Source organism: Paraburkholderia sp. 22098, from assembly GCF_052045935.1.
GTDB lineage: Bacteria > Pseudomonadota > Gammaproteobacteria > Burkholderiales > Burkholderiaceae > Paraburkholderia > Paraburkholderia caledonica.
On sequence record NZ_JBQEPV010000012.1, the window covers coordinates 1 to 115,343 of the forward strand.

Below are 115,343 nucleotides of genomic sequence, written 5' to 3' on the forward strand. Positions count from 1 at the left end.
GTGCGCTGCGCGCCGTGGCCGCGCAGCCCACCGCCGGAATCGGCCAGACTTCTTGGGGGCCGACGGGCTTTGCGATCGTCGGCAGCGCCCGCGACGCCGAAGGCGCGCTCGCTACAGCGCGCGAAGCCACGCGCGGCATGCCGCACATCGAATGCACGATCGTGACGGGGCGCAATCGCGGCGCGACGGTGCGCTCCGCCGAAGCGCGGCAGCATCGGCGCATCGACGCCGCATGATGTGCGTTTATTCCGCGCCGCGAGTTACGGACCGGGCAGCCGGTGAACGGGCGCGTCGAAAAGGATCGCGCTCGAACGCGCGATCTGTAAACGGCCGGCTCGCGAAAGCCTCGCGCATGCACATATGGCGCCGGCGGCCCATGCAACAGGCGCGGCACACGCGCCATCGATCCGACACATACTCGCCAAGCCCATGCGCCCACGCGCGGCAACGCCCTAGTCCTCGCGTTGCGCAGTTCATGACATCGTCACTGAAACGAGCCCCCTGCCATGTCCGACACTACTGAAAGACCCGCTGAAAAACCTGCCGAAAGGCCCTACATCCTGCACATGTTCACGGCCACGCCGCAGATGAGTCCGTTCGACGTCAATATGGCCGCCGACGCCGGTTACCAGATCATCGTGCCGTATTGCAATGTCGACGCCGGAATGGTCGCCAACCTCACTCAGGACGCGATCTTTTCGCGCGGCCCGAAAGGCGTGGCGCGCACTGGCATCTTCATCGGCGGACGCGATGTGATGCTCGCCGCCGACATGCTCGACACCGCGCGCAAAGCCATGGTCCCGCCGTTCGAGGTGTCCGTGTTCGCCGATCCGAGCGGTGCATATACGACCGCCGCCGCGCTGGTCGCGCTCGCCGAGCGGCATCTGGGCAAGGCCTACGGGATGGAACTGGGCGGCAAACGCGTGCTGATTCTCGGCGGCACCGGCGCCGTCGGACGCGTGGCGGCGGCGATGGCGGCTTCGCTCGGCGCGGACGTGTCGATCGGGAGCCACACCGACCAGGCGCGCGCGGTACGGGTCAGCGACGATCTGAATCAGCGCTTTGGCATCGTGACCAAAGGCGTGGGCACGGCGACGCCCGCCGAACTGCGCGCGGTGCTCGGCGAGGCCGAGATCGTGCTGGCCACGGCAATTGCGGGCGTGCAGGTGGTGACCCGCGAGGACCTCGGACATGCGCGCCGTCTGCTGATCGCCGCCGACGTCAACGCGGTGCCGCCCGAAGGCATTGCCGGCGTCAACGTGATGAACGACGGCAAGCCGATCGAAGGTGTGCCCACCACGGGCGGCGCAATCGGCATCGGTGCACTGGCGATCGGCAATGTCAAATATCAGGTCGAACACCGGCTGTTCACGCGGATGCGCACGGGCGGCAAACCCGTCTACCTGAGTTTTCCGCAAGCGTTCGACGAGGCGCGCGCCGTCGCGGCCGGTCTTGGCTGAGCGGCAAACTGTGCGGGAGCACCGGCCATGACCATGCGTCCATCTCCAGCGCGTGCGCCGTTCGTCGCGGTGGCGGGCCTGTCCGCGCGGATGCTCGCGCAGTCCGCCGCGCGTGCGGGCTTGCGGGTCGTCGCGCTCGACGTGTTCGGCGACCGCGATACGCGCGAGGCCTCCGAACTGTGGTTCGACATCGGCGGCGGCCCGTTGTCGATCGACGCCGCGCGGCTCACCGACGCGCTGGAACGCAGCGCGCGCCTGCCGGGCATGATCGGCTGGATCGACGGCAGCGGGCTCGAACCGTTCGTGGCGCAGTTGCGCAGCGCGCCGGGCCTGCCGCGCTTCATCGGCAATTCCGTCGACGCCACCGCTGCCGTGCGTGATCCGCGGCGCTTCTTCGCGCTGCTCGACGAACTCGGCATTCTGCATCCGCCGGTCGCCTTCACGCGCCCCGCCGCGCCGCAGGGCTGGCTCGCGAAACGCGCGGACGGCTGCGGCGGAACGCACGTCGAGCCGCTCCCCGCGGTCACCGACGCACGCGTTCCCGCGCAAGTCTATTTCCAGCGCCATAGCCGAGGCGTCGCGATGTCGGCGCTCTTTATCGCGGCGCGCGGCAGCGCGCGCGTGATCGGCTTCGCGCACCAGCTCACGTGCACGATGGGCAACTTGCCGTTCGTGCACGCGGGCTCCATCGGCCCAATCGACCTGCCGCCCGCCGTCGAGGTGAGCGTTCGGGCGGCGATCGCCGCGTTGTGCGCGCGCGTCGGGCTTAGCGGCATCAATAGCTGCGACTTTCTGCTCGACGGCGATTCGTTCGAACTGCTCGAAATCAACACACGCCCTTCGTCGACGATGACGCTTTACGAAACCGCCTCTCCCGATGCATGGGCACGCGGGCTCGTCGCCAGTCATATCGACGCCTGCCGTCACGGCCGTCTGCCCGCCGAACCCCCGCGTGCGACGTGGCGCGCCGGTCAACAGGTGCTGTTCGCGCCGCGTCCGTTCGCTGTCTCGCAAGCGTTCAGCGATGCCTGCATGCGCGATCCGCGTTGCCGCGACGTGCCGATGCCCGGCACATGGGTCGAAGCCGGGCAGCCCGTCTGTACGCTCATCGTGCGCGCCGCTTCGGTGGACGCGGTACGGCATGCGCTCGACGCCCAGCACACGCTGGTGCTGCAACGAATCGAAACCTGCCATGAGCCCTGCTATGAACCCGACTGTTCCTTCATCCACTGCCACTCCTGACGAACCCAGGCCGCCGCTCGCGGATGCCGCCGCACTGAGCGTCAACGCGCTCAGCGAACGTCTGGTCGCCCGTCTCGTCGACGACGCCCCGCGTTTCGGCGCTGCGATTAGCCGCACGGCGAACGGCACGGTGCTCGTCGACGCGGGCGTGGCTGCGCCCGGCAGCGTCGCGGCAGGCGTGCTGATCGCGCGCATCTGCATGGGCGGCCTCGGCCACGTGACCGTGCGCGAGAGCCTGGATGCGAGGCCGCTGTGGCCGAGCACGATTGAAGTGCGCACGTCGTGGCCGGTGCTGGCCTGCCTCGCCAGTCAATACGCGGGATGGAGCCTCGCGGCAACGAAGGAGCAGACCGGTGGCAAGAAGTTTTTTTCTCTCGGATCAGGCCCGGCTCGCGCGCTTGCGGTAAAGGAGCCGCTCTTCGCCGAACTCGGTTATCGCGATCGTCACGAGCGCGGCGTGCTCGTGCTCGAAGTGGACCGTCTGCCGCCGCAGTTCATCATCGACAAGGTAGTGCACGACTGCGGTCTCGCGCCCGAGCGGTTGACACTCGTCGCCACGCCGACACAGTCTGTCGCGGGAACGGTGCAGGTAGTGGCGCGGGTCGTCGAGGTTGCGTTGCACAAAACGCATGTGCTCGGCGTCGCACTGGACGAGGTGGTTGAAGCCGGCGGCTCAGCGCCGTTGCCGCCGCCGGCGCCGGACGGCGTTCAGGCGATGGGCCGCACCAACGACGCAATCCTGTACGGCGGCCGCGTGCATCTCACGGTGAAGCACGACGCGGTGGCGCGGCGGCTCGCCGCGGAACTGCCCGCATCGACTTCGCGCGATCACGGCCGGCCGTTCGCGGATATCTTCACGTCCTTCAATTTCGACTTCTACCAGATCGACCCCGCGCTGTTCGCCCCGGCTGAAGTGTGGGTGAGCAGCCTCGAAAGCGGCGCGACCTATCACGGCGGCGCCGTCGACGCGGATCTGCTGCACGGTCAATGGAGCGGCAAGCCATGAGTCTGCCTTTGCCCAGCGACTCGACGGCCATGGACGCGGGCACCGACACGCCCGGCGCGCAGGCCCCGCTGCGCATCGCGATCATGACCGACGAAACCGGCTGGCACACCGGGCGCCTGAAAAAAGCGCTTCGCGCGCGTGGTGCGGAGGCGCGCTGCATCGACCTCGCCGATTGCCGCATCGACACGACGTGGGAACCGCATGGGCTCGCGCTGCCGGGCTTCGGCCACGGGCTGCCCGACGCCGTTTTTGTGCGCGGCATCGCAGGCGGCACGTTCGAGCAAGTGACGTTGCGGCTCGGCATCCTGCATGCGCTGCGCGAATCGGGCGTGTCGGTCTACAACGACGCACGCGCGATCGAACGCAGCGTCGACAAATCGATGACGAGTTTTTTGCTGCATCGCCACGGCGTGCCCACGCCCGCCACTTGGGCCGGCGAATCGGCAGCATTCGCGCAGCGCGTCCTGATGCGCGAGGCGGCGGCCGGACGCCAGGTCGTGCTCAAACCGCTGTTCGGCTCGCAAGGCCATGGGCTGAAACGGCTCGGCTTGCGCAGCACGCCGCCGCGCGCGCTGGCACCGCTGCCTTCGCTGAAGCCGTACAGCCAGGTGGCGTATCTGCAGCGTTTTATCGACGGCGGCAGGCCAGGCTTCGACTGGCGCGTGCTCGTGATCGGCGGACGCGCGGTGGCGGCGATGCGGCGCATCGGCGGCAAAGGCTGGATTCATAACTTCGCGCAGGGCGCCACGTGCGAGGCGGCCGAGCTGGACCCCGCGCTCGCGCAAACGGCCGTGCGCGCCACCGAGGCGCTCGGGCTCGACTACGCGGGCGTCGACCTGATTCCCGACCCTCACGACGCCGCCCGGCCGCTCGTGCTGGAGGTCAACGGTGTGGCGGCATGGCGCGGCCTCCAATCGGTCACGTCGATCGACATTGCAGCGGCGCTCGCCGACGATCTGCTCTTTCGCAAGCTGCCCGCGCAGCGCGGCGAGGCGGCGGCGGTGGTGGCGCTGCACGAACGCCATGGCTGAGCGGCTGCGGGGTTTTCTGCTCGCGATGAGCCTGAGCGACTGCACAAGCACCTGCAAGAGCCGCTTCAGTGCGCGGCGAGTTCGAGCGGTTCCGGCGCGCCCTCTGATATGAACACGGCCCCATCGGTCAGCGACTCCGGGCACGCTCGCGCTGCCTTCCTGACAGCCTGCCGGCTGGACGTCGAGACGCCGAAGCCAGGCAACGTCAGCGTGGATAGCGAAGGCCATGGCATGAGCGCGGCGCAGTTCATTGCCAGCGCCGACGCGGCCGCCGACGTGCTGTTCGCGCGCGGCATGCCCGTCGGCCAGCGCCTGCTCGATGCTGTCACGCGCACGCGCGCCACGGTCGGCTGCAATACGAACCTGGGCATCCTGCTGCTGATCGCGCCTCTCGCCGCAGCGCTCGAAGAAACCGCGCACCCGCTGTCGGCCCACGCGTGGCACGCGGCAACCGGGCGCGTACTTGCGCGCCTCGATATCGACGACTCCCGCCTCGCATACCGCGCGATCGCGCTCGCCAATCCGGGCGGTCTCGGCGAGGCTCCCGAGCAATCGGTGCACGACGCGCCGACAGTCGCGTTGCGCGCCGCGATGGCACTCGCCGCCGCGCGCGACAGCATCGCGCGCCAGTACGCCGAGGGCTTCCGCGACATTTTCGAAACTGGCCTCGCCGCGTGGCGCGAAGTTCCGGCCGACGATCCGCGCATCGCCACGCTGAACGTGTTCCTCACGTTCCTGAGCACGTGGCCCGACTCGCACATTGTGCGTAAGCACGGACTTGGGGTGGCGCAGAGTGTCACGCGAACGGCACGCGAGCGGTACGCGCAATGGCGCCGCACGCTCACGCAAACGAGCGCCGCCGCGGGCAATCAGTCCCTCGATACATGGGATGCCGAAATGAAAGCGGCTGCCATCAACCCCGGCACCAGCGCGGACCTGACGGTGGCGACGCTGTTCGTCGCACTTTGCCTCGACGAGCCGGGTGCCGGAAGCGGCGCGCCATGCGGAGCTGACGCGCCCCGCACTGGCACGGATCCTGTTAGTTAATGCCACCGTGCATCAACCGCTGCCAGGCGATCGCGGACCAGGACCGTTCAGGCGGCGTGTCAGTCAGTCGGCAAGTCCCCATTCCACTCATCGGAGGAACAGCATGGCCAAGATCAACCGCGTCCTGATAGGCGAGTCGCTCGTCGGCGACGGCAACGAGGTCGCACACATCGACTTGCTGATGGGACCGCGAGGTTCCGCTGCGGAAACCGCATTCTGTCATGCGCTAACCAACAATAAGGACGGCTTCACATCGCTGCTCGCGGTCGTCGCGCCGAACCTGCTCACCAAGCCCAACACGATCCTTTTCAACAAGGTCACGATCAAGGGCGCGAAACAGGCGGTGCAGATGTTCGGGCCGGCGCAGCATGCCGTCGCGCTCGCTGTCGCCGACAGCGTCGAGGACGGCACGATCCCGCAGGACGAGGCGGACGACCTGTTCCTATGCGTCGGCGTCTTCATTCACTGGCAGGCGGACGACGACAAGAAGATTCAGGAGTACAACTACAAGGCGACGCGCGAGGCGATCCAGCGTGCCGTCAAAGGCGAACCGAGCGCTGCGGAGGTCGTGTCGAAGAAGAGCAGCGTCGCGCATCCGTTCGCTCCGAACTGATGGCTCACGGCCCGCGCGGACACAGCCGCAAAACGGAGCCGCGCGGGCCTCGCATGATGCCATCGTGCAATTGCTCTCACAGAGGCATGAGATGACCCTACGATGTCGCGCGCTGTCGGCCTTTGCCTGCATTGCGCTTGCCGCGCCGCTCGCCTGGGCGGACGGCGATCCGCAACAAACGCCAGCGCCGTCGTCAGGCTACAACTACCCGACGCAGGGACGCGTCGAATACGTGCTGTCCTGCATGGACGACAACGGGCACGATTTCGCGAACGTCTATAAATGCTCGTGCGTGATCGACAAAATGGCGACCGCGCTCCCGTATGACGAGTTCGTCGATCAATCGACATTCGCCAAGTATGCGACGCTCGGCGGCGAGGGCGGCTCGGAGTTCCGGGTCGACCACGCGAAAGCGCAGACGAAGAAATTCCGCACGCTGCAAGCGGACGCCTACCGCAGTTGCGGACTGGGCAGCGATAAAACGGCGGCGTCGAAATAGCGGATGTGGCCGGTTAACCCGGCGTGGGCGCGGGTGCGCCCGGACGATGCATATCCGGGCCTCGCGGGTTCAGTCCGGAATCAGCCCCTCTCCAAGCGACGCATAACTCGCAGGTCCACCCGCTTTTGGCATATCGCTGCGCTGCCGCTCGATCTGCACGCCGACGGCGGCTACGTCGTCGAATTTTGCCGGTTTAGCGAGCGACACGCGAACCCAGTGCGCGCCGAAATCGGTGATCAGCAGGCGCGCCACCGCTTCGGCAAGCGCTTCGAGTAGACGCACACCGTGCGACTCCAGCAGCGCATGCAACGCGCTGCGCACCGCAGCATAGTTGATCGTGTCCTCGATGCGATCCGTCGTACAGGCGCGAATCGAGGGCACGCCGATCGCGAGGTTCATCCGCACGGACTGCGGCACATGCAACTCGCTGCTGTCGATACCTATAATCGTCTGACCGATAAAGTTCTCGATAAACACGATGTCCATGCGCTTGGGCGTGCCCGAGGTTAGGCCCTCCGAAGGCGCACCCCAGGGCATACCCGCGCGAGGCGCCTGCGCATCGGCGGCGCAGAAGCTGGCAAGGCGAACGGTATCGATACGGTCCATGGTGTACTCCGCCGCGTAGCGGCAACAAGTTAAGAGACGCAACCCGGGTAAACGTAAAGCAGCACACAATGACTCGCGCGCGAAGCGCTCTGTGCCGTGCAACGTCAATGCAGGCCCCGGGCAGGGGCATGCCGACATTAAAAGCAAAAAGCGGGCACACCTTGTACTATTGATGCGACTTCTTATTGAACGTGAGCGACATCGAGCGTAAAGTTTTAAGCCAACGCCTGACAGTAAACGGAAACAGCGGGCGTATTACTCAGTGCGCATACGGACAGGGCACGACACAGAAGCCGCGGCGCCAGGGGATGACATTATCGATAAAGCGGCACTCGTGACACGCAGGCGAAGCCCATGCGAATGCAACATTTCGCAAGGCAACGTTCGGCGCGCGTGAAGTTGCCGCAACGGAGACGAACCCCATGTCGTTGCTTGCTGACAGCTCCATGCACGTCCGTGAAATTCTCAACGTCGTCAATCATCAACTGGCGACACGTCCGACGAGCGAGCCAGTCGCTCAATCGTGGGCGCGTTGTGTCAACGAGTTTCAGCTCGACCCTTCCCGCTTCGTCACGCCGCCCATCCTGACGGACTACGAACTAAGCTCGCGCCGTGAGGCCATGGGCGATCTGATCGCGTGTTCGAAGCTGGAAATGACCACGCTTTATCAACAGCTGGCCGATCCCGAACTTGCCGTGGTGCTGGTCGACTCGGGCGGCGTGATCGTCCACCAGGTGTCGTCCGTACCGTTCGCGGAAGCGGTCGCCTCCGACGGCTTCCGCGTCGGTGCGCTGTGGAGCGAGCGCGAAGCGGGCACTAACGGAATGGGCACGTGCCTCGCCGAACGCGACTGCATTGCCGTCTGCCAGCACGAGCATTTCTATCCGCGCTACACGTCGCTCACCTGCTCCGCCGCGCCGATCTTCGACGACCGCGGCGAGATTGCCGGCGTACTCGACGTCACGAGCCGCTCGAAACTGCTGCAGCAGCACTCGCTGGTGCTCGTCGGCATGTCGCGCCAGATGATCGAAAACCGCTTGCTCGACGCGCGCTATCGTCATGCGAACATGATTCACTTTCACAGCCGCCCGGAGTTCGTCGGCACACTGCATGGCGGAAAGCTCGCAGTGGCGGACGACAGTACCGTGCTGGCGGCGAACCGCAGCGCCCTCTTCCAGCTCGGCTTCCGCTCGCTTAGCGAACTGCGCGGACGGCGTATCGAGGAGGCGTTCAACGCGTCGCTCGAAGACATGATCGCGCGCAGCATTCGCGGCTCGTTTCATCCGGTCACCGTGTACAGCGCCAACGCGACGAACCGCTTTTTCTTGGTCGCGCAGACTGCGCAAAATGCGGCGGCACGCGGCACGCGCGTCGCCGTGACAGCGCCCGTGGCGCGCACGAGCGCACCCGAAAAGCGCCCGCCGCCGGCCCGGCTCGATGAAATCGCGCATCTGGAGTTCGGCGATCCACGCATGGCCTCGCAGATCCAGCTAGGCGTGCGCGTCGTCCAACGCAAGATTCCGATCATCCTCAGAGGGCAAACGGGCACCGGCAAGGAAGTCTTCGCGCAGGCGTTGCATAGCATCAGCCCGCATTCGTCGGGGCCGTTCGTGCCGGTGAATTGCGCGTCGTTGCCGGAGAACCTGATCGAAAGCGAACTGTTCGGCTATCGCGCGGGCGCGTTCACCGGCGCTCAGCGTGAAGGACGCCGTGGCAAGATCGTGCAGGCCAACGGCGGCACGCTGTTTCTGGACGAGATCGGCGACATGCCGCTCGCGTTGCAGGCGCGGCTACTGCGTGTGATCGAGGAGCACGAGGTCACGCCGCTCGGCGCGGAAACCACCGTCAAGGTCAATTTCCAGTTGATCAGCGCAAGCCACCGCAACCTGCTCGAACTCGTGCACGGCGGACAGTTCCGCGAGGATCTGTATTACCGGCTCAAGGGCGTCGAACTGAATCTGCCGCCGCTCGCCGAGCGCGTCGACAAGCTGCCGCTAATTCATCATCTGCTCGAGGCGGAAACCGATAACGATCCACCGGAGCTAACGAAAGAAGCCGAGCAGGCGTTGCTGAGCTATGCATGGCCCGGCAACATCCGTCAGTTGCGACATGTGTTGCAGATGGCGATTGCGCTATGCGACGGACAACCGATCCGCTGCGAAGATCTGCCTGTGGAAGTCACGCAGCGCGATCCGCTAGTCGCGACGCCCGCCGTGTCTCACCCGGTTGCGCAGCCGGCGCCGCATCCGGACGACGATCCCGATCTTTCCGCGCTGAACGCAATCCAGTTGAACGAACGTGGGACCGTTCTTGCGATGCTCGAAGAAAATCGCTGGAACGTGAGTAACGTGGCGAAGGCGCTGGGCATCAGCCGCAATACGCTGTATCGCAAGATGCGCCGGCTGCAGATCCGTCTGTCGCATGACGGCTCGGGGCACGACGGCACCGATCTCGACGACCCAGCCGACGAACAGTCCTTCGACGGCGCGCCGCCCGACGGATCGCCGCCCGACGGTTCACCGCACGCTCATAGCGCATGACCCAGGCGCCCGCTCGCAAGCTCGCCGATTTCAAGCCTGACGCGCGCTTTGCGTGGTGCGTGACGGGCTCGGGCCATCTGCTCGAGGAGTCGATCGAACTCGCGCTGGCGTTGCCGCGCACGGACCTTTTTCTCTCCGCCGCAGCCGAGGAAGTGCTGCCGCTTTACGGCTGGAAGCTGCCCAGACTGCGCGAGCGCTTCAACGTGTTCCGCGACAAGAGCGCGAGCGGCGTGCCGGTCGGCATGCTGTATCACGGCATGTATCACACTGTCATCATCGCGCCGGCCACCAGCAACACGGTGGCCAAATGCGCGTTCGGCATCTCCGACACGCTGCCCACCAACATGTACGCGCAGGCCGGCAAGCAGTGCATACCGGGCATCGTCTTTGCATGCGACACGGAACCGACGGTCGTCACACAAAGCCCGAACGAATGGGTCGAACTAAGACCGCGAACGATCGAACTCGACAACGTGGAGCGCCTGTCGCGCATCGAATACACGACGGTCGTGCGCTCGCTGGATGAACTGAAGACGGCTCTCGATCAACGCCTCGCGACGCTCGACCTGGTATGACCCTGCCACTCGGCGCTCACTGACATGGACCACATCGTCTTCCTGACCGGCCGGCTCGCCGAAAAGAGCCTGCTCCGCGTGCTCGAAAGCATGGCGCCGACGCCGTTCAGTTGGGAAATCCGCGAAATCGGTCTGCAAGTCGCCGCACTAATGACCGCCGACATGATCCGGCGCCGCGTGCCCGCGCCGCTCGCGGCACAGCGCGTGATCGTGCCAGGTCGATGCCGAGGCGACCTCGCGGCGCTGACCGAACACTATGGCGTGCCGTTCGAACGCGGCCCGGAAGAAGTAAAAGACCTGCCGCAGTTCTTCGGCCGCGAGGCGAAGCCGGTGGACCTCTCGCGCTACGAGACCGAGATTTTCGCGGAGATCGTCGACGCGCCGCGCCTCGACCTGGACGGCATTGCCGCGCGTGCTCGCGACTATGCCGCACAGGGCGCAAATGTGATCGACTTGGGCTGCTTGCCGGAAACACCGTTCCCGCATCTCGAAGACGCGGTACGCCGGCTGAAGGCCGAAGGCTATCGCGTGAGCGTCGATTCGATGCACACCGACGAGTTGCTGCGCGGCGGCCGCGCAGGCGCCGACTATCTGATGAGCCTGAACCTCGACACGCTGTGGATCGCGGACGAAGTGCCGTCCACGCCGATTCTCGTCGCACGCGATTCACGCGATCCCGCTTCGCTCGACGCAGCCATCGAGCGGTTCACCGCGCGCGGCCGCGCTTTTCTTGCCGATCCGATTCTCGATCCGATCCCGTTCGGCCTCGCTACGTCGATCGCGCGTTACGTGAGACTGCGCGAACGCTATCCAGACGTTGCGATCATGATGGGCATCGGCAACGTGACCGAGTTGACCGAAGCGGACACCAGCGGCATCAACGCCGTGTTGCTCGGCATGGCGGCGGAGCTTCGTGTGAGTGCGGTGCTTACCACGTCCGTCAGTCTGCATGCTCGGCGGGCCGTGCGCGAAGCCGACATCGCGCGTCGTGTGATGCATGCCGCCCGCGAAGCGCAGGTGCTGCCCAAGGGCATCGACGGCGATCTTGCGACAGTGCATGCGAAGCGCCCGTTTCCATACAGTCCCGCCGAGATCGACGAATTTGCCCGGCAGGTGCGCGACCCGAATTTCCGCGTGCAGGTGAGTGCCGAGGCCATTCACGTCTACAACCGCGACGGACATCTTCGTGGCGGTGATCCATTCGAGTTCTATCCGGACCTTCATCTGGAAGCAGACGGCGGCCACGCCTTCTATATGGGCGTGCAGCTTGCACGCGCTGAGATCGCGTGGCGGCTCGGCAAGCGCTTCGATCAGGACCAGCCGCTCGACTGGGGCTGCGCCGTCGATCGGCCCGAGCAGGACCTGTCCGCCTGGTGCGCGCCCGGCGAGACGATGAAGAAACGGTGAGCACGCACGGTACGACCGTTCAGCGCGCTTCCGCTAACGCTTCGTTCGCTTCGCTCATCTGCGCGAGCGCGGCACGCATCGCGCCCATGGCCTGCGCATAGTCGTCGGCGCCGAAGACCGCCGAGCCGGCCACGAACACGTCGGCACCCGCCGCTGCAATCGGCGCGATGTTCGACGCCTTCACACCACCATCCACTTCGATCAGCAACGCGCGTCCGGTGCGCTGCATGGTTGCGTCGACGCGTTCGCGCAGTACGCGCAGTTTCTCTAGCGTCTCGGGAATGAAGGCCTGACCGCCGAAGCCGGGATTCACCGACATGACCAGTACCACGTCGAGCCGCTCGATCACATGGTCGAGCACTGCGAGCGGCGTCGCAGGATTGAGCGCGAGTCCGACGCGCGCGCCGTGCGTCTTGATCAGTTCGATGGTCCGATGGACATGCAGCGATGCTTCCGGATGAAAGCTGATCGTGTTCGCACCAGCTTCCGCAAAGCTGATGACGAGCGGATCGACCGGCATGGTCATCAGATGCACGTCGATCGGCACGCGCGTATGCGGCCGGATCGCCGCGCAAACCAGCGGCCCGACCGTGAGATTCGGCACGTAATGGTTGTCCATTACATCGAGATGAATCCAGTCGGCGCCGGCTGCCGTGACGTCGCGAATCTCTTCGGCGAGACGCGCAAAGTCGGCAGACAGCAGCGAAGGGGCAATCAGAAAATCACGCATGCCGGTCTCCTTGCTCAGTGATATCGGCGCGCCATCGCGTCGAGCGGCAATGGCTTGATGCGCGGCGCCTGCCCGGCGCAGCCGAATGCCTCGAAGCGCTCCACGCAAACACCGCGCGCAGCCGCCGTTGCGGCCTTCAACGCGGCGCGCGGATCGAACTCGGCCCGCGCGTTCGCCAGCGACTTGCGCATTGCGCCGCTCATTGCGAGCCGGATGTCGGTGTCGATATTCACCTTGCGTACTCCGTGCGCAATGCCGCGCTGGATTTCTTCGACCGGTACGCCGTACGTGGTGGGAATCTCGCCGCCGTATTCACGGATTATCGCGAGCCATTCCTGTGGCACCGACGACGAACCGTGCATCACGAGATGTGTGTTCGGAATCCGCTCGTGAATTTCGACGATCCGGCCGATGGCGAGAATATCGCCGGTCGGTTCCCGGCTGAATTTATAGGCGCCGTGCGAGGTGCCGATCGCAATCGCCAATGCGTCGACGCCAGTGGATTCGACGAAAATCTGCGCCTCGCGCGGATCGGTCAGCAGATCGTCGCGCGTGAGCTGCCCTTGCGCACCGACGCCGTCTTCCTCGCCGGCCATGCCGGTTTCCAGCGACCCGAGACAACCGAGTTCCCCTTCGACGGAAACACCCACCGCATGCGCTGCGTCCACCACGCGCCGGCTCACGTCGACGTTGTAGTCATAAGTTGCGGGTGTTTTCTGATCGGGCAGCAACGAGCCGTCCATCATCACGGATGTAAAGCCCGAACGGATTGCCTGCTGACACACCGCCGGACTCGCGCCGTGGTCCTGATGCAGCACAAGCGGAATGTCCGGATGCGCTTCGAGTGCGGCGAGCACGAGGTGGCGCAGATAAGGCTCGCCCGCATATTTGCGCGCGCCCGCCGACGCCTGCAATATCACCGGACTCGCGGTTTCTTCCGCGGCCTGCATGATCGCGTGAATCTGCTCCATGTTGTTGACGTTGAACGCGGGCACGCCGTAGCCGTGCTCGGCCGCGTGATCCAATAGTTGACGCAGTGCTATGAAGGCCATTGCAAGCTCCTCGAAGACGAATCGAATTCTGTTCACCTAGCGTGCAGCACGACGCGACGGGCTTCGTCCACCACAGCCTGGGCGGTCAACTGGAAATGTTCGAACAGATCGGCGGCCGGGGCGGATTCGCCAAAGGTGTCGATACCTACCACGCCGCCTTCCAGACCCACGTACTGACGCCAGAACGCGCGCACGCCCGCTTCCACGGCGACGCGCGGCACGCCGGGCGGCAACACCGCGTCGCGCCATGTGTCGGGCTGCCGGTCGAACACGCTCGTCGACGGCATCGACACGACGCGCGCATCGATACCCAGGGCAGCGAGCGGTGCGAGCGCATCGAGCGCGAGCGAAACTTCGGAGCCCGTAGCGATCAGTATCAGCCGCGATTCCTGGTGTGAATGCGTGGACTCCGACGCATCGTGCCAGTCCCGCAGCACATAACCACCCCGCTCGATTGCGTCGATCTGCTCGCTCTCCCGTGCAACAAACGGCAGGTTCTGCCGGCTCAGCAGAAGGCACGACGGCCCCTCGCGCTCTACCGCGCTCGCCCACGCGCGCGCAGTCTCTACCGTGTCGCACGGACGCCAGACGTCGAGTCCGGGAATCAGCCGCAAGCTCGCTGCGTGTTCAACCGACTGATGAGTCGGCCCGTCTTCTCCCAAGCCGATCGAGTCGTGCGTGAGCACGAAGATCGAGCGCGTCTTCATCAGCGCGGCCATGCGGAGCGCGTTGCGCGAGTAGTCGGAAAACGTGAGGAAAGTGCCGCCAAATGCTATATGCCCGCGATGCAGCGCGATACCGTTGATCGCCGCGCTCATGCCGAACTCGCGCACGCCGTAGTGCAGATAGTTGCCGCCTTGCAGGCCGGCTTCGTCGGCGTGAATGTCCACGGCGGCAGGCCAGTTGGTGAGGTTCGAGCCAGTCAGATCGGCCGAGCCGCCTCCACGTCGCGCACCACGTTCCAGCCGTATGCGGCGAAACGCGCGGGTGTGTCGTCGCTGAACCACTGCGCGACATGTCCGTCGATGGAGATGCCGTTGTCGTCGTAAAGCACCGTGAGCTTGCCGAGCTTCAGCGTTCCCGCGAGCGATGCTGCTTCGTGCGAGATACCTTCCATCAGGCAGCCGTCGCCGGCAAACACATACGTGCGATGATCGACGATCGTATGACCGGACCGGTTGAATTCGTGCGCGAGCAGTGCCTCGGCGAGCGCCATGCCGACCGCGTTGGCGAGGCCCTGTCCGAGCGGGCCGGTCGTCGTCTCGACACCCGGCGTTACGCCAACCTCGGGGTGCCCCGGCGTCCTGCTATGCAATTGACGAAACCGCGTGAGTTCGTCAATAGCAAGGTCGTAGCCCGTGAGATGCAGCAGCCCGTACAACAGCATCGAGCCATGTCCGTTCGACAGCACGAAGCGGTCGCGATCGGGCCATGCCGGATTGCGCGGATTGTGTTTCAGATGCCGGTCCCACAGTGCGACGGCGATCTCGGCCATGCCAAGCGGCATGCCGGGGTGGCCTGACTTTGCCGCTTCGACGGCGTCGATCGCGAGCATGCGCAGCGCGTTGGCCATCACGCGGGTCTCAGGATATGCAATGGATTCTGCGACGGCACTCATCGAATGTCCCCTTCAAAACCTGCACTGAATGTCTCGCTGCAAAGCCGGAGCGTGGAAGGCTCAGACCCTTGCGGCTCATGCCCCTTCGACTCATGCCCTTGATCGCCGGTCGATCAGTTGCAGAATCATCGGCGTGAAGATGAGTTGCATGGCGAGCCCCATCTTGCCGCCCGGAACGACGATCACGTTGGGACGCGACATGAAGGAGTCGTGCAGCATCGTCAGCAGGTACTGGAAGTCGATACCTTTGGGCCGCGCGAAGCGGATCACGACAAAGCTCTCGTCGGGCTGAGGAATTTCGCGCGCGATAAACGGATTCGACGTATCCACGGTCGGCACACGCTGAAAATTCACGTGCGTGCGCGAGAATTGCGGACATATGTAGTTCACGTAATCAGGCATACGCCGCAGGATCGTATCGACCACCGCCTCGTGCGAGTAACCGCGCATGGTCTGGTCGCGATGCAGTTTCTGAATCCATTCCAGGTTGATGATCGGCACGACGCCGATCAGAAGATCGGCATGCCGCGCGATGTCGATACGATCGGTCACTGCCGCGCCGTGCAAGCCCTCGTAGAACATCAGGTTCGTGCCGGGCTGCACGTCTTCCCACGGTGTGAACGTCCCGGCATCCTGCTTGTAGAGCCGCACTTCAGTTTCGTCGTGCACGTAGTGGCGGAACTTGCCGGTGCCGTTCTCGCCATAGCTCGCAAACAGCGCCTCCAGTTCTTCAAGCAGATTTGCCTCTGGTCCGAAATGGCTGAAATTCGGCACGCCGTCGCGCTCGTGCTGCTTCATCGCTTCGCGCATGCCGTTGCGGTCGTAACGGTGAAACGCGTCGCCTTCCACGATCTGCGCGTTGATCTTCTCGCGCCTGAAAATATGGGTGAAGCTCTTCATCACGGTCGTGGTGCCGGCGCCGCTCGAACCGGTCACCGCGATGATCGGGTGTTTGACTGACATGCGTTTGTCTCCGGATAGTAGTGTTCTGTTCGGCCGGTTCTGACTAGCCTGGGCGGCTCGCGCTCAGGCGGTGAAACCCGGCAGAAAAAGCGAGCGGCGGCCAAAGAGCGGCGACGTGAACGGCCGGTCCTCGCCACGGTCGTATTCGCCGTGATAGCGGCCAATGCGCTCCACTTCGTTGCGCGAGCCGAGAATCACGGGTACGCGCCCATGCAGCGCATGCGGCACCACGTCGAGAATGCGCTCGCGGCCCGTGATGGAAAGGCCGCCGGCCTGTTCGACCAGAAAGCTCATCGGATTGGCTTCATACAGAAGCCGCAGGCGCCCTTCCATGACCGGCGTTTTCGAGTCGCGCGGATACATGAACACGCCGCCGCGCATCAGGATGCGATGCACCTCCGCGACCATCGAGGCAATCCAGCGCATGTTGAAGTCCTCTGTACGGCAACCCGTGCGGCCGTCCTTGCATTCCTGCACGTAGCGGCGCACGGGCGGCTCCCAGAAGCGTTCGTTCGACGCGTTGATCGCGAACTCGGCGGTGTTCTCCGGAATGCGAATGTTCGAGTGCGTCAGCACGAAATTGCCGATCTCGCGCTCCAGCGTGAAGCCATGCGTGCCGTTGCCCACCGAGAGCACGAGCATCGTCGAAGGGCCGTAAATCGCGTAGCCCGCCGCGACCTGCTCGCGGCCCGGCCTGAGAAACGCGGATTCGCCGACCGGTCGATCCGTGTCGGCGGAACGCTCATCCACATTGCGCAGCACCGAAAAAATCGAACCGACCACGCCGTTGATGTCGATATTCGACGAGCCGTCGAGCGGATCGAACGCGAGCAGATAGTCGCCGCGTGGGTAGCCTTGGGGAATCGTGTAGACGCTCTCCATTTCTTCGGAGGCCATCGCGGCAAGCAGCCCGTCCCACTCGCACTGCTGCACGAAGATTTCGTTGGTGGCGACGTCGAGCTTCTTCTGCTCCTCGCCATGTGTGTTGATGCTTTGCGCCGATCCGTAATTACCGCCGAGCGCCCCCTTGGTCAGCATCGCGGAGATCGACTTGATGGCCGCGGCTACGTCGATCAGCAGCGCGGATAGACCCGCGTTCTGTGCCGTTCCCGCCGTGCAAGGCTGGCGGTCGAGCGTGTCGATGAGAAACTTCGAAAGGGTCGTGCGTCCGTCTTGCATGGCGATCTCCTGAGGTTGTTCTGTTTCAGCCTGGCGGCGCCGTCACGGCACGCGACGCAGTGGCGCCTGACTCCTCCGCGCCCGACGGAAGAAAAGGCCCGGACGGCTCGGCGCTTTGCGCGAGCGGCTCGGCGAATACGCGGCTTGCGCGAATGTCTTCGGTCGTGATGAGTGTCAACGCGGCCGCGTCGATCGGCGCGCCGCCCTGCATCGCCGCAGCGAAAAGACGATTCGCCTGGCGCAGCCGCGAGCGGTCCAGCGCGTTGCGTACCGAGCGCGCATTGGCGAAATTCGGCTGACGGGTGCGCCGCGCGAGGTAATCCGCGAAAGCGCGCCGTGAATCGGCGTCGAAGCGGTAATTCAACGTCGAGAGCATGCGCTCGGCAATGTCGAGCAGTTCCGCGTCGCCGTAATCGGGAAACGTGATGTGATGCGCAATTCGCGAGCGAAAACCCGGATTGCTTTCGAAGAACACTTCCATGCGCGACGCGTAGCCGGCGAGGATCACCACCAGATCGTCGCGCTGGTTTTCCATTGTCTGCAGCAGAATTTCTATGGCTTCCTGCCCGTAGTCCCGTTCGTTCTCGGGGCGATACAGGTAATACGCTTCGTCGATGAACAGCACGCCGCCCATCGCGCGCTTCAGCACATCGCGCGTTTTCGGCGCGGTATGGCCAATGTACTGGCCGACCAGATCGTCGCGCGTGACGGAGACGAGATGATTGCGGCGAATGTAACCAAGCCGATGCAGTACCTCGGCCATGCGTAGTGCCACCGTCGTCTTGCCGGTGCCGGGATTGCCTGAGAAACACATATGCAGCGTCGGCGCGCCGCTCGCGAGACCGAGCGATTCGCGCGCCCGCTCGACGAGCAGATGCGCGGCGATCTCGCGAATGCGCGTTTTTACCGGCGCGAGGCCGACGAGATCACGGTCGAGTTCCGCGAGCACGTCGCCGATGCCGGAATCGCGATAAAGCGCGGCGAGGTCGATATGCGGCGGCAACCCACGGCTCGCGTGCTTTGCCGCGTGGTCGTCCGGTGCGTCGTGCCCGGCTGCGGACGACGGTGCGTCGGCGTCAATAACGGCAGCTTCGGTCATGCTTTCTCCCTCCGGTCATCGCGCTTTAGTCGCGCTTTGGCCACGCATTGGCCACGCTTTCGCGGCACCTCCGCGGCACCTCCGCGGCACCTTATTACGCTCCCGTCGCCGCTATCAGCGCGTCGAACCGTAGCGCTCGCCCGATGGCTTGTCGCTCGCGTAGCCCGACAACCCATATCGCTGCACACGCCCGGGTCCATCACTACGCGTAAGCCGGAAACCCGGCTCGTCATCGGGCCGGTTGACGATGAACGACAGCCGCATCGTCTCGAATCCGCGCACCGAGTCGAACGCGTTGACCTTGATGTAGTGCTGCGGCCGCGCGGCGCGGCACGCCTTCACTTCCTGCAGCACGCCGGCCGCATCGTGCAGGTCAAACATCGGTAGCCCCCACATTTCCCAATACGTGTTGCGCGGATGCGGGTCGTCGGTGAATTCGACGGAACAGGCCCAGCCCTGGCCGAGCGCGTAGTCGATCTGCAAACCGATCTCTTCGTCCGTGAGTTCCGGCAAGAAAGAAAACGTGCCTTGTGTAATGCGCATGACGTACCTCGCAATTGATTGACTGCAACGTTCAGACGGCGCACACGGTCTCCCGCGCAGTGCGTCGGCACTGCTGCGAACCTGCGCCGGGAATCTTTCGATGCGCCGCTTATGCCGCGGTCGGCGTGGCGGCGAAATCCGGTGAATCGGTCGATGCGTAGTTGAAACTCACGTCGCGCCAGGTATCGAGCGCCTGCTTCAGCGGCCCGCACCAGCGCGCCGCGGCCTCCAGAATGTCCGGCCCTTCGTGACGAATGTCGCGTCCTTCGTTACGCGCTTTCACCATCGCCTCGAGTGCGACGCGATTGGCCACGGCGCCCGCCTGAATGCCGCCAGGGTGACCGATGGTGCCGCCGCCGAACTGCAGGATCGCGTCGTCGCCGAACAGGTCGAGCAGTTGATGCATCTGTCCCGCGTGAATGCCGCCCGAGGCCACCGGCATTACCTTGCGCAGGCCGGCCCACGGCTGCTCGAAGAAAATGCCGCGCGACAGGTCGACTTCGTTGCGCGCCTCGCGGCACACGTTGTAAAAGCCCTGCACGGTCAGCGGATCGCCTTCGAGCTTGCCCACCGCCGTGCCCGCATGCGCATGGTCGACACCCGCCATGCGCAGCCACTTCGCGATCACGCGAAACGAAATGCCGTGATTGCGCTGACGCGTGTACGTGCTGTGCCCCGCCCGATGCAGGTGCAGAATCATGTCGTTCCTGCGAGCCCAGCGCGACATCGACTGAATCGCGGTCCAACCGATCACGAGGTCGATCATCACGATGCATGAACCCAGTTCCTTCGCAAATTCAGCGCGCTCATACATTTCCTCCATCGTGCCCGCCGTTACGTTCAGGTAGTGGCCCTTGACCTCGCCGGTCTCCGCTTGCGCGCGGTTCACCGCCTCCATGGAAAACAGAAAGCGGTCCCGCCAGTGCATGAAAGCCTGCGAGTTGATGTTCTCGTCGTCCTTCAGAAAATCGAGGCCGCCGCGCAAGCCTTCGTACACGACGCGGCCATAGTTCTTGCCCGACAAACCGAGTTTGGGCTTGACGGTGGCGCCCAGCAGCGGACGGCCATACTTGTCGAGCCGCTCGCGTTCGACGACGATTCCCGTCGGCGGTCCCTGGAAGGTCTTCAGATAAGCAACAGGTATGCGCATGTCTTCGAGCCGCAGCGCTTTCAGCGGTTTGAAGCCGAATACGTTGCCGATGATCGACGCCGTCAGGTTCGCGATCGACCCTTCTTCGAACAGATCGAGTTCATACGCGATGTACGCAAAGTACTGCGGCTCGGCCGCGTTCGACGCGGGCACCGGATCGACCCGATACGCTTTTGCGCGGTACATGTCGCACGCAGTCAACCGGTCGGTCCACACCACGGTCCATGTTGCCGTTGACGATTCGCCGGCCACTGCCGCCGCAGCCTCTTCCGGCTCGACGCCCGGTTGCGGCGTGATGCGAAAGAGTGCGATCACGTCCGTGTCTTTCGGCGTGTAATCCGGTTGCCAGTAGCCCATCTCGCGATACTTCATGACGCCGGCGGCATAGCGCTCGCGCGCATTGCCCGCATCGCGCGGCTTGTGCAGGGACTCGATCACCGGTTGACTGAAATCGTTCATGACGTATCCTCGATTGTGAACAGGCGCGCTGCCGGAAGAACGAAGCGCTTGAGTGCACTGTAGGCAAGGACGTCATGGTTGAGAATTCACGATTTTATTTGGCAGACTTAATCGATCCGTTATCAATCGCATATCGTGGAGTGCACTTTCGGCAATTGCGAAGAAAGGAACCTGTCACCCACTCGTATGCAACTTGCTTCGGTGAAATCGCGGCGTAAGCGTGAGGCCGGCTCGGGCTCCTGAACGGCCACCGAAAGTGTGAAGTTGCATGCGCGCCGTATGTGACACGCGCATCAGGGTCTTTCGTGCGCGGTGGAACACTTTGCTGCATTATCGGAACAGTGCGCCGCGCAAGAAGCTCGTGCGGCGCCCATGCCGCGCGGGCCTGCCCGCCGCCGTTATTCGGCGAACGCTGTATTGCGGCGCGGCATAGGCTGCTCCAGTCTTCGTTGCCGGTCCGGCACGGAGCTTGCGTAGTCGATTACGCCAATGCAGCCCGGCAGTGTGTCGGGCCGACGGCGCAACGCTGTATCAACTCGATGGAGGAAGCACCTTATGCAATGGACGACTCCGAGCTACACCGATATGCGTTTTGGTTTCGAAATCACGATGTATATCGCTACGCGTTAAAGCCCGCATGGGCCGCGTGATGCGGCCCCTCTGCGGATCGATTGTTAATCGTTAGCTGAACGGGCGGCCTAGAGCGCTGCCAGGACACGCGTTCCCATCCATGATTCACGAAACGATCGTCACTACGGCAGCGTGCGATGGCCGTCCTCATGTCGCGCCGATGGGAGCCCGTTACGAGGGCGAGTTCGTCATTCTCTCGCCGTTCCGTCCGTCCGTGACGCTCGACAATATCGTCGCCTCACGCGCGGCGGTCCTCAATTTCACTACGGATGTCCGCATCTTTGCCGGCTGCGTCACGCATTGCGCGACCGATTGGCCGACGCTCGCGGCAAGCCATGTGGCAAGCGTGCGGCTCGCCGAGTCGCTCGCGCATGCGGAACTCGAACTCGATGAATTGCGCGACGACAATGAGCGCCCGGTACTGCGCATGAAATGCGTGTACCGCGAAACGCATGCGCCGTTCGCCGGTTTCAACCGCGCGCAGGCCGCCGTGGTGGAAGGCGCAATTCTCGTGAGCCGGCTCTTCATGCTGCCGGCCGACAAGGTCGATCGCGAAATGGCTTATCTGCAGATCGCCATCGACAAAACAGCCGGCGACGCCGAGCGCACCGCGTGGGGCTGGCTCACCGCCGCGATCGCGCGGCACCGCGAACGTCTTGCATCGCCGGGTGGCCAGGCCGCCTGACACGTATTAGTTGCGTACCACTCGCGTTTTTCCCCGCTTTTTTCGGAGAACACCGATGACCGCATTGCTTGCGAGCGTCCGCTCGTACGACGAAGCATTGGATGCCGCCCGCGCAGGCGCCGATCTGATCGACCTGAAGGAACCGCATGCGGGCGCGCTGGGCGGGCTCGATATCGGCGACATCGCGCGGATCGTGCGCGAGCTTCGCGCCCGTTATCCGGTCAAGCCGATTAGCGCGACGATCGGCGATTTTCCCGCGGATGCGCTGGATGAAATCGCCGCGCGCGTGATCGAAGTAAGCGACACGGGCGTCGATTACGTGAAAGTAGGTGTGACGCCTGGACCGGCCGCTCGCCGTTGCCTCGAACAACTGGCGAACCTGCCGGCGGCTGTCGTGCCGGTGTTGCTTTGCGATGGAGGCATGAACGGCGAGTTGGCCGCGCACGCGGCGTCGCTCGGCTTTGTCGGCGTGATGTTCGACACCTCCGCCAAAGACGGCAGCACGCTGTTCGATCATGTGGACACCGACACGCTCGGGCGATGGCTGCGACTCACGCGCGAACGAGGCGGAATGTGCGGCGTTGCCGGTTCGCTCGGCTGGGCGCAGCTGGAGCAGATTCGCGCGCTCGCGCCTGACGTGGCGGGTTTTCGAACCGCGTTGTGCGTCGACGGCAGGCGCTCGCGGCTCGACCCGCAGCGCGTCGCGCAATGGGCGGACGCATTGCATCGCGGCTCAGGCGATGTTGGCGCGGCCGGTTTGGCGGCGGATCGAGCTGCGGCCGACGCGGTCCGCGTGTAGCACGCTGCATGGGCGGCATGGCTGAATGCGCTCTATGCCCTAACCTCGGCTTGGCTAGATTGGCAAGCTCAACCGCCTCTGCCAGGCAGGTCAGTCAGATCACCGGCGTATTCAGCAACCGGTCGCGCATCAGTTCGACATTGTCCTTATTGAACAGCTCGACGACGTAGTTCGCCTCGTTCACGTAATCGACAAAGCTTCGATCTACCACGCCCGCGGCTGCAAGCGTCTCGAGCCGTTCGTTTCCCAGGATCGGGCAGGACTTCACGACGATCAGCCGCTCGGCGTTCAGCATCGTCGAGAGCCACGCGGCCAGGCTGTCGGAAGTTGTGTCCCAGTTGCTCATCGCGTCGGGCGTGTCGCGCATCAGCGCAGTCGGCACCCACACCGCGACGTGGCCGTCGCGCAGCGCGCGACGGATCTTCGCCTCGCTCGATGCGAGCACGAGTTCGGGCAAGACTCCTTGCATGAGGAGCGCGTATTGCGTCATGGCCAGCAAACACATGTTGTGCGCGGCGAGGTCGTCGAAGCTCCACTCGCTTTGATACTGCCGCACCTTGTCCGCGAAATCGCCGCCGCCCGGAACGATGACGACGCGCCCGCCCCCCACTTCGCATAGCTCGATGAGCCATTGGCGCAGCGCCGGCTCATGACTCAGGCTGCCCCCGATCTTGACCACCCACATGATCGTTGTCCTCGTTTGCGATTAACCTCGTTTGCTTGTCCGCTTGCCTGCTGGCCCGCCTGTTTGCTCTTTGCGCCCGCCTCCTCCGGATGTCTCATGTGGTTCATGCGGCGCGTGTCGCCGCATCGACGCTTCGAACGCCGCCGCCGGCCTGCGCATAACGCGTCGCCGCGAGTAGCCCCACCGCCGCGCTCGGCGCACACGTCGCTATCCAGTCCGCCTGATCGGCCGCGCCTCCCGCCAGCGAGCCGAAATCCATATAGCCGCGCGCCTCTTCACGCGCGAGCGCCGCCGCCAGAAAGCGTCCGCAGCCAGCGCCCACGAGCGGTGCGGCGGCAAGCTCGGGATGCGCCGCTGTCACGCGTGTCAGGTTGGCGCCGATCTCGCGCAGCTGCAGCTCGCGCCAACGCTGCGCGAACGCGCGCCATTCGGCGGGGCTCGCTTCATGCGCGTCGCGGCCGATCATCCGCGCGAGCCGCCTTCTGCTCGCGAGTTCGTCTTTCGGGCCGTTGTCGGCGCTCGGGTAAAGGTCGTATTGCGGCGCGAGTTCGCCGGTGAGGCGGTAGACGTCTGCGGTGGTCGCGAACCATTCGTTCATCACGTTGACCGCCGCGCCGCCGAACTCGATTCGCTGCGCGATCCCGCACAACGGCGTGCGCACGACGCCCTGATAGACGAGTTCACCGGTCGCGAGCCGCCCGGCATCCGTCGATGCACGCGCAACGACTCGCCCGTTCGCAAGCGGAATGATGTCGGTCGTCGTGCTGCCGATGTCGATCAGCAATGCATTCGGTACGCGCGTCGCTATCCAGCGAGCGGTCGCCAGCCAGTTCGCCGACGCGACGCTGCGCCAGCCGGCCGCGCACGTCTGCGCCGTCAACCAGCCAGACTCGCCCGCATAGAATGCGACGCGTGGCCCGAGCCGTTGGGCGAGCGCCGCGGCGATCGCCCGCACGCCTTGTGCGCGGTCCTCGAAAAGATCGACCATCTCGCCCGTCATCGTCACGGCGTGGCGCGCCGCGTAGGTTTTCGCGACCGGCCAGCGTTCGAACACGAGGTCGATGGTGCGTTCGAGATGTTCGAGCCCTTGCCACAACGGGCACGCCCACTGCGCGACCTCTAGCACGACGCCGCTCACATCGTTCATCGACACCTTGACGTGCGCGCCGCCGACGTCCCAGCCGAACACCGGCGCGGCGCTCACGGAGTTCATGCGCGGCGCGTTCATGGCCGAACTCCGCAAAGAGGCCGGGCGTCGTGGGCGCGCGCCGCCGCGGCCGTAGGCCGGTCGCCTGTTGCCGATTCGCCCGGCCCGCGCGATTCACCTGCTTGGCCGCCTTCACGGGCTTCACGGGCTTCACCGGTTTCATCGGTTTTGCCCGGCTGAACGCGCACACCATGCGCCGCCAGCAAAGCCGCCGCGAGATTGCCCCCCAGTGCGGCGGAAAGGCCTGCATAAGCCACAGTGAGGCGCGGATTGACTTCGATGACCACCGGCCCACGCGACGGATGCCACACCACGTCGATGCCCGCAAAGCCGCGCAGCCCGGGCATCGCCGTCGCGACGCGTTTCGCAAGCTCGCGCAGCGCCTCGCCCTGCTCGCCCGCCGTGTCGATCTGATTGACCGCCACACCGTCGAATTCGACGATGCGCGCATGCTGCCCATGCGCCTTGCCTTCGCTCAAGCCAATCTGCTGCCGGTTGATGCTGACCAGTTCGACGCGCTCGCCATCGCAGATCAGAGAAAGACTTAGCGGCTCGCCGTCGACCCACTCCTGCAACACCGGGTTGCGCCCTTGCGCCGCGCGTGCGTCGAATTCGGCGCAAGCCTGCGCGAAATCGTCGAACAGGAATGTGTCGAGTCCGCCCGCGCCGTCGTCCGGTTTGACGACCCATTTGTTGCCTGTGTGGGTCACCGCCTGGCCGGGTTCGATGGCCGGCGTGGTCGCGATGCCGCGCGCCGCCAGACAGGCCGCCGTCGCGCTCTTGCTCGACGCGACGCGAATCGCCTCTTTCGCGCAGCCGAGCCAGCGCGCCGCGCCGACCGCGTCGTACAGATGCAGCAGCAAGCCGTCGCATTCCGGCGCGATGATGCATGCGTAGTCGTGCTCGCGGGCCACGCGCGCGACGAAGGCCGTCATCGATTCACCGGGCGCGGCCATACAATGAGCCAACGCGGGATCGACGGTCTCGAAGCGCGAACTCGCAAAGCTGACCTGAACGCCGTCGAGTTCGCGCAGGTCCGCGACCAGCGCGTCGCGCATCACGCGGCCTTCGACGATCAGCGCGCTCAGGTCGGCGAGGCTGCCAGCCCCAGCAAGCGCGGGGTCGATGCCGCCGCCGGTGAGATACTCGAAGACAAAGATCTTGGTCAAAGGATGCGCCCCTATGCAGGTGATACCGGTTCTCGATCTGCTCGACGGCCACGTCGTTCGTGCGGTGCGCGGCGAACGGACTGCCTATCTGCCGATACGCTCGTCGCTGACGGCCACCAGCGAACCGCTTGCCGTCGCCCGCGCGCTGCTTGCTGCGAGCGGCGCGCGCACGCTCTATATCGCCGACCTTGGCGCCATCCTCCAACGGGGCGCTCACATTCAAACGCTCACTGCTCTGCGTGCCGCGCTGCCGGGCATCGACATCTGGCTCGACGCTGGCTACGCCGACTACGCGTCGATGCTCGCGCTCTTCGACCGTATCGACGCTGGCAGCAAGCCCGCGACCCACGATCTGGCGACGCTCGTACCGGTGTTCGGCACCGAATCGCTGCAAGACCCGCAAGCCCTGCACGCCGCCGAAACCGCCGGGCTCTCGCCACTACTCTCACTCGACCATCGTGCCGGTCAACTGCTGACAGCCGCAACACCTTCCGACATCTCGACACTCACGCCCGCGTCGTGGCCGCGCAGAGTGATCGCGATGACACTCGATCAGGTTGGCAGCTACGACGGCCCGGATCTCGCCACTTTCGAGCGTGTTCGCGCCACTGCTCCAGCCCATACAGACGTGATCGGCGCAGGCGGGATTCGCCATCGCGACGACATCGAGGCGGCGGCTCGCACCGGCGCAAGCGCGTGGCTCGTGGCCTCTGCGCTGCACGACGGCCGCGTCGGCATGCCGCTCGCCGCATCCACGTAGGCGAGCAAAACAAGTTCCATGCCAATCGGTGAACGGGGTGTGGCGGTAAACAAACGGCAAGGTTTGTCGAGCTTTAAAGAGCCGCGCGTGACACTCTGCTCCAGAACGACACACAACCTGTGCGCTGCGTCAGACTTGCGCGGCCAGCGGTGACAAGGTCGCGAGCCCTCGGCCCTTGTCGCGTCTCGCCCGGTCTCCGCGATCCAGCTAACGAGAGCTTGCATAGGCAGCCGGAGCGCTACGTGCCGCCGCTCACACTGTGCAGTCCAACGCATCGGCATGGAGCTTGCTAAATGTCGCCCCATGCACCTCTCGCCCACTGACCCGTCGACGACCATGCCTTCAGGCGCGGCCCACGTGCCCGCCGCGTCGATCACACGCGACTGGACCTGCCCGTTCTGTCCGCTGCTATGCGACGACCTTGCGATCGAATCGCGTGGCGACGCAACGCTCGCCGTGCAGAACACCGACTGCCCTCGCCTATTGCAAGCGCTCGCGTGCTACGGCGCTGCCGATGAGCAGTGCGGTGCGAGCGTTGACGGACACGACGTGGAACTGGACGCAGCGCTCACTCATGCGACGCGGATTCTGTCGTCGGCCCGGCGTCCGCTGTTCGGCGGATTGACGACCGATGTGGCCGGCGCGCGTGCGTTGTACACGCTTGCTGCAGGCTGCGGCGCGATCCTCGATCATCAGCATGGCGATGCGATGAGCGCGGCCACGCTCGCCTTGCAGGACCGCGGCTCGTTTTTCACGACGCTTTCCGAAGTGCGCTCCCGCGCCGATCTGCTGATTTTTTTCGGCTGTCAGCCGTCGCGCCGCTATCCGCGCTTCTTCGCCCGCACGATTGAAGGAACCGACACGGCGCGCGAACTGGTGTTCGTCGGCTGCGAGCCCGATCCGACGGCAAGCCGGCTCGCGAACACGCGAGTCGAGTCGATCCTGCCGGACGCCGATCCGTTCGATACGCTCGCGCTGTGGTCCACCATCAGCGACGCGCGTGCGCCAAACGCATTCCCTGAAGACATTGCAGATGCCCAGGACTCGAAGCAGTCGCTCGACGTGTTGCAGGCGCTTCAGGCTCGCATCGCGGCGGCGCGCTACACCGTATTCGTTTATGAGCCCGCTTCCTTGCCCGGCCCGCATGCGGCACTGTTGATCGAAGCGCTGAACCGGATCGTCAAGGCGTCGAATCTGAAGTCGCGCGCGGGCGGCCTCGCGCTCGGCGGCGACGACGGCGCGCTGAGCGTCAACCAGACCGTCACGTGGCTCTCGGGGCTGCCGCTTCGCACGCGGGTCTCGAAACCGGCACGCACCGCCGGCACCGCACCGCTCGATCACGACCCGTATCGCTATCGCACCGAAAGGCTGCTCGCCGACGGCGAAATCGACGCGCTGCTGTGGGTCGCCAGTTTCGCGCCGCCCGCATGGCCCGAAGCATTGCCTCAAGACCTGCCGATCATCGTGCTCGGCCACCCCGCTCTCGCGCAGACCGCCGCCGCGCGTGGCGAGAGCACGGTGTTCATTCCGGTCGCCACACCTGGCGTCGATAGCGGCGGGCATCTGTTCCGGGTCGACAGTTCGGTGGTGATGCCGCTCGCCGCCGCGCGCGGCGCGCCGCTTGCCACGGTCGCGACCGTGGCGGCGCAGCTTGCCGCGCGGATACCCACCAGCTTCCCAGCGCCTGATCCAGCACCTTCCGCCGCGCAGGTGCGGCCATGACGCTGATCCGGCTCAAGGGCGGCACGGTTTTCGATCCAGCCAACGGCATCGACGGCGAGCGCCGCGACCTGGCCATTCGCGACGGCCGCATCGTCGATGTGCCTGCCAACGTCCCGGCCGACAGCGAATACGACGCCACCGGCATGATCGTGATGGCGGGCGGCATCGACATGCATTCGCATATTGGCGGCGGCAAGACGAATCTGTCGCGCCTTCTGCTGCCCGAGGATCACCGCGACGACCCCGTGCGCGACGCAGCGTATGAGTCCGTGCAGGACGCGAACGGCCGCTATCTGAGGCTGCCTTCGTGCGGCGTGTGCGCGCCCGGCACGCTGGCAACCGGCTACCGCTACGCGGAAATGGGCTACACCGCAGCGTTCGAGCCGGCGATGATGCCGTCGAACGCGCGGCACACGCATCTGGAGATGGGCGACACGCCGATCATCGATCACGGCGCCTACGTGATGCTTGGCAACGACGAACTGTTCCTGCAGATGCTCGCCGCGCGCGACGACTTCGAGCGCCTGCGCGACTACGTCGGCTGGACGATCCATTCAAGCAAGGCGCTGGGCGTCAAGGTCGTGAACCCGGGCGGCATTTCCGCCTTCAAGTTCAACCAGCGCGCGCTGAATGTCGACGAACCGCACGTGCATTACGGCATCACGCCGCGCGACGTGCTGCACACGCTGACGCGCGCGCTGACCGAGTTGCGCGTGCCGCATCCGCTGCATGTGCATGCGAGCAATCTCGGCGTGCCCGGCAACATCGATTCGACCATCGCCACGATGGATGCCGCCGACGGTCTCCCCGTGCACCTCACTCATATTCAGTTTCACAGCTATGGCGTGGAAGGACCGCTGAAATTCTCGTCGGGCGCGCGCCAGATCGCGGAGGCCGTGAACGCGCGGCCGAACGTGTCGATCGACGTCGGCCAGATTATCTTCGGCCAGACCGTGACGGCCTCCGGCGACACGATGATGCAGTTCCGCAATGCGCCGCTCGCCCGGCCGCACAAGTGGGTGGTGGGCGACATCGAATGCGACGCCGGTTGCGGCGTGGTGCCGTTCCGCTATCGCGAGCAGAGCTACGTGAATGCATTGCAGTGGATCATCGGGCTGGAGATTTTTCTTCTCGTGGACGACCCGTGGCGCGTCGCCATGACCACCGATCATCCCAACGGCGGCCCCTTCACGAGCTATCCGCATCTGATCCGTCTCTTGATGGACAAATCGTTTCGCGACGAACAACTGGCGAAGCTCCATGCCGACGCGCAAGTGGCGAGTGCGTTACCGCAACTGACACGCGAGTTCTCGCTGTACGAGATCGCAATCATCACGCGCGCGGGACCGGCGCGCCTGCTCGGCTTGCGCGACCGCGGCCATCTCGGCGTGGGCGCGGCGGCGGACATTGCCGTCTATCGCGACGATCCGGACCGCGAACGGATGTTCACGTCGCCCGCTTACGTGTTCAAGGACGGCGAGCTGGTGGCGCGCGACGGCACGCTCGTCGCGACGCCGACGGGCGGCATCCACTTCGTGTCGCCGGAATTCGACCGGGGCATCGAGAAGCGGATACGCGCCTACAGCGAAAAAAATCTCGCGAGCAACTTCGCGCATGCGGCAATCAGCGACGACGAAATCTGCAACTGCTGCCGCGGCGGCAAGCTGCTGCCGGTCGAATGCTTTGCGCACGGTTGACATGGCTGACCTGAACAGCGACCCGCACACGATGAGCGACACGGCGACCCTGAAAATCAACGGCACCACGATCGACGCCACCTTCGCGGAAGCGTTTCCGATGAAGGCGACGCGGCTCGTGATCACCGCGCATACGCCGGCGTGGGCAATGAACGCGGCGCGCTCGCTGACGGGTTTTGCGACCTCGGTGATCGGTTGCGGTTGCGAGGCCGGCATCGAACGCACGCTCGAAGGCGACGAAACACCGGATGGACGGCCGGGCGCCGCCGTGCTGCTGTTCGCCGTGTCGTCGAAGGAACTGGCCAAGCAGATCGAACGGCGTGTCGGACAATGCGTGCTCACTTGCCCGACCACTGCCGTGTATCGCGGCATCGACCCGGAAACGAGCCGAGCGCCGCTCTCCGATCTCGCGCCGCTCGGCAAGAACCTGCGTTTTTTCGGCGACGGCTGGCAGATCTCGAAGATGCTCGGCGACACGCGCTACTGGCGAGTGCCGGTAATGGACGGCGAATTCGTCTGCGAGGAAACCGCGCCCACCGTGAAGGCCGTGGGCGGCGGCAATCTGATTCTTCTCGCACGCGATATCGACGCGGCGCTGGCCGCTGCCGAAGCGGCCGTCGCCGCGATGCGCATGTTGCCGAACGTGATCATGCCGTTTCCAGGCGGCGTCGTGCGTTCGGGCTCGAAGGTCGGCTCGAAGTACAAAGGCGCCACCGCGTCCACGAACGACGCGTTCTGTCCGACGCTCGCGGGCCTCTCGGCGCGCAGCGAACTGAGCGCGGAAGTGGGCTGTGTGCTCGAAATCGTGATCGACGGTCTCACCGAAGCGGACGTCGGCGCGGCGATGACGGCGGGCATCGTCGCAGCCGCCGGACTGGGGCGCGCGGCGGGGCTGCTGCGCGTGTCGGCGGGCAATTACGGCGGCAAGCTCGGTCCCTACCACTTCCATCTTCACCAACTGGCGGCCGGTCTCGGCGGGAGCGGCACATGAGCGTCGTGACCACGTTGCGCGTCAGGACGGCGCCGGGTTTTCGCGTCGACGCCTCGGCGTTGCTGCCGGCGGCGCTCGCGGCGCTCTCCAACGCGGACGTCGAGCGCATCGTGCTGCCCGCAGGCAACGACAGTTGCGCCGTCGGCGATGTATTCGACGTCTCGCGCAGCGGCGATGCGGCGGCGTCGGACGAAGCGGGCCAGGGCGGCGCCGACTGCGCGCTGATGATCGAAGACGCCGGACCGTGGCTCGACCGCATCGGCGCGCGAATGACGCAAGGCCACCTCATCGTGAGCGGTTCGGCAGGCGATCAATGCGGCTTGCAGATGGCCGGCGGCGTGTTGCGGATCGACGGCGACGCGGGCCATTTCACCGCCTGCGAAATGCATGGCGGACGGCTCACGGTGGCTGGCAATTGCGGCGATTTCGCGGCGGGCGCGCTCGCCGGCGACATGGAAGGCATGACGGGCGGCACGCTGACGATTCACGGTAACGCCGGCGCGCGGCTCGCCGACCGCATGCGCCGCGGGCTCGTGCTGGTGGGCGGCAATGCGGGCGATTTCGCAGCGTCGCGGCTCGTCGCGGGCACCATCGGCATCGCCGGTCAACTGGGCGCACACTATGCGTATGGGATGAGGCGCGGAACCCTGCTGCTCGCCCAGCGTCCCACCAGTGTGCCACCCACCTTCACCGACGGCGGCCGTGGTTTCGACGTATTCTGGTCTCTGCTCGTGCGCAGTCTCGCCAGCGAGATTGCGCCTTTCTCACAGTGGCGCGCGGCCCGTCTGCCGCGCCGCTATGCAGGCGATGTCGCCGTCGACGGACGGGGCGAAATCCTCGTGGTGGGCTAACCAAAGGAGGCAGACATGACGACCGCGCATTCTTCTTCCGCGCCCTCACGCGCCAGCGCCGCACCGCGCTACGCCGGCTCGATGATCGCACTGCATTGGCTGATCGCCTTCGGCATCATCGGCCTGCTCGCGCTCGGGCTGTATATGGTCGGACTGCCGAAGGGCCTGCCCGTCAAGGCGACGCTTCTGAACCTTCACAAGTCCATCGGACTGACGGTTTTCCTGCTGGTGCTTCTACGCATCGTGGCGCGTGTGGCCTTTCATCGGCCGCCCCCGCCGCCGATGCGACCGTGGCAACGCGCCGCCGCGCGCACTACGCAGGGCCTTTTATACGTGGCAATGGTGGCAATGCCCGTGTCGGGCTATCTGGGCTCGTCGTTCAACCGCTATGGAACGCGCTTCTGGGGTATCCCGCTGCCCAAGTGGGGCTGGGACGACGCGGGGCTGCGCGAACTGTTCTTCGGCATTCACGAAGCGACCGCCTATGTGCTGATCGCGCTGATCGCGTTGCATGTGGCGGGCGCGCTCAAGCATCAATGGATCGATCGTGACAATCTGCTCGCGAGGATGTTGCCATGAGGCGGCCGCGCTCAGCCACGCAAATTCACGCACGTGTGCGCCCGCAAGCGTCGCCGACTGTGCACGCGCTGCGCACGCGCGACGCTCAGCGCGTGTCGTTCACGGTGGCCGGAGCCGCGGACGGCGTGCCCGTCGTCGTATTGCACGGTGGTCCAGGCAGCGGTAGCCAGCCCGACGCAACGCGGCTCTTCGACTTGACGCGCTTCAAAGTCGTGCTGATCGATCAGCGCGGCACCGGTCGCTCGACGCCTCGTGGCGGCGTGCGCCATAACCGCACGGACCGGCTGATCGAAGATATTGAGGCGGTGCGTGCACGGCTCGGCATAGAACGGTGGGGCGTGCTCGGGGGCTCGTGGGGCGGGGCACTCGCGCTCGCGTATGCGGGACGGCATCCGCAATCGGTGACGGGCTTGGTGCTACGCGGCCTCTTTCTCACATCGGCGCGCGAGGTTCGAGGTCTGTTCGTCACGTCGCGCAAACGCGCGCCGTATGCATGGGCGAAGCTGTGTGCCGCCGCACGTTGCACGCAGCCTGCCGGATTGCTCGCGCGCTGCGCCGCGCGCTTGCGACGCGGCCGCGCGAGTGACGCGAGTGACGCGCAACGGCGAGCGCTCGCGCTCGCTTGGCGCGACTATGAAAACGCGGTGCTTGCCGGTGCAAGCACGCGACGCAAGCTCGTGCCAGCCAGAAGCTCACACAAGGAGAGTCGCAAGCTGGTCGACAAATATCGCATTCAGGCTCATTACCTGACGCATCGCTGCTGGCTTGGAGAGACACGACTGCTGTCGCTTGCGCGCGTCGCCGCCGCAGCGGGTGTGCCGCTTGCCGCAGTGCACGGCTCGCGCGATCCGGTGTGTCCGCCGGACAATCTGCGCCGGCTCGCGCGGGCGGTGCCCCCCGCACACGTCGAGTGCGTGCGCGCAGGCCACCTGGCAAGCGATCCCGCGTTGCGCGAACGCGTGGCTGATGCGCTCGCGGCCATGTTTCTTCCATCTACTCACGAGGGGCGCACGCTGCGCCGCGCGGCATGAAAATCAAGGTACTGGGCTCGTCGGCGGGCGGCGGCTTTCCGCAGTGGAACTGCAACTGCCGCAATTGTGACGGCGTACGGCGCGGCACGCTGAAAGCGACGCGCCGCACTCAATCGTCGATTGCGATCAGCGCGAACGGCGAAGACTGGCTGCTCGTCAATGCGTCGCCCGATCTGCTCGCGCAAATTGCCGCAAACCCCGAACTGCAGCCGGCTCGACGCGCGCGCGACAGCGGCATTGCGGCGGTGCTCGTCATCGACGCGCAGATCGATCACGTCACCGGCCTGTTGATGCTGCGCGAACGCGACACGCCGCTGCCGCTCTATGCAACCGATGCCGTCTGGCAAGATCTGACGAGCGGCTTTCCGATCGCGCCGATGCTCTCGCACTACTGCGGCGTCGAACACTGCCGCATCGCTTTGGACGGCGCGCCGCTCGCCGTCGACGCGTTACCCGGCGTGCAGATCCACGCGTTGCCGCTCTCCAGCAAGGCGCCGCCCTACTCGCCGCATCGCAACGCACCGGAGCGCGGCGACAACATCGGGCTCGTCATCACCAACCGGCAGACAGGCAAACGCGTGTTCTACGCACCGGGCCTCGGCGCGATCGAAGCACACGTGCTCGATGCGATGCGCGACGCGGATCTGCTCCTCGTCGACGGCACGCTGTGGACCGCCGATGAAATGATCCGCCTCGGCCTCTCGAAGAAAACCGCGGCGGATATGGGTCATCTGCAGCAATCCGGTCCTGGTGGCATGATCGAAGTACTGGACTCGCTTGGTGAGCAGCAGGTCCGCAAGGTACTGATCCACATCAACAACACGAACCCGATTCTCGTCGAGGACGGCGCCGAGCGCCGTATCCTCATGGAGCACGGCATTGAAGTTGCGTACGACGGCATGACGTTCGAACTATGAAGCGTGCGCAGGAAGCACTGACTGCGCACGAACCGGAGATCGCATGAACGCGAAAGACACCTTGAGTGCAGCACCGAGCAACGCTGCCGGGAGCGGCGAAAAGCCCGGCGGTGAGAAACCTGGCGACGAAGCATGGACGCGCGAGGAATTCGAAGCGCAGTTACGCGCGAAGGGCACGGCGTATCACATTCACCATCCGTTCAATGTGAAGATGAATAGCGGCGGCTGCTCGCGCGAACAGATTCGCGGCTGGGTCGCGAACCGTTTCTATTACCAGATCAATATTCCGCTGAAAGACGCAGCGGTGCTCTCCAATTGCCCGGATCGCGAGACGCGTCGCCGCTGGGTGCTGCGCATTCTCGATCACGACGGCTATGGCGACGAGGAAGGCGGCATAGAAACATGGGCGCGTCTTGGCGACGCGGTCGGCCTGTCGCGCGACGAATTGTGGTCGCTCAAGCATGTGACGCCGGGCGTGCGCTTTGCCGTCGACGCGTACGTGAATTTCGCACGCCGCGCACCATGGCAGGAATCGGTGTGTTCGTCTCTGACGGAAATGTTCGCGCCGCAAGTGCATCGCGACCGGCTCGCAAGCTGGCCCGAACACTATCCGTGGATCGAAGCGTCCGGCCTCGCGTATTTCCGCTCACGCATCACGCTCGCGCAGCGCGACGTGGAGCACGGTCTCCAAGTCACGCTCGATCATTTCACACGTCGCGAACAGCAGGAACGTGCGCTCGAGATTTTGCAATTCAAGCTCGACATTCTGTGGACCATGCTGGACTCGATCGAAAAGGCGTTTCCACAATGAACGACATGTCCAACGCGGAACGTCCCGCCCTCAACAAGCTGTTTCGCCTGCAATGGGAACCGGCGCAAGACGCTCACGTGCTGCTCTATCCGGAAGGGATGGTGAAGCTCAACCAGAGCGCGGCGGAAATTCTCAAACGGTGCGACGGCACGCGCGACATGAACGCGCTGATTGCCGATCTCGAGCAGGCGTTCAACGCCACCGGACTCGGTCCCGAAGTGCGCGCATTCGTCGCTGAAGCGCATTCACGTGGATGGCTGGAGTAGCGCGATGACCGATCTTTCGCAACCCGTTGCCGACGCACGGTCTCAAGCCGTGCCGGAGGGCGTCGCGCCGCCGCTGTGGCTGCTCGCGGAGTTGACCTACCGCTGCCCGCTGCATTGCGCGTTCTGCTACAACCCGGTCGACTATACCGATCACAGTCGCGAACTCAGCACCGAGCAATGGATCGGCGTGCTGCGCGACGCGCGCGCGCTCGGCGCCGCGCAACTCGGATTTTCGGGCGGCGAACCGCTGGTGCGCGACGATCTCGAAGTGCTGGTCGAAGAAGCACGGCGGCTCGGGTTCTACACGAACCTGATCACGTCCGGCATCGGTTTGACCGACAAGCGCCTCGGCGATCTGAAGGCAGCCGGTCTCGATCACATTCAACTGTCGTTTCAGGATTCGACGCAGGAACTCAACGACTTTCTGAGCAGCACACGCACGTTCGATCTGAAACAGCGGGTTGCCGCGTCGATCAAACGGCACGGCTTTCCAATGGTGCTGAACTGCGTGCTGCATCGCTACAACCTGCCGCACGTCGACAAGATCATCGAGATGGCACTCGCGATGGGCGCCGAATATCTGGAACTCGCGAACACGCAGTACTACGGCTGGGCGCATCAGAATCAGGCTCAACTGATGCCGACACGCGAGCAGCTCGACGAAGCAGAAGCCGTGGTGGAACGTTATCGACGCACGCATGGCGACCGGTGCAAGATTTTCTTCGTCGTGCCTGACTACTTCGAACGACGCCCGAAGCGCTGCATGAACGGCTGGGGCGCGGTCTTCCTTGGCGTAGCACCCGACGGCGCAGCGCTGCCGTGCCACGCCGCGCGCGGTCTGCCCGGACTCGTGCTGCCGAACGTCAAAGAGACGCCGCTGCGTGAGATCTGGTACCACAGCGACGCGTTCAACCGCTTTCGCGGTCTGCAGTGGATGAAAGAACCGTGCCGCAGTTGCGAGGAGAAGGAGCGCGATCTCGGCGGCTGTCGCTGCCAGGCGTATCTGCTTACCGGCGACGCAGCCAATGCCGACCCGGTTTGCGACAAATCACCGTCGCATGAAAAAGTGGTGAACGTCACGCGCCTGGCGGCATCGGCCAGCGCGCCGCGTGAGCAACCCATCCTGTTTCGGAACGACGCGAACTCGCGCAAGCTTCTGGCTGCGCAAGCGGCGGATAAGCCGCATGACGGCGGCCATCACGAGTAAGTGGCAAGGGACAGTGCTGCAGGGAACCGGAGTAACGCGCTGAAGTGCGGACTCTGATCGACCGCGTTGCATGGAGGCTGAACATGGCAGGGGCGGACATTTCAGTGTTGCTCGTCGACGATCACGCCGTGGTGCGCGAAGGCTACCGGCGTCTTCTCGAAGTGAATGCCGACGTGCACGTGTGCGGCGAGGCGGCCGACGCCACCCTCGCCTATCAGCGCTTCTGTGCGCTGCGGCCCGATGTCGTGGTGATGGACGTGTCGCTGCCGGGAGCAAGCGGCATCGAGGCGATGCGGCGCATGCTCGCGCGCGAGCCCGATGCCCGGGTGCTGATTTTCAGCGTGCATGAAGAAGCGATTTTCGTGCGCCGCGCGCTCGACGCCGGCGCGCTCGGCTATGTGACCAAGGCCAGCGCACCCGATGTACTCGTGGAAGCGGTTCGCACGATCGCGAGACGCGCGAGCTATCTCAGCCCTGACGTCTCGCAGGCGCTCGCGCTGCGCAACGCCTTCAGCGAGGGCCCGCCTGGGCGGCAGTTATCCGCGCGTGAATTCGAAGTGCTGCGTCTGCTCGTGCAGGGTTATACGCTGCCGAGCATCGCCGAAAAACTCGGTCTTAGCCAGAAGACGGTGGCCAATCATCAGTCGGTGATCCGGCAGAAGTTCGGTGCCGACAACGGCGTTCAACTCGCGCAAATGGCAAGCCGCCTCGGTCTTCAGTTCACCGGTTCGGCAAGCCCCGCCTGAGCGGGCACGCGCGCGCAAAACAGGAAGCCGCCTTCGGGCTTGCTCGCCACATGAAATTCGCCGCCGAGCGCCTCGACGCGCTCGCGCATGCCGATCAGGCCCAGCCCGTCGCGCGGTGCATCCAGATCGACACCGGGGCCGTCGTCGGCCATGGTCACGACGATTTCGTCGATCGGTTCGCTCGCCCTCGCAGTGTCTTCTGACATGTGCGCTTCGCGCGGTGCGCGCACCATGAACACCTCCACGCGGGAGTTGCGCGCAAACTTCGACACGTTCGTCAGCCCTTCCTGCACGAGCCGGTAAAGCGTAATCGTCAACGCGTCGCTAAGGCCCGAGTAGTCGCCTTCTATTGTCAGCGAGAATGACGCATCTGGCAGCCGCTCGCGCCAGCCGTCGATGCAATGTTCAAGTGCACTCGGCAAGCCGAATTCATCCAGACCGATAGGCCGCAGCCGCCGGATCATGCCGCCGATCTGACGGTACACATGGCTCGCGCTCTGCATCAGACCGAGCGATATCCGATGAACCTCCGGTTCGCGTGCCGCTGAAAGATCGCGAATGCGCGCCGCGTCGAGTGAAATGGCGTTCAGGTATTGGCCGAGTTCATCGTGCAGTTCCCGCGCGAGATGGCGGCGCTCGATCTCCTGCGCCTGCAACGCCTGATTGCCGAGACGCCGGTTGTCGGCCAGCAGACGTTCGGCCTGTTCTTCCAGCGCGCGGCTATAGGCAAGCTCGCGGCGCGTCTCGCGATAGCGCCGCCACGCGAACCAGGCGAGGCCCAAAGAGAGCACGCATAGCGTGCCCGGCAATTCGTCGAGCTGGAAGCGCTCCAGACCTCGCGTCCAGCGATACGCGTGCTCGCTGACATCGAACACCGAACTCAACACCGCAGCGAGCGTGGTCAGCGCGAGCACACATGCGAGATCGCGCGGAACCGTCGAATGCGATGGCTCGCGGCGGGCTGACGAAGGTTTGGAGGAATCGCTCGACATCACGTTTGCATTCTACTCAGGCCGGTCGGACACGAACCCTGGTTGCAACGAGTTAGGGAACGCTTCCTCGCGATTTCGGGAAAAGCTCCCGAGCTTCCGCGCGATGGCGCATGCGAAGCTTTGCACACCTTGAAAGAAAGCGCTACGCATGCCGCAACGCGGCTGCGCCATCAAAAAAGCGTCGCCCCGGCAGGAGACAGAATAATGAATATCGCATCACGCGTGCGCCGTCCCAATACCGTGCTCAAACTGCGGCGACGCGCCGGCCTGACGCTGGGATTCAGCAGCGCGCTCGCGAGCATTTCGGTCGGCGCGTGGGCTGACGGGCAACCGGCGGCCGAGGTGTCGGCAGCGGCAGCGACATCGGCAGAAGTTGTCGAGACGGGTGCAGACGGCGAGGTAACCACGCTCGCGCCGGTCGTGGTGGTCGGCACCACGCCGCTTCTCGGCATCGGCACACCGCTCGCTCAGGTTCCGGCCAATGTGCAAACGGTCCACGCGCAAGACATCGCGCAACAGCACCGCAGCACGCTCACCGATTACTTCGCGAAGAATCTGCCGAGCGTCGATATCGCCGATGCGCAGGGCAATCCGTATCAGATGAACGTCAACTATCGCGGCTTCACCGCGTCGCCGTTGCTCGGCACACCGCAAGGCATTTCGGTGTTCGTCGACGGCGTGCGCGTGAACGAGCCGTTCGGCGACGTGGTCAACTGGGACGTGCTGCCGCAGCAAGCCATCGACACGATTCAACTGATTCCGGGTTCCAATCCGACCTATGGCCTGAACACGCTCGGCGGCGCGCTTGCTATCACCACGAAGAACGGCAAGACGAGCCCCGGCGGGGAGGCCGAAGTGGCGCTCGGCTCGTGGGGCCGCAAGAGCGCGCAGATCGAGCAAGGCGGCACGATCGGACAGAACCTCGACTACTACGTGACCGGCAACGTGGCCAACGACAACGGCTGGGCCGAACAGAATGCAAGCCGCGTGCGCCAGATTTTCGGCAAGCTGCGTTATACCGATGCGGACACCACGCTGTCGCTGTCGGCGGGTGGCGCGGACAACGATCTGCACGGCACGCAGACCATTCCGCGTTCGTTTCTTGGCAACCCGAAGCAGCCGTACACCTATCCTGACCAGAACCTGAACACGGCGGGCTACCTGACGCTCTCCGGCGAACACTATTTCAGCGACAACGTGGAACTGAGCGGCAATGCGTACTACCGGCATTTCCGCAACAGCAACCTGAGCAGCAACACCAATCCGAACTTCGGCTCCATCGGGGACGACGGCGACCTCGACACCACGCAGGCGACCAACGAAAAATCCGTGGTCTCGACCGAGAGCTACGGCGCGAGCCTGCAGCTCACGTTGCTCGGCAAACTCGGCGGCATGGAGAATCAGTTCGTGGCTGGCGTGTCGGCGGACATTGCAAATTCGCGTTACACGGAATCGTCGCAAGACGCGGTGTTCACCGACTCACGCGCGACGCTCGGCATCGGCGATTTCACGCAGCAGACCGCGGCGAAAACGCATAACGGCAACTACGGCATCTACATGCAAGACACGTTGTCGCTGACGAAGCAATGGTCGCTGACGCTTGCGGGCCGCTACAACTGGGCGGATGCCACCATCGGCGACTCGAGCGGCCTTCAGCCGCAGCTGAACGGACACCATACGTTTTCCCGTTTCAATCCGGCAGTCGGCATCAACTGGAATCCGACTTCGACGTTCACGGCCTATGCCACCTACAACGAAGGCATGCGCTCGCCCACCGCGATCGAACTCGCCTGCGCGGACCCCGCCGCGCCCTGCTCGCTGCCGAACGATTTCGTATCCGACCCGGCGCTGCAACCGGTGATTTCGAAGACCTTCGAGTTCGGCGCGCGCGGACGGGTCGGTCAGGCGACGACATGGAGCGCGGCCGTGTATAGAACGACGCTCGATAACGACATAGAGTTCATCAGCAGCAACGGCGCCGCGAGCAATCGTGGCTTCTTTCAGAACGTCGGCCGCACGCGCCGGCAAGGCTTCGAGCTTTCCGGGCGCAGCCAGCTGGGCCCGCTCGCCGTGACGGCGAGCTACAGCTATATCGACGCAACCTACCGGTCGGCCTGGACGGAGAGCAGCCCGAGCAATTCGAGCGCGGACGCGAATGGCAACATTGTCGTGAAGCCGGGCGACCATCTTCCCGGAATACCGGCGAACACGGTCAAGCTGCAGCTCGACTATGCAGCCACCGCGAAGTGGAAGGTTGGCGCGAACCTCACGTGGCGCGGCGGCATCTATGCACAGGGCGACGAAAACAACCAGGACGTGAACGGCAAGATCGCCGGCTATCTGCTGATCGATCTGGATACGTCGTACCAGGTGACCAAACAGTTGCAGGTCTTCGCGAACATCACGAATCTGCTCGACAAGCGGTATGCGAGCTTCGGCACGCTAGGCGAGAACTTCTTCAACGGCCCCAATCATACGTTCGACGGCGCGAACCCGAGCAACGAGCAGTTCGTCGGGCCAGGCGCGCCGCGCGGGTTCTGGGTCGGCCTGCGCTATGCGTGGAAGTGACGCGATGCGACACGATGCATACGCGAGGCGATGACACATGATGGACCCGTCATCGCCTCGCGCATGAACGGCAGTCAGCGCGATTCGATCGAGCCGTCGCTATGCGGATAGGTAACGATTCCCCATGCGAGCGGCAACTGGCCGATCTGCGTAATCGGCTGATAGCTGCGCGCATCGAGCACATAGACGGCGTCTGAGCGCCCGCAGGCCACCAGCAGTTTCGTGCCGTCCGGCGTAAAGCTGAAGTGCCAGCAGCGTTGTCCCACCGGAACGTTGGCGAGATGCTCGTAGCTGTGGCCGTCGAACACCTGGACCGTCTTGTCGCGCGCCGCGGCGACGAAGAGCCTCTTGCCCTCCGGACCGTATGCCACGCCGTATGGACCCAGCTTGGTATCCACGGACCGGACGACCTTGAACGTGTGCGCGTCGATGACGACCAGCTTGCTCAACGACTCGAGCGTGACCACGTATTCCTTGCCGTCCGGCGACAGGCGGATGCCGCGCGGACGCCCGCCCGCCGCGAGCTTCACGGTTCTGAGCGGTGCTCCGGTGCGCGCGTGATAGACGGAAACCGTGTCGTCGCCTTCGTTCGTGACGAGCATGCTCTTGCCGTCACGCGAAAACTCGATGCCCTCGGTTTCGTGACCGCTCGTCACCGAACGCACCACGCGCCAGGTCTTCATATCGACGATCGCGATCTCGGCGGGCGGCTTGTTCGCATCGTCATCGTCGTCGGCATGCGGTTTGTTGCCTGATTCGTTGGCCGGCTTGCCGGGCTGCGGGTTCGCGGCGGGCGGCCCGCCGTCTTCGCCCGGCTCGTATGTGACGTACGCATAGCCGTTGTGCACACGCACAAACTCCGGATTCTTGCCGATTTTCACGCGCTGCACGACTTCCCCGGAAGCCGTATCGATGACTGCGAGGTCGCCGGTATTCTTGTTGGCCACCAGGAGGCGCGATCCGTCCGCATTCAGGCTCAGCCCGCGCGGACCCGCTTCGCCGACAGGAAACGTCTTCGTTAGCGTCATCTTGTCGAGGTCGATCACACCAACACCGGCCTTCTCGCTCGTCACATACGCCGTTGGCGCCGCGGCTAGCGACGGGGCGGCTGCGAATGCGGCAAAGACAGCCGCGGCAGCCGCAGCTAAAACGATGGGACGTCCCCCTGTTGTTATACGAACGCGTGTCTCCAGCATATTTTTTACTCCGTTGTGAAAGCGCTGTGCCGCGCAAGCCCGGCATTCAAGCAAAGTAGATCATTAAAGGAACGTTTGGCAACGCAGAGGGGCAGGAAATTTTCCCGAATTGACTTAGCAACTGCATTAGCCGTTCTACAACGCCGCTCCGCAGCGGAGAATGAATGCGCAGACATCGACGATGCAGCGCACGTCGCCTGCCTCTAGTCCGCTAGTTGCCTGCGTTTCGCTTTTCATGCGAAGCGACTTGAAGGAAACGGTATGCAGCACTATGGTGTCGCGAATGTCTGGCAGAGCGGCGATCTCGTCACACGCGCGATCCTCGGCACGCTTTTCATCATGTCCATCGTGTCGTGGACGGTCATCGTCGTCAAGCTGTGGCATGTCATGCGCATCAAGCGTGTGACCGGCCGCACCGACGCATTGTTCTGGCAAGCGGACAGCTTCGAACACGGGCTCGAAGACCTGGGCGGCCTCGATAGTTATAGTGGCGACGCATCGGCGGCAGTGCTGCGCGACAATCCTCTTCTGGCGCTTGCTGTGGCAGCCGCGGAAGCCGCGGCTCATCACCGGCAAAACCGGCCGCATCTGCAAGACCGCATCGGCGTGTCGGACTGGATTGCGCGCCGCCTGCAGGGCACCATCGACGACATCATCGCCCATATGCAAAGCGGTCTCGCCGTGCTGGCGTCGATCGGCAGCACAGCGCCGTTCGTCGGCCTCTTCGGTACCGTGTGGGGCATTTACCATGCGCTGATCGTGATCGGCGAAACGGGACAGGCATCGATCGATCATGTTGCCGGACCGGTCGGCGAGTCGCTCATCATGACTGCGTTCGGGCTCTTTGTCGCAATACCCGCGGTGCTCGGGTACAACGGCCTCACGCGCGCGAACAAGTCGATCGTCACCCGGCTCAAGCGCTTTGCGCATGGATTGCACGCGTACTTCGTCACCGGCCTGCAACTGCCGCGCGCGTGACCCGATAGCGCACGAGCATGCCGCTCACGCGGCGCGCTCGCAGCGTTGAAAGCCGTTAAAGGATCGGTTATCGCGGTCCAAAGAAACTCTGAGTTCAAATTGCCGTGTCGCTCCGCTATCGTGACTGCACACCGGCGACATGCATGACGCCGCTCTGCAAACATGAAGAGGACTGGCTCATGCAAGCCTTGATCTTCGATGTGGACGGCACACTTGCCGATACCGAAAGCGCGCACCTGCACGCGTTCAATGCGGCATTCGCGGAAGCCGGTCTCGACTGGCACTGGGACGAAGCGCTCTACTCGCGTCTTCTCGCTGTAGCGGGTGGCAAGGAGCGTCTGCTGCATTACTGGCGCATTGCCGACCCGCAGGAAGCCGAGGGCTCGGGCGTGAGCCGCGTCATCGACACGGTGCACGCGATCAAGACCCGTCATTACGCGGCCCGCGTGCGCAACGGCGGGTTGCCGTTGCGGCCCGGCATTGTGCGGCTGATCGACGAAGCCGCCGAGGCCTCCATTCCCGTGGCAATCGCGACGACCACCACGCCGGCTAATCTCGATGCGCTTCTACAAGGTCCGTTCGGCACCGATTGGCGGAGCCGTTTCGCTGCGATCTGCGACGCGAGCACCACGCAGAAAAAGAAACCTGCGCCCGATGTCTACCTCGACGCGCTTCGGCAACTCGGTCTGCCAGGCGCGGCTTGCATGGCGTTCGAAGACTCCGCCAACGGTCTGCGGGCCGCGCGCGCGGCGCTGATACCGACTGTCGTAACACCGACCGCATACACATCGCAGGATTCCTTCGACGGCGCGTTAGCCGTGCTGCCTCATCTCGGCGATCCTCATACGCCGATCCCATCCGGAACGGCAGGCGAGCGGCCCGCATGGGTGGACCTCGACACGTTGCGCCGCTGGCACCGCAATGCGTTGAACGAGGCCGCTGCCGTATGAGCGCGCAACCTGTTTTATCGCCGCAAGCGCGAACACGTGCCGTGCTGATCGACCTCGACGGCACGATGGTTCACACCGCGCCGGATATCGTCGAAGCGGCGAGCCGCATGCTCGCCGACTTCGGTCGGGCGCCGTTGCCATTCGACACGGTCAGCAGCTTTATCGGCAAAGGTGTTCCGAACCTCGTTCGACGCACGCTCGAAGCGGCGGCGCTGGAGCGGCAAGTAGCTATGAGCGACGGGCTGGCGACTTTTCATCGGCACTATGAGCAGACCAATGGCAAGCATGGCCATGTGTTTGCGCACGTCGCCGCGGGTCTCGGCAAGCTTCGACAGCTCGGCTACCGGCTTGCATGCGTCACCAACAAACCCGAGGCCCTTGCAGCGCCGTTGCTGCTGATGACAGGCCTTGCGGATCATCTCGACCTGCTGGTCGCAGGCGATTCGATCGAGCGCATGAAGCCCGATCCCGAACCGCTGTTGCACGCTTGCCGATTGCTGGGCGTAGATGTGGAGTGCAGCGTGCTGGTCGGCGATTCTCCGGTTGACGTTAGCGCGGCGCGAGCCGCCGGCATGCCGGTGTTCATCGTGAGCTACGGGTATGGAGGCCCGGATGGCCCCGAGGCGTTGCAATGCGATGCGCTGATCGATTCGTTTGCGAAACTGCCTGCTCTGCTTCTTCCGCACTAGAACCTGCGACGGACACCGGCAAGCGCCCACGCTTGCGAATCGGTGCCCGTTGTAGTCCCACTTCGCGTGCCTGACCGGTATCCATCGTCTTTGCCCGGTTCCTCAGCGGCGCACGTGTCCGCACCGCTGGCCGATTTCACCGCGAATGCTGGCTCTCCCACATACCGGCGGCTTACAGGTTGTCATGCTGACAACTCAGGCGCGCGCGCGAAAGGAGGTCGCCATGTCGGTTTATGTAGATGAAGGGTTCCGGCCCTGTGTCACGGAGTGCGCGACGGTCGCGTTCAGAGTGTGCCGTGACGACCGGGCGCAGATTTTCGAAGTGAGCGCGGATGCGTTGATCGCCTTTTGCGGCGCGGCAAGCGCGCGAAAAAAAGACTTACTGCTCGCATTCGAAGGCGCGCAAAACGAGATTCTCACCGTGGCCGCCCAAAGGTGGACCTTCACGCCGAGCGAGCCCGTTCGGCTGGGTGTCGACGAATTCCGTATGATCTTGCATTAGTATGACCACGCATTAGTCAGCAAAATAGGTAAGCAAGACTCGCGTCATGACCTGGATCGCCGCCCTGCCGATGTACAACGTCACGCCCTCGCTCGAGACCGAGTGGCGCGGGTGGCTTTCCGACGTCTTGCGCATGGTCAAGCCCGCGTGCCGCATCGTCGAACCCGACGAAGAATTGCACGGCTTCTGGCGCCGGCCCAATCTGTTGATGTCTCAAACCTGCGGCTATCCGTTGATGCACGGCTTGCACGAACAGGTGCAGTTGATCGCCACGCCGCGCTTCGACGCGCCTGGTTGCGAAGGCGCGCATTACGCGAGCGTGCTCGTCACGCGCTCGGACGCGCCGTTCGATACGCTCGCGTCGCTGCGAGGCGCACGCGCCGCCTACAACCAGGACGATTCGAACAGCGGCATGAATGCGCTACGCCACGCGGTCGCGCCGCACTCGCACGAGGGTGCGTTCTTCCGCGCTGCGGTCCGCACCGGTTCGCATGTCGGCTCGCTACGCGCCGTCGCGGAGAACCGGGCGGATGTCGCCGCGATAGATTGTGTGACGTTCGCTTTTGTCTGCGATGAAATGCCGGACCTCGCACGGCGAGTCAGGCGCATAGGCATGACAGCGGCCTCGCCGGGTCTGCCTTTAATCGCATCGGACACGGTGCCCGCCGCAACGGTGGAAGCGTTGCGAGAGGCGCTTAACGAAGCGCTCGCACTGCGGCCCGATCGCGCAAGACGCCTGCGTTTGCAGGGCTTTTCCACGTTGCCGCTCGACGACTATAAACGCATTGCGCAACTGGAAAACGAGGCGCGCGCGGCCGGGTATACGCGCCTCGGCTGAGGTTTCGTTGCGGCTTTAACGCAGCCGGAAATGATCGCGCCTATTGCACGTCCAGCACCAGAAGCTGTGCACCATCGGCCACCTGATCGCCAACCGCATACAGCACTTCAGACACCGTGCCTGCTGCCGGTGCGCCGATCGTGTGCTCCATTTTCATCGCTTCCATCACGATTAGCGGCGTGCCTTTCTCCACCACCGCGCCCGGCTCGACCAGGACCGCGATGACCTTGCCGGGCATCGGCGCGGTCAAGCGGCCTTCGCCATGTTCGGCGTCCGCGGCATGTGCGAGCAGGTTCTGCCACTCGAAGGCCAGCGCGTGACCGAGGCAGAACACATGGAACCTATCGCCGTCGATGAACACACGGCCCGTGGCGCGCGCATCGCCTATCGTCGCGCGGTACTCATGCAAGCCCGCGCCGCTGGACCATGAGAAAGCTTCGCGCACGCCGTCGTGTTCAAGCGTTTGCGTCGCGCCGTCGCGTGCAAAAGCGACGGTGAACGGGCTGCCGGTTTCCCCGCTGCTTTCGATAGCGAGCCAGCCCAGCGTTTGTGTGAAGCCACTGTTCAGGCGCCAGTGCGATAGCGCGTCCCACGGCGACGCGCCGTGCGCGGTGCCGCCCTCGCGCGTGAGCAGAGCGGCGCACGCGAGCGCGAGCGCTTCCTTGAACGGCTTCTTTACAGGCGCGAACAACGCCTCGTGATGCCGCTCGATCAGGCCCGTATCGAGGTCCCCCGTTGCGAACGGCTCGCTCTCGACAATGCGTTGCAGGAACTCGACGTTGGTGTGCGGACCGACCACCTCACACGCGTGCAGCGCACGGCTCATTCGCGCGAGCGCTTCCTCTCGCGTCGCGCCGTGTACGATCAGCTTCGCGATCATCGGATCGTAGAACGGCGTGATCGTGTCGCCCTCGCGCACGCCGCTGTCGATGCGCACGGGCGCCTTGCGGCTTTCGCCCGCGCCGGCATGGATCGTGAATTCCACGCCTTCAGGCATGCGCAAATGCTTGAGCGTGCCGGTCGAAGGCAGAAACCCGCGCGCCGGATGTTCGGCGTAAATGCGCGCCTCGATTGCGTGGCCGTCAATCTTCAACTGGTCCTGCGTGAGCGGCAGCGGTTGGCCGGCGGCGACGCGCAGTTGCCATTCCACCAGGTCCTGACCCGTGATCATTTCCGTCACCGGGTGCTCGACCTGCAAGCGGGTGTTCATCTCCATGAAATAGAAGTCGCCCGTGGCCGTCATGATGAATTCAACGGTACCGGCACCCACGTAGTTCACGGCGCGCGCGGCGGCCACTGCGGCCTCGCCCATTTCGCGCTTGATTTGCGCGGACAATCCCGGCGCGGGCGCTTCTTCCAGCACCTTCTGATGACGCCGCTGCACCGAGCAGTCGCGGTCAAACAGATAAACCGCGCCGCCGTGACGATCCGCGAAGACCTGCACTTCGACGTGACGCGGCCGCGTCAGATACTTTTCAATCAGCACTCGATCGTTGCCGAAACTGCTTGCCGCCTCGCGCTTGCACGAAGCGAGCGCCGCGAGGAAGTCTTCGCCGCGCTCGACGACACGCATGCCCTTGCCGCCACCGCCCGCACTCGCCTTGAGCAGCACCGGATAGCCGATCGCATCCGCTTCGCGATGCAATAGTTCGGGGTTCTGATCATCGCCGTGATAACCGGGAACGAGCGGCACCGCCGCCGCGTGCATCAGTGCCTTTGCCGCGGCTTTCGAGCCCATCGCCGCGATCGCTTCGACCGGCGGTCCAATGAACACAATGCCGGCGGCTTCGCATGCATGCGCGAAGTCTTCGTTCTCCGACAGAAAGCCATAGCCGGGGTGCACGGCCTGTGCGCCGGTTGCGCGCGCCGCCTCGATAATGCGCGCTACGCGCAGATAACTTTCCGCCGCGGTCGCGCCGCCGATATGCACGGCTTCGTCGCAGGCGCTGACGTGCTTTGCATCGGCGTCCGCGTCTGAATAAACGGCCACACTCGCAATGCCGAGCCGCTTGCAGGTCGCCGCGACGCGGCACGCGATCTCGCCCCGGTTTGCAATCAGGATCTTGTTGAACATGAGTTGTCTCGATCTCGGGATATTCTTCTGGTGAAGGCCTGCGGGCGCCTCGGAATGTCAGTAAGCCGCGCTTCAATCACGCCAGGCAGGCGTGCGCTTTTCAAGGAACGACGCGACGCCTTCGCGGCCTTCCGCGCCGGCTCGCGTGCGCGCGATGCGCGCGGCCGTATCTTCGATCAGTGCATCGTTCAACTCGCGGCCCGCCATGTCCTGCACGAGCCGCTTGCAATTGCGCACCGCTTGCGGACCGTTCGCGCACAGCGTTTGCGCGATCTGCTGCACGGTGGCATCCAGTTGCCCGGCGCTGACCGCTTCGCCGACGAACCCGAGGCGCAGCGCCGTCGCGCAGTCGAACTGCTCAGCGGTGATGAAATAACGGCGCGACGCCTGCTCGCCCAACGCGCGAACCACGTAGGGCGCGATAGTCGCCGGAATGAGCCCTAGCCGCGCCTCCGACAGGCAGAAGCGAGCGCTTTCCACCGCCACCACGATGTCGCACGCCGAGATGAGTCCCATGCCGCCCGCATAGGCGTCGCCATTTACACGGGCGATTACCGGCTTGCTGCAACGATAGATGGACGACAGCATGCTCGCGAGCAGCATCGCGTCGGCGCGGTTCTCCTCGTCGGAGTAGGCGGCCATCTTCTTCATCCAGTTCAGATCGGCGCCCGCGCAAAAAGCCTTGCCGTTTGCGGCCAGCACGACCGCGCGCACGTCGTCGCGCGTGTCCAATGCCGTGAAGGCCGATGTCAGTTCGGCGATCATCGTTTCGTTGAACGCGTTGCGCACGTCCGGACGATTCAGCGTAACGGTTGCAACGTGCCCGGCGAATTCGACATTCAGTGTTTCATAGTGCATCGTGGCGGCTCCCATGCGTCGTGCTGCGTCACATCCGGAACACGCCGAAGCGCGTATCTTCGATCGGCGCATTCATCGCAGCCGACAGACCGAGACCGAGCACGTCGCGTGTTTGCGCCGGGTCGATGACGCCGTCGTCCCAAAGACGCGCGCTCGCATAGTACGGATGGCCCCGATGCTCGTATTGCTCGCGAATCGGCTGTTTGAAGGCCTCTTCTTCGTCGGCGCTCCATGAGCCGCCTCTGCCTTCGATACCGTCGCGCCTGACCGTAGCCAGGACCGACGCCGCCTGTTCGCCGCCCATTACCGAAATGCGAGCGTTCGGCCACATCCACAGAAAACGCGGCGAGAACGCGCGACCGCACATGCCGTAATTGCCCGCGCCGAAAGAGCCGCCGATGATCACCGTGAACTTCGGCACTTTCGCCGTGGCCACTGCCGTTACCATCTTTGCGCCGTTACGTGCGATGCCTTCGTTCTCGTACTTGCGGCCCACCATGAAGCCTGTGATGTTCTGCAGAAATACGAGCGGGATCTTGCGCTGGCAGCACAGTTCGATAAAGTGCGTGCCCTTCAGCGCGGACTCGGAAAACAGAATGCCGTTGTTTGCAATGATGCCGACCGGATGGCCCCAGATATGCGCGAAGCCGCACACAAGCGTGGTGCCGTAACGTGCCTTGAATTCGTCGAATGCAGAGTCGTCGACAATGCGCGCGATCACCTCGCGGATATCGAACGGCTTTCTCGTATCCACGGGAATCACGCCGTACATGCTTTTCACGTCGTAGCGCGGCGGCTTCGGCTCCTGCAACATGAGCGCCACGTGCTTCGTGCGGTTCAGATTGCCGACGATGCTGCGCGCAATCGCCAATGCATGTGCGTCGTTTTGCGCGAGATGATCGACCACGCCGGACAGACGCGTATGCACGTCGCCGCCGCCGAGGTCTTCCGCGCTGACCACTTCGCCGGTTGCGGCTTTCACGAGCGGCGGACCGCCGAGAAAGATGGTCCCCTGGTTCTTCACGATGATCGATTCATCGCTCATGGCCGGGACATAGGCGCCGCCTGCGGTGCATGAGCCCATTACCACCGCAATCTGCGGAATACCCGCTGCAGACAGATTTGCCTGGTTGTAGAAGATGCGGCCAAAGTGGTCGCGGTCGGGAAACACGTCGTCCTGATTCGGCAGATTCGCGCCGCCCGAGTCGACGAGATACACGCACGGCAAGTGGTTTTCCGCCGCGATTTCCTGCGCACGCACGTGCTTCTTGACCGTGACCGGATAGTACGTGCCGCCTTTGACCGTCGCATCGTTGCAGACGATCACGCACTCGTGGCCCGCAATCCGTCCGATACCGGTGATCACGCCGGCGCCCGGCGCGTCGTCGTTATACATGCCGTAAGCTGCGAGTTGCGAGAACTCCAGAAACGGGGTGCCCGGATCGAGCAGCTTTTCGATGCGCTCGCGCGGCAGCAATTTGCCGCGCCCTGTGTGCTTTTCGCGTGCTGCCTGCCCGCCGCCCAGCGCGAGCTGTTCGACCTTCGCACGAAGATCGGCGACCAGCGCCTCGAGCGCCGCCGCGTTCGCGCGGAAGTCGTCGGAGCGCGGGTTCAGCTTGGATTCGATGATCGGCATTGCGTGGCTTCTCCTGTGTCGATCGGAGAATCGGAGTCGGCGCTTTAGCGCTTACTGCGATCTCATGCCGCTTGTTTGGAAGTTGGCGCGTGAACGCTTACGCAGTCTCGGCAAACAGCTCGCGGCCAATCAGCATGCGGCGGATTTCGCTCGTGCCCGCGCCGATTTCATACAGCTTCGCGTCGCGCCACAAACGCCCGACCGGATACTCGTTGATATAGCCGTTGCCGCCGAGAATCTGGATCGCTTCGCCCGCCATCCATGTCGCTTTTTCGGCCGTGTAGAGGATCACGCCCGCGCAATCCTTGCGGACCTGGCGCACGTGCGCGGTGCCGAGCGTGTCCAGTTGACGGCCAACCGCGTAGAGATACGCGCGGCACGCCTGCAGCGTGGTGTAGAGATCGGCAACCTTGCCCTGAATCAGCTGGAATTCGCCGATCGATTGACCGAACTGCTTGCGGTCGTGAATGTACGGCACGACCGCATCCATCACCGCAACCATGATGCCCGTGGGGCCGCCCGCGAGCACCGCACGCTCGTAGTCGAGGCCGCTCATGAGTACTTTCACTCCGCCGTTCAATTGTCCGAGAATGTTTTCCTCGGGCACTTCCACGTCCTGAAAGACGAGCTCGCCCGTGTGCGAGCCGCGCATGCCGAGCTTGTCGAGCTTTTGCGCAACCGAGAAACCCTTCATGCCTTTTTCAACGATAAACGCGGTAATGCCACGCGAATTCGCTTCGACATCGGTCTTCGCGTAGACGACCAGCGTATCGCAGTCCGGACCGTTGGTAATCCACATTTTCGTGCCGTTCAGCACATAGCGGTCGCCCTTCCTGTCGGCGCGCAGCTTCATGCTGACCACGTCCGAACCCGCATTGGGCTCGCTCATTGCAAGCGCGCCGACGTGTTCGCCCGACACGAGTTTCGGCAAGTACTTCTGCTTTTGCGCCTCAGTGCCGTTGCGATGAATCTGGTTCACGCACAGATTCGAATGCGCGCCGTATGAAAGACCGACCGAAGCGGACGCGCGCGAGATCTCCTCCATTGCGACCATGTGCGCGGTGTAACCCATGTTGGCACCGCCATATTCCTCCGAGACCGTCATGCCGAGCACGCCGACATCGCCGAATTTGCGCCACAGGTCCATCGGGAACTGGTCCGTGCGATCGATCTCAGCCGCGCGCGGCGCGATTTCTTTCGCAGCGAATCCCGCGATGCTGTCACGCAGCATTTCGATTTCTTCGCCGAGCGGGAATTGCAATCCGGGCAGGTTGCTCATTGCGGTGTCTCCAGAGTTCATTGGCGGCCGGACAACGATGCCGGCGAATCCGATCGCGGCCAGGCGGACGGCGGCCGCCTGCTGGGCCGCGTCTCTCGCCATACCTGAGGCGCGCGACGTTCAAGACGCATTTCACGCTAGATTTACGTAAGCGTCAATAGGTATTTCTGAGTCTCACTCAGAAACCCATCGGATCGGTTCATGGCCGCTGATGCTGTGATAGCATGGGCTCAATGTGGCGTTTTTAGCCGAACCCTTCCAGTAAATTGACTTCGACTCATATGACGGTTGCTCTCAAGACCGAATTGCCCGCATCGCGCCGCCAGCCGGCCGGGCGCAAGTCGCAGCAGCGGGTCAAAGAGATTCTTCAGGCGGGCCGCGACGTGTTCTCCGAGAAGGGCTACGAACGCGCCACGACCGCCGAGATCGCCCAACGCCTGGGCGTTTCCGAGGCGACCGTCTTCAGCTACTTTCGCGGCAAGCGCGAGTTGTGCGCGCGCGTTATCGGCGACTGGTACGACGAGATCATCGACGCAATCGAATCCGGACTGCCGCGCGACGGCACGGTGCGCCAGCAGTTCGCGTTTATCGTGCGGACGCATTTGCGGCTGATGCTCGTGAACGGCACCGACCTCTGCGCGCTGGTGTTGTCGGAAGGACGCGCGCGTCATCATGAGTTGAGCGAGGCGCTGACCGAGTTGCAGCGCCGCTATACCGCGCCGCTAATGCGCGTTCTGGCTCAAGGCCAGGAAAGCGGCCAGATTCGCGCGGACATACCTTTGCGCCTGTTGCGCTCCATGGTGTTCGGGCCAATGGAACATGTGTTGTGGGACGCGACGCTCGCGAACCGGCACACCGACATCGAAGCAACCGCGGATCAGTTGATAGACGTACTGTGGGCCGCGTTGACACCGCCCGATCTCGCGGTGAATGCATTGCAACAGTTCAGGGCGGAAGTGGCGGAAGCAAACCGTCGTTTCGAGGAAGCCACGCGTGAGGCCGCTGCGCGCAACGCCGATCCGGCAAGCGGCGAATAGCGTCTGGCGTTTCGGTTTCTGTTTCCCCTACTATTCGTAGTTCTCGCGAGTTCTGTCTGGTGGCGAAAAAGACGCTAATCTACCGGTCTCACGGTAGATAAAGCGCAGCCAAAAGGAGAACACCAGGTGGCAGATCTCAAGCCCGCGAAAGCCGCAAAATCTTCAACGAGCGCAAAGACTACGAAAGCTGCGAAGGCCGGCAACGTCAGGATCGGCATAGGAGGCTGGACCTATGCGCCGTGGCGCGGCACGTTCTACCCTGAAGATCTCACGCAAAGCCGCGAACTCGAGTACGCGAGCCGGCATCTCAGTTCAATCGAAATCAACGGCACCTTTTACGGTTTGCAAAAGCCGGCGAGCTATGAAAAGTGGTACCAGGAAACGCCAGACGACTTCGTTTTTTCGCTGAAGGCGCCGCGCTACTCGACCAACCGCAAAGTACTCGCGGAGGCCGGCGAAACCATCGAACGTTTCTTCGCAAGCGGCGTGCTGCTTCTCAAACAGAAGCTCGGGCCCATCAACTGGCAGTTCGCGCCGACCAAGAAGTTCGACAGCGAAGATTTCGAGGCCTTCCTTAAACTGCTGCCGGCGAGCATCGAAGGCATAAAGCTTAGGCATGCAATCGAAGTGCGCAACGACAGCTTCAAGACACCGGAATTCATCGCGCTTGCGCGTAAATACAAGGTCGCAGTCGTGCTGGCCGGCGACAGCGAGTACCCGCAAATCGCGGATATCACCGCGCCGTTCGTCTACGCCCGCATCATGGGTACAACCGATAAACAGGCGAAGGGCTACGCGACCAAAACCCTCGACGCATGGGTCGAACGTGCTCGGCAACTGGCTGCGGGCACGACGCCCGCCGATCTGGAAACGTGCGCCGAGCCGCCCGCAAAAGCGGTTCCACGCGATGTTTATCTCTACGTGATCAGCGGCTTCAAGGAACGCAATCCGGCCGCTGCAATGGCGTTGATCGAGCGGCTTTGAGCGGCGCCGTTTCGGCGGCGGCATGCGAGTGTCATAATCCCGGCAGCGAACCACACGCGACGACACTACATTCAAGGCCGCGAGGCCACCTCACATTGAAAGTCCGGGAGAATACCTTGAGCGCCATCGACAATCCTCTGCACGACCGGGAAGTCGGCTCGGCCGACGCCACGCAGGACACTACGCGCATCGACGACGTTCGCATCGGCGCGGTCCGTCCGCTGATTTCCCCTGCGCTGTTGCAGGACGAATTGCCCGTGCCCGCCACCGTGCAATCGCTCGTGGAAAAGACACGCGCGGAAATCGCCGACGTCCTGCACGAACGCGACGACCGGCTGGTGATGATCGTCGGGCCCTGCTCGATCCACGACCATGACCAGGCGATCGAATACGCACACAAGCTGAAGGCTGCGGCCGATGCGTACAAAGACGACCTGCTGATCGTGATGCGCGTGTACTTCGAAAAGCCGCGCACTACGGTGGGCTGGAAAGGCTATATCAACGATCCGCGCCTGGACGGCAGCTTCCGTATCAACGAAGGCCTGCGTCGCGCGCGGCAATTGCTGCTCGACATCAACGGCCTGGGCTTGCCTACCGCCACCGAATTCCTCGATCTGCTCAGTCCGCAATACATTGCCGATCTGATCGCGTGGGGCGCAATCGGTGCACGTACAACGGAAAGCCAGAGTCATCGTCAACTGGCTTCGGGGCTCAGTTGTCCGATTGGTTTCAAGAACGGCACAGACGGCGGCGTACAGATTGCCGCTGACGCCATCGTGGCCGCTCGCGCCAGCCACGCGTTCATGGGCATGACCAAGATGGGCATGGCAGCCATCTTCGAAACGCGCGGCAACGACGACGCCCATGTGATTTTGCGCGGCGGCAAGAAAGGACCGAACTACGACAGCGCGTCGGTCGCCGCGAGCTGTGCCGCACTCAAGTCAGCGGGTCTGCGCGAACAGGTGATGATCGACTGCTCGCACGCGAATTCGGGCAAATCGCATTTGCGTCAACTGGACGTGGTGCAGGACGTAGCGCAACAACTTTCCGCGCAGGAGCGCCGCATTATCGGCGTCATGCTTGAAAGTCATCTGGAAGAAGGCCGTCAGGATCTGAAGGCAGGAGAGCCGTTGCGTTACGGCGTGTCGATTACAGATGCTTGCGTAAGCTGGGCGCAAACCGAACCGGTGCTCGAGACACTTGCCGACGCGACACGCAAGCGCCGCGCGAGCTGATCGAGGACACGCGTGATAACTGCATGCAGCAAGCAGGCACACGCGCCGCGCCATCCGCCGATGGATTCGTCCTACCGGGGCTGGGCAGCGCGTGATTCCTCACACCCGAGGCATCGCTCGCGCCGCGCCATGACAGCGCATTGCGGATGCTCCGGCGTGAAGCGCGTTGCATTACGACGCGTTGACGGCTTCCTTGAACGCCTTGCCTGCGGTGAACTTCACCGTCTTGGCAGCAGCGATCTGGATCTCGGCGCCCGTCGACGGATTGCGGCCCACGCGTGCTGCGCGCGCGCCGGTCGAGAAAGAACCGAAACCGACCAGTTGCACCGTATCGCCACCAACAACGGCTTTGGTCACCGCTTCAACGATAGCGTCGATGGTTTGGCCGGTGGCCGCTTTGCTTTCGCCCGTTGCTGCGGCGACTGCATCAATCAGTTCCTGTTTGTTCATAGCACTTCCCGTATGGTAATCATGGAACCGGCGCTACATCTGTCGCGCCGGGACCGACACACTAACGCATAGGCGCGCTTTCGCGCAAACCCTGCGTGTAAGCCTTGTATCACCCGCCCACAGCCGATTTGACGAATTTGTGCGGCAAAGTGCCCTAAGAATCGCGTGCTTACGTGTATTGCCCGCTTGGCCGGCATCGGTCGCGTATCACAATCCGTTGCAATTTCAGTGCTTTAGCGCGACGCAAAAGGGTCGTGGACAAGTTTTTGCTTTGGCGGAGTACTCCATCGGCTACCGTGATTCGGGCAGCGCCGAGCGGGTTTTGAGTTTGCAATCGGGAGAAAGAAAAAAATGAATTTTCGCCATATAGCAACATGTGCACTCGTCGGCGCGCTCTTATGCACGACCGTCTCAGCCGAAGAAAACAGCTGCGCGACGTTGGCGGGAACGACGAATTCGACTTCGCTCCAGCCGTTCCGGGTGCGCGACGGCGAACCCGTCGACCTGATCAGCGGCGCAAAAACAGTGCACGGCAAGCTGCTTCTATTCGGCGAAAACGGCGTGTTTCGCGCTTACTGGCAAGCGGAAAACGGCGCCGAAAAATATGTGCTGGCGAATGCCGGCGACAATGCAGTGCGCCTCATATCCACTCCTCCGCAAGGTAATCCGGCCGCGCAAGGCGAACCGGGCACCACCCTCGGACCATTGCAAGTACTGTCCTGTCCCAAGCTTTGAAGGCCGCCTCAAGGTCAAAGTTACCCACAAGGAGCCCGAAGCGCCTGCCGCCTAAGGTCGCGCAGGTCTTAATTACCGGACCACGGTGAATGCTGGACGACGCATCAAATGCATCCAGCGCACTCTCGCGCACTCAAGGTCTGATCAGTATGTGCCGATATACCAGGCTGCGTATGCGGCGCAAACGTTAAGGGACAGGAATGGTTGGACTAGCCACTTTGAGGCAGGCATTTTCCGGGGCGGACACAGACCCCGATCTCGTGCGTTCGCAGCTCCAGGCGGTCGGCCGCCAGATTCCGCTTCTTTACTTCATCCTGTTCGTCAATACGCTGGCAGTCACGGTCACGCACGTGCATAGTGCGCCGGCACGGCTTTCGATCTACGCGCCGGGCGCGCTGTGCACGTTGTGCGTCGTGCGATGCATACGGTGGTGGCGCGCGCGGCATCGCGTGCTGACGCATGAAAAAGCCGTGCCCGAGGTACGCAAGCTCGTCTGGCTCTCGAGCTCATTCGGCATTGCCTTTACCACCTGGTCGCTGTTGCTGCTGCCGTACGGCACTGCGTACGAGCAGGCGCAGGTTGCGTTCTACATGGCGACTACCGTGGTCGGCTGCGTGTTCTGCCTGATGCACTTGCGCGTGGCCGCCCTGCTGCTTCTGTCCATAGTGATCCTAAGTTTTTCGACGTTTCTCGTCTTCACGGGATCGCCGGTGTTCATCGCGATGGCGATCGATATGACGCTCGTCGGACTTGCACTCGCTTTTATCATCGAGCTGTATCACCGGACATTCTCCGGCGTCGTATATGCGCAGCGCGAATTGCAGGCGAGTCAGGAGAAAACTCAAAGGCTCAGCGACGAGAACTTTCGCCTTGCGAGCATCGACAGCCTGACCGACCTGCCCAACCGCCGCAGCTTCTTCGCTTCGCTGCGGGCGTTGTCCGAGCAGGCGCTTGCCACCGGCGACGGCTTCAATGTCGGCCTCATCGATCTGGACGGCTTCAAGCAGGTCAACGACATTTACGGCCACGCAAGCGGCGACCTCGTGTTGCAGGAAGTCGGCTTGCGACTGCTCGCGCTGGCCGAGCCCGGCATCTTCTTCGCACGGCTTGGCGGCGACGAATTCGGCGTGCTCGCCCAACACACGCAGTCGAACGAAACGCTATTCGAACTAGGCCAGCGCATTTGCAACTCGCTGAGTCAACCGTATCGTGTGGCAGGCAATATTGCGGAACTGTCGGGCACGATCGGCTGGGCCGCGTTCCCGGATGCGGGCAAAACCGTTACCCAGGTATTCGAGCGCGCGGACGCGGCGCTTTATGTCGGCAAGGAAAGCCGACGCGGCACGGCTGTGATCTTCTCGACCGAGCACGAAACACGTATCCGGCGTTCGAGCCTGGTTACGCAGGAGCTGCGTCACGCCGAACTGGAGTCGGAACTCTTTCTGGAGTTTCAGCCGATTTCCGATGTCGTCACGATGCGAACCATCGGTCTCGAAGCACTGGGGCGGTGGCACAACCCAAGACTCGGCGCGGTCAAGCCGGAAGAGTTCATCCGGATCGCGGAACGAACCGAGATCATTCTGCGCATCACCGAGGTGCTGCTACACAAGGCGCTCGCCGAGGTGCCGCACTGGCCGAGCGAGCTCTATCTGTCGTTCAATCTCTCTGCAATCGACATTTCGACGTCCGCACGAGCGCGCCGCCTGATCGACATTGTCGCGGCAAGCGGCGTGCCGCCACATCGCGTGTCGTTCGAGATCACCGAAACTGCGCTCACTCGCGATTTCGAGCAAGCGCGCTCGGCCCTCACGATGATCAAGCAGGCCGGTTGCCGCGTTTCTCTCGACGACTTCGGCACCGGCTATTCGAGCCTGAGTTACGTGCACCGTCTGCCCTTCGATTCGATCAAGATCGACCGTAGTTTCATGACCGACGTGGATTCGAACAGCGCGTCAAAGAAGATCGTCAAATCGGTGCTCGACCTGTGCAAGAACCTCGGACTCGAATGCGTGGTTGAAGGACTCGAAACGTCGTCACAGGCGGAAGTAGTCAAGGCACTGGGCGCTCGCGCAGTGCAAGGCTACCTGTTCAGCCGGCCCATGCGTTCGGGCGCGGTCTCGGGCTATTTGCAGGCAGCACAGGAGCAACGCCGCGTGGAAGACGGGGCCGCATAATCGCAACGGTCCCCAAAGGACGCCGCGCGACGCGGCGCAACCAGAGCTAACGCAGCGCGGTGTTGTACTCGAGTTTCGGGTACCAGTCGCTGCCCCGACCGCCGGGCGTCATGTCGAGCACGGTCCAAAGAGGCATCACGTCGGGTGCGCCTCGCGGGTCCTGCCCGGGGTCGGCCGTCCACGGACCCATCTCCGCTGCCCAGAAGTGCCGTACCGTACCGCCGGACCGCGTGAATACGTTGAACGCGGGAACGTCGTCGCCATCCGGATCTTCGCCCGCATAGTCGCGATTGAATGTATTGCCTGCCGACGAATACAACCGCAAATGACGCCAGCCTCGCTCTTTCGCGAAGGCGACGAGCTTCTCTATCGGCGAGCGGCCGATCACCGCGAACGCGACACGTTGCAACATGTCGGGCATTTCGCCGTCGTAGGCGCTCACAAGCGACGTACACATCGGGCAAGGCCGCTCGCGCCCGGGACCGAACATCCAGTTATACGTGACGAGCGTATCGTGCCTGCCGAACATGTCGGAAAGCGTAACGGCGCCGCTCTCCCCTTCGAAACGATAGTCTTCCGGTACGATGCCGCCCGGCGGCAACGAGCGACGCTGCGCGGCAACACGTTCGATATGACGGCGCAGTTCTATTTCTTCGGCGAGCAGATCGTTGCGCGCGCGGCGATATTCCGCGCTTTCGCCAGGAAAGCGCCGCGGCGAGTCCGCCAGTTCGCGGGCCGGCTTGAGGGCCGGTGCTGCTTCGTTCAATTCGGTCATGTGCGATCTCCCTGTCGAGGAAAAGGACCAATGGGGAGCGTGCGTTCAGCGCCCCCATCCATATACACGACGATCGAAGCCACGGCGAATCGACAGCCAGCGAGAACATTTCCACATTGCATTTTCCGAACCGCCTTTGCGCGGGCCTTTGCGCACTGCAAAGCAAACCGTACAGGTTGTGACCGGCGCGACGCGGTATGCTGTCGCGAAACAGCAGCCACGTGGCCCTGCCCGCGCTGCGCCGCCAGGGGAGATGCAAAACATGCCGCTTCGTCTACCGCCTTTGCCAGCGCTTCGCTTTTTTGAAGCGGCCGGCAGGCATCAAAGTTTCAAGCTCGCCGCCGCGGAACTGAATGTCACGCCGAGTGCGGTCAGTCACGGGATCGTCGGTCTGGAGCAAACGCTAGGCGTTGAACTCTTCGTGCGCGAGCCTCGCGGCATTTCGCTCACTGCCAGCGGCGCGGACTATCTGTCATACGTTTCAGAAGCGTTTTCGCTGATTGCTATCGGCACGCAGCGTCTGCCGAACTATCGCGCGAACCGCCCCATCGCGCTGAGTTGCGCCCCGACCTTTGCGTCCCGCTGGTTGCTGCCGCGCCTGCAGAATTTCAGGGCGCGCTGGCCACACGTGAATGTGACGGTCGATACATCGCACCGCCAGGTCGGCTTCCCGGTGGACGGATTCGATTTCGCGGTCCGCATGAGCCGCGCGCCCGTCGCAGGCACGGCGTGGACCCGGCTCTTTGGAGAGCAACTCGTCCCTGTATGCAGCCCCGCGTATCTGGAGTCGCTTCGCGACGTGCACGGCACGCCGCTGTTGGGCAAGGCCACGTTGATTCACGTGAACGCCGCGAGCGAAGACTGGCAGACGTGGCTCGAAACCACCGGCATGGAAGGCGTCGATCCCAGCGACGGCTTGCATGTCGACACGATCCAGCTCGCCTTTGAGGCTGCAAGCATGGGGCTCGGCGTTGCGCTCGGCCGCAGGCCGTTGGTGGATCGCGACCTCGTAAGCGGCGCGCTCGTCGAGGCGGCGTCCAGTACGATCGCTTCGTCCACCGCCTACTGGCTCGTCAGCGCGGAGGACGCGCAACGTCGGCCGGAGCTACTCGACTTCAGGCAATGGATGCTCGCAGAGGCCGGGCGGTCTTCGTGCGACTTAAGCGTTAGCGCGCCCACTCAATCGCACAGGTGAACGGCGCTCACCCGTCGTCAAAAACTTTTCTTTTGCTGCTTGCGACGCTCGCTGCGACCATTGTGTCGAAGGAGATCAGAGCCATGTCGACCGCCAACAGCAAACACATCGCGCCCGCGTTCAATCACACGACACTCGTCATTCTCGCCGCCGCGCTCATTCTCAGCGCGGCAATGGGGATCCGGCAGACGTTCGGGCTATTCATAGGGCCGTTTTCTTTCGATCGAGGTTTGCCCGTCACGCTGATCGCGTTCGCAATTGCGCTGCACAATCTCGTGTGGGGCTTCGCGCAACCGTTCGCGGGCGCGGCAGCGGACCGCTATGGTTCCGCGCCGGTGGTCGCATTCGGCGCGACGACTTTCGCGGCGGGCCTCGGCCTTGCGGCCGTCGCGCCGAGCGGGCCGATGTTGATCGTCGGCATGGGCTTGCTGGTGGGCATTGGCGTAAGTTGCACCACATTCGGCGTCGTGTTGCCGGCGGTCGGCCGGGTGGCATCGGCGGAAAAACGCAGCATGGCGATGGGCCTGGTCAGCGCAGGAGGGTCCGCCGGGCAGGTACTGATGGTCCCGCTCGTTCAGGGGATCAGGCTCAACGCGGGCATTGCCACATCGCTATTCGTACTGGCTTTCCTGATGCTGATGGTGGCTCCGCTGGGCATCGTACTGGACCGGCGTGCACGAACCGGGGCACCGCTTTCTGAACCGCCGCTCGCGCCGCTACGCAGCGTGCTTGCTCAAGCCGCACAGCATCGCGGATACCGGTTGCTCACACTCGGGTTCTTTACCTGTGGATTTCAGCTCGCGTTCATCGCCACGCATTTGCCCGGCTATCTGTCGCTATGCCACATGCCCCTCGGACTCGGCGCGACCGCCCTTGCGTTGATCGGCTTGTTCAACATGATCGGCAGTTGGGCTTGCGGCTGGTTAGGCGGCCGGTTCCGGCAGCATTACGTGCTTGGCTGGCTCTACCTGATTCGCAGCGTGACGATCGGCGCATTCTTTCTGCTACCGAAAAGTGCGCTGACCGTAGTCGTGTTTGCGGCCGTCATGGGCCTCACCTGGCTCGGCACCGTTCCGCTGACGAGCGGCCTCGTTGCGAAAGTATTCGGTACACGGCATCTTGGGAGCCTGTTCGGCCTCTGCTTTCTGAGCCATCAGATCGGATCGTTCCTCGGCGCGTGGCTGGGCGGCGTGGTCTTCGACCTGACAGGCTCGTACTCGCTGCTGTGGCAAGCGACCGTAGCAAGCGGTCTTGTCGCCGCACTGCTGCACTTTCCGATCGACGACACCGCGCTGCACACGCCCGCACTGCGTTCAGAACCGGCGAGCGCATGAGCACCGCATAATCAGTTAGCGGTCTATTTCTGCGGTGAATTCTGCGGTGACTCGGAAGCGGCTTTCGGCACGCGCCCCATCAGATAGAACTCGTCGTTGGGGCGCATTGAAATGACATTGGCCATGCGGTTCGACAAGCCGAAAAACGCTGTAATCGCGGCAATGTCCCAGATGTCTTCGTCGGTGAATCCATGTTCTCGCAACGTCTGGAAGTCCGCATCGTCGACGCTACCCGATTCGCGGCACACCTTCAACGCAAAGTCGAGCATGGCTTTCTGCCGCGCGGTAATGTCCGCCTTGCGGTGGTTCACGGCAACCTGATCCGCGAGCAGCGGCGCCTTTTCGTAAATGCGCAGAATCGCGCCGTGTGCAACCACACAATAGAGGCAATCGTTCACCGCGCTGGTGGCGACCACGATCATCTCGCGTTCGCCTTTGGTGAGACCGCCCTCTTTCAGCATCAATGCATCGTGATACGCAAAGAACGCACGAAACTCATCGGGCCGATGCGCAAGCGTCAGAAATACATTGGGCACGAACCCGGCTTTTTGCTGCACTTCGAGAATGCGTGCGCTGATGTCGTCGGGCCATTCGCTCGGATCGGGCACCGGGTAGCGGCTGATTGGCTGAAGATTGGCCATGCTATGTCTCCGTTATAGTGCTTTATGTCATGACGATTGTAGCGCTCGCGCGCATTAGCATGGGCGCAGCGCGAGGAGCCCGTTTCGCATAACCGCGCCCACGCTCTTCCAGAAGTAGCTGCAATCCGGTATTTTCCATCGATTCATATTCGATGAGCGCGCGGATTCATGGACCGTCTTGAAGCAATGTCGATTCTGGTAGCCGCGGCTGAGACCGGCAGTTTCTCCGCGGCGAGCCGCAAGCTGCGTATGCCGCTGCCCACCGTCAGCCGCAAAGTCGCTGAGCTGGAGGCGCATCTGAACGCGCGTCTCCTTGTACGCTCCACGCGCAAGCTCACACTGACCGAAGCGGGCGTCGCCTACCTCGCCGCGTGCAAGCAGATTCTCGAGCAGGTCAGCGAAGCAGAAAGCGCCGCAGCGGGCGAGTACAGCACGCCGCGCGGCGAACTCGTCGTGACGGCGCCCATCGTATTCGGGCGGCTGCATATGCTGCCCATCGTCAGTGATTTTCTCGCGACGTTTGCGGAGATAACAGTGCGGCTCGTGCTCGCCGACCGCAACCTGCATCTGCTGGACGACCATATCGACGTTGCGCTGCGCATCGGCAAGCTTCCCGACAGCAGCATGGTCGCTACACAGGTCGGCACGGTGACCCGCGTGGCTTGCGCGAGTCCGCACTACCTCGCGCAGGCGGGCGAGCCTGAAACACCCGCCGATCTGATGCGCTTTTCGTGCGTGAATTTCGATTCGCTGCCTTCGAGCGACGTGTGGAACTTCGCCACGAGCAGCGGCCCGCACGAAGCCGTTCCGATTCACGCGCGGCTCTCGGTGAATACAGCGGAGGCGGCCATCGACGCCGCCATGGCGGGTGTCGGTGTGACCAACGTGCTGTCGTATCAGGCGGCGCGAGCCGTCGACGAAGGCAAGCTGAAACTGGTGCTGCGCAGCTTCGAACCGGAACCCATACCCGTGAGCATCATGCATGCGGGGCAAGGAAAATTGCCGCTGAAAACGCGCAGTTTCATTGATTTCGCGGTGCCGCGTTTGCGCGCGGCTTTGGCGCGAGACAGAGACATGCTGAGCGCGAAAGCCATACCGCGCAGCAGGCAGAAACGCGCATCGCGAACCTGATCAGCGCTCGGCTTCAGGTTCGAAAGCAACGCATCGATCGCGTAGACTTCACTTCACAACGCGGACCACGACGAACCTTCCCGCTGTTGCCAAGGAGCCGCCATGTCAAACGTTTTGCACGACGCACAGCAAACCGTCGTCAGGGTTCGCCCGGACGAGGCGATCACGACAAGCCAGCGCTTGCCGTATTTTGTCGGCATTTCGCGAGGCACGGCTGGGGCAACGGGTTTGTCGATGTACATGGTCATCGTGCCGCCCGGCGGCCATGCGGAACCGCATTGTCACGCCGACTATGAAACGGCGATTTACATGCTCGAAGGACGAGTCGAAACCCGCTATGGTCCGGGTTTGCGCGAGTCGGTCATTACCGAAGCCGGCGATTTCCTTTTTGTTCCTCCGGGCATGCCGCATCAGCCGTTCAATCTTGACGACACAGTCGCAGCAAGAGCGATAGTCGCCCGCAATCAGCCGGACGAGCACGAACGCGTCGTGCCGTATGACCCTGCCGGAGACGCAGAGCGCGCGCCGCTTCTACCAGACGCATGACCGCGTGGCATCGGAGCCATGCAATGCGCGACGGGCCACACGCCGGCCCCATTGCGAAGGGTCGCGCGGAAATGCCGCGATATCGCGAAGCGAACGCCTGCGGTGCGGACTTACTGGCTCGCGGCCGATGCACCGCCCATGGGTGCCGCCGTGCCGCTGCTCATGGCCGCCGGCCCGCCTGTGCCCGCGGTTCCGGCCGTATCGTTCGAGCCCGAGCGCTTGCACCCCACGGTGCCGCCTGCCAGCGCCGCGATCAACACGGCGGTCATTACCTTTCTCAGCACTGGTTCCATCATCCTCTCCTCACGAGTCGGGCGCGTCGTACGTTTCATCGTCGGCAAAAAGCGCAACCACTTTGATGAAATGTGCGGGCGTCGGTCACTGCAAGCGCGAACGCAAAAGAACCTGACCACGATCCGCATGCGAACGCGACACGGTGATAAAACGCGACCGTTTGCTGCCCTGGTACAACTTGCAATCACATGTAAAAACGGGCAGCGTTCAAGTGCCATGCGCGTCGCCGCATCCATTGGTTTCACCGCACGACTGCCCGCGCATGCTCGCACGGGCCGTCACATTGCTTAGGAGTTCGCAGTTCAGGGAAGAGACGGCCACGCATATCAGTCACACATGCATGACTTGCGCCCGTTGTGAGAAGTTGAAGACGCTGTTTCAGGACGCCCGAAACGCATTCCTCAACAGGATCGGCATTCACGCATAGCGCGCGAGGAACATATCGGCCGTTGAGTCCGCGATTGCCTGCTGTTCGGCACTGTCAAGCGGCGGCTGTCCCATTGTCACCTGCGGCCAGAAAGCGAATGCCTTCACGAGACCCTGCAGTTGATGCGCGGCAAACACGGGATCGGGAATCCGCAGACGTTTGTCGGCGGCTGCCGCGCGGATCCACACAGTCAGGTCTTCCTCGCGCTCGCCGAGGCGCGCCACCATATCGCGCGCGCGTTCCGGAGAATGGATGCCGGCGGCAATAGCCACGCGCGCCAGCGCCACGAAGGCCTCGTCGTTCATCAGCCTGAGCTTGCGCATCAACAGTTCGATCAACTGCTCGCGCAGAGGCGCTGCCGCCCGATAAGCGAACGCCTCACCCGAGTGGCTCGCGTCCCACAACTGCCGCAATATCTCCGCGAAGAGTGCTTCCTTGCTGGGGAAATGGTTGTAGACGGTCCGCTTCGAGACGTTTGCGCGCGCGGCGATGCGATCCATGCTGGTCGCGTCGAAGCCGGCCGCGAGGAATTCTTCGATAGCCGCGGAAACCACGGCGACGCGCTTGCGGTCGGTCAGGCGTTGATGAGTGAGGCTCGGGTCCATCCGGAAATTTTACACCGAGTGGTTTACTTTTCGAGATTATAAATTACACTACCCAGTCTACTTTCCACGTCAGGACGTCACACATGACAGCGCTCATCGATTCGATCGGCCGTGTACTCGGTTTCACCGCTGCGAAGCGCGGGCGCGAGCTTTCCGGGTTGTCGCCGCAGCACGACGGCGAGCGCTTTCGCAACGTCAAGCCGCGTCCCGTCGAAGGATTCGGCAAAACCGTGCGCATTGCGTGGAATGTGCTGCTGAACAAGCCGCAGGGGACCGTTCCGGCCGGCGCACTGCCTGTCGACACGTTGACGCGAGAGCAACTCGATGCAGCGCCCGACCGCAGCCTGTACCGGCTCGGTCATTCAACGGTGCTGCTGAAGCTGCGCGGACGATTCTGGCTGACCGATCCGGTGTTCGCCGAACGTGCATCGCCGTTCCAGCGTCTCGGCCCGAAGCGTTTTCATGCGCCGCCCATCGCACTTGCCGATTTGCCGCCGCTTGCCGGCGTGATTCTTTCGCACGATCACTACGATCACCTGGATCGGGAAACGGTGCGCGCGCTGGCCGCTACGACGAAGGTGTTCGTCACGCCGCTCGGCGTGGGCGACCGGCTGATCGACTGGGGCATTGACGCGAGCAAGGTGCGCCAGCTCGACTGGTGGCAAAGCGTTGAAATTGACGGCATCGCATTCACGGCGACGGCGGCCCAGCACTTCTCGGGACGCAGCCTGTTCGACGGCAACAGCACGCTGTGGGCGTCGTGGGTCATCGTCGACGAAGATCTGCGCGTGTTTTTCAGCGGCGACACCGGCTACTTCGACGGCTTCAGGACCATCGGCGAACGCCTCGGCCCCTTCAACGTGACGCTCGTCGAAACGGGCGCGTACGACGCGCAATGGCCTTACGTCCACATGCAGCCCGAAGACACCGTACAGGCGCATATCGACCTGCGCGGCCAGTTGCTTGTGCCGATTCATAACGGCACATTCGATCTGGCGATGCACAAATGGTACGAGCCATTCGAACGGGTGCTCGGGCTTGCCGCCGCGCGTGGCATCGCACTTTCCACGCCGCGCATGGGCCAGCGGTTAGATCTCGCCGCGCCGCATCGAGGCGAGCGTTGGTGGCGCAATGTCGTTGAGCCGGTTAAGGCGCCGCAGCCATCGCAGGGCTTTCTCGCGCGTTCATTCGCACGCCTGTTCTCATGCAACCGCGCGGGCCGGGCAAACTCGTGAGGCAGCGTACGGAGGTTCATTCAACGGACTTCCGCAGCCTTTTCAGAAGGTATGCTGGATGCCCACGCCATACGTGCTACCGGAAGGATTGGCCGTTAGCTTGTCGTACGAATACACCGTGTACACGTAGGTGCGTTTAGAAAGAATATATTCGTAGGCGAGACTTCCCGTGTTGCGCACATCGCTGCGGTCTCTCGGCGCGCTGTGTTTGGTGCGCGCCCACTCGGCGAGAATCACGTTGGACGGCGTGAGCGGAACGGAAACACCCAGTTCATAAGTATGCGAGCCGGTTTCCACGTTGTTGTTGCTGGTCATTTGCGCGGCGCCGTAGACCTTCACGAACTTCGCGTCGTACGCGGCGCCGGCGAGATAAAGATACTGTCCCGTTGACGGCGCGACCGCCGCCGTCCGCACGCGCTGCGCAGAAAACACCGCCGTCAGCGGTCCATTCGCATACGTCAAATGCAGGCCGACGTTGTCGCGCCCCTGGTGGCCCGTCGTGCTGCTTACGCTATAAATCGCCGTGCCCGTCAGTCCACCGTAATTCGGCGATACGTACTCGATTGCGTTTTGCCAGACGGTGTCGCCGATCACCGTATTGTTGTAGCTCGCCGTATACGACTGCACGATCAAGGGCGAGAAGACCACGGAAGAGCCGAACGGGTTGACGAATTGCTGGTTGATGTACGTTGGGTTCGTTTGCTCGCCGAACTTGAACGTACCGTATGCGCCGGTGAGTCCAACGTAGGCGTTGCGCGAAAAGAGCCCGTCGGTCGTATTGCGTCCCATCTGCCCGGTGTTCGGCCGGAAAAAACTTTCGAGGCTGAAGATCACCGCGTTACCGCCGCCTATATCTTCACGGCCGCGGATGCCCCAGAACGATGTGGTCATTCCGCCACCGCCCATTTGCACCGTGCTTGCGCGTGCCGTGCTGACTTTCGCGCTGTCGATATACATGCCGATCAAGCCGTACATCTGAACCGACGAAGTCGATAACGACGCAGCGCCCGCTGCGGCTTGCGAAGAATCGGCGTTCGCTGTGCCGCTCACTAACGCGAGCAGCGCCGATGCAATGCATGTTGCTTTAAAGCGTGCCCGTGGCACATGCCGTTTGTTGTTGTGCACATGGATTATGTCTCCAGACCAGTTTGTATTTTTTGAGCGCAAGCTGCCCCTGTTGCGTGCGCGTAGGCGCACGCAACCAGAACGATCTCTATTGTTTTGCAGCGGCTAGGTGGTCAAAGCATGCGGTCAATCCGCCCGTCGACGCGACATGCCTGCATTCAGCTTCGAACGGTCGAGTTCGTGCTCCCACGCGGACACGACGAGCGTCGCAACGCCGTTGCCGATCGTGTTCGCAATCGCGAGACCTGTACCCATGAAACGGTGAATGCCGAGAATCAGCACCATGCCGGGCACTGGAATCAGCGGGAAAACCAGCAGCGTGGAAGTGAGCATCACGAACGCGGCACCGGCCACACCACTTGCCCCTTTCGACGTCAGCATCGCTACGCCCACGAGCGTCAACTGTTGCGTCAGGCTGAGTTCGATGTTGAACGCCTGGGCAATGAAAAGCACCGCCATGGTCAGGTAGATGTTCGTGCCGTCGAGATTGAACGAATAGCCCGCCGGAATCACGAGTCCAACGACCGACTTCGAGCAGCCGAGGCGCTCGAGTTTTTCGAGCATCTGCGGAAGCGCGGCCTCAGAAGAACTCGTGCCCAGCACGATCAGAATCTCTTCGCGGATATAGCTCATGAAGCGAAAGATGCTGAAACCGAGCAGCCGCGAAATTGCACCCAGCACCACGATCACAAATACGGCGAGCGTCGCATAGAACGCGCCGATCAGCTTCAGCAGCGGCACAACCGCGCCGATTCCGTAGGTGCCGATCGTGAACGCAATGGAGCCGAATGCGCCGATTGCCGCCACCTTCATGATGATGTGAACGATGCCGAAAAACGTATGGGCAAAGTAATCGATCATTGCAATCAGCGGGCGCCCGCGCTCTCCGGTCGCTGCGAGCGCCGCGCCGAACAGCACTGAGATCAGCAGGATCTGCAGCACGTTGCCCGACGCGAAGGCGCCCGTGACGGTGTCGGGAATGATGTGCATCAGAAACTCGACTGTATTCTGCTGATGTGCAGCAGTCGTGTAACCGGCCAGAGCTTTTGTGTCGATGGTGGCCGGATCCAGATTAAAACCGCTGCCCGGGTGAAAGATGTGCCCTGCTACCAGACCTATCACGAGCGAGAGCGTCGACACGATCTCGAAGTACAGCAACGCCTTGCCGCCGACTCGCCCAACCTTCTTCATGTCGCCCATTCCGGCAATGCCGGTCACCACCGTACAGAAGATGATCGGGCCAATGACCATCTTGATGAGCTTGATGAATGCGTCGCCGAGCGGCTTCATCTTCACGGCGAGCGACGGCGCGAAATGCCCGAGCAGCACGCCGATAATGATCGCGGCAAACACGTGGAAATACAGCGTTCTGTAAAACGGCTTCTTCGCGCCCGGCGCGGACGAGGTCATGACGGCACTCTCGCTCATGAAGCGGCTCCGAATCGGCAAACCCGGGAATCAGTTCTAGTCATCTTCGTCTCCATCGAAATTGATGAGCGGAAAGTCGATAAATGTCGCTCCCCGCATGCCTGCCATCTCACGCGGCAGTTCAGGACATGATTGCGGCTGCAACTACACGTCGAAGCCGTAAAGCCGCGCGGGATTCGTCACCAGCAGTTTTTCACGCAATGCCTCGTCCGGGCAGAAGCGTAATAGCAGATCGACCAGTTCGCCGTCGTTCGGCATGTCCTTGCTGATGTTCGGATGAGGCCAGTCCGTGCCCCACAGCACACGGTCCGGCGCGGCTTCGATCAGCGTCTGGGCGAACGGAATCGCATCGTCGAAAGGCCGGCGGCCTGCAGACACACGCTCCGAACCGCAGACCTTGACCCATGCGAGCGGATTGCGCATCAGTTCGAGCAGTTGCCGGAACGGCTGTTGATCGAGGCCTGCTTCGGCGCGCACGCGGCCCATGTGGTCGATCACGAACGGCACCTTGATACGCTCGATCCGCTCGGCGTACTGCAGGATATCCTGCGCATCCAGATGCAGCACGACATGCCAGCCCAGCCGCTCGATCCGCTGCAGTACCCGGTCGAACACGTCGAGATCCGGCGCGCCGCCAAGATGCGCGACGAAGTTGAAGCGCACGCCCCGCACGCCGCGTGCGTCGAGGTCGGCGAGTTGTGCGTCGGTCACATCGCCGTCGACTATCGCGACACCGCGATAACGGCCGTTGCCACGCGCTATCGCATCGAGCATCGCGGTGTTGTCGGTGCCGTGACAGCTCGCCTGCACGATCACACCGCGGCTCAGGCCGAGAAAATCGTGCAACGCGACCAATTGATCGAAAGGCGCGTCGGGCGGCGTGTAGCTGCGATCGGGCGCATACGGAAAAACTTCGGCGGGACCGAACACATGGCAATGCGCGTCGCAGGCGTTGGCGGGCAATTGCTGTGCGGGCCGGACAGGATGGGGATCGGGCGGCAAACAGGATTTCATGGGAGCGTCGTCTCTATCTGGGTGGCCGCGCGGCGCGGCTCTCTATGGAAGCTGGCAGGTAACCTGGCAAATGAGCTGGCAAGTGAGCTGGCAAATGAGCTGGCAGATAAGCTGCCAAATGAGCTGCCAGGTAAGCTGAAGTAAGCCGATTGTCGCGGGGAGCGTCGCTCGATACAATCGCTATACCAAACTAGCTGATATGTGAATTTCACATACCTCCCGCCATGGACCTCAAGCAGCTGGAAGCGTTTGTGCATGTGGCCGAACTCGGCAGCTTTACCCGCGCCGCGATTACGCTCGACACCAACCAGCCTGCGCTGAGCAGGCTCGTGCGACAACTCGAAGTGGAATTGCGCCATACGCTGCTCGAGCGAAATGGCCGCGGCGTCGCGCTCACGCCCGCAGGTCAGCGAATGCTCGCTCATTCGAAAGGGATCCTCTCGCAGGTCCAGCGCGCGTCGCAAGATCTGGACGAGTTGCGCGGTACCGTCGGCGGGCATTTTTGCATTGGCATTACGCCGAGCTTCGCGAAAGTGGCGACCAACGAACTGGTGCGCAGCTTTCGTACGTCGTTTCCCGGCGCGACCATTTCCGTTGCAGAAGGTCTGTCGACCTATCTGATCGAATGGCTGATGATGGGTCGTGTCGATGTGGCAGTTCTTTACGACACGTTCGATACACCGCTGATCGACAAACGCACCGTATTCACCGAAGAACTCTTTCTGATCGGTGCTGATAACAGCGAAGCGCAAGCCGAATCCGCACGCGAGCCAGTGGATGCAATCGCGTTGCGCGATATTCCGCGTTATCCGCTGGTGATTCCCGGGCGCATGCACGCAATCCGGCGCATGCTCGAATCAGTCGCTGCCGAGCAAGGGGTAAGGCTCAACATTGAGCTGGAGGTAGATGCGGTGTCGTCGATTCTCGATCTGGTCAGCGAAGGCATCGGCTACGCAGTGCTGCCGCTCAACGCAACCGTGAGCGACGCGCTCAAACGGCGCTTTAGCGTCACACGGATTACCGAGCCGACATTATTCAGCCGCCTTGCTATTGCGACGAGCAGTAAGCATACGTTGTCGCAACTGGCGGTTCAGGCGATTGCAATGCTCGAAGAGCGGGCATTGCCCCTCTACAGTACGGTGCGCAGCAGGTAAGAAAAGAGGACGTCTTCGCCATAAGGCTTGCAGTACTTTAAATCGCTAATCCGTAATCACCACGGCAACCGCTTTTGCGTGGGTCAATTCGAATGTACTGAGCCGGCCCGCGCGAACGTCGAGTACCAGGCGCTCGAGAAACTCCACTTCACGTTCGCGTTGCACGTCGTCGCTGGTTGCGGCCGCAATCTTGTCGAGGCACATGCGCCGGCGCGCCAGCAGGAAATTCACGGCACTAGTACGCCGCATAAAGAACTGCTCCATCTTCGTGTGATCAGCGCATTGCTTGTTCTGGAAAGCGACCATAGCACGCGCATACGGAGCAAAAGAGCGGCGCAAAGAAGTCGAAAGGAACACCGCTCGGACGTCCTTTTCTGCTCTCGCCCCTCCCGATCAACGTTCGAAAATTTAAGCGCCGCTTTAACTGCAATTGCCTTCTGTTCGCGGCCGCAAACGCCAACATCGCGCCAATTCAGCCGTAGCGACGGAATTGCCCGGAGCGCATCTGGCAGCGCGCGACGCTCGCCGCTTTGCTATTGTCAGCCGCCAATACGATACTAGTAGCCTGTTCGTATTCCGCCTTCGAGGAACTGCTAATGACTGCCCTGCTCACTCGCGAATTCGCTTCGAAATTCGCCAACCTTGCGCTCGCCCACCTCACGCGCGAATATCCGAACAAACTCACGCATTCGCTTGCCGGCCCCGAAGACGTCAAAAGCCCTCGTGCATTGCATCCGATCTTCTATGGCAGCTATGACTGGCATTCGTGCGTGCACGGCTACTGGCTGGTTCTTCATCTAATAGAGCGCTTTCCGGACCTGCCGGAAGCAGCACGTATCGTCGCTGTGGTCGACGAGCACTTCACCGCGGCAAACGTGGCCGGCGAGCGCGCTTATCTGGACTTGCCGCACAACCTGGGCTTCGAGCGGCCGTATGGCTGGGCATGGCTGCTCGCGCTCAGCGCGCAGTTGCATTCGTTGAAGCTGTCGGATGCTGCGCGGTGGGCGAAAACGTTCGCGCCGCTGACCGAAGTTTTCGTCGAACGCTTCCAGACGTTCCTTCCCAAGGCCACCTATCCGTTGCGCGTCGGCACGCACTTCAACATGGCATTTGCGCTTGCACTCACGCTGGATTTCGCGCGGCAAACGTCACACAGCCAGCTCGAAGCGCTGATCGTCAGTACCGCGGAGCGCTGGTTTTTGCACGACGTGGGTTGCCAGGCATGGGAGCCCGCGGGCGACGAGTTTCTGTCCCCTTCGCTGATGGAAGCCGAGTTGATGCGGCGTGTGTTGCCGCCCGCTCAGTTCGTCGACTGGTTCGGCCGCTTTCTTCCCGATCTGGGTGCGAAAAAGCCCGCCACGCTGTTTGAACCGGTTACCGTCACTGATCGCACCGACGGCAAGATTGCTCACCTCGACGGCCTCAATCTGAGCCGTGCATGGTGTCAACGCTCGCTGGCCCGCGCGTTACCGGCGCAAGACATAAGGCGCGCAGTGCTGTTCGATTCGGCCGAGCGGCATTTGCAAAGCGCGCTGCCTCACGTCGCAGGAGATTACATGGGCGAGCACTGGCTGGGCACGTTCGCCACGCTCGCACTGGAAGCGTGAGTTGGGTGCAGGCCGGCTATGTCCGGCCTGCAAATCAGATCTGCGTGGGGCGACGGATCAACTCACAAATCAGGCGACAAATCGCGCGCCTCAAGCCGGGCCTCTCGTAGAGCCCGCGAATCCGCCGCCACCTGCATCACTGTGTCGACAGCTTCTTCGGCTTCGCCGGCGCCTGGACCTTGTTGTACTGGAATTCCGGCGTTGCCTTCAAGGCTGCCTTCGTCGCGCCGGCCAGATAAAAATTGCCCGAGCGAATGTCGAGTGCTGCGATAGGCACCGCTACGTCATGCGACGCAACGCCAAGGAAACCGCCCGCAGCGACGATTGCAGCGGAAAGCGAGCCGTCCGGTGCGACCACCAGATCGCGGATCGAGCCGATCTTCTCGTTCTGGTCGTTGTACACAGCCTTGCCAAGAATGCTCTTCTTAACGCTCCAGCCGTTCAGCAGCGCATTGGACTGCTCGACGGTGACACTCAGGGGTTGCGTGCCGGCGACTTGCGCCTGCGCGCCAAAGCTCGTTGCAGCTACCGCGACAGCCACCAGAAGTTTGCCCAAAGTCATTCTATTTACTCCCTTTTTAGAAGATCTGACCGGCGCATAACCGCGCCGAACGAAACGCTGCGAAAGCATCATACCGGCTGCGACGCGTGGCTGCATGCTCGGTGACACAGGGGCGAAGCGCGCTGCATACACAGGGCGGTAAAATCGCATCGGGCGATAACGCGCTGTTTCCGAGGTGGTGAGTTTGACTGAGCTTGAACAGGGTTTCATCTTGACGCGGCACTGGCGGGACACACCCGCCGGCACCGAAGTCGATTTCTGGCTGGCAACGGACGGCGGGCCTCGTCATATCCGTCTGCGGCATCAAACATCGGTTGCATTCATTCCCGCTGAACAGCGCGAGCGCGCCGAAACCATTCTGCGTCGCGAAGCGCCGCTCGATCTGCGTTCACTGGAACTGCGCGACTTTCATCATCGGCCCGTGATGGGACTGTATTGTCCGCAATATCGTCAGTTGACCGGCTTTGAAAAGCGCCTGAAGCAAGGCGGCGTCGACGTCTATGAAGCCGACATCTTTCCGCCCGAGCGCTACATGATGGAGCGTTTCATCACCGCGCCGGTCGTGTTCAGCGGTGAGCATGCACGCGACGGCGCGCTCGTGAATGGCGAGTTGAAACCGGCAGCGGACTATCGTCCTTCATTGAAACTCGTGTCGCTCGATATTGAAACCAGCGTCCACGCCGAACTCTATTCGATTGCACTCGAAGGTTGCGGGCAGCGTCAGGTGTATATGCTCGGGCCGCCGAACGGCGACGCGAGCGAACTCGACTTCGACCTCGAATACTGCGAAACGCGCGCACAGTTGCTCGAAAAGTTGAATACGTGGATGGAGCGGCATGATCCGGATGCGATCATCGGGTGGAATCTCGTGCAGTTCGATTTGCGTGTACTCCAGCAGCATGCCGAACAATATCGCGTGCCGCTTCGGCTTGGACGTGGCGGCGCCGCGATGGAATGGCGCGAACACGGCCTCAAGCAGAACCACTATTTCGCGGGTGCAGCCGGGCGGCTCATCATCGACGGCATAGAGGCGTTACGCTCCGCAACGTGGAGCTTCCCGTCGTTTAGTCTCGAACACGTTTCGCGCGCCGTGCTCGGCGAAGGCAAAGCTATCGACAATCCTTATCAGCGCATGGATGAGATCCAGCGCCGCTTCGACGAAGACAAGCCGGCACTCGCCCGGTACAACCTGAAGGATTGCGAGCTCGTCACGCGCATTTTCGCCAAAACAGAACTGCTGCCGTTTCTGCTGGAACGCGCCACCGTAACCGGCCTGCCTGCCGACCGCAGCGGCGGTTCGGTCGCGGCGTTCACGCATTTGTATATGCCGCGAATGCATCGGCAAGGCTATGTCGCACCTAATCTCGGCGACGTGGCGGGCGCCGCAAGTCCCGGCGGATTCGTCATGGACTCGCGCCCCGGACTTTACGATTCGGTGCTGGTGCTCGATTACAAGAGCCTGTACCCGTCCATCATTCGCACGTTTCTGATCGACCCGGTCGGACTGGTAGAAGGCATGCTGAATCCCGCCGACGATCAATCGGTGCCGGGCTTTCTCGGCGCCCGCTTCTCTCGCACGCGCCATTGCCTGCCGTCGATTGTGAGCCAGGTGTGGCAAGGCCGCGAAACAGCGAAGCGCGAGCAGAACAAGCCGCTCTCGCAAGCACTGAAGATCATCATGAATGCGTTTTACGGCGTGCTCGGCTCGACCGGTTGCCGCTTTTTCGACCCGCGGCTTGCGTCGTCGATCACGATGCGCGGTCACGAGATCATGCACCGCACGCGCGAGCTGATTCAGGCCGAAGGTTATGAAGTCATTTACGGCGATACGGATTCGACCTTTGTCTGGCTCAAGCACGCGCATGGCGAAGAAGAAGCGAGCCGCATTGGACGAACGCTTGTCGACCATATCAACGCATGGTGGCGGCAGGATCTGCAACAGCGTTTCGGGCTGGAGAGCGCACTCGAACTGCAGTTCGAGCGGCATTACCGGCGGTTCTTCATGCCGACCATTCGGGGCGCCGAAGAAGGCAGCAAGAAGCGCTATGCGGGGCTTACTGTTTTGCCGGACGGCAGCGAAGAGATCGTCTACAAAGGACTCGAAACGGTGCGCACGGACTGGACTCCGCTCGCGCAGCAGTTTCAGCAGGAGCTCTATCGGCGCATCTTCACACAGCAGCCTTATCAGGACTACGTGCGCGACTATGTGCGCGATACGCTCGCAGGCAAGCTCGACGATCAGCTCGTCTATCGCAAGCGCCTGCGCAGGCCGCTTGGCGACTATGAGCGCAATGTGCCGCCTCACGTGCGCGCAGCGCGTGTCGCCGACGAATTCAACCGCCGGCAAGGACGTCCGCTGCAATATCAGAACGGCGGCTGGATCAGCTACGTCATGACGATCGCCGGACCCGAGCCGCTCGAAACGCTACGCTCTGCCATCGACTACGAGCACTATTTGACGCGTCAATTGCAACCTGTTGCAGACGCAATCTTGCCGCTGCTACGCGACGACTTCACGCGGCTGACGTCCGGGCAGAAACAGTTGTTCTGACGCGGTGCCAGCAGCGTAAAGTCGGGCAAGCCATATCATTCAGGCTTACTGCGGCGCCGGAAAGCCGAGCGCGTCCGCTTTGGTTCGCAACTCGGCAAAACGGCCACCTGGCGCACTGATCGCCGTGTTCGGCACGGTCTGGCTCTTGTCGAGTTGCTCGATGCCGCTCGCGCCCGAAGTCGCCGTCGATAGATTCGAGCAGGCAGAGCCAAAGGTGCCTTGCGTCACCGCGATCGCCGGTGCGTCGGTGCGCGCGGCGTCGGTAAAGTCGAGCGCATAGGCCAGGTTGAAGGTTGTCGAATCGCTCGCGCGCACGCCGAGTGGGTCCAGACCGAAGCGCCATGCGAGCAACTGGTGAATGGAACTCGGGTCGAACGGATAACGCGACACGTAGTTGGCACGCACACGCGGTCCGAGCAGCATGCAGGGCACGCGAAAACCGAGCCGGCCGTCGTTGCCGAGCGCGGCCTCGGCGGCGGACACCGGCTTGACGGGCGGCGCGACATGCTCCATGAAGCCGCCCCACTCGTCATACACGATGATCATCAGCGTCCTGCTCCAGTTGGGGCTGGTGCGTAGCGCATCGTAGATCTGGCCGAGCAGCACCTGGCCGTTGCGCACGTCGGCATGAGGATGGTCGTCGTTCGACGTGCCCTGCGCCTCGCCGCCAAAGCTCGGCTCGACCATGCAGAACGACGGCAACGTGCCCGCGGCTGCGTCGGAGAGAAAGTTGGCAAAGAGCTTCGAGCGGCCCACGTAACGCGTGCCGTAGAGCGCGGTAAACGGCACGTCGTGGAAGTAGTAGGTGGACGAGACGTTTTTCGCGTCCAGGCGATCCCAGATCGTTGGCAGCGTCGACGTGGCGAGCGTGTCCGACAAGCGGTCTGTTTCGCCGCTGTGCAGATAGACGCGGTTCGGATAAGTGTCGGCGAGAATGCCGCTCATGTAGTAGTCGCAGACGGTGTACTGCGGTACCGCGCCGCGATAGAAGTCGAGGTCTGCCGCCTGGAAATAACCGATCGGCAACAGGTCGCCGCGCGTAAGGCTTGTGTTGGGCGTGAGCAGGAAGCCGTTCATTGCGCCATTGGCAAGATGAACGCGTCCAGCGTCGTATGAGTGATTGGGGTCGGCGAACGAGCAGGCCTGGAAACCATAGGCGGCGTTCGAAGGGAGCGAGAACGGCGTGTGAGTTTCGCCAAATGCATCTTTGAAATTTCGACCGCTCTGTGCAGTTTCCGCATTGGGCACCCAGCCTAGCAGATGGTCGAATGAGCGATTTTCCATGGTGACGAGCACCACGTGGTCGATGCCCGAGGTAGCCGGATCGGGTAGCGCGGGACGCGGCAGATTCGCGCGGCCAGGAGGAATCGTGCCGACGGCTGGCGTTCCTCCGGAGCCGCCGCTGTTACCGCCTCCGCCGCCTCCTCCGCACGCCGACAGTGCTATTGAGCCTGCCAGCGCGGCAAGAACCTTGCGGCGGCCTGCATCGGGCGGATTGGTTGGCCTGGTCGTCATGATCGTCTCCCTTTGTTAGCTGCTTGCTGTTTTCGCGGAAGAACTCGCGTGGCGGATTTTTACCGCCGGGCGATTTCGTGCAACGAGGGAGCAATTACCGTTCCGCTAAAAAGAAAAGCCGGGCTGACAACGCAGCCCGGCTTCTTCCACGGCAACAGGATTGGGCCAGCAATGGAAAACGGTGAGCGATATGCCCACGCCGCGCCGGAACTGAGCGATGCAGCACGGCCGGAAACAGCGACCTGCTGCAAGCCTTCGCAAAGCTCCAGGTTCAGGCCTTATGCGTCGGCAACCGGGCTGCTGATGAAGCGCAGCGCAAGCCGGTTCATCACGATTGCAACGGCCGCGATGATGGCGGGGACAGCCAGCACCGAGAACACTACCTGGAAGCTGAACCCGAGCGACAGCAGCGCACCGCCCACGAGCGAGCCCAGAATCCCTCCGAGGCGCCCGAACCCGAGCATCCAGCTCACGCCCGTCGCCCGTGCCCGCGTCGGATAGCAGCTCGGCGCCAGTGCATTCAAGCCGGTCTGCGCGCCGCTCATGAAGAACCCCGCACACGTGACGAGAACCGGCAGCAGGCTCGACTTGAGCGTGCCCATGCCGAGCGCAAAGATGAATACGCCGCCCAGCAGGTAGGCCGCACCGATCACGCCGTTGCGGTCCAGACGGTCCATCGCGAAGCCCACCGCCACCGCGCCGACAGTGCCGCCCAACTGGAACATGCCGGTGATCGCGGCCGCGCGCTCGACGGGCAAACCGGCGTCCTTGATCAGCGTCGGCAGCCAGCCGGTCAGCAGATAAATGATCAGCAGTCCCATGAAATAGGTCAGCCACAGCATCAGCGTGCTGAATGCGTAGCCGTCGGCGAACAGCATCCGCACAGGCGCCTTGGCGGCGACCACCGGTTCAGGCGCCGTAAAGCGCACGTCGCTGCTGAATTCGTGGCCGCATACGCGCCCGAGCGTCGCCGCAATACGTTGAGTGGGCAGTTTGCGCACCAGCATCAGACGCGCGGATTCAGGCAGCAGCCACAGCAGCAGCGGCACGCTCACAATCGGCAGAATTCCGCCGAACATGAACACCGCGCGCCAGCCGTAGTGCGGAATCAGCGAAGCCGCGACGAAGCCGCCCGCGCCGGAGCCGAAATTGAAGCCCGTGAACATGATCGTGAGCAGCAGCGAGCGATTGCGCGACGGCACATATTCGGAGAGCAGCGTGGTCGAATTCGGCATGGCGGCGCCAAGGCCGAGGCCCGTGAGAAAACGTAGCGCGACGAGTTGCACAGGCGTCTCGGCAAATGTGCAAATCAGGCTGAAGAAGCCGAAGCAGAACACCGAAGCAATGAGCACCTTCTTGCGTCCAATGCGATCGGCAACAGGGCCCGCAGCCAAAGCGCCGACCGCGAGGCCGACCATGGCAGCGCTCATCACCGGACCGAACGCGGTGCGGCTTACATTCCAGTCATGCATGATGACGGGCGCAACGAAGCCCATCACGGCCGTGTCCAGGCCGTCCATCATGACGATCAGAAAACACAGAACGAGCACGAGCCATTGGTAGGGCGACACCTTTCGTGCGTCGATAAACGCCTTGATGTCGACTGAATCTGCAGATTTCATGCATGTCTCCGAAGAAAATAGTTTCCCGTCCCGGCTTTCCGTGGAAGCCGGGTTTTGTTCTTGCATCGAAATTGAAGGAGCCGTCAGCGCGCGGCTCAAGTGCTGCGCGCTAAACGGCGTCGGGCACGTTGCGCGTCTTTAAAAACGCTTCGAGGGTTTCGCCACGCATGCTTGCGTACATGCCCAGGTTGGTGATCTTCACCACGCGCGCGAATTTTTCGAGCACGAAGAAGCACACGCCGTAGCGGATCAGGCCGATCCAGTCGGCGTTGTCGACCAGCGTGCGTTCCTGCGGCGTGAGACCTGCCTTGTCATACGCCGCCTGACGATTTTCGAGCCACAGTGCGCGCGCCGCCGCTTCGCGCATCTGCCAGAAGAAGCGGTTCAGGCGCATCGCCTTGATGCTCTGGCGGATATCGAACGGATACGTGCCCGTCAGTTCTTCGACGCCGATCAGTTGCGGATTCATTGCGCCACCTCGTCTTCGTAAATCGTCACGGCCATTGCGGTGCTCGTTGCAAGGTAGTAATTGCGATGCAGCTCGCGGACCTTTGAACCGAGCGCACCGCGCATGGCGAGCCACATGATCGTTTCGACGCTTTCCGCGCCGCCGAGGCGCACGTAATCGACATGCTTCATCGCGGCAAGACGTTGCGGTTCATGAACGATCAGGTCGAGGAACTCCATGTCCCACTCGGTGTTGTTAAAGCCGCTGCGCTCGCCGTGCACCTGGTGCGAAAGACCGCCCGTACCGACCACTACCACGTCGAGATCTTCTCCAAACGATTCGATCGCGCGGCGCAACGCCTGGCCGAGGCGATAGCAGCGGTTCGCGGTCGGTAGCGGATACTGCAGCACGTTGACCTGCACGGGCACCAGCGCAAGCGGCCAGCCGCCGGCATGAGGCAGCATCAACGAGAGAGGCGAATTGCAGCCGTGATCGAGCGGACGGTCCTGAAAGATTGTGAGGTCGAACTCGTCGTTGACCAGTTGCTCGGCAATGTGGATTGCAAGATCGGGATGGCCCGCGATATCCGGAAGAGGACGCTTGCCCGCACCCTCGTCCGCGAATTCATGATTGCCCGAGACGCCCAGAGCGAATGTCGGGTAACAGTCGAAGAAGAAGCTGTTCGCGTGGTCGTTGTAGAACATCACCATAGCGTCCGGCTTACGCTCGGCGAGCCAGTTCGCCACCGGCTCGTAGCCCTTGAAGAGCGGCGCCCATGCCGGGTCGTTCTGCTTACCCTTGTCGTACGCCATGCCGATAGTCGGCACATGCGAGGTGCCGATACCACCAATGATCCTTGCCATTTCGTTTGTCTTCCGTCGCTTCGTGCTGCGCAATTACTGCGGGCCAATCGGATACGTTGCAGGAAGGCTGAACACCTTCTCGCATTTCACTTGGGATACCAAGATAAGAGTTGCGCGGCTTTGTAGGAAGTACGGGTAAACCAATGTTACGGGGTCAATGAGTGCCTATATGAAGCCCCATTGCAGACTGTCTGAGCCTTGTATCAGTCCTGAAAGCCTTCCTCCGCTTGGAGCGTTTTGTATCCCAATTTCCCGTGCGCAGCATTTTCCAACGAGTTTTGGTGACAGGTAGCCATAAACAAAATAGATGCCTCTGAAACCAACTCGCAAGGTATGTCTCTACCGTGGTGCCGCGCGTTTTGCGTGGCTATACTGGACGACGTCCAATGAGCAGATGACGATGAACGAAACGACACAGCAGGCTATTGTTCAGACCTTACGCGAGAAGATCCTGGCAGGAGAACTGTCGCCGGGCCAACGCCTCGTCGAAGCGCAACTCGCGCAATCTCTCGGTGTATCACGTACGCCGCTGCGCTATGCACTCAGTGTGCTGTCTTCAGAAGGACTGCTCGACCGCTCGGGCGCGCGCGGCTATATAGTCCGCCGCTTCAGCGTACGCGACGTACTGAACGCAATCGACGTGCGCGGCGTGCTCGAAGGGCTCGCCGCGCGTGCGGTCGCCGAGAGCGGCGTGGACGTTGCACTTGCCGCCGCGCTCGACGATTGCCTGCGCGAAGGCGACGACATCTTTCGCAACGGCAGCCTTCAACCCGGCGACGACGTGCGCTATGCAGCGATGAACGGACGCTTCCACTCGCTCATCATCGCGGCAGCGCAGAACACGGCGGTTAGTGCAGCGTTGAGCCTGAACGACAAGATTCCGTTCGTCTCGCCCTCCACCATCGCATTCGACGAAGCCGCACGCGAGCGTCAATTCATGATGCTGATGTACGCGCACCGACAGCACCACGCAATCGCGGACGCGTTGAAGAAAGGCGAAGGCGCGCGCGTCGAAGCGTTGATGAAAGAGCACACGCACATATCGAAGGAAAGTCTGAATCTGTCGCTGCCGGCATTGCATCTGATCGCGGGCGCCGCATGACGCGCGACGCATCGCTCGTTGCCGTCAGAAACGACGCGCCCGGCAAAGCGCCTGCGAAGACCACGGCGCCCGCAAGCAGCAAGGACCTGCTCAATCTCGCGCAACTGCGCGCCTTTCGCCTTGTCGCGGACATGGGCAGTGCAACGCGTGCGGCCGCCGCGCTGTTTCGCGCGCAATCGGCGGTGACGCGCTCGGTTCAGGAACTCGAGTCGGCAGTTGGAGAACCGCTATTCGATCGCGGTCCTTCGGGCATGCTGCCCACACCCGTTGGCCGGGCGGTGCTGCTTCGCTGCGAACGGATATTCGTAGAACTCGAAGAACTCGCACAATGGTGCGCTGCGCGGCAGGCACGCCGCCGCCCTGCTGCTGAAGGCGCACTGCCGGCCTATCTGCTGAACACACGGCGGCTGCAGATTTTCGTCGCGCTTGCACGGCACCGTCATATGCCGAGCGCGGCCAAAACGTTCGGTATCAGTCAACCCGCCGTCAGCACCGCGGTTCGCGTGCTCGAAAGCGGCTCGGGACTGAGCCTCTTTCACCGGAGCCCCCGCGGCATTCTGCTCACCGCCGAAGGTGAAACGTTTCTGCTGCATGTGCGGCGCGCGTTGAACGAATTGCGCCACGTGCCCGACGATATCGCCGCCCTGCGCGGCAATATTCGGGGCGCGGTAACGGTCGGCGCGCTGCCGCTCGGGCGCACGCTGATCCTTCCCAAAGCGATTGCGAAATTGAGCGCGGACAATCCGGGCGTGCGGGTAGTCACCGACGAAAGCGCGTATGAAGCGCTGGTCGCGGGATTGAGAGCGGGTGACATCGACTTCATTCTCGGCGCGCTGCGCGACAACGACTCGACGAGCGGCCTGAAGAACGAGCGCTTGATGTCGGAAGACATGGTGCTTCTCGTGCGGCGCGATCATCCGCTTACGCGCGCTCATGAGCCGAACATCGCGGATCTGCGCGACGCGCAGTGGATCCTGCCACGCAGTCACGCGCCCGCGCGAGCGCTGTTCGAAGCCCAGTTCAAGCGGATGAAAATCAAACCGCCACTGCCCACGGTCGAAACCGCAGACCTCGCCGTGATTCGCGGCCTGCTGCTCGGCACCGACATGGTGGCGGCGCTATCCGCGCAGCAGTTGCACTACGAGGTGCAAGCGGGGCAACTCGCAGTACTCAAGGTGCCGCTGCACAACACGCGGCGCGAGATCGGGCTGACCATGCGCGCGGCAGGTACGCCCTCGCCGGCGGCTCGGGCGCTGATCGACGCAATTCGTCTGTCGGTGGTCGAGCTCACGCGCACAGTCAGCGTCGCGTCAAGTTAGCGGCGGCTTGCGGCGACTGCCCGCTGATGGTCCGCTAACGACCAGCAGCGAGGACCGCGGCGATATCCGTCGCTAGACCTGCGGCTCCCATACCGAGGAAGGAATGCCGACCACACCGTCGAACAGCCAGCGCGCGGTGCGCAGCAACGCCGCGCTCAGCACTTCGGGCCGCTCGGGCTCGCCGCCGAGCGTGAGTTCGACGGTGAACTCGCCGGTCGGATGCTCGACGGAAACCCGCTTGCGTGCGCCTTCGAGTTCCACTTTCGCAATGCCGTCGCACACCGTGCCCGGCAGCACCGCCGCCGTCGCCACACTCACTGCGCCGAGCACGCCAATCGATGCATGGCAGCGGTGCGGAATAAAGCTGCGCGTCGAAATCGTGCCGCCGTTACGCGGCTCCGCGACGAGGCATATCTTCGGTACCGTTCGGGCGCTGACGTCGCCAAGGTTCATCATCGGGCCCACGGCAAGCCGGATTTTTTCGATGCGCGCCTTCAGTTCGTCGTCTGCGTCGAGTTCTTCGCGCGTTTCGTAACCGGTGCGTTGCAAGTCGCGCGCTCGCATCAGCACGAGCGGCATGCCGTTGTCGATGCACGTCAGTTCGACGCCTTCCACGGTGTCCTTGAGTCGTCCCGTCGGCAGCAGCGCGCCGCACGTCGAGCCGGCCGTATCCCGGAACTCGAGCGGAATCGGCGCGGCGACGCCCGGCACGCCGTCGATGCGCGCGTCGCCTTCATATGTCACGCGGAAGCCCGGCGTGCGGACCGTTGCGACCGCGATCTGCCCGGTGTTGACCATGTGAATCGCCACGCGCGTGCTGCCGTCTTCAGCGTTGACAAGTCCGCGTTCAATCGCATACGGCCCGACGCCCGCGAGAATGTTGCCGCAGTTCTGGCCGAAATCGACGCGCGCCTCGTTGACGACGACCTGCGCGAACAGGTAGTCGACGTCGGCGTCCTCGCGCGACGATGGAGAGATGATTGCGACCTTGCTGGTCAGCGGGTCCGCACCGCCGATGCCGTCGATCTGCCGCGGATCGGGCGAGCCCATCACCGCGAGCAGCACTCGGTCGCGTTCGGCGGGCTCGGCGGGCAAGTCGGACGCCATGAAAAACGCGCCTTTGGACGTGCCGCCGCGAATCATCATGCAGGGAATGCGGGTCTGGGTGCGGCTTTGCATCGCGAGTCTCCATCGCTAATAGGCGGCTCTCATTGTAGTTTTCGATGCCACCGGCACAGCACCTAAAGCGGCCTGCAAGTCCATCCAATCTGTTTATTGGCTATGCCTGATGGCGATCTGCAACCTTGTTGCAAGCCGCCTGGAATGGCACGAATGCGAGCCCGCGGGCATGCGTTGACGCAACGTCCGCGTGAAACCGTTTTCTCCATACGAAATGCGCGCGTTTGCCCATCGCCGGGGATTGGCTTCAAAACCGCCTTCTGTTCGACCAATTGAAGCTCGGCCACCCAGCGCACACTGACGTCGTGCCAATTGCGCCAGGAGCTTCAGATGTCTTCCCGTCATCGCCAGAATCCCCCGTTCGACGAAAACCTGCTCGAGCCGGCAACGGCCGAATGGACCAACCCTGCGCCCGACGCCGATGCGCAAACCATGCACGGCCTGCACATTGCTTCGCAGAATGTGTTGCACCTCGCGACGCAGACGTACAATGCTGCGGCGCGCGGCGACGATGCAGCGGCACAGGCAGCGCGCGCGTCGCTGGAACAGCAACTGGGTCTGACCACGCGTCTGATCGACGAGCTTGTTTCCGGCGGGGCCGACCAGCCCACGATGCACTGACCGGCCCTCAATAAAACAAGGCCGACAGCAATAACCGCGGTTTCCAATCTTCGAGACAAGAAATGAGCGCTTTGACGGTAATTCTCTGCATCTGGGCAATGGTTGCGTTCTGCGCGGTGCTGTTCATCCGCGGCGCCACGGCGCGCGTCGAGCGCCCCAGGAAGTCGACACAAAGCCGTCCGGCGCGCTTCTCAATCGCCGAATAAGGGCTCGGCGGGGCGCGATGCAGCGGGGCTCGCTGGATTGCGGTGAACGGTCGTTGCACGGCGCCGCTTGGGTGCCGTCATTCCCGCGCCGGCCAGGGCAAACCCTGCGCCGACCAGTCGAGTTCGACGCCGATCACGGAACGCTCGTCTGCGAACTGCGCAGCGAGCGTCACCGCGATGCACGGCCTGCCGCTCGCTAGCGAAAGGTATGGATTGCTGGCGATCGCGACACCCGGCAACAGCACTGCATTGCGATAGTACGGCCGATGATCCCAGCGCGCGTCTCGCGGATTCGCCACCGGATGCAGCGAAGCGCCTTCCATGCTCCACGCCGGCCCCGGCACTTCGGGACCGAGCTGGCGTCCGGAAGCGTCGAGGATGAAGCAGCTTACGCAACGCTCGAACGTCGCCAGAGAAGAGAACGCGCGATCCATGGCTACGCCGGCATGCAACGCGTCCGCTGCCTCGCGCAACGCCACGCGGTACGGCTCGACCACGGATTCGAACAACGCATGCTGATGCGCGCGGCCCTGCGCGATCATGTCGAAGGCATCGTCAATTCGTAGATGCACGGAGCCAGGCGAAACGATCTGCGCTGCCGGCCGCCCAAGCAGATAACCTTGCGCGAAGTCCACGTTCGATTCGACGGCGAGAATCAGCTCCTCGGTCGTTTCCACACCTTCCACTACCACCAGCATGCCGGCCTGATGCAACAGCGACACGAGCTTCGGCAAGATCGGCTGTTCGGTGCCGTGGCTCGTCGCGCGTATCAGTTCGCCGTCGAGCTTGACGATATCCGGACGGATGCGCAGCAGCCGGTCGAGGTTCGACTGGCCGGCTCCAAAGTCGTCGACGGCAATCAGGAAACCGTGTTCGCGATACAGCGCCGCTGCGCGCGACATCTCGCCGACACTGCCGCCGTGCGACTCGAGAATTTCCAGAATCACCTGCTGCGGCGCGAGTCCCACCCTTCGCACGATGGCGGCGAGGTCATCCGCATAACCGTCGGCGACAAAGGTGGCCGGCAGAATGTTGAGGAACAGCCAGCCGTCGGCGGGCAGCGACGCGCGTGCGTTGGCAAGGTGCACGGCATGGCTCGCACGGTCGAGCACGCCTTCGTCGTTGGAGGGCTTGGGCGCGAACAGCGCCGCGGGCGGCAGTAGCGTGCCGTCGTCCAGTTCGCCCCGCAGCAGCGCCTCGAAGCCCACCTGCTTCTGATGCGACAAGCTGAAAAGCGGCTGAAAATGAGAGGTCAGGTAATAGTCTTCCCATCGATGCCGCGAGTTCGATGCGCCCGCCGAGGCGGCCGCGCCGCAGGCGTCTTCGATCAGCGACTGCAGCGGTGCCTGCGGCAGCGGACGCTCCGAGCACACGCGATCCCTGCCCGAATGCTTGGCGCGCAGCAACGCTTCATCGGCGCGGTCGAGCAGCACCATGATGCTTTCGCCGCTGCGGTGTTCGGCCACGCCGAAACTGGCAGTCAGATTGCCGTCCGGGCGCTCAATCTCGGCAATTGCGCCGCGCAGCCGCTCGGCGAGGCGCAGCGCGCCGGCCAGTCCGTCGCATAGCAATATGGCAAATTCTTCGCCGCCGATCCGGCTCACGCTGTCCGTGCCGCCGGTTCCGTCGAGCAGCACCTGCGCGACCTCGCGCAACGCAAGGTCGCCCACCCCATGACCGAACCGGTCGTTCAACGACTTGAAGTTGTCGATGTCCAGAAAGATCGCGCTGACCTCTCCGCCCTGCGCCACGTCCGCGAGCCGCCGCTCCGCCTGGGCGACGAACGCGCGGCGGTTTTGCAGACCGGTCAATGGATCGGTGGCCGCCAGTTGAGCCAACTGGTCCTCCAGCAGGAAGTGATTGCGCCGGAACCGGTAGAAGCCGAAATGAAACACGACCGAGGTCGGCAAGCCGATCGCCGCGATCCACATCCACATGACGACGTCGACGTCGGCCGTGCGCGGCGCGCCAGGCAGCAGCGGGATCGCTGCCGCATAGAAGAGCGCGCTGCCGACAAAGAAATGCGTCGGCGTGAGCCAGAGCGGCGCGGCGCAAACCGGTATCACGACCATCGCCGGCAGCGTCCACAGCAGCGGCTGTTGCAAGCCCACAACATTCAGCGCAAGTCCGCCAACCAGCGCGAGCGAAAACGCGACGCCGATTGCCCCGAAGGTCCACGTCGACTTCGCACGCGGGATGGCCAGCACCAGCAAAGCCAGCACTAGCGCACAGCCAAGGCGGTACGCAAGCGGCGCCGCCGGTCCGCCGACAAACGCGCGCGCCGCGACGAGAGAGAGGAACGCAACGACGGTGAACGCCATTGTCACGGTCGACAGCGGACGCTGATGTTCGAGCGAGCGCCGGTGAAAGCGCTCGCGCAGACTGGCATCGGATGAGTGCTGCGTCGAAGTGAGGAGCATAAGGATGGGCTACAGGGCAGGTCCGGTCACTCTATCCATGTATATCGGCAAACATCTGACGAATGTTGAGCCTTTCCAAAAATATCCGGCAATAAATACGCGGGCGCTCGCTCAGATCAGGCGACGCAGCGACTGGGCCGCGCCCGCGCGCTGAATCCGATGCTCGGGGCTCGGCGATCATACTCCCGGCCGGAAATTAATTCCGACAAGATATAACCCCTTGCGGAAATGCACGTCGGTATAAAAAGGAAGGCGAAGATCCTCAATGCCTTGAACAAAGTAGCCGTTAATACACCTGGAAGTTGTGAGCGCAACAGTCGTTTGCGAGCCACAGACTCATGGCAGAAGTTGTAATGCTTCGTGGTCCTTCTGTATGCAGCATAGGGTTCGCACGTATCGGCCAGGTGACCGAAAGTGGCTAAAAGTTAATGTCTTAAGTAGACTGCTTCAAAGTGTGCGGAAGCGCCTGGTGAAAGCGGTAAAACTAACCTACGCGGCCATGCGCGAGTCATGCGAGCACTGTCCCTGCACCCGGTCGTCGCGGTCCTTTTTAGCCAGTTGGCATCGACGGCCATTTTCCAGAAAACATGGTTCCAATCCTCGATTACCTGCTCGAACGCCAGATGTCACCGCAATGGCGGGGCATGCTTTGCGCCTTGGCCTCGGAGTTCGAGGCGCAGATCGGCCGCGATGAATTGCGTCAACTGATGCACCGCGTGGGAAGTCGTTTTGCTGCGGCCCATCCGCTGCCTGCCTGCGACTCGACCACCGACCTCGAGCGGACCCTGAACGAGCGTTGGCAGGAAATCGATTGGGGATATGTCGAACTCGCCGACGACTCCGAGTCGCTACGCATCGTTCATTACTGCGCGCCGCTGCCGGCGTTCGGCAACGATGCGCTTGCGTGGACCCCGGCATTCCTGGAAGGCGCGTATCAGACCTGGTTGAGCGCGCTTGGCGCGCAGGGCTTGTCAGTCGCACAAACCAGCGAGTATTCGCAAGACACGGCGCTCGAGTTCCGTCTCGGCCGTCATGCAGCGTGAAAGCCGTAACAGGCCAGGGCCGAGCTGCGCGCAGGACCGGTGCGCGATCAGCAACGGGCAGTCAGGTTGGGCACTGGTTTGGCGCCGCGACCGGAAGTAAGGACCGGGCAACGTAAAGCACTAAATGAATGGCGGCAACATGAGTTCATCAAGCGACATCGAAAAATTATTCGATCACTTCGGCGGCGACGCCAACGCGTACCAGGAGATCGGGCGCGAGAACGAGGCGCATTCGGCGCGCACGCGCTGGCCGTTGCTGGTGACGCTCGATCTCAAGCAGCCGCTGATTCCCCCGATCGGGCAACGCGCACAAGCAAGACCTCAACCGGTGGCCGATGAGGCCGCCGCGCTCGCCGTCGAGCGTCAGGACCCGGCCACGCCGAAAGACGCGGCCTCGGTGACGCGCGCAAAGGCACCGCTTTTCACGCGCTCACATCGGCGCGACATTCCGCCGGTTGTCGTGGCTGCGGCAACGCCGGCCGCGCCGCGCGGCGCATCGCGCTTCGGTGCGCCCGAAACGCATGGCGAGGTCGCGCAGGCAACGGCTTCGAAGGCGGCTGATGCTGCGTCGATGCCGGTTTCGTCTCCGGTTCCACCGGCAACGAGACAGGTCGAGCCGGTGGCTGCCGTCGTCCCTCCTGTCAGGATCGCATCTATCGCGCCGCTCGCGCCCGTTTCCTCCGTGCCGCCAGTCCAGCCGATCCCGCCCTTCATGCAGAGTGCGCCGGCCATCGCTGCTGCGAGCAATCCGCGCGCAGCATCGGCGCCAACATCTGCGGACGCACCGGCATGGGCACAAGCGCCGGCGCCTGTCCGTTCCGGTCCGGGCGCCGCCCGCACGCCCCACGCCGCGCCCGCGCCTGCCCCCGCCCCGGCCCGCACGCAGCCCTTCATGTCTGCGCCAACGACCATGGCAGCTTCGCAACCGACGTCGATCCTCGGCAAACTGTTTAGCTCACAAGCGGAGACCGCGCCGCTCCACGCGGCCGCGCCCGCCACGCAAGCGGTGCCGCTGCAATCGCTGTTCGACCGCCTGCGCGGCACGCCGCGCGCAGCCGCGGCGTCGGCAGTGAGCGCCGAACCCGCCGAGTCCAACTCGTGGCTCGTCAACCGCCCGCGTCGCTCATGAAAGTCATTGCGGTAGTGTCCGCCAAGGGCGGCGTCGGCAAGACGACCCTCGCCGCGAACCTCGCTTCGGTGCTCGCCGCGAGCGGCCGCCGTGTGATCGCGCTCGACCTCGATCCGCAGAACGCGCTGCGTCTGCACTTCGGCGTGCCGCTCGACAGCATCGACGGCATCTCGCGTGCCACGCTGACCGGCGACGCATGGCAGTCGGTCATGTTCGACGGCGTCGACGGCGTCACCGTGCTGCCATACGGCGCGGTACTGGAAGACGACCGCCGCCGCTTCGAGGCGCATGTCGACCAGGACCCGCTGTGGCTCGCGCATGCGTTGCGCACCTTGAGGCTCGAAGCATCCGACGTCGTGGTCGTGGACACACCGCCGGGTTCTTCGGCGTACGTGCGCGCCGCCTTGTGCGCGGCCACTTTCGCGCTTAACGTGGTGCTGGCCGACGCCGCTTCTTACGCGGCGATCCCGCAAATGGAGCGGCTGATCGACACCTACGCGGCGCCGCGCGCCGAGTTCGGCGGCGTGGGCTATGTGGTCAATCAGATCGACCAGTCGCGCCAGTTGACCAAAGACGTACTCAAGGTTCTGCGCCAGATGCTCGGCGAGAAACTCTTTCCCGGCGTGATCCATCTCGACGAAGGCGTGAGCGAAGCACTCGCCTGCGACACCACGCTCATCCACTACGATCCGCTTAGCCAGGCCGCCGCCGACTTCCGCGCGTGCGGCACGTGGCTGATGTCGGCGGTCGACGCGATCGCTGTCTCGCCAAGGAATGTCGCATGAGCACGACTCATCGCGAAGGCATTGAAGCGAGCGAACCGTCGCGGTTCGAACGCTTTGTCGACGCACGCTTCTGGAATAGCCGCATCGTCACCGGTCTCGTCACGCTGTTCGCACTGGTGATGCTGTACTTCGTTTTCACGGTGCCGCTCGCTTTCTACGAGCAACTCACGTTCGCCACCTGCTGCTTCGTCACCGCGCTGCTGTTTCGCCGCCTGCAAGGCCGTTACGCGACGATGGTGATGATCATGCTCTCAGTGGTGACGTCGGGCCGCTACATGTACTGGCGGCTAACGTCGACAACTTATTGGGAGCATCCGCTCGACGCCGCGTGGGGCCTGCTGCTCGTGTCGGCGGAAGTCTATTCGACGCTCGTGCTGCTGCTCGGCTACTTTCAGACCGCATGGCCGCTCAAACGCAAGCCGATGCCGCTGCCCGCTTCGCGCAGCGACTGGCCTACCGTCGACGTCTTCATTCCCACTTATAACGAGCCGCTTTCGGTGGTCAAGCCGACCATCTACGCGGCGCTCGCGCTCGACTATCCGGCCGAAAAACTGTCCATCCACGTGCTGGACGACGGCCGCCGTCCCGAGTTCAAGGCGTTCTGCGAGGAAGTCGGCGTCAACTGGACGATCCGCACGCACAACCGCCACGCGAAGGCCGGCAACATCAACGAAGCGTTGAAGATCACCAAGGGCGAATACCTCGCCATTTTCGATTGCGATCACATTCCGACGCGCTCGTTCCTGCAGATCGGCCTTGGCTGGTTCCTGCGCGACAAGCTGCTGTCGATGCTGCAAACGCCGCACCACTTTTTCTCCGCCGACCCGTTCGAGCGCAACCTCGGCACGTTCCGCAAAGTGCCGAACGAAGGCGAACTGTTCTATGGGCTCGTGCAGGACGGCAACGATCTGTGGAACGCCACTTTCTTCTGCGGTTCATGCGCGCTGCTGCGCCGGACGATGGTCGAGGAGATCGGCGGCATCGCGGTAGAGACCGTCACTGAAGACGCTCACACCGCGCTAAAGCTGCACCGTCTCGGCTACACCACAGCGTATCTGGCGATTCCGCAAGCCGCGGGGCTCGCGACCGAAAGCCTGTCGGGTCACATCGGCCAGCGGATTCGCTGGGCGCGCGGCATGACGCAGATCTTCCGGATCGATAATCCGCTCACGGGCAAGGGCCTGAAGTTCGGCCAGCGGCTTTGCTATCTGAACGCGATGATGCACTTCTTCTACGGCATCCCGCGTCTCGTGTTTCTCACCGCGCCGCTGTCGTATCTGTTCTTCGGCGCGCATGTGATCGAAGCCGCCGCGAGCACCATCGCCATCTACGCATTGCCCCACATGATGCACGCCAGCATTACCAATTCGCGCATGCAGCGCTCGTTCCGCCATTCGTTCTGGGCCGAGGTCTATGAATCGGTGCTGGCGTCGTATATCACTGCGCCCACGTTGCTCGCGCTCATCAACCCGAAGCTCGGCAAGTTCAACGTGACGGCCAAAGGTGGCCAGATCGAGAAGAACTATTTCGACTGGGCGATCTCGCGGCCGTATCTGTTCCTGCTGTTGCTCAACCTGATCGGTTTCTGCGTGGGCATCGTGCATATCTATCTGAACTGGCATACCCGCAGCATCGTGCAGACCACCGTGCTGAACCTCGGCTGGACCACGTACAACATGCTGATTCTCGGCGCGAGCGTGGCTGCCGCGAGCGAGCGCCGGCAGATTCGCGCGGTGCATCGCGTGGCGATGGAAATGCCGGTCATGCTCAAGTTCTCCACGGGCCGCACGCTCGCCTGCAAGACCATTGACTACTCGGAAGGCGGCGTAGGTGTCGCGTTGCCCGCGGCCATTCAGGTGCCGATGCACGAGCGCGTCACCGTGTCGCTCTTTCGCGGCGACGAGGAATACGCGTTCCCCGCCACGGTCGGCTTCACGGCGCCGGGCCGGGTCGGCCTGCGCTTTTCCGCGATGACGCGCGAGCAGGAATACGAGTTCGTCAAGACCACGTTTGCACGCGCCGACGCCTGGACCGGCTGGGCCGAGGGGCGCCAGCAGGACACGCCGCTGCGCGGGCTCTCGCACGTGCTGACGGTGGGCGTGCGCGGCATCGCAGGCCTCTTCGAGCATCTCTACAACGACCTGCGAAGCTCGATGAAAAGCCGTCCGGTGGACGTCAAGAAGCTAAAAACCAAAGACTGATCTATGCGCAACTGGATGGCGAAGGGAAGCATCGAACGCTCGAATCAGCAGCGTTACGAGTCGCACAGTGACACAAACTTGCAGCGCCGCGACGCGCAGCGCCCTCGCTCTTCACGGCTGACGCGCGGCGTCGCGTGCTGGCTCGCGTTGCAGACCGCATTGGCCGCGCCGCTCGCGTCGGTGGCCGAAGCGGCCGCTGCGGCGTCGGGCACCGTCGGAAAGGCAGACACGGCCAACTCAGCCAACGCAGCCGACACCGCCGCGCCGCGCACGCAAGCCGCGCTCCGAGCGCAGGCAACGCCGCCCGCAGCGGCGGCTTCCAACATGGCGACACATGCGGCCACCGGCACTGGCAACGGCCCCGCGCCGAGCCCCGCCGTACCCTACGACCCGGCGATGATCGCGCAAGCGCCATTGGCGACGCCTACGCCGGCGCTCGCCGCGTCGGCGGTCAAAGCGCTGGGCGTCAAGACGCCGACCACCGCCGAACCGGGCACGCTGGTGCCGGGCGGCCGTCGCCAGACGCTCACGTTCGCCGACCTGGGCGCGCTCGATCCGCTGCAGTTGCGCGGCACCGACGGCCAGAACGGCGTCGCGTTCTCCGTGCGCGGCGACGAGGTGGTAACGGGCGCGATCCTGCATCTGATCTACAGCTACTCGCCCGCCTTGCTGCCGAACATTTCGCAACTCAAGGTGCTGGTGAACGGCGAAGTCGCTGCAACGCTGCCCGTGCCGCGCGATCAGGCCGGCATGCTGGTCGCGCGCGACGTGTCGCTCGATCCGCGCTTCGTCAGCGAATTCAATCACCTGAACGTGCAGTTGATCGGGCATTACACGGCGAGTTGCGAGGACCCGGCGAACTCGTCGCTATGGGCCACCGTCAGCAATGCAAGCTCGCTGGATCTGACGTACGCGTCGCTCGCCAGCAAGCCGGATCTCGCGGCCCTTCCGCAACCGTTCTTCGACCGACGCGACGTGCGGCGCCTCGAACTGCCGTTCGTATTCCCGCAGAAGCCGACAGCCGGCACACTCGAGGCAGGCGGCATCGTGGCCTCGTGGTTCGGCGCGCTCGCCGGCTATCGCGGTGCGCTGTTCCCGGCGCAGCAGGACAACGTGCCGCTGTCGGGCAACGCCGTCGTGTTCGCGACCGACGACCAGCGCCCCGCCGGCGTCACGATTCCAGCCATCTCGGGCCCGACCATCGCCGTGGTCGACCGTGAAGCGCCGGCGCGCGGCAAGCTGTTGCTGGTGCTCGGACGCACCGACGCCGAACTGAAGATCGCCGCGCGGGCGCTCGGTATCGGACAGAACACGCTGACCGGCCAGAGCGTGACGATTACGCGGCTCACCGAACTCGCGAAGCGCGCGCCGTACGACGCGCCCAACTGGCTGCCCACGCATCGACCGGTTCGCTTTGGCGAGCTTGCCGACGCGCGCGACCTGACCGTGTCGGGCTACGACGCCGACGCGGTCCACGTGAATCTGCGCGTACCGCCCGACCTGTTCATGTGGCATACCAAGGGCGCGCCGATCGACCTGCGCTACCGCTACACGGTGCGTCCGCAGCGCGACCGCTCGTCGCTAAACGTCAGCGTGAACAGCGGCTTCGTGCAGGCGCTGCCCATTCCGGCCGAGTCCAGTTCGGTATTCGATCTGAGCCATTATTTCGCGCGCGTGCTGCCCGACAAGACGGCCGAGGCGCGCCGCACGCTGCATATTCCGCCGCTGCTGCTAACCCCGCGCGCGCAACTGCGCCTGCACTTTTACTACGACATTCCGAATACCGGCGAATGTCACGGGCGACTGCTTGAGAACGTGATCGGTGCGGTGGATCCGAATTCGACGATCGACCTGTCGTCGTTTCCCCACTACATGGCGTTGCCCGATCTCGCGGCGTTCGCGAACAGCGGCTTTCCGTTCACGCGCATGGCGGATCTATCGGAAACGGCGGTGATCCTGCCGAACGACGCCGACTCGAGCGACTACAGCCTCTACCTGCTGACCATGGGACGCATGGGCGCGTCGACCGGCTATCCGGCCGCGGGCGTGACAGTGGGCACCGCCGACGACGTCGACAAATACGCCGACAAGGACCTGCTGATTTTCGGCGCGCCCGGCAAGCAACCGCTACTTCAACGCTGGGCCAAGTCGATGCCGTTTTCGAGCGACGGCGACTCGCGCACGTTCCAGCTGTCCGACATCGTCTTCAAACTCGAGGACTGGTGGCACGGCGAGCGCGGCGTCGAGCGCCTGCCCGCGCGCGCCGACCTCACGCTCGTCAGCTCGAACGGCGACGCGCTCCTGACCGGCTTCGAATCACCGCTGAAAAAGACCCGCAGCGCGGTGGCTCTCGTAAGTGCGGCCGGGCAGTCGGACGCCGATCTGTCGGCCGCCCTGCTCGACGCCGACGTGCTGCCGGAGATTCAAGGCGCAATGGCCGTGATCCACGGCCGCACGGTCACGATCACGTCGAACGGCGACGCGTACTATGTCGGCCATTTGTCGCCACAGGAGTATCTGCGCTGGGCGCTGTCGTCGCATCCGTTGTTGCTGATGCTGGGCGGCGTGCTCGCGGCGCTGATCATCGCGGCGCTGTTCTACCGGATGCTGCGCTCGGTCGCGGCGCGCCGTTTGAAGGACTAACAGGACTGACATGCGGGTTCGAATCAACAGAAAACAAGGTGTGAAATTGGCGCTCTCGCTGGCGCTGGGCGTCGCGGCATCGGCGGCGTGCGCGAACGTGCTGAAGGTCGCGCAGAATGCAGCCGCGCCCGGCGCGTGCGGCGACTGGACTGGCTATCGAACTTTCGTCGAGCGCTTCGTGCAAGCCGACGGTCGCGTGATCGATTACTCCACGCCTACCCAGCAGACCACCTCCGAAGGCCAGTCGTATGGCCTCTTCTTCGCACTCGTTGCGAACGACCGCGCCACGTTCGACCGGCTGCTGAACTGGACGCGCACCAACCTCGCGGCCAATCAGTTCGATCCGCAAAACCTGCGCTTGCCGTCGTGGCAATGGGGAAGGAAAGCGGACGGCTCTTACGGCGTGCTCGATCCGAATTCCGCATCGGACTCCGACTTGTGGATCGCCTACGATCTGCTGCAGGCCGGGCGCCTGTGGCATGACGCGAGCTACACGCAGCTTGGCCAGGCGCTCGCGGCGCGCATCGCGCGTGACGAGATGACGAACCTGCCTGGCGTCGGTCCGATGCTGCTGCCCGGGCCCGAAGGTTTCAAAAGCGGCGGCGTGACGCGCCTCAATCCGAGCTACCTGCCGCTGCCCGTGCTGCGCGCGCTTGCCCATGAAGTGCCGAACGGTCCGTGGGCGAAGCTCGCCGACAGCGCCTACAAGTTCGTCAAGACAACAGCGCCTCAAGGCTTCGCGCCCGATTGGGCGGCGTGGCAAAACGGCCAGTTCGTGGTCGACCCGAAAAACGGCGACACCGGCAGCTACGACGCGATCCGCGTCTATCTGTGGGCGGGCATGGCGTCGCCTGCCGATCCGCTGGCGAAGCCGTGGCTCGCCGCGCTCGGCGGCATGCGCGCAAAGGTCCAGCAAAACGGCTTCCCACCGGAGAAGGTGTCGTCGACCAACGGCTCGGCAAGCGGCGAAGGCCCGCTCAGCTACTGGGCCGCGCTCGCGCCGTACTTCAAGGCGCTCGGCGACGCGCACGGCCTCGGCCTCGCGCGCACGCATCTGGCGGCGCTCGACGCCAGCGTGCCTGGCCGCGAGCCTGTTTACTACGACAGGGTGCTGGGCCTGTTCGGCACGGGCTTTATCGACGGACGCTATCGCTTCGACGAAAGCGGACGCCTCGTGCCCAGCTGGAGAACCGCATGCGATTGAGCGCCCTCGCGTTGTCAATGCGCTTCGCGCTGAGCCTCCCGCTTGCCTGCTGCCTCGCGGCGGCCGCACCCGACGCGTTGGCTCAGGCGCCGGCACCAGGGTCGAAAGATCCAATGGGCGTGTTGATCGATCAGGGCAAGTACTGGCAATCGCATCAGCGCGGCGACCTCGCGGAGCAGGCCTGGCTGAAGGTGTTGCGCATCGACCCGAAACAGCCCGACGCGTTGTTCGGCATGGGCATGGTGCTCGCCGACCGCAAGGACGGCGCGGGTGCACAGCAGTATCTCTCGCGACTGAAGGCGGTGGCGCCGAACTACCCGAGCCTCGATGAACTCGGCCGGCGGCTCGGTGAATCGAGCCTGCGCGACCAGACCGTGAACGATGCGCGGCGGCTCGCGCAAAGCGGCCAGAGCGCGAGCGCGGTGCAGGAGTATCAGCGCGCGTTGAGCGGCAAGCCCGCCACGCCGGCGTTGCAGCTTGAGTACTACCAGGCGCTGTCGGCTACGCCGCAAGGCTGGGATCAGGCGCGTCGCGGACTCGAACAACTCGCGCGTGATAATCCGGACGATCCGCGTTACGCACTCGCCTACGCTCAGCATCTGACCTATCGCGACGTCACCCGCCGCGACGGCATCGCGCGGCTGCAAAAACTTGCCGGCGACAGCACGGTGGGCGCGTCGGCGAAAAAGAGCTGGCGGCAGGCACTGCTCTGGCTCGACGCGCGTCCCTCGGACGCCGCGCTGTACCAGGCGTATTTGCAAAGCGCGAACGACGACGCCGCAGTCAAGGCGCGCTTCGATTCGATGGTGCAGCAGGACAAGGCGGCACGTGAGCGCGCCCAGGAAAACGCCTCCGTCGACGCACGCGGGCGCACCGTCGCCGAGGGCTTCGCCGCACTCGATCGCAACGACGCGGCCACGGCGCGCGCGAAATTTTCGTCGGTGCTGGCCACCAGTCCGAACGACACCGACGCGCTTGGCGGCATGGGCATCGCCGCGCTCAAGCAGGAGCACTTCGCCGAAGCGCGCAACTATCTGGAACGCGCGTCGCGCAACGGCAACCCGGCTCGCTGGAAAACCGCGCTGGATAGCGCGACGTACTGGACCTACACGAGCGACGCAATCGGCGCGCGCAGCAACGGCGAGTTCGCGAAGGCGAAGTCGCTGTTCGAACGCGCCATTGCGATGAATCCTTCAGATGTCACCGCGCAAGTGCTGCTCGGTGAAATGCTGCTTGCGAACCGTGACGCGGCCGGTGCCGAACAGGCATACCGGATGGCGCTGCGCCGCCAGGCAGACAACCCCGACGCCATTCGCGGACTCGTCGGCGCATTGGCCGCCCAAGGTCGCGGCGACGAAGCGTTGCAGTTCGCCAATCGACTGAACACGGAACAGCAGTCGAAGGCTGGCGGCATCAACCGTCTGCGTGGAGAAGCGCAGGCGGCTCAGGCGCGCGCGGCCGAAGCGCACGGCGATCTGGGCAGCGCACGCAGTCTCTTCGAAGACGCGCTGCTCAACACGCCCGACGACCCGTGGCTGCGTCTGGACCTCGCGCGTATTTACGTGCGCCAGGGCGCGGTCGCGAACGCGCGCAGCATGATGGACGGCCTGCTCGCCGCGCATCCTGACATGACCGATGCGCTGTATGCGAGCGCGCTGCTGTCGGCGGAAACGCAGGACTGGTCAGCCGGTCTCGCCCAACTCGAACGCATTCCCGTCGCGCAACGCACCGACGCGATGGCGGCGTTGCAGCATCGGCTGTGGGTGCATCAGCAAGCCGATCTCGCCACGCGCATGGCGCGCAGCGGTCAGACTCAACAGGCGCTCGCAACCTTGCATGCAGCCGAGCCGGTGGCGGGGAACAGTCCTGAACTGATCGGCGTCATCGCGGCGGCCTACCAGCAGGCCGGCGATCCGAACCGCGCGCTGAGCCTGGTGCGCGGCGCGATGAACGCGGCACCCGGCAACACCGATCTGCTGCTGCAATACGCGGGCATTCTGTCGGCTACGCAGCAGCAAGCAGAGCTCGGCATGGTGATGCGCCGTCTGTCGTCGATGCAATTGACGCCGCAGCAGCGCACCGACTTCGCCAATCTGAATCTCGGCATCGTCATCAAACAATGCGACGCCGTGCGTCAGCGTGGCGACCTCGCCAGCGCCTACGACGTGATCGCGCCGTGGCTCGCGGCGATGCCCGACAATCCCGATCTGCAGGCCGCTTTGGGCCGCCTGTATGCGTCGGCCGGCGACGACCGCAACGCGCTCGAAAGCTATCGCGTTGCATTGCGGCGCAAGCCCGACGACCTCAATCTGCTGCAGGGGGCGATTTCCGCCGCGTCTGGTGCGAAGCAGTTCAGCTACGCCGAATCGCTGGCGTCGCAGGCCTTGAATGCCGCGCCCAACGACCCAGGCGTGCTTGCCACCGTTGGCCGCATGTATCGCTCGGAAGGCAAGCTGTCGCTCGCGTCGACCTATCTGCAGCGCTCGCTGGTCGCGGCCAACACACCGCTGATGGCGAATGCGCCGCGCAATGCCGCGGCGAGCAACGTGCCGCGCGGCTGGGAAGCGGCGATGCGCCGTATCGGCGCGACGCCGCTGCCCGGCACCAATCCTTTCGAGGGAAAAACCGCGACGCTCGCGCCGACCGACGCCGATAACGCAGCGCCCGGCTTCAATGGTTCTTCGAACGCCGCGCGAGCTTCCCTTCCGTACTCGCAGTCTTCCTTGCCGACACAGACCGTGCCGAACTATCCGCCGCCCATGCAGCCCGCGCCATACGTCGCACCTTATGCGGCACCCGCGCAGCCCTACACGCCGAACAGCGCGCCCGCCGCGCTGCCGTATAACGCGCCTCGTCAGGGGGCCGACGCTGGCGGCTACGGCGAGGACAGCTACGGATCGAGCCAGTCCGGCGCACCGTTGCAGCCCTACCCTGGGCAGAACGGCCAGGCCGCCCAGCCGCAGATGCCGATGCAAGCTCCGATGCAGCCGATGCAGCCGATGCAGCAGCAATACAACCCGGCTTACGCGCAGCAGGCGCCGTATCCGCAGCAGCAATACGGCACGCCCGATGGCTATGCGCCGACGCCCTGGCCCATGTCGCCCGCCGCGCGCGAGGCGCAGGCCAATGCCGGGACGATGCAGCCGCAGCCGTATGGCTCGACAACCGCAGCCGCAGCGAACGGCAAACGCACCGCGAGCAAAAAGCAAAGCGCGTCGAAGAACAGCCGCAACGCAGCCGTTTATGCACAGCAACAGCAACCGTATTACGGACAACAAGCTTATCCGCAACAGCAGCAACCGCAAGGCTACGCGCAACAGCCTTATCAGTCGTATCCGCAGCAGCAGGGTTATGGCCAGCAGCCGTATCAGCCCTATCCGCCGCAGCAGCAGGCCTATGGCAATCAGGGCTATTACGGGCAGCAACAGCCTTACATTCCGCAGCCGCCGAGCGGCTACGCGCAAGCGTATTACCCGCAACAGCCGGGCATGAACGGCAGCGGCGGCAATGGCGCGAACTACGCGCAGCCAAACGTCGCCAATGCGCAGACCCTTGGCGTAGCCGAGGAACTGGCGCAGGTCAATCGCGAGCAGGCGAGCACGGTCTCGGGCGGCATTGTGTTTCGCAACCGCAGCGGCGAGGACGGCTTGTCCACGCTCACCGACATCGAAGCGCCGATCCAAGGCCGCATCAAGGCAGGCAACGGCCATGTCGTGGTGACGGCAACTCCCGTCACGCTGGATGCCGGCACCGCGGCAGGCAACGTGTCGACGCTCGCGCGTTTCGGCGCGGGGCTGTCGAACAGCACGTCGGCAGCGGCGGCCGTTGCGGGCACCAACAATTACGGCAGCCAGACGGCGAGCGGCGTGGGCCTGTCAGTTGGTTACGAAAGCCGCAAGCTCAGCGGCGATATCGGCGTGACGCCCATCGGCTTTCGCGAGACGAACATAGTAGGCGGCGCGCAGTACAACGGTGGCATCACCGACAAGGTCTCCTATTCGCTCGCCGTCGCCCGGCGCGCGGTAACCGACAGTCTCTTGTCGTACGCCGGCACACGCGACGCTGCGTCCGGCCTCGAATGGGGCGGCGTCACATCGACCGGCGGCCTCGCGAGCCTTGCGTGGGACGACGGCACCAGCGGTCTGTACGTGAACGCGGCGTTCCAGTACTACGATGGACACAACGTCGTGACGAACACTGCCTGGAAGGGCGGCGGCGGCATCTACACGCGCCTCTTCAAGGACGCCGACCAGACATTCACCATCGGTGTGAACACGACGCTGATGGGCTACGACAAGAACCTGTCGTACTTCACGTATGGCCAGGGCGGCTACTTCAGTCCGCAACAGTACGTGATCCTGAATCTGCCGATCGAATGGACTGGCCGCAATGGCGCCTTTACGTATGACCTGAAGGGATCGATCGGCGTGCAGCATTACCGGCAGGACGCATCGAACTACTTCCCGCTCGGCAACTCGGGCTCGTTGCAAGCGGCGGCTGCGGGTCAGGCGACGCTGATCGGCAGCAGTGTCGATAGCGGCGCCCAGTACCCGGGGCAAAGCAAAACCGGCGTGTCGTATTCGCTGAGCGCTGTAGGCGAATACCAGCTCGCGCCGCAACTGGCCTTCGGCGCAACGGCTTCGCTCGGCAATGCTTATCAATATCGCGAGTGGCTTGCCGCAGTCTACGTTCGCTACAGCTTTACGAGGCAGACAGGCCTGCAGCCGTTCCCGCCCACACCGCTCAGTTCGCCGTATTTGTCGCTGTCCAACTAGCGCACGTTTGATCGGGCTCGCGCGTCTGATTCCGCGGCGGCCCGATTCGCTGGACCGCCGTCACGGCCGTTTCAGGCCGCGTCGGAGCCGGTTGCGTATTTGCGGCAATGCTCGAGGTAACCGGCGGCGTGACTGCTCACCAGTTGCACGATGCTTTTCCAGAGCCAGCCCGGTGCGTCGAGTGTCTTCGAACGGTTCTTGCGCAGCTCGGCGAGCCATGCCTTGCGTTCGGCGAGATGCATTTGCCGCGCGTGCGCCTTGCCCACTACCAGCGCAAGAAAACGTGCCGCCTTCGTCGCTTCGTCGCGAGTGAGTTGCTCGATCGTCAGCTTCATGTCCTGCGGCAGCAACTCGCGTATCACCACCGCGCGATCCGCAAGGCGCGCCGATCTCATCCGGTCGCCGAGCGAAGGCGACAGATGCCGCGCGCCCTCCACCACCCGCTCCGCGTTGTCGCGTGGCATTCTCACGCCCGCATAGCGAGGCGCCGCAGCGGGCGCTGCCTCCTTGATGTCGATCAGGCACAGATCGTCGCCGTCCACTGCGGCGCCGTCGATGTCGAGCAGCACCGCGTAGCGCAGCCGTCCGAGCGAACTGCAGCCCTTGACCCAGTAGGCGGCGTCGAGCACTTCGACGTCCGCCTCGTCGCCTGCGCCACGCAATGCAGTCGCAAGTGCGGCAACTGACGTTTTGCTGAAGAGCTCGTCGATCTCGCGCCGCTCGTTTTTGGCAAGCGGCCAGAAACGGGAACCGAGCGGAATAGTCGGCTCGCTATCTTCGATACGCTCTTCGGCAAGATGGCGCCATGAACGCCGCACCGCTTCCTTCATCACGACGCGCACCGCCTCCGGTTTCTCGGAGTGAATGTCCGCCTCACCCGCGCTTTCGTCGAAGGCGCGTTCATAGCCGTCGGCCAGCGCCTCCATCATCTGAACGATCGTCACGCCTGGCAGGTCGGAACCGCGCGCTGCCGTCGCGAGCGAAAGCCCGAGCCGGATGAGGTCGTGCGCGGGATTGCCGATCACCGTCTGATCGAGATCGCGAATCTGGATCTCGACGCGGCCATTCGCATCGGCGACGGGCCCGAGATTGCCCGTATGGCAATCGCCGCAGATCCATACAGCGGGACCCTCGGGTAGCGCGTGCCCTTCGATTCCGTCGAGCCACTCATAAAATCTGTTCGTGCTGCCTCGCACATACGCATGCGCGGAGCGCGCCATTCTCGCGTTGCGGCGCGCGGTCAGAAGCGGCTGGCGCGCTTCGGCGTCGGGGAGCTTCTTCGCCCGCTTGCTGAGCGGTTTGGACAGCTTGTTTGTTGCGACGGGCTTCTTCGGCATTTGTACGGTCCGCTCTTATCGATATTCGAAGCCGGCGCGGCACGTGTCCTCGCCAGCGCTTGTCGCGCGCATTGTCGCGTGCGCAAGCAACGACCTTCAGCAGGAATCGCGCCTATCGTGTGAAGCATTCTGTAAGGGCACATGAGGCTTCAACGGTTACTTATGCGAGATATAAGCCGCCACTGGAAATACGTTCTGAAGTTCTCTCCAACGTATGGGCATCGGCGCTTCTTTCCGCTTCCAGATGCGCTTGCGCACAGTGCGCAGGTAAAACTTGCGAGAGCATAGGGGCGACCGGAGGCTAAAGTGTGCCGGCGCCATACGAAGCCTTTACGCGCGCTATGTGAACCGGCAGACTGGAGGCCCACTCATCCATGTGACCCTCTGTGGAGCGCAGCATGCCATTTCCGGCACAAGATCACGGCTGTCCTGGTTGGGGCGGCGAGATGGCGCGGCGCATCAGCGAATTCGACTGGTCCGCAACCGACGTCGGCGCGATCCCGAACTGGCCTCGCAGCCTGACCGCAACCGTGCAGCTGCTGCTTGCCTCGCCTGTGCCGCTCGTGCTGCTGTGGGGCAAAGCCGGCCACATGATTTACAACGACGCCTACGCGGTTTTCGCGGGCGGACGGCATCCGTATCTGTTGGGCTGTCCCGTCGAGACAGGCTGGCCCGAGGTTGCCGACTTCAATCGTCACGTCATGAATACGTGCCTTGCCGGCGGCACGCTGTCGTATCGCGACAAGGAACTCGTGCTGCTGCGCGAAGGCAAGCCCGAAGACGTGTGGATGGATCTGTACTACAGCCCCGTTGCAGACGACAGCGGCGCGCCTGCGGGCGTACTCGCTATCGTTGTCGAGACGACGGGGCGTGTGTTGACCGAGCGCTGGCGGCAACGCGCCGAAGCCGAGCTGCACGAGACGAACGAACGCCTGCAACTCGCGCTGAATACGGGCGCCGTGCTCGGCACGTGCGTCGTCGATATGCGCACTCAAAACATCACTGGCGACGAGCGCTTCGCCCGCACTTTTTCGTTGTCGGTGGACGAAGCCGCTCGGGGCGTCGATCACCGCGCGGCGACAAAAATGATCCATCCGGACGATCAATCGCTGCTCCAACATCTGACCTTCAAGGCGCTGTCCGGCGGAAAACCGTTTCGCGCCGAGTACCGGATTCGCTGCCCCAATGGCGATTACGTGTGGGTGCAAGCGAACGGCCAGTGCGAGTTCGACGATAACGGCGTGCCCACCCGGTTTCCCGCCGTGCTGATCGACATCCACGAACGTAAGATCGCCGAGCAGTCGCTGCGCCAGTTGACGGAGACGCTTGAACAGCGCGTTGCCGATGCGGTCGCCGCACGCGCCTTCGCAGAGGAACAGTTACGCCAGGCGCAAAAGATGGAAGCGATCGGCAGCCTGACGGGCGGCGTCGCGCACGACTTCAACAACGTGTTGCAAGTGATCAACGGCAATCTGCAAATGATGGCCGCCGACGCCGGGGATAATCCCGCAACGCTGCGCCGTTTGTCGGCGGCGACCGATGCCGTGAAGCGCGGCGCGAAACTGGCCGCGCATCTGTTGGCGTTCGCGCGCCGCCAGCCGCTTTCGCCGACGGTGCTCGATCCGCGCCGGCTGCTCGCGGGCATGAGCGAGATGCTGCATCGCGCGCTCGGCGAGACCATCACGATCAAAACGGTATTGAGCGACGATCTGTGGAACGTGCAGGCCGATCGGAACCAGCTAGAAAACGCGCTGCTCAATCTCGCGATCAACGGACGCGACGCGATGAAAGCCGACGGCACGCTCACTGTCCGTGCCGCGAACCGTGTGCTGGATGCCGCGTTTTGCAACGACCACGCGGAGCTGTCGCCGGGCGAATACGTCGTGTTCTCCATCACCGATACCGGCGCAGGCATGCGGCCAGAGGTGCTTGAACACGCGTTCGAACCGTTCTTCACGACCAAGCCGAACGGTCATGGAACGGGCCTCGGCCTCAGTATGGTGTTCGGCTTTGTCCGTCAAAGCGGCGGCCATACGCTGATTGAGAGCGAGGTGGGACAAGGCACGACCGTGTCGCTGTACTTCCCGCGCTGCTGCGAGCCTGAAACTCCCGAAACCGTCGATCAGACCGCCACGCCGGTAGGCGGCGGCGAAACGATCCTCGTTGTCGAAGACGATGCGGACGTGCGTCTGACGGCCGTCGAAATGCTCGCGCAACTCGGCTACAAGGTGCTGACTGCATCGAGTGGCGATGCGGCGCTCGAATTCATCCAGAGCGACATGCCGATCGACCTGTTGTTCACCGATGTGGTGATGCCGGGCAAGATCAAAAGCGTCGAACTGGCGCGCCGTGCCGCGGCGCGCTCGCCTGCGGTGCCGACCTTGTTTACGTCCGGTTATACGCGCGACGAGATCGTCCATCACGGCAAACTCGATGCCGGCATTACGTTGCTGTCGAAACCGTATCGACGCGACGATCTCGCGCGCAAGGTGCGAAGTGTGCTGCGCCCGTCGGCAGGGGCGGTTGCCGGTGCAACGCATGTCGGCAAGATGACCGACCGGGAGATCGCTGCGTGCGTGCCGCCCGTGGCCTACGATCCGTCGAGCGTCGAGACGCCGGGCGTTGAGATGCCGGACGGCGCCGCTCGCGGGCGGGAAGCTCGTCAAGACGTCGCGCCCGAAGCTGCGCCGGCGCGCTCGCCGGCTCACGTGCTACTCGTCGAGGACGACGCCGACTCGCGCGAGGCGCTGAGCAGCCTGCTCGGCGCGCTGGGCCTCGACTGCACGTCGGTGGGGAGCGCGGAAGAAGCGCTGCCGCTCGTGCCGGCGCAACGCTACGACATCCTGTGCACCGACATCACGCTACCTGGCATGTCGGGCGACAATCTCGCGCGCGCGGTCCTGCGCGCACAGCCGGACGTGCAAGTGCTGCTGGTGTCCGGCTACGGCGCGCATGCGCCGATCGGCGACAGCATTCCCGGCGCGCGGATGCTCGGCAAACCGCTCGACCTCGCCCAGTTGCGGCGCGAGCTTGCGCGGTGGCTCGATCCCATCGAAGCCGCCTGGTGACGCCGGGCGCCTCCAGGCGCGGCGTGCGCTTTTCGCACCGCAAGCCGGAATGCGGCATATATTGGTCTATATCGATGAAGCCGCACGCGGCGCGAAGCGCGCAGCGCATACGCGCCCTGGTATGATGCCGGGCGCGCGCCTGCTTTCCTGTCGCATGGGCGCTTGACCTTCCGCCGCTTTTTGTCACGAGAGCCATCATGCCTTCCCAACACGACCCAGCCCCCGCTGCGAGCCCGAGCCCGACCAAGGCGAGGCGCAAAGAGCTGTCCATCACGGCGCGCAATCTTCTGATGGTAGCCGTCGGCGTGCTCGTCTTCGCGATAGTCTCGGGCGTGGTGCTGTATCAGCCGATCGCCTATGGCGATGCAATCCCCAACTTCGGCATCATTCTGATGCTGACGGTGCCGGTAATCGCGGGCGTCGCGTTCCGGGTGGGACTGGATGCGTGGCTCGATCGCGAGTAATAGAAAAGCGGGCAGCGGGTCGCTACCCCGCCCCACCCGGCACCACCACCCACACCTCCAGGCCGCCACCCTCGCGCGCGTGAAACTCTACCCTGCCACCGTGCAGCCGCGCGATCCGCTCGACAATCGCGAGCCCAAGCCCTGTGCCGCCGCTATGCGCTCGCGCGTTCCTGCCGCGTTGGAAGGGCGCCTTCAACTGCTCGAGTTCTTCCGCCGATAACCCCTTGCCGCGGTCGCCCACTGCGACATACACCGAGTCGTCGGTCGCCCAGCTACGCACCGCCAGTCCACTGCCGCCGTACACGATCGCGTTCTGCATCAGATTCATCAGGAGCCGCATCATGCTCACCGGCCGATAGGGAATCAGCGGCAAGCGTGCGAGCGACAGTTCGAACTCATGCCCAAGTCCCGCGAAGTCGCCTGCAAGCCGCTCGATCAACGCGTTCAGATCGCCGGGTTCGGCTGGCTCCCGCTCGCCGCTGCCTGCGTAGTCCATGAACTGCTGCAAGATGGTTTCGATCTGGTCGAGGTAGGACTCCGCCGCCACCGCGAAACTGCTGTCGCTGCTCTCCGGCATCGCCATGGCCATCGAAAGGCGTAGCTTGGTGAGCGGCGTGCGGATGTCGTGCGAGATGCCGGCTAACATCAGCGCGCGGGTCGCTTCCGCTTGTTGCAACGCGTGCGTCATCTGATTGAAAGCGCTGCTGACGGCGGCAATTTCCAAAGGGCCGGTGGTCGGCAACGGCGGCGGCGCGTCGCCGTCGCTCAGGCGCTGCGCCGCGCGCGTCAACTCCCGAAGCGGCCGGTTCAGGTGAAGCTGGATCGCGTAGCCTGTCAACGCGGCCAGCGCGGCAAGGCCGAGCGACAGCAGAATGGCCGCGTCGAGCCCATTGCCCTGGGCGTCTTCGGGAATCGGCAGTGCGATCCAATACGGTGCAGCGGATGTGTTGACCTCGGACGCCGCACCGCCCGGTCCATCGGCGGGCGCATGCATGCGAATCCAGAGGCGTTGGCCTCCTTCGGTCTGCCAGCGCGCTTCCATGTCTGCCGGGAGATGTTCACGCAGACTCTCGAGAAACACCTTGCGCTGATAGTTGCGATACCCGCGCAAGACACTCGACGGCGGCTCCGCCAGCGCACTGCCGGGAAGCCGTGCACGCGCGTCAAGACGCGCAGCCAGCGCATCGCGCGCGGCGCGCGGCGTGCTTTGCAGCAGGTTGTCGAGCGTCGTCACATAGGTGGCGAACACAGCGGCCGCGCGCTCCACGCGAGGCCGCTGCACATAATGCAGCAGCACGCCGAGCGAGCACACCTGGCTCAATACGACGAGCGCGATCAGCAATGCAATATTGCGCGCGAGCAGTGTCCGCGGCAGCACCCGTTGCAATAGTGGACGGCTCATGAATCGACGTCCGCGATCAGCATGTAGCCGACGCCCCACACTGTCTTGATGAAGCGCGGCTTGGACGGATCGTTCTCGACGATCTGCCGCAGGCGCAGCACCTGCACGTCGATGCTGCGGTCGAGCGCATCGTGATCGCGCCCTCGCGCGCGAGCGAGCAGATTGTCGCGGCTTACCGGCCGGTTCGGCGACGACGCGAGCGCAACCAGCAGCAGCATCTGCGCCGAGTGGATTTCGAGCAGCGCGTCGCCGCGCATGAGTTGCTGTTTGCCGACATCGAGCACGAATTCGCCGAAGCGCACGCGTTGCGACGTGACCGTCACTTCGCCCGAAGCCATTTTCTGACGACGCAGCAGCGCATTGATTCGCGCCACCAGTTCGCGCGGAAGAAAAGGCTTCGCGAGATAATCGTCGGCGCCGGTTTCGAGACCCAGCACCCTGTCGAGCGGATCGCCCTTCGCGGTCAGCATCAGAATTGGCAACGTCTGCCCTTGCTCGCGCAAACGCGCACAGATCGCGAGCCCGTCCTCTTCGCCGATCATCAGATCCAGCACCAGCAGATCGAACGGCTCGCGCTCGAGATAGCGGTCGAGCCGCTTACCGTCTTCCGCGACTCTGACGTCGAAGCCCTGTCCGCGCAAGAAACGCTGCAGCATGTTGCGCAGTTCGACTTCGTCGTCGAGCACGATGATTTTAGCGGGGCGATCCATGCGAAAGCTCCTCGTTTCAGGCATCGTTTCGTGTTTTGCGCGCGGCCTGGCGTTCGGCGATGCGCTGCAATAACACGTAGAACGACGGAATGAACAGCACGGCAATGCACGTTGAAGCCAGCATACCGGAGAACACCGCGATACCGAGCGAGCGGCGCGCGCTCGCACTGGCGCCGGTGGCTACCACGAGCGGCACGACGCCGAGAATGAACGCGAACGACGTCATCATGATGGGCCGAAAACGCAGGCGCGCCGCTTCGACGGCGGCTTCTGCAATGCCCACGCCTTGCATACGCAAATGCCGGGCGAACTCGACGATCAGGATCGCGTTCTTCGCCGACAACGCGATCAACAGTACAAGGCCAATCTGCGTGTACAGGTTATTCGCGGCGCCGAGTATTGCGAGCGTGCCGGCCGTGCCCAGCAGCGCGAGCGGCACGGCGAGCACGACCGCGACCGGCAACAGCCAGCTTTCATATTGCGCGGCGAGCACGCAAAACACGAGCAGCACACCGACTGCGAAGACCCAGTATGCGGAGTTGCCAACCAGCTTTTCCTGATACGACATCGCGGTCCATTCATAGCCGATGCCGGCCGGCAGGATGCGCGCGGCTTCCTGCTCGAAGGCCCGGATCGCGTCCCCGGTGCTGTAGCCGCTAGCCGGGTTGCCGTTGATCGCCGCCGCCGGTGCAAGGTTATAAAGCGTCGCGACCGCCGGACCGACGCTCGTATGCGCGTCGATGAACGTGCCCAATTCGACCATATGTCCGCTATTGCTGCGAATCTGCAAGCGGCGAATGTCGTCGGTCTCGCGGCGAAACGCGCCGTCCGCCTGCACGAATACCGGGAACGTGTGATTGAAGGCAGTGAACTGATTGACGTAGGCCGAGCCTACGTAATCTTGCAGCAGATCGAACACATTGCCGACCGGCACTTGCAGCGATTCCGCCTTCGTGCGGTCGAGCGTCAGTTCGACGCTCGGCACCGAGGCGCGAAACGGACTGAACACGCGTTGCAGTTCCGGACGTTTCGACACGCTCGCAATCAGCGCATCGGTCGCGCTTTGCAGCCGCCGATAGTTCTGCGAGCCGTCGGTGAGCATTACTTGCATCTGCACGCCGCCGCTATTGCCGAGCCCCTGGATCGGCGGCGGCACGATGACGACCGAGCGCACGTCGGGCAGCTTCGCCAGTTCCCTGTTCATGCGCAGATACAGCGAGCGCAGGTCTTCGCCCTTGCCGCGCTTGCTCCAGTCGTCGAGCGTGACGTAGATCAGCGCGGAATTCGGCAACGACGCGTTGTTATCGAGCGGCGAAATACCGCCGATCGACACCACGTGATTCACGCCGGGAATCGCGCCGATCCGCTTCTCGATCTGTGTGCTGGCCTCGCGCGTTCGTCCGAGCGATGCCGCGTCGGCGAGTTGCGCGGCAATGAGCATGTATCCCTGATCTTCGAGCGGAATGAAACTGGTCGGCACGCGCGTCAGCAGGAGCGCCGATGCCGCGCCCAGCGCAATCGCGATAACGAGCGCAAGCTTGCAGCGCGCGACGAACCACGAGACCACCCTGACGTAGCCGTTCTCCACGCGCGCATAGGCCCTGTCGAACACGCGGTACACCACGTTCGGTTTGCCGGGCCGCTGGTGCCGCAACCAGCGCACGCTCTGCACCGGCTTGAGCGTCACCGCATTGATCGCGCTGATGATCGTGGTCGCAACCACCACGAGCGCAAACTGCCGGTACATCTGGCCGGTGACGCCGCCGAGAAACGCCGAAGGCAGGAACACCGACACCAGCACGAGCGTAATGCCGATGATCGGACCCAGCAGTTCATGCATGGCGTCGATGGCGGCCTGCTTTGGCGTCTTGCCCTGTTCGATATGCTGCGTAATGCCTTCGACGACGACGATTGCATCGTCCACCACAATGCCTATCGCAAGAACGATCGCGAACAGCGTCAGCAGATTGATGGAAAAGCCCATCATGTAGATGGCGCCAAACGTGCCGACAATCGTTACCGGAATCGTCGTGGCAGGCACGAGCATCGCACGCCAGTTCTGCAGAAACAGCAGGATCACCGCGAGCACGAGCAACGCCGCCTCGAAGAGAGTCTTATAAACGTCGATCACGGATTGCCGCACGAAGGTCGTCGTATCGAAGGGCAATTGATAGGTGACGCCCTGCGGCATGTCTTTCGCGAGACGCGCCATGGTCTCCTTTACCGCATTGCCGACCTCGAGCGCATTTGCTTCGGGTAACTGATAGATCGCGATTCCGGCAGCGGGCTTGCCGTCGAGATTGAAGAACTGTCCGTAGCTCGACGAGCCGAGCTCCGTGCGCCCGAGGTCGCGAATGCGCACGAAATGGCCGCCGTCGTTCGAATCCGCCTTCACGATGATGTCGTCGAATTCATGCGGATCGGAAAGCACGCCGCGCATCGTCACGGTAAGCTGGAACGCCCGGCCTCCCGCGTTGGGCTCGGAGCCGAGCTGGCCCGCGCTCACGTCCTTGCTCTGACTCTGTATGGCCTGCATTACGTCGGCCGCGCTCAGATTGCGCTCGCTGAGCTTTTGCGGATCGAGCCAGACCCGCATGCTGTACTGCCCGGTGCCGAACACAGTGACGTCGCCGACGCCCGGCAAACGCGCAAGCGTGTCGCGCAGATAAATGACCGCGTAGTTGCTGAGAAAAAGCGAATCGTATTTTGGGTTCGGCGATTGCAGCGTGTACAACTGCAAAATGGCGGTGGAGCGTTTCCTCACGGTCACGCCCTGTTGCTGAACTGCTTGCGGCAGTTGCGCGGTGGCGGCCGACACACGGTTCTGCACGAGCACCTGCGCCTTGTCGACGTCGGTGCCCACGGCGAACGTGACGGTGAGCGTGTAAGTGCCGTCGTTCGTACTCGTCGACTGCATGTACAGCGCGTTCTCCACGCCGTTGACCTGTGCTTCGATGGGCAACGCAACGCGGTCGATCACCGTCGTCGCGCTTGCGCCCGGAAAGTGCGCGACCACCTGCACGGTAGGCGGCGTGATCGGCGGATATTGCGCGATGGGCAGATTGATGAGCGCGACCGCGCCGAGCAGCATCGCGATCAACGCAATCACATTGGCGAATACGGGGCGCTCGACGAAAAAGCGGATCATGAACGGCCCTGCGCTACGGCATCGACTGTCTGCACTTTGATGCCCGGCGCAACGGCGAGCCCCCCGCCCGTCACGACCCTGTCTGCGGGACCGAGGCCGCTCTTGATCGCGCGCAGCGAACCGTACAGGCTGCCGGTCGTTACGCCGCGCTTCTCGATCACGCCGCCGGCATTCACGACCAGCACCGATGCGCCGGCCTGCTCGCGCAGCAATGCGGTTTCCGGCACGAGCAGCACCTTCTGCGGCTCACTTACCGGAATATGCACCTCGACCGACATGCCCGGGATCAGATGCGTGTCGCGATTGGCGATATCAGCGCGCAACTTGATCGCGCCGCTCGCCGGATCGACTCGCGTATCGACGAATTCCAGCGCGGCGTCCTCACCTTGCTCCGGCTTGGCGCCGATGAGATTGACTCGCACGGTGCGCGGCGCTCGCGTAAAGAGGCCGATGCGGTTCGCGTCGCGCTCGTTCAACGTGAAGTTCACATATACCGGCTGGATGCGATCCAGCGTGGCGAGTTTCGTCGAATCCGATCCGCCCACCACATTGCCGACGTCGAACGCGCGCGCGCCGATGCGGCCTGCGAACGGCGCGCGTATTTCCGTATAGCCGAGGTTGATGCGCGACATGTCCCGCTTCGCAAGCGCCTGGTCGCGGGTGGTCTGCGCCTTTTGCAGCGACGACTCCGAAGTCGCGTTGTCCGACGTGAGCTCCTTCTGGCGCTTCAGTTCCTGATCGGCATTATCGAGCGAGGCCTGGTCGTAGACGAGTTGCGCGCGATACGTGTCCGGCTCGATGCGAAACAGCAGTTGTCCTTGCTTCACGTTGGTGCCGTCTGTGAAGCCGATTTCCTTCAATACGCCCTGAACGCGCGCGACTAGCGTGACGGTTGCCGACGGTGCGACGCTGCCGGTCAGATCGAGTTGCTCGCGCACTTCGCGCGATTCGGGGTGCATGACGCTGACTTGCGGCAACTGCGCGGCCTGTGCAGTTGGAGCATTGCCGTCGTGGCATCCGCTGAATGCCGCGCTCAATGTCACGCTCAACGCCACGCTCAATGTCGTCAGCAGGGCAACGCGAGGCAAGGCGCGCAACGGGCGGTACAACGCGGCGTGAAACGCTGGACGTCGCGGCTCTGCCGGCACGCGGGCATTCACTGCGCTCTCGCCCACTGCTCTTCGATTGGCCATGTCGTTATTCCCCGCTTCGTTATTTACTGCCCGGCGGCGAGTTCGCGCTCGCACGCGCCAGCGCTGAATCGGCAGGCGGGTTCAACAGACGCCCCCAATCCGTGCGCCGCGCCATCTCTTCGGCGATCCGTTCGCTGACCACCTGCTGACCTTGCGCGACTTCCCATCCTCCGCCAAGCGCGCGATACAGCGACACCGCCGCAAGCGCCGCAATCCCCTGGTTCTGCGCGAGCGAATCGCCGTCGCGCAACGCCGAGCGTGAAGCGTCCAGCACCGAGTCGTAAGTCACGGAGCCGGAGCGATATTGAATGTTGGCAAGCCGCAATGCGCGCTGCGATGCGTCAGAAGCGCGCGACGACGCCGCCAGCGCATCGAGCGATGTGCGAAGCGCGGCAATCGCGTCTTCCACTTCTTTTTGCGCCTGCAGCACGGTGTTCTGGTAGTCGAGCACCGCTTCCTGGAATGCCGCATCCTGGATTCGCACCGCGTTCTGAAGTTGCGCCCGGTCGAGAATGGGCAGAGAAATGCCCGCCGAGAAAAGGCCGATCGTCTTGCCGCCCCATTGCGTTAGTCCAATGCCATGCTGTTCGCCGGATGACAAGCCGAACAGTCCCGTCAGCGATAACGACGGGTACAGCTTCGCCTTCGCCGCGCCGATCAGCGCCGACTGCGCCGCCGCGTTGAGCGCGGCCTGGCGCACGTCGGGACGGCGCCGTAATAGATCGGCGGGAATGCCTACGTCGATCTGCGTCGGCGGCACGGGGATCGCACTGCTGCCTTTCAGTTGCGCGTCGACGGCGTCCGGCGGATCGGCGAGCAGCACCGCGAGCGTGTCGCGATCCTGCACACGCGCCTTGATGAGCGGCGGAATCTGCGCCTCGGTTTCGGCTACCAGCGTGGCGGCCTGCTCGACGTCGAGCTGACTCGACGCGCCGCGTTTATAGCGCGCCTGAGTGAGCGTGAGGCTATCCTGAACGGACTTGAGGTTCTGCCGCGCTACGACGATGCGTTGCTCCAACGCGCGCAGATCGATATATGCGTTGGCGACGTCGGCGAACATCGACACCAGCGCGTTGTCGTACGCCGCTTCGGATACGCGCAATTGCGCGCGATCCGATTCGATCTGCCGGCGGTATTTCCCCCAGAAATCGATCTCCCAACCGGCGTTCACGTGCAGATGCTCTGCCCATAAATGAGCCGGCGGTATCGGCCCGACCCCGCTCGTGTTGATATGGCTCGCGCCAACCGACGCGCTGCCCGATTGCGGCAGGAGATTTTCCCCGCTGATCGCAAGCTGCGCCCGCGCCTTGAAGATATGCAGCCCCGCGACCTGCAGCGACAGGTTGCGCTCATAAGCGCGTTGTTCGAGCGCGCTGAGCACGGGGTCGTTGAACGCTTTCCACCACGCGGCCTCGCCGGCGGGCGTGCTCTGCGCGGCAGGCGGCAAGCTCTCCAGCCACTGGTTTTCCAGTGTGACGTCGGGCTCCCTGAAGTCCGGGCCAACGCTGATGCAACCGCTCAACGCCACGCCCATCGACACGACGATCGATGCGCTTACAAGACGCAAACGGCTTGACGTGGCTAGTTTCATCGCGTGAATCAGGCGTCAATGGTTGAGGGAGGGGTTCATGACGGTTGCGACAAGCGCGCGGCGCCGGCATCGTGTGGTTTCGCTGCAAGGCGCGCCGCTCAGTGCACCGCGCAGTGCCCCGCTTAATGCGCTGCACCGCGTTCGCGCATATACGCCTCGATCTCCGGCAACGTGACGTAGCCGAGCTTCTGCGTGTCTATCTCGTCGAAGTGACTAGCGACCATCGGCATGCCGGCCGCGGCCTGCTCTTTCGTCAGCTTGCCGTCGTGCGTGGTATTGGCGTTCGCAAAACGCGTTTGCAACTGCGCAACCATGCGCTCCATGCGCTGCGGATTACCGCCTTGCGGCGCGGCCTGAGCGAACGTGACGGTAGACGCGCAGCACAGCAGGACGGCGGCGAGCAATTTTTTCATGACTGACTCCTTCGATAAGCCACCGAGCGTCGCCTGCTTATGCCGCGATCCGTTCAATGACAGGCCGAATTCTTGTGGAACCCACGCCCCAAAGCAATTGCAGAGTTATGTCGATTAATGTCATGAAGCGCCGGGCGCATGGCGGAGTGCCGCCCTGTTGCCGCCGTTTATCGCTGCTCATTGCCGTTTATGGCCGTCTGTAGTGACGTATCGACGGCCACAGCTGTCCATTGCCTCGCGCGGCGACAGGCGCGGCGTGACATCGAATGAAATGAACGAGTGCTACCGTCAGGCGACGATTTGCGTAATTCTGATCTCGCGCCGCTCCGTGATGGAACAGGCCGATAGCGGCAGTGGCGCGTGCTTGAGCATACGACATGCGGACTGCAAGAACGCCTGGTGAATTCCCGTTGTCCTGATGAATTGGGGAACACTACTTGCTCACCCACACAGGTAGTGCCGGAGCAGATTTACCGTTCACCTCTTTTTCCCGGACCATGTCGATGAACTACCCGAACCTGGACAGCGAGATCGCCCATCTCGAACTCGTGTTGGGGCGGATTTCGGTCAA

Annotated in this window: 98 protein-coding genes and 2 pseudogenes (1 of these 100 running past the window's edge); 59 read left to right on the forward strand and 41 right to left on the reverse strand. The window is 63.5% G+C overall.

The annotated features are described in order from the left end of the window. The 8 genes and pseudogenes from ACTJLB_RS23525 to ACTJLB_RS23560 form a co-directional block, all read left to right on the forward strand. A pseudogene (locus ACTJLB_RS23525) lies at positions 1–236 on the forward strand (beta-ribofuranosylaminobenzene 5'-phosphate synthase family protein); the annotation flags it as partial. Between the two features lie 270 nt (positions 237–506). Next, the gene (locus tag ACTJLB_RS23530; protein ID WP_440784617.1) at positions 507–1,460 is read left to right on the forward strand and encodes an NAD(P)-dependent methylenetetrahydromethanopterin dehydrogenase; all 954 of its coding nucleotides are present in this window, start codon (positions 507–509) and stop codon (positions 1,458–1,460) included. Between the two features lie 27 nt (positions 1,461–1,487). Next, entirely contained in the window at positions 1,488–2,702 is a 1,215-nt protein-coding gene (locus ACTJLB_RS23535; protein ID WP_440784618.1) for an ATP-grasp domain-containing protein, read from the forward strand. Continuing rightward, complete coding sequence (mch, locus tag ACTJLB_RS23540) at positions 2,665–3,708, forward strand: methenyltetrahydromethanopterin cyclohydrolase (RefSeq protein ID WP_440784619.1); 1,044 nt, start codon at positions 2,665–2,667, stop codon at positions 3,706–3,708. The genes ACTJLB_RS23535 and mch overlap by 38 nt, the downstream gene beginning before the upstream one ends. Continuing rightward, a complete protein-coding gene (locus ACTJLB_RS23545; protein WP_440784620.1) occupies positions 3,705–4,739 on the forward strand; it encodes an ATP-grasp domain-containing protein in 1,035 nt (344 codons plus the stop codon). The genes mch and ACTJLB_RS23545 overlap by 4 nt, the downstream gene beginning before the upstream one ends. Positions 4,740–4,847: 108 nt before the next feature. Then, positions 4,848–5,786, forward strand: a complete 939-nt coding sequence (locus tag ACTJLB_RS23550; protein ID WP_440784621.1) for a triphosphoribosyl-dephospho-CoA synthase — start codon at positions 4,848–4,850, stop codon at positions 5,784–5,786. A gap of 103 nt (positions 5,787–5,889) precedes the next feature. Further along, positions 5,890–6,399, forward strand: a complete 510-nt coding sequence (fae, locus tag ACTJLB_RS23555) for a formaldehyde-activating enzyme (protein WP_020066330.1) — start codon at positions 5,890–5,892, stop codon at positions 6,397–6,399. Between the two features lie 91 nt (positions 6,400–6,490). Beyond that, positions 6,491–6,898, forward strand: a complete 408-nt coding sequence (locus tag ACTJLB_RS23560) for a hypothetical protein (protein WP_440784622.1) — start codon at positions 6,491–6,493, stop codon at positions 6,896–6,898. Positions 6,899–6,967: 69 nt separating this feature from the next. Here ACTJLB_RS23560 and ACTJLB_RS23565 read toward each other — a convergent pair whose 3' ends face one another. Further along, the gene (locus ACTJLB_RS23565) at positions 6,968–7,504 is read right to left on the reverse strand and encodes a dihydroneopterin aldolase (protein ID WP_408198193.1); all 537 of its coding nucleotides are present in this window, start codon (positions 7,502–7,504) and stop codon (positions 6,968–6,970) included. 422 nt (positions 7,505–7,926) lie between these two features. On the opposite strand from ACTJLB_RS23565, the gene ACTJLB_RS23570 reads away from it, so the two are divergent. The 3 genes from ACTJLB_RS23570 to ACTJLB_RS23580 are packed head-to-tail and all read left to right on the forward strand — an operon-like array spanning position 7,927 to position 12,026. After that, on the forward strand, positions 7,927–10,044 hold the full coding sequence (locus tag ACTJLB_RS23570; RefSeq protein ID WP_440784623.1) for a sigma-54-dependent Fis family transcriptional regulator: 2,118 nt from the start codon (positions 7,927–7,929) through the stop codon (positions 10,042–10,044). Further along, the gene (locus ACTJLB_RS23575) at positions 10,041–10,619 is read left to right on the forward strand and encodes a flavoprotein (RefSeq protein WP_020066334.1); all 579 of its coding nucleotides are present in this window, start codon (positions 10,041–10,043) and stop codon (positions 10,617–10,619) included. Before ACTJLB_RS23570 ends, ACTJLB_RS23575 begins: the two co-directional genes overlap by 4 nt. A gap of 24 nt (positions 10,620–10,643) precedes the next feature. Then, positions 10,644–12,026, forward strand: coding sequence for a DUF6513 domain-containing protein (locus ACTJLB_RS23580; protein ID WP_020066335.1), 1,383 nt, complete (start codon positions 10,644–10,646; stop codon positions 12,024–12,026). A gap of 19 nt (positions 12,027–12,045) precedes the next feature. On the opposite strand, the gene rpe is transcribed toward ACTJLB_RS23580, so the two are convergent. The 8 genes and pseudogenes from rpe to ACTJLB_RS23620 form a co-directional block, all read right to left on the reverse strand. Continuing rightward, positions 12,046–12,756 carry a ribulose-phosphate 3-epimerase gene (gene rpe / locus ACTJLB_RS23585; protein WP_020066336.1) on the reverse strand — a complete coding sequence of 237 codons (711 nt, stop codon included), beginning with the start codon at positions 12,754–12,756 and terminating at the stop codon, positions 12,046–12,048. A 14-nt stretch (positions 12,757–12,770) separates the two neighbouring features. After that, positions 12,771–13,808 (reverse strand): class II fructose-bisphosphate aldolase, encoded by a 1,038-nt coding sequence (gene fba, locus ACTJLB_RS23590; RefSeq protein ID WP_087753392.1) that lies wholly within the window; start codon positions 13,806–13,808, stop codon positions 12,771–12,773. Between the two features lie 32 nt (positions 13,809–13,840). After that, positions 13,841–15,426: pseudogene (locus ACTJLB_RS23595) on the reverse strand (transketolase family protein). 90 nt (positions 15,427–15,516) lie between these two features. Further along, on the reverse strand, positions 15,517–16,389 hold the full coding sequence (locus ACTJLB_RS23600) for a phosphoribulokinase (protein WP_020066339.1): 873 nt from the start codon (positions 16,387–16,389) through the stop codon (positions 15,517–15,519). A 63-nt stretch (positions 16,390–16,452) separates the two neighbouring features. After that, a complete protein-coding gene (locus ACTJLB_RS23605; protein ID WP_027775927.1) occupies positions 16,453–17,568 on the reverse strand; it encodes a class 1 fructose-bisphosphatase in 1,116 nt (371 codons plus the stop codon). Positions 17,569–17,593: 25 nt separating this feature from the next. After that, a complete protein-coding gene (cbbX, locus tag ACTJLB_RS23610; RefSeq protein WP_440784625.1) occupies positions 17,594–18,667 on the reverse strand; it encodes a CbbX protein in 1,074 nt (357 codons plus the stop codon). 114 nt (positions 18,668–18,781) lie between these two features. Beyond that, positions 18,782–19,210, reverse strand: coding sequence for a ribulose bisphosphate carboxylase small subunit (locus ACTJLB_RS23615; RefSeq protein WP_027775929.1), 429 nt, complete (start codon positions 19,208–19,210; stop codon positions 18,782–18,784). Positions 19,211–19,319: 109 nt separating this feature from the next. Then, complete coding sequence (locus ACTJLB_RS23620) at positions 19,320–20,819, reverse strand: ribulose-bisphosphate carboxylase large subunit (RefSeq protein ID WP_020066343.1); 1,500 nt, start codon at positions 20,817–20,819, stop codon at positions 19,320–19,322. A gap of 555 nt (positions 20,820–21,374) precedes the next feature. Here ACTJLB_RS23620 and pqqA point away from each other — a divergent pair. The 3 genes from pqqA to ACTJLB_RS23635 all read left to right on the forward strand — a co-directional run bounded on the left by pqqA (position 21,375) and on the right by ACTJLB_RS23635 (position 22,933). Next, the gene (gene pqqA / locus ACTJLB_RS23625; protein ID WP_013342881.1) at positions 21,375–21,449 is read left to right on the forward strand and encodes a pyrroloquinoline quinone precursor peptide PqqA; all 75 of its coding nucleotides are present in this window, start codon (positions 21,375–21,377) and stop codon (positions 21,447–21,449) included. 100 nt (positions 21,450–21,549) lie between these two features. After that, positions 21,550–22,134, forward strand: coding sequence for a DUF447 domain-containing protein (locus tag ACTJLB_RS23630; RefSeq protein ID WP_020066344.1), 585 nt, complete (start codon positions 21,550–21,552; stop codon positions 22,132–22,134). 55 nt (positions 22,135–22,189) lie between these two features. Continuing rightward, entirely contained in the window at positions 22,190–22,933 is a 744-nt protein-coding gene (locus ACTJLB_RS23635) for a (5-formylfuran-3-yl)methyl phosphate synthase (protein ID WP_440784626.1), read from the forward strand. A gap of 94 nt (positions 22,934–23,027) precedes the next feature. Here ACTJLB_RS23635 and ACTJLB_RS23640 read toward each other — a convergent pair whose 3' ends face one another. The 3 genes from ACTJLB_RS23640 to ACTJLB_RS23650 form a co-directional block, all read right to left on the reverse strand. Continuing rightward, the gene (locus ACTJLB_RS23640) at positions 23,028–23,618 is read right to left on the reverse strand and encodes an amino acid kinase family protein (protein ID WP_020066346.1); all 591 of its coding nucleotides are present in this window, start codon (positions 23,616–23,618) and stop codon (positions 23,028–23,030) included. Between the two features lie 103 nt (positions 23,619–23,721). Further along, the gene (locus ACTJLB_RS23645; protein WP_440784628.1) at positions 23,722–24,846 is read right to left on the reverse strand and encodes a hydantoinase/oxoprolinase family protein; all 1,125 of its coding nucleotides are present in this window, start codon (positions 24,844–24,846) and stop codon (positions 23,722–23,724) included. Next, positions 24,843–25,994, reverse strand: coding sequence for an ATP-grasp domain-containing protein (locus ACTJLB_RS23650; RefSeq protein WP_440784629.1), 1,152 nt, complete (start codon positions 25,992–25,994; stop codon positions 24,843–24,845). Before ACTJLB_RS23650 ends, ACTJLB_RS23645 begins: the two co-directional genes overlap by 4 nt. 13 nt (positions 25,995–26,007) lie before the next feature. On the opposite strand from ACTJLB_RS23650, the gene ACTJLB_RS23655 reads away from it, so the two are divergent. The 12 genes from ACTJLB_RS23655 to ACTJLB_RS23710 all read left to right on the forward strand — a co-directional run bounded on the left by ACTJLB_RS23655 (position 26,008) and on the right by ACTJLB_RS23710 (position 37,572). Continuing rightward, a complete protein-coding gene (locus ACTJLB_RS23655; protein ID WP_440784631.1) occupies positions 26,008–26,754 on the forward strand; it encodes a HisA/HisF-related TIM barrel protein in 747 nt (248 codons plus the stop codon). A gap of 303 nt (positions 26,755–27,057) precedes the next feature. After that, the gene (locus tag ACTJLB_RS23660; RefSeq protein ID WP_440784633.1) at positions 27,058–28,476 is read left to right on the forward strand and encodes a formylmethanofuran dehydrogenase; all 1,419 of its coding nucleotides are present in this window, start codon (positions 27,058–27,060) and stop codon (positions 28,474–28,476) included. Next, positions 28,473–30,173, forward strand: coding sequence for a formylmethanofuran dehydrogenase subunit A (locus ACTJLB_RS23665; RefSeq protein ID WP_392393765.1), 1,701 nt, complete (start codon positions 28,473–28,475; stop codon positions 30,171–30,173). Before ACTJLB_RS23660 ends, ACTJLB_RS23665 begins: the two co-directional genes overlap by 4 nt. A 31-nt stretch (positions 30,174–30,204) precedes the next feature. Next, a complete protein-coding gene (fhcD, locus tag ACTJLB_RS23670) occupies positions 30,205–31,164 on the forward strand; it encodes a formylmethanofuran--tetrahydromethanopterin N-formyltransferase (protein WP_440784734.1) in 960 nt (319 codons plus the stop codon). Beyond that, on the forward strand, positions 31,161–32,015 hold the full coding sequence (locus ACTJLB_RS23675) for a formylmethanofuran dehydrogenase subunit C (protein ID WP_440784635.1): 855 nt from the start codon (positions 31,161–31,163) through the stop codon (positions 32,013–32,015). Before fhcD ends, ACTJLB_RS23675 begins: the two co-directional genes overlap by 4 nt. Positions 32,016–32,030: 15 nt before the next feature. Then, positions 32,031–32,594 (forward strand): cytochrome b, encoded by a 564-nt coding sequence (locus ACTJLB_RS23680; RefSeq protein ID WP_440784636.1) that lies wholly within the window; start codon positions 32,031–32,033, stop codon positions 32,592–32,594. Further along, entirely contained in the window at positions 32,591–33,625 is a 1,035-nt protein-coding gene (locus tag ACTJLB_RS23685; protein ID WP_440784637.1) for an alpha/beta fold hydrolase, read from the forward strand. The genes ACTJLB_RS23680 and ACTJLB_RS23685 overlap by 4 nt, the downstream gene beginning before the upstream one ends. Further along, positions 33,622–34,542 carry a pyrroloquinoline quinone biosynthesis protein PqqB gene (pqqB, locus tag ACTJLB_RS23690; RefSeq protein ID WP_408173627.1) on the forward strand — a complete coding sequence of 307 codons (921 nt, stop codon included), beginning with the start codon at positions 33,622–33,624 and terminating at the stop codon, positions 34,540–34,542. The genes ACTJLB_RS23685 and pqqB overlap by 4 nt, the downstream gene beginning before the upstream one ends. A 43-nt stretch (positions 34,543–34,585) precedes the next feature. Next, positions 34,586–35,353, forward strand: a complete 768-nt coding sequence (pqqC, locus tag ACTJLB_RS23695) for a pyrroloquinoline-quinone synthase PqqC (RefSeq protein ID WP_440784638.1) — start codon at positions 34,586–34,588, stop codon at positions 35,351–35,353. After that, positions 35,350–35,619: a pyrroloquinoline quinone biosynthesis peptide chaperone PqqD gene (gene pqqD, locus ACTJLB_RS23700; protein WP_020066358.1), complete on the forward strand. Its 270-nt coding sequence runs from the start codon at positions 35,350–35,352 to the stop codon at positions 35,617–35,619. Before pqqC ends, pqqD begins: the two co-directional genes overlap by 4 nt. Before the next feature lie 4 nt (positions 35,620–35,623). Beyond that, positions 35,624–36,826, forward strand: coding sequence for a pyrroloquinoline quinone biosynthesis protein PqqE (gene pqqE / locus ACTJLB_RS23705; RefSeq protein ID WP_440784639.1), 1,203 nt, complete (start codon positions 35,624–35,626; stop codon positions 36,824–36,826). A gap of 83 nt (positions 36,827–36,909) precedes the next feature. Further along, complete coding sequence (locus tag ACTJLB_RS23710; protein ID WP_020066360.1) at positions 36,910–37,572, forward strand: response regulator; 663 nt, start codon at positions 36,910–36,912, stop codon at positions 37,570–37,572. Here ACTJLB_RS23710 and ACTJLB_RS23715 read toward each other — a convergent pair. Beyond that, on the reverse strand, positions 37,542–38,564 hold the full coding sequence (locus ACTJLB_RS23715) for a histidine kinase (RefSeq protein ID WP_408198232.1): 1,023 nt from the start codon (positions 38,562–38,564) through the stop codon (positions 37,542–37,544). The two genes, ACTJLB_RS23710 and ACTJLB_RS23715, sit on opposite strands and share 31 nt — an antisense overlap. 204 nt (positions 38,565–38,768) lie before the next feature. Between ACTJLB_RS23715 and ACTJLB_RS23720 the strand changes: the two genes are divergently transcribed. Next, positions 38,769–41,132: a TonB-dependent receptor gene (locus ACTJLB_RS23720; RefSeq protein ID WP_440784640.1), complete on the forward strand. Its 2,364-nt coding sequence runs from the start codon at positions 38,769–38,771 to the stop codon at positions 41,130–41,132. A gap of 74 nt (positions 41,133–41,206) precedes the next feature. Here the strand turns inward: ACTJLB_RS23720 and ACTJLB_RS23725 are convergent, their stop codons facing one another. Beyond that, positions 41,207–42,328 (reverse strand): YVTN family beta-propeller repeat protein, encoded by a 1,122-nt coding sequence (locus ACTJLB_RS23725; protein WP_440784641.1) that lies wholly within the window; start codon positions 42,326–42,328, stop codon positions 41,207–41,209. 261 nt (positions 42,329–42,589) lie between these two features. On the opposite strand from ACTJLB_RS23725, the gene ACTJLB_RS23730 reads away from it, so the two are divergent. The 5 genes from ACTJLB_RS23730 to ACTJLB_RS23750 all read left to right on the forward strand — a co-directional run bounded on the left by ACTJLB_RS23730 (position 42,590) and on the right by ACTJLB_RS23750 (position 46,285). Next, positions 42,590–43,306, forward strand: coding sequence for a MotA/TolQ/ExbB proton channel family protein (locus ACTJLB_RS23730; RefSeq protein ID WP_088173966.1), 717 nt, complete (start codon positions 42,590–42,592; stop codon positions 43,304–43,306). Positions 43,307–43,485: 179 nt separating this feature from the next. Beyond that, positions 43,486–44,256, forward strand: coding sequence for an HAD family hydrolase (locus tag ACTJLB_RS23735; RefSeq protein WP_204521731.1), 771 nt, complete (start codon positions 43,486–43,488; stop codon positions 44,254–44,256). Beyond that, positions 44,253–44,945, forward strand: coding sequence for a phosphoglycolate phosphatase (gene gph, locus ACTJLB_RS23740; RefSeq protein ID WP_440784643.1), 693 nt, complete (start codon positions 44,253–44,255; stop codon positions 44,943–44,945). The genes ACTJLB_RS23735 and gph overlap by 4 nt, the downstream gene beginning before the upstream one ends. Before the next feature lie 223 nt (positions 44,946–45,168). Beyond that, complete coding sequence (locus tag ACTJLB_RS23745; RefSeq protein ID WP_027804359.1) at positions 45,169–45,447, forward strand: DUF1488 family protein; 279 nt, start codon at positions 45,169–45,171, stop codon at positions 45,445–45,447. A gap of 46 nt (positions 45,448–45,493) precedes the next feature. After that, positions 45,494–46,285 carry a phosphate/phosphite/phosphonate ABC transporter substrate-binding protein gene (locus ACTJLB_RS23750; RefSeq protein WP_131320558.1) on the forward strand — a complete coding sequence of 264 codons (792 nt, stop codon included), beginning with the start codon at positions 45,494–45,496 and terminating at the stop codon, positions 46,283–46,285. A 40-nt stretch (positions 46,286–46,325) separates the two neighbouring features. Here the strand turns inward: ACTJLB_RS23750 and ACTJLB_RS23755 are convergent, their stop codons facing one another. The 4 genes from ACTJLB_RS23755 to ACTJLB_RS23770 form a co-directional block, all read right to left on the reverse strand. After that, positions 46,326–48,359 carry an acetyl/propionyl/methylcrotonyl-CoA carboxylase subunit alpha gene (locus ACTJLB_RS23755; protein WP_440784645.1) on the reverse strand — a complete coding sequence of 678 codons (2,034 nt, stop codon included), beginning with the start codon at positions 48,357–48,359 and terminating at the stop codon, positions 46,326–46,328. Between the two features lie 72 nt (positions 48,360–48,431). Further along, positions 48,432–49,217 carry an enoyl-CoA hydratase/isomerase family protein gene (locus tag ACTJLB_RS23760; protein WP_440784646.1) on the reverse strand — a complete coding sequence of 262 codons (786 nt, stop codon included), beginning with the start codon at positions 49,215–49,217 and terminating at the stop codon, positions 48,432–48,434. Between the two features lie 28 nt (positions 49,218–49,245). Next, a complete protein-coding gene (locus ACTJLB_RS23765) occupies positions 49,246–50,853 on the reverse strand; it encodes a carboxyl transferase domain-containing protein (RefSeq protein WP_440784647.1) in 1,608 nt (535 codons plus the stop codon). Between the two features lie 97 nt (positions 50,854–50,950). Then, on the reverse strand, positions 50,951–52,132 hold the full coding sequence (locus ACTJLB_RS23770; RefSeq protein ID WP_440784648.1) for an isovaleryl-CoA dehydrogenase: 1,182 nt from the start codon (positions 52,130–52,132) through the stop codon (positions 50,951–50,953). A gap of 281 nt (positions 52,133–52,413) precedes the next feature. Between ACTJLB_RS23770 and ACTJLB_RS23775 the strand changes: the two genes are divergently transcribed. The 3 genes from ACTJLB_RS23775 to ACTJLB_RS23785 all read left to right on the forward strand — a co-directional run bounded on the left by ACTJLB_RS23775 (position 52,414) and on the right by ACTJLB_RS23785 (position 55,388). Next, positions 52,414–53,169, forward strand: coding sequence for a TetR/AcrR family transcriptional regulator (locus ACTJLB_RS23775; protein ID WP_440784650.1), 756 nt, complete (start codon positions 52,414–52,416; stop codon positions 53,167–53,169). Positions 53,170–53,295: 126 nt separating this feature from the next. Continuing rightward, a complete protein-coding gene (locus ACTJLB_RS23780; protein ID WP_310066443.1) occupies positions 53,296–54,153 on the forward strand; it encodes a DUF72 domain-containing protein in 858 nt (285 codons plus the stop codon). Between the two features lie 116 nt (positions 54,154–54,269). After that, the gene (locus ACTJLB_RS23785) at positions 54,270–55,388 is read left to right on the forward strand and encodes a 3-deoxy-7-phosphoheptulonate synthase (protein ID WP_027775961.1); all 1,119 of its coding nucleotides are present in this window, start codon (positions 54,270–54,272) and stop codon (positions 55,386–55,388) included. A gap of 171 nt (positions 55,389–55,559) precedes the next feature. Here ACTJLB_RS23785 and ACTJLB_RS23790 read toward each other — a convergent pair whose 3' ends face one another. After that, entirely contained in the window at positions 55,560–55,838 is a 279-nt protein-coding gene (locus ACTJLB_RS23790; protein ID WP_006049832.1) for an HU family DNA-binding protein, read from the reverse strand. A 351-nt stretch (positions 55,839–56,189) separates the two neighbouring features. On the opposite strand from ACTJLB_RS23790, the gene ACTJLB_RS23795 reads away from it, so the two are divergent. After that, positions 56,190–56,573 carry a hypothetical protein gene (locus tag ACTJLB_RS23795; RefSeq protein ID WP_020066377.1) on the forward strand — a complete coding sequence of 128 codons (384 nt, stop codon included), beginning with the start codon at positions 56,190–56,192 and terminating at the stop codon, positions 56,571–56,573. A gap of 200 nt (positions 56,574–56,773) precedes the next feature. Continuing rightward, positions 56,774–58,747: a putative bifunctional diguanylate cyclase/phosphodiesterase gene (locus ACTJLB_RS23800; protein ID WP_440784655.1), complete on the forward strand. Its 1,974-nt coding sequence runs from the start codon at positions 56,774–56,776 to the stop codon at positions 58,745–58,747. Positions 58,748–58,793: 46 nt separating this feature from the next. Here ACTJLB_RS23800 and ACTJLB_RS23805 read toward each other — a convergent pair whose 3' ends face one another. After that, the gene (locus tag ACTJLB_RS23805; RefSeq protein WP_440784657.1) at positions 58,794–59,522 is read right to left on the reverse strand and encodes a DUF899 family protein; all 729 of its coding nucleotides are present in this window, start codon (positions 59,520–59,522) and stop codon (positions 58,794–58,796) included. A gap of 262 nt (positions 59,523–59,784) precedes the next feature. On the opposite strand from ACTJLB_RS23805, the gene ACTJLB_RS23810 reads away from it, so the two are divergent. Together ACTJLB_RS23810 and ACTJLB_RS23815 are read left to right on the forward strand one after the other, a co-directional pair. Continuing rightward, complete coding sequence (locus ACTJLB_RS23810; RefSeq protein ID WP_440784659.1) at positions 59,785–60,717, forward strand: LysR substrate-binding domain-containing protein; 933 nt, start codon at positions 59,785–59,787, stop codon at positions 60,715–60,717. 83 nt (positions 60,718–60,800) lie between these two features. Further along, entirely contained in the window at positions 60,801–62,051 is a 1,251-nt protein-coding gene (locus ACTJLB_RS23815; RefSeq protein ID WP_131320551.1) for an MFS transporter, read from the forward strand. Between the two features lie 23 nt (positions 62,052–62,074). On the opposite strand, the gene ACTJLB_RS23820 is transcribed toward ACTJLB_RS23815, so the two are convergent. Continuing rightward, positions 62,075–62,692 (reverse strand): peroxidase-related enzyme, encoded by a 618-nt coding sequence (locus ACTJLB_RS23820; protein WP_088173976.1) that lies wholly within the window; start codon positions 62,690–62,692, stop codon positions 62,075–62,077. A gap of 168 nt (positions 62,693–62,860) precedes the next feature. Between ACTJLB_RS23820 and ACTJLB_RS23825 the strand changes: the two genes are divergently transcribed. Beyond that, positions 62,861–63,823: a LysR family transcriptional regulator gene (locus tag ACTJLB_RS23825; protein WP_440784660.1), complete on the forward strand. Its 963-nt coding sequence runs from the start codon at positions 62,861–62,863 to the stop codon at positions 63,821–63,823. 102 nt (positions 63,824–63,925) lie between these two features. Further along, positions 63,926–64,369: a cupin domain-containing protein gene (locus tag ACTJLB_RS23830; RefSeq protein ID WP_440784661.1), complete on the forward strand. Its 444-nt coding sequence runs from the start codon at positions 63,926–63,928 to the stop codon at positions 64,367–64,369. Between the two features lie 110 nt (positions 64,370–64,479). On the opposite strand, the gene ACTJLB_RS23835 is transcribed toward ACTJLB_RS23830, so the two are convergent. Together ACTJLB_RS23835 and ACTJLB_RS23840 are read right to left on the reverse strand one after the other, a co-directional pair. Continuing rightward, complete coding sequence (locus ACTJLB_RS23835) at positions 64,480–64,662, reverse strand: hypothetical protein (protein WP_033379476.1); 183 nt, start codon at positions 64,660–64,662, stop codon at positions 64,480–64,482. A 418-nt stretch (positions 64,663–65,080) separates the two neighbouring features. Next, entirely contained in the window at positions 65,081–65,695 is a 615-nt protein-coding gene (locus tag ACTJLB_RS23840) for a TetR/AcrR family transcriptional regulator (protein WP_440784662.1), read from the reverse strand. A gap of 83 nt (positions 65,696–65,778) precedes the next feature. On the opposite strand from ACTJLB_RS23840, the gene ACTJLB_RS23845 reads away from it, so the two are divergent. Continuing rightward, positions 65,779–66,930, forward strand: a complete 1,152-nt coding sequence (locus ACTJLB_RS23845; RefSeq protein WP_440784663.1) for an MBL fold metallo-hydrolase — start codon at positions 65,779–65,781, stop codon at positions 66,928–66,930. A gap of 42 nt (positions 66,931–66,972) precedes the next feature. Here the strand turns inward: ACTJLB_RS23845 and ACTJLB_RS23850 are convergent, their stop codons facing one another. The 3 genes from ACTJLB_RS23850 to ACTJLB_RS23860 all read right to left on the reverse strand — a co-directional run bounded on the left by ACTJLB_RS23850 (position 66,973) and on the right by ACTJLB_RS23860 (position 70,497). Beyond that, positions 66,973–68,034, reverse strand: coding sequence for a porin (locus tag ACTJLB_RS23850; RefSeq protein ID WP_440784736.1), 1,062 nt, complete (start codon positions 68,032–68,034; stop codon positions 66,973–66,975). A 147-nt stretch (positions 68,035–68,181) separates the two neighbouring features. Then, positions 68,182–69,483, reverse strand: coding sequence for a dicarboxylate/amino acid:cation symporter (locus ACTJLB_RS23855; protein WP_440784664.1), 1,302 nt, complete (start codon positions 69,481–69,483; stop codon positions 68,182–68,184). 144 nt (positions 69,484–69,627) lie between these two features. Beyond that, positions 69,628–70,497 (reverse strand): amidohydrolase family protein, encoded by an 870-nt coding sequence (locus tag ACTJLB_RS23860; RefSeq protein ID WP_088173980.1) that lies wholly within the window; start codon positions 70,495–70,497, stop codon positions 69,628–69,630. Between the two features lie 224 nt (positions 70,498–70,721). Between ACTJLB_RS23860 and ACTJLB_RS23865 the strand changes: the two genes are divergently transcribed. Then, positions 70,722–71,651, forward strand: coding sequence for a LysR family transcriptional regulator (locus ACTJLB_RS23865; protein ID WP_408198263.1), 930 nt, complete (start codon positions 70,722–70,724; stop codon positions 71,649–71,651). Between the two features lie 45 nt (positions 71,652–71,696). Here the strand turns inward: ACTJLB_RS23865 and ACTJLB_RS23870 are convergent, their stop codons facing one another. Next, the gene (locus tag ACTJLB_RS23870; RefSeq protein WP_088174020.1) at positions 71,697–71,900 is read right to left on the reverse strand and encodes a hypothetical protein; all 204 of its coding nucleotides are present in this window, start codon (positions 71,898–71,900) and stop codon (positions 71,697–71,699) included. A 347-nt stretch (positions 71,901–72,247) separates the two neighbouring features. Between ACTJLB_RS23870 and ACTJLB_RS23875 the strand changes: the two genes are divergently transcribed. Continuing rightward, the gene (locus ACTJLB_RS23875) at positions 72,248–73,258 is read left to right on the forward strand and encodes a DUF2891 domain-containing protein (protein WP_408162673.1); all 1,011 of its coding nucleotides are present in this window, start codon (positions 72,248–72,250) and stop codon (positions 73,256–73,258) included. Between the two features lie 136 nt (positions 73,259–73,394). Here ACTJLB_RS23875 and ACTJLB_RS23880 read toward each other — a convergent pair whose 3' ends face one another. After that, positions 73,395–73,820: a PRC-barrel domain-containing protein gene (locus tag ACTJLB_RS23880; protein ID WP_020066394.1), complete on the reverse strand. Its 426-nt coding sequence runs from the start codon at positions 73,818–73,820 to the stop codon at positions 73,395–73,397. A 184-nt stretch (positions 73,821–74,004) separates the two neighbouring features. Between ACTJLB_RS23880 and ACTJLB_RS23885 the strand changes: the two genes are divergently transcribed. After that, positions 74,005–76,371 carry a DNA polymerase II gene (locus ACTJLB_RS23885; protein WP_440784665.1) on the forward strand — a complete coding sequence of 789 codons (2,367 nt, stop codon included), beginning with the start codon at positions 74,005–74,007 and terminating at the stop codon, positions 76,369–76,371. A gap of 45 nt (positions 76,372–76,416) precedes the next feature. Here ACTJLB_RS23885 and ACTJLB_RS23890 read toward each other — a convergent pair whose 3' ends face one another. The 4 genes from ACTJLB_RS23890 to ACTJLB_RS23905 form a co-directional block, all read right to left on the reverse strand. Beyond that, positions 76,417–77,886 (reverse strand): alkaline phosphatase family protein, encoded by a 1,470-nt coding sequence (locus tag ACTJLB_RS23890; protein WP_204521751.1) that lies wholly within the window; start codon positions 77,884–77,886, stop codon positions 76,417–76,419. A gap of 278 nt (positions 77,887–78,164) precedes the next feature. Continuing rightward, the gene (locus tag ACTJLB_RS23895) at positions 78,165–79,508 is read right to left on the reverse strand and encodes an MFS transporter (protein ID WP_087753430.1); all 1,344 of its coding nucleotides are present in this window, start codon (positions 79,506–79,508) and stop codon (positions 78,165–78,167) included. 109 nt (positions 79,509–79,617) lie between these two features. Beyond that, positions 79,618–79,977 (reverse strand): protocatechuate 3,4-dioxygenase, encoded by a 360-nt coding sequence (locus ACTJLB_RS23900; protein ID WP_088173983.1) that lies wholly within the window; start codon positions 79,975–79,977, stop codon positions 79,618–79,620. Beyond that, positions 79,974–80,819, reverse strand: a complete 846-nt coding sequence (locus tag ACTJLB_RS23905; protein WP_087753432.1) for a gallate dioxygenase — start codon at positions 80,817–80,819, stop codon at positions 79,974–79,976. Before ACTJLB_RS23905 ends, ACTJLB_RS23900 begins: the two co-directional genes overlap by 4 nt. A gap of 400 nt (positions 80,820–81,219) precedes the next feature. Between ACTJLB_RS23905 and ACTJLB_RS23910 the strand changes: the two genes are divergently transcribed. Both ACTJLB_RS23910 and ACTJLB_RS23915 read left to right on the forward strand, forming a co-directional pair. Continuing rightward, complete coding sequence (locus tag ACTJLB_RS23910; RefSeq protein WP_440784667.1) at positions 81,220–81,921, forward strand: GntR family transcriptional regulator; 702 nt, start codon at positions 81,220–81,222, stop codon at positions 81,919–81,921. Continuing rightward, positions 81,918–83,240 carry a LysR family transcriptional regulator gene (locus ACTJLB_RS23915; protein ID WP_440784668.1) on the forward strand — a complete coding sequence of 441 codons (1,323 nt, stop codon included), beginning with the start codon at positions 81,918–81,920 and terminating at the stop codon, positions 83,238–83,240. Before ACTJLB_RS23910 ends, ACTJLB_RS23915 begins: the two co-directional genes overlap by 4 nt. Before the next feature lie 72 nt (positions 83,241–83,312). Here ACTJLB_RS23915 and ACTJLB_RS23920 read toward each other — a convergent pair whose 3' ends face one another. Next, on the reverse strand, positions 83,313–84,419 hold the full coding sequence (locus ACTJLB_RS23920; protein ID WP_440784669.1) for a 4-oxalomesaconate tautomerase: 1,107 nt from the start codon (positions 84,417–84,419) through the stop codon (positions 83,313–83,315). Between the two features lie 330 nt (positions 84,420–84,749). Between ACTJLB_RS23920 and ACTJLB_RS23925 the strand changes: the two genes are divergently transcribed. Both ACTJLB_RS23925 and ACTJLB_RS23930 read left to right on the forward strand, forming a co-directional pair. Next, complete coding sequence (locus ACTJLB_RS23925; protein WP_440784670.1) at positions 84,750–85,040, forward strand: hypothetical protein; 291 nt, start codon at positions 84,750–84,752, stop codon at positions 85,038–85,040. A gap of 62 nt (positions 85,041–85,102) precedes the next feature. Continuing rightward, a complete protein-coding gene (locus tag ACTJLB_RS23930) occupies positions 85,103–85,246 on the forward strand; it encodes a hypothetical protein (RefSeq protein WP_020066404.1) in 144 nt (47 codons plus the stop codon). Between the two features lie 77 nt (positions 85,247–85,323). Here the strand turns inward: ACTJLB_RS23930 and ACTJLB_RS23935 are convergent, their stop codons facing one another. Beyond that, complete coding sequence (locus ACTJLB_RS23935; RefSeq protein ID WP_440784671.1) at positions 85,324–87,666, reverse strand: EAL domain-containing protein; 2,343 nt, start codon at positions 87,664–87,666, stop codon at positions 85,324–85,326. Positions 87,667–88,253: 587 nt separating this feature from the next. Here ACTJLB_RS23935 and bcsD point away from each other — a divergent pair. From bcsD to ACTJLB_RS23970, 7 genes are all read left to right on the forward strand, one after another. Then, the gene (bcsD, locus tag ACTJLB_RS23940; RefSeq protein WP_020066406.1) at positions 88,254–88,709 is read left to right on the forward strand and encodes a cellulose biosynthesis protein BcsD; all 456 of its coding nucleotides are present in this window, start codon (positions 88,254–88,256) and stop codon (positions 88,707–88,709) included. Positions 88,710–88,848: 139 nt separating this feature from the next. After that, on the forward strand, positions 88,849–89,838 hold the full coding sequence (bcsP, locus tag ACTJLB_RS23945) for a cellulose biosynthesis protein BcsP (RefSeq protein WP_440784672.1): 990 nt from the start codon (positions 88,849–88,851) through the stop codon (positions 89,836–89,838). Further along, on the forward strand, positions 89,835–90,623 hold the full coding sequence (gene bcsQ / locus ACTJLB_RS23950) for a cellulose biosynthesis protein BcsQ (protein WP_128590147.1): 789 nt from the start codon (positions 89,835–89,837) through the stop codon (positions 90,621–90,623). Before bcsP ends, bcsQ begins: the two co-directional genes overlap by 4 nt. After that, positions 90,620–92,824: a UDP-forming cellulose synthase catalytic subunit gene (gene bcsA, locus ACTJLB_RS23955; protein ID WP_440784673.1), complete on the forward strand. Its 2,205-nt coding sequence runs from the start codon at positions 90,620–90,622 to the stop codon at positions 92,822–92,824. The genes bcsQ and bcsA overlap by 4 nt, the downstream gene beginning before the upstream one ends. Positions 92,825–92,827: 3 nt before the next feature. Then, entirely contained in the window at positions 92,828–95,467 is a 2,640-nt protein-coding gene (gene bcsB / locus ACTJLB_RS23960; RefSeq protein WP_440784674.1) for a cellulose biosynthesis cyclic di-GMP-binding regulatory protein BcsB, read from the forward strand. 10 nt (positions 95,468–95,477) lie between these two features. Then, positions 95,478–96,671: a cellulose synthase complex periplasmic endoglucanase BcsZ gene (gene bcsZ / locus ACTJLB_RS23965; RefSeq protein ID WP_087753437.1), complete on the forward strand. Its 1,194-nt coding sequence runs from the start codon at positions 95,478–95,480 to the stop codon at positions 96,669–96,671. Next, positions 96,662–101,446, forward strand: coding sequence for a cellulose synthase subunit BcsC-related outer membrane protein (locus ACTJLB_RS23970; RefSeq protein ID WP_440784675.1), 4,785 nt, complete (start codon positions 96,662–96,664; stop codon positions 101,444–101,446). The genes bcsZ and ACTJLB_RS23970 overlap by 10 nt, the downstream gene beginning before the upstream one ends. A 71-nt stretch (positions 101,447–101,517) precedes the next feature. On the opposite strand, the gene ACTJLB_RS23975 is transcribed toward ACTJLB_RS23970, so the two are convergent. Next, on the reverse strand, positions 101,518–102,783 hold the full coding sequence (locus ACTJLB_RS23975) for a DUF2252 domain-containing protein (protein ID WP_020066413.1): 1,266 nt from the start codon (positions 102,781–102,783) through the stop codon (positions 101,518–101,520). Between the two features lie 398 nt (positions 102,784–103,181). Here ACTJLB_RS23975 and ACTJLB_RS23980 point away from each other — a divergent pair, with 398 nt between their 5' ends. After that, positions 103,182–105,851: a response regulator gene (locus ACTJLB_RS23980; protein ID WP_440784676.1), complete on the forward strand. Its 2,670-nt coding sequence runs from the start codon at positions 103,182–103,184 to the stop codon at positions 105,849–105,851. Between the two features lie 197 nt (positions 105,852–106,048). Continuing rightward, positions 106,049–106,315: a hypothetical protein gene (locus tag ACTJLB_RS23985; RefSeq protein WP_027804371.1), complete on the forward strand. Its 267-nt coding sequence runs from the start codon at positions 106,049–106,051 to the stop codon at positions 106,313–106,315. Positions 106,316–106,337: 22 nt separating this feature from the next. On the opposite strand, the gene ACTJLB_RS23990 is transcribed toward ACTJLB_RS23985, so the two are convergent. From ACTJLB_RS23990 to ACTJLB_RS24015, 6 genes are all read right to left on the reverse strand, one after another. Further along, positions 106,338–107,717, reverse strand: a complete 1,380-nt coding sequence (locus ACTJLB_RS23990; RefSeq protein WP_440784677.1) for an ATP-binding protein — start codon at positions 107,715–107,717, stop codon at positions 106,338–106,340. Further along, on the reverse strand, positions 107,714–108,427 hold the full coding sequence (locus ACTJLB_RS23995) for a response regulator (RefSeq protein ID WP_087753442.1): 714 nt from the start codon (positions 108,425–108,427) through the stop codon (positions 107,714–107,716). The genes ACTJLB_RS23990 and ACTJLB_RS23995 overlap by 4 nt, the downstream gene beginning before the upstream one ends. Positions 108,428–108,443: 16 nt before the next feature. Then, positions 108,444–111,575, reverse strand: a complete 3,132-nt coding sequence (locus tag ACTJLB_RS24000; RefSeq protein WP_440784679.1) for an efflux RND transporter permease subunit — start codon at positions 111,573–111,575, stop codon at positions 108,444–108,446. Further along, complete coding sequence (locus ACTJLB_RS24005; RefSeq protein WP_440784680.1) at positions 111,572–112,768, reverse strand: efflux RND transporter periplasmic adaptor subunit; 1,197 nt, start codon at positions 112,766–112,768, stop codon at positions 111,572–111,574. The genes ACTJLB_RS24000 and ACTJLB_RS24005 overlap by 4 nt, the downstream gene beginning before the upstream one ends. 19 nt (positions 112,769–112,787) lie before the next feature. Then, positions 112,788–114,359, reverse strand: a complete 1,572-nt coding sequence (locus tag ACTJLB_RS24010) for an efflux transporter outer membrane subunit (protein WP_440784681.1) — start codon at positions 114,357–114,359, stop codon at positions 112,788–112,790. A 122-nt stretch (positions 114,360–114,481) separates the two neighbouring features. Continuing rightward, positions 114,482–114,772 (reverse strand): EF-hand domain-containing protein, encoded by a 291-nt coding sequence (locus tag ACTJLB_RS24015; protein ID WP_020066423.1) that lies wholly within the window; start codon positions 114,770–114,772, stop codon positions 114,482–114,484. A 503-nt stretch (positions 114,773–115,275) separates the two neighbouring features. On the opposite strand from ACTJLB_RS24015, the gene ACTJLB_RS24020 reads away from it, so the two are divergent. After that, positions 115,276–115,343: the 5' portion of a hypothetical protein gene (locus ACTJLB_RS24020; protein ID WP_020066425.1), read on the forward strand. The gene runs 178 nt beyond the window's last position; 68 of the gene's 246 nt are visible here — the first part of the coding sequence; its start codon is at positions 115,276–115,278; its stop codon lies beyond the right edge, outside the window.

Bases quoted from the DNA above. Each gene is read 5' to 3' on its own strand.
- ACTJLB_RS23530 (WP_440784617.1), top strand. From the start codon at position 507: ATGTCCGACACTACTGAAAGACCCGCTGAAAAACCTGCCGAAAGGCCC.
- ACTJLB_RS23535 (WP_440784618.1), top strand. From the start codon at position 1,488: ATGACCATGCGTCCATCTCCAGCGCGTGCGCCGTTCGTCGCGGTGGCG.
- mch (WP_440784619.1), top strand. From the start codon at position 2,665: ATGAACCCGACTGTTCCTTCATCCACTGCCACTCCTGACGAACCCAGG.
- ACTJLB_RS23545 (WP_440784620.1), top strand. From the start codon at position 3,705: ATGAGTCTGCCTTTGCCCAGCGACTCGACGGCCATGGACGCGGGCACC.
- ACTJLB_RS23550 (WP_440784621.1), top strand. From the start codon at position 4,848: ATGAACACGGCCCCATCGGTCAGCGACTCCGGGCACGCTCGCGCTGCC.
- fae (WP_020066330.1), top strand. From the start codon at position 5,890: ATGGCCAAGATCAACCGCGTCCTGATAGGCGAGTCGCTCGTCGGCGAC.
- ACTJLB_RS23560 (WP_440784622.1), top strand. From the start codon at position 6,491: ATGACCCTACGATGTCGCGCGCTGTCGGCCTTTGCCTGCATTGCGCTT.
- ACTJLB_RS23565 (WP_408198193.1), bottom strand. From the start codon at position 7,504: ATGGACCGTATCGATACCGTTCGCCTTGCCAGCTTCTGCGCCGCCGAT.
- ACTJLB_RS23570 (WP_440784623.1), top strand. From the start codon at position 7,927: ATGTCGTTGCTTGCTGACAGCTCCATGCACGTCCGTGAAATTCTCAAC.
- ACTJLB_RS23575 (WP_020066334.1), top strand. From the start codon at position 10,041: ATGACCCAGGCGCCCGCTCGCAAGCTCGCCGATTTCAAGCCTGACGCG.
- ACTJLB_RS23580 (WP_020066335.1), top strand. From the start codon at position 10,644: ATGGACCACATCGTCTTCCTGACCGGCCGGCTCGCCGAAAAGAGCCTG.
- rpe (WP_020066336.1), bottom strand. From the start codon at position 12,756: ATGCGTGATTTTCTGATTGCCCCTTCGCTGCTGTCTGCCGACTTTGCG.
- fba (WP_087753392.1), bottom strand. From the start codon at position 13,808: ATGGCCTTCATAGCACTGCGTCAACTATTGGATCACGCGGCCGAGCAC.
- ACTJLB_RS23600 (WP_020066339.1), bottom strand. From the start codon at position 16,389: ATGTCAGTCAAACACCCGATCATCGCGGTGACCGGTTCGAGCGGCGCC.
- ACTJLB_RS23605 (WP_027775927.1), bottom strand. From the start codon at position 17,568: ATGCAAGACGGACGCACGACCCTTTCGAAGTTTCTCATCGACACGCTC.
- cbbX (WP_440784625.1), bottom strand. From the start codon at position 18,667: ATGACCGAAGCTGCCGTTATTGACGCCGACGCACCGTCGTCCGCAGCC.
- ACTJLB_RS23615 (WP_027775929.1), bottom strand. From the start codon at position 19,210: ATGCGCATTACACAAGGCACGTTTTCTTTCTTGCCGGAACTCACGGAC.
- ACTJLB_RS23620 (WP_020066343.1), bottom strand. From the start codon at position 20,819: ATGAACGATTTCAGTCAACCGGTGATCGAGTCCCTGCACAAGCCGCGC.
- ACTJLB_RS23630 (WP_020066344.1), top strand. From the start codon at position 21,550: ATGATTCACGAAACGATCGTCACTACGGCAGCGTGCGATGGCCGTCCT.
- ACTJLB_RS23635 (WP_440784626.1), top strand. From the start codon at position 22,190: ATGACCGCATTGCTTGCGAGCGTCCGCTCGTACGACGAAGCATTGGAT.
- ACTJLB_RS23640 (WP_020066346.1), bottom strand. From the start codon at position 23,618: ATGTGGGTGGTCAAGATCGGGGGCAGCCTGAGTCATGAGCCGGCGCTG.
- ACTJLB_RS23645 (WP_440784628.1), bottom strand. From the start codon at position 24,846: ATGAACGCGCCGCGCATGAACTCCGTGAGCGCCGCGCCGGTGTTCGGC.
- ACTJLB_RS23655 (WP_440784631.1), top strand. From the start codon at position 26,008: ATGCAGGTGATACCGGTTCTCGATCTGCTCGACGGCCACGTCGTTCGT.
- ACTJLB_RS23660 (WP_440784633.1), top strand. From the start codon at position 27,058: ATGCACCTCTCGCCCACTGACCCGTCGACGACCATGCCTTCAGGCGCG.
- ACTJLB_RS23665 (WP_392393765.1), top strand. From the start codon at position 28,473: ATGACGCTGATCCGGCTCAAGGGCGGCACGGTTTTCGATCCAGCCAAC.
- fhcD (WP_440784734.1), top strand. From the start codon at position 30,205: ATGAGCGACACGGCGACCCTGAAAATCAACGGCACCACGATCGACGCC.
- ACTJLB_RS23675 (WP_440784635.1), top strand. From the start codon at position 31,161: ATGAGCGTCGTGACCACGTTGCGCGTCAGGACGGCGCCGGGTTTTCGC.
- ACTJLB_RS23680 (WP_440784636.1), top strand. From the start codon at position 32,031: ATGACGACCGCGCATTCTTCTTCCGCGCCCTCACGCGCCAGCGCCGCA.
- ACTJLB_RS23685 (WP_440784637.1), top strand. From the start codon at position 32,591: ATGAGGCGGCCGCGCTCAGCCACGCAAATTCACGCACGTGTGCGCCCG.
- pqqB (WP_408173627.1), top strand. From the start codon at position 33,622: ATGAAAATCAAGGTACTGGGCTCGTCGGCGGGCGGCGGCTTTCCGCAG.
- pqqC (WP_440784638.1), top strand. From the start codon at position 34,586: ATGAACGCGAAAGACACCTTGAGTGCAGCACCGAGCAACGCTGCCGGG.
- pqqD (WP_020066358.1), top strand. From the start codon at position 35,350: ATGAACGACATGTCCAACGCGGAACGTCCCGCCCTCAACAAGCTGTTT.
- pqqE (WP_440784639.1), top strand. From the start codon at position 35,624: ATGACCGATCTTTCGCAACCCGTTGCCGACGCACGGTCTCAAGCCGTG.
- ACTJLB_RS23710 (WP_020066360.1), top strand. From the start codon at position 36,910: ATGGCAGGGGCGGACATTTCAGTGTTGCTCGTCGACGATCACGCCGTG.
- ACTJLB_RS23715 (WP_408198232.1), bottom strand. From the start codon at position 38,564: ATGTCGAGCGATTCCTCCAAACCTTCGTCAGCCCGCCGCGAGCCATCG.
- ACTJLB_RS23720 (WP_440784640.1), top strand. From the start codon at position 38,769: ATGAATATCGCATCACGCGTGCGCCGTCCCAATACCGTGCTCAAACTG.
- ACTJLB_RS23725 (WP_440784641.1), bottom strand. From the start codon at position 42,328: ATGCTGGAGACACGCGTTCGTATAACAACAGGGGGACGTCCCATCGTT.
- ACTJLB_RS23730 (WP_088173966.1), top strand. From the start codon at position 42,590: ATGCAGCACTATGGTGTCGCGAATGTCTGGCAGAGCGGCGATCTCGTC.
- ACTJLB_RS23735 (WP_204521731.1), top strand. From the start codon at position 43,486: ATGCAAGCCTTGATCTTCGATGTGGACGGCACACTTGCCGATACCGAA.
- gph (WP_440784643.1), top strand. From the start codon at position 44,253: ATGAGCGCGCAACCTGTTTTATCGCCGCAAGCGCGAACACGTGCCGTG.
- ACTJLB_RS23745 (WP_027804359.1), top strand. From the start codon at position 45,169: ATGTCGGTTTATGTAGATGAAGGGTTCCGGCCCTGTGTCACGGAGTGC.
- ACTJLB_RS23750 (WP_131320558.1), top strand. From the start codon at position 45,494: ATGACCTGGATCGCCGCCCTGCCGATGTACAACGTCACGCCCTCGCTC.
- ACTJLB_RS23755 (WP_440784645.1), bottom strand. From the start codon at position 48,359: ATGTTCAACAAGATCCTGATTGCAAACCGGGGCGAGATCGCGTGCCGC.
- ACTJLB_RS23760 (WP_440784646.1), bottom strand. From the start codon at position 49,217: ATGCACTATGAAACACTGAATGTCGAATTCGCCGGGCACGTTGCAACC.
- ACTJLB_RS23765 (WP_440784647.1), bottom strand. From the start codon at position 50,853: ATGCCGATCATCGAATCCAAGCTGAACCCGCGCTCCGACGACTTCCGC.
- ACTJLB_RS23770 (WP_440784648.1), bottom strand. From the start codon at position 52,132: ATGAGCAACCTGCCCGGATTGCAATTCCCGCTCGGCGAAGAAATCGAA.
- ACTJLB_RS23775 (WP_440784650.1), top strand. From the start codon at position 52,414: ATGACGGTTGCTCTCAAGACCGAATTGCCCGCATCGCGCCGCCAGCCG.
- ACTJLB_RS23790 (WP_006049832.1), bottom strand. From the start codon at position 55,838: ATGAACAAACAGGAACTGATTGATGCAGTCGCCGCAGCAACGGGCGAA.
- ACTJLB_RS23795 (WP_020066377.1), top strand. From the start codon at position 56,190: ATGAATTTTCGCCATATAGCAACATGTGCACTCGTCGGCGCGCTCTTA.
- ACTJLB_RS23800 (WP_440784655.1), top strand. From the start codon at position 56,774: ATGGTTGGACTAGCCACTTTGAGGCAGGCATTTTCCGGGGCGGACACA.
- ACTJLB_RS23805 (WP_440784657.1), bottom strand. From the start codon at position 59,522: ATGACCGAATTGAACGAAGCAGCACCGGCCCTCAAGCCGGCCCGCGAA.
- ACTJLB_RS23810 (WP_440784659.1), top strand. From the start codon at position 59,785: ATGCCGCTTCGTCTACCGCCTTTGCCAGCGCTTCGCTTTTTTGAAGCG.
- ACTJLB_RS23815 (WP_131320551.1), top strand. From the start codon at position 60,801: ATGTCGACCGCCAACAGCAAACACATCGCGCCCGCGTTCAATCACACG.
- ACTJLB_RS23820 (WP_088173976.1), bottom strand. From the start codon at position 62,692: ATGGCCAATCTTCAGCCAATCAGCCGCTACCCGGTGCCCGATCCGAGC.
- ACTJLB_RS23825 (WP_440784660.1), top strand. From the start codon at position 62,861: ATGGACCGTCTTGAAGCAATGTCGATTCTGGTAGCCGCGGCTGAGACC.
- ACTJLB_RS23830 (WP_440784661.1), top strand. From the start codon at position 63,926: ATGTCAAACGTTTTGCACGACGCACAGCAAACCGTCGTCAGGGTTCGC.
- ACTJLB_RS23835 (WP_033379476.1), bottom strand. From the start codon at position 64,662: ATGGAACCAGTGCTGAGAAAGGTAATGACCGCCGTGTTGATCGCGGCG.
- ACTJLB_RS23840 (WP_440784662.1), bottom strand. From the start codon at position 65,695: ATGGACCCGAGCCTCACTCATCAACGCCTGACCGACCGCAAGCGCGTC.
- ACTJLB_RS23845 (WP_440784663.1), top strand. From the start codon at position 65,779: ATGACAGCGCTCATCGATTCGATCGGCCGTGTACTCGGTTTCACCGCT.
- ACTJLB_RS23855 (WP_440784664.1), bottom strand. From the start codon at position 69,483: ATGAGCGAGAGTGCCGTCATGACCTCGTCCGCGCCGGGCGCGAAGAAG.
- ACTJLB_RS23860 (WP_088173980.1), bottom strand. From the start codon at position 70,497: ATGAAATCCTGTTTGCCGCCCGATCCCCATCCTGTCCGGCCCGCACAG.
- ACTJLB_RS23865 (WP_408198263.1), top strand. From the start codon at position 70,722: ATGGACCTCAAGCAGCTGGAAGCGTTTGTGCATGTGGCCGAACTCGGC.
- ACTJLB_RS23870 (WP_088174020.1), bottom strand. From the start codon at position 71,900: ATGCGGCGTACTAGTGCCGTGAATTTCCTGCTGGCGCGCCGGCGCATG.
- ACTJLB_RS23875 (WP_408162673.1), top strand. From the start codon at position 72,248: ATGACTGCCCTGCTCACTCGCGAATTCGCTTCGAAATTCGCCAACCTT.
- ACTJLB_RS23880 (WP_020066394.1), bottom strand. From the start codon at position 73,820: ATGACTTTGGGCAAACTTCTGGTGGCTGTCGCGGTAGCTGCAACGAGC.
- ACTJLB_RS23890 (WP_204521751.1), bottom strand. From the start codon at position 77,886: ATGACGACCAGGCCAACCAATCCGCCCGATGCAGGCCGCCGCAAGGTT.
- ACTJLB_RS23895 (WP_087753430.1), bottom strand. From the start codon at position 79,508: ATGAAATCTGCAGATTCAGTCGACATCAAGGCGTTTATCGACGCACGA.
- ACTJLB_RS23900 (WP_088173983.1), bottom strand. From the start codon at position 79,977: ATGAATCCGCAACTGATCGGCGTCGAAGAACTGACGGGCACGTATCCG.
- ACTJLB_RS23905 (WP_087753432.1), bottom strand. From the start codon at position 80,819: ATGGCAAGGATCATTGGTGGTATCGGCACCTCGCATGTGCCGACTATC.
- ACTJLB_RS23910 (WP_440784667.1), top strand. From the start codon at position 81,220: ATGAACGAAACGACACAGCAGGCTATTGTTCAGACCTTACGCGAGAAG.
- ACTJLB_RS23915 (WP_440784668.1), top strand. From the start codon at position 81,918: ATGACGCGCGACGCATCGCTCGTTGCCGTCAGAAACGACGCGCCCGGC.
- ACTJLB_RS23920 (WP_440784669.1), bottom strand. From the start codon at position 84,419: ATGCAAAGCCGCACCCAGACCCGCATTCCCTGCATGATGATTCGCGGC.
- ACTJLB_RS23925 (WP_440784670.1), top strand. From the start codon at position 84,750: ATGTCTTCCCGTCATCGCCAGAATCCCCCGTTCGACGAAAACCTGCTC.
- ACTJLB_RS23930 (WP_020066404.1), top strand. From the start codon at position 85,103: ATGAGCGCTTTGACGGTAATTCTCTGCATCTGGGCAATGGTTGCGTTC.
- ACTJLB_RS23935 (WP_440784671.1), bottom strand. From the start codon at position 87,666: ATGCTCCTCACTTCGACGCAGCACTCATCCGATGCCAGTCTGCGCGAG.
- bcsD (WP_020066406.1), top strand. From the start codon at position 88,254: ATGGTTCCAATCCTCGATTACCTGCTCGAACGCCAGATGTCACCGCAA.
- bcsP (WP_440784672.1), top strand. From the start codon at position 88,849: ATGAGTTCATCAAGCGACATCGAAAAATTATTCGATCACTTCGGCGGC.
- bcsQ (WP_128590147.1), top strand. From the start codon at position 89,835: ATGAAAGTCATTGCGGTAGTGTCCGCCAAGGGCGGCGTCGGCAAGACG.
- bcsA (WP_440784673.1), top strand. From the start codon at position 90,620: ATGAGCACGACTCATCGCGAAGGCATTGAAGCGAGCGAACCGTCGCGG.
- bcsB (WP_440784674.1), top strand. From the start codon at position 92,828: ATGCGCAACTGGATGGCGAAGGGAAGCATCGAACGCTCGAATCAGCAG.
- bcsZ (WP_087753437.1), top strand. From the start codon at position 95,478: ATGCGGGTTCGAATCAACAGAAAACAAGGTGTGAAATTGGCGCTCTCG.
- ACTJLB_RS23970 (WP_440784675.1), top strand. From the start codon at position 96,662: ATGCGATTGAGCGCCCTCGCGTTGTCAATGCGCTTCGCGCTGAGCCTC.
- ACTJLB_RS23975 (WP_020066413.1), bottom strand. From the start codon at position 102,783: ATGCCGAAGAAGCCCGTCGCAACAAACAAGCTGTCCAAACCGCTCAGC.
- ACTJLB_RS23980 (WP_440784676.1), top strand. From the start codon at position 103,182: ATGCCATTTCCGGCACAAGATCACGGCTGTCCTGGTTGGGGCGGCGAG.
- ACTJLB_RS23985 (WP_027804371.1), top strand. From the start codon at position 106,049: ATGCCTTCCCAACACGACCCAGCCCCCGCTGCGAGCCCGAGCCCGACC.
- ACTJLB_RS23990 (WP_440784677.1), bottom strand. From the start codon at position 107,717: ATGAGCCGTCCACTATTGCAACGGGTGCTGCCGCGGACACTGCTCGCG.
- ACTJLB_RS23995 (WP_087753442.1), bottom strand. From the start codon at position 108,427: ATGGATCGCCCCGCTAAAATCATCGTGCTCGACGACGAAGTCGAACTG.
- ACTJLB_RS24000 (WP_440784679.1), bottom strand. From the start codon at position 111,575: ATGATCCGCTTTTTCGTCGAGCGCCCCGTATTCGCCAATGTGATTGCG.
- ACTJLB_RS24005 (WP_440784680.1), bottom strand. From the start codon at position 112,768: ATGGCCAATCGAAGAGCAGTGGGCGAGAGCGCAGTGAATGCCCGCGTG.
- ACTJLB_RS24010 (WP_440784681.1), bottom strand. From the start codon at position 114,359: ATGAAACTAGCCACGTCAAGCCGTTTGCGTCTTGTAAGCGCATCGATC.
- ACTJLB_RS24015 (WP_020066423.1), bottom strand. From the start codon at position 114,772: ATGAAAAAATTGCTCGCCGCCGTCCTGCTGTGCTGCGCGTCTACCGTC.